The 114,065-nt window shown below is 71.9% G+C and carries 103 protein-coding genes and 1 riboswitch (1 of these 104 running past the window's edge); of the genes, 59 read left to right on the plus strand and 44 right to left on the minus strand.

Annotation, left to right across the window (positions count from 1 at the left end):
* Positions 1 to 525: 525 nt before the first annotated feature.
* Positions 526 to 673: riboswitch (cyclic di-AMP (ydaO/yuaA leader) on the plus strand.
* A gap of 10 nt (positions 674 to 683) precedes the next feature.
* The 7 genes from NYZ98_RS04095 (at position 684) to NYZ98_RS04125 (ending at position 9,141) form a co-directional block, all read left to right on the plus strand.
* Positions 684 to 1,349 (plus strand): CHAP domain-containing protein, encoded by a 666-nt coding sequence (locus NYZ98_RS04095; RefSeq protein WP_262841102.1) that lies wholly within the window; start codon positions 684 to 686, stop codon positions 1,347 to 1,349.
* Between the two features lie 454 nt (positions 1,350 to 1,803).
* Positions 1,804 to 3,144: an ABC transporter substrate-binding protein gene (locus tag NYZ98_RS04100; RefSeq protein WP_262841103.1), complete on the plus strand. Its 1,341-nt coding sequence runs from the start codon at positions 1,804 to 1,806 to the stop codon at positions 3,142 to 3,144.
* Positions 3,145 to 3,380: 236 nt separating this feature from the next.
* Positions 3,381 to 4,361 (plus strand): carbohydrate ABC transporter permease, encoded by a 981-nt coding sequence (locus tag NYZ98_RS04105; RefSeq protein ID WP_262841104.1) that lies wholly within the window; start codon positions 3,381 to 3,383, stop codon positions 4,359 to 4,361.
* Positions 4,358 to 5,242, plus strand: a complete 885-nt coding sequence (locus tag NYZ98_RS04110) for a carbohydrate ABC transporter permease (RefSeq protein WP_262841105.1) — start codon at positions 4,358 to 4,360, stop codon at positions 5,240 to 5,242. Before NYZ98_RS04105 ends, NYZ98_RS04110 begins: the two co-directional genes overlap by 4 nt.
* Positions 5,239 to 6,672 (plus strand): GH1 family beta-glucosidase, encoded by a 1,434-nt coding sequence (locus tag NYZ98_RS04115; protein WP_262841106.1) that lies wholly within the window; start codon positions 5,239 to 5,241, stop codon positions 6,670 to 6,672. Before NYZ98_RS04110 ends, NYZ98_RS04115 begins: the two co-directional genes overlap by 4 nt.
* A gap of 27 nt (positions 6,673 to 6,699) precedes the next feature.
* Positions 6,700 to 7,719 (plus strand): LacI family DNA-binding transcriptional regulator, encoded by a 1,020-nt coding sequence (locus tag NYZ98_RS04120; protein ID WP_262841107.1) that lies wholly within the window; start codon positions 6,700 to 6,702, stop codon positions 7,717 to 7,719.
* Positions 7,720 to 7,821: 102 nt separating this feature from the next.
* Entirely contained in the window at positions 7,822 to 9,141 is a 1,320-nt protein-coding gene (locus NYZ98_RS04125; protein ID WP_262841108.1) for a GH1 family beta-glucosidase, read from the plus strand.
* 78 nt (positions 9,142 to 9,219) lie between these two features.
* On the opposite strand, the gene NYZ98_RS04130 is transcribed toward NYZ98_RS04125, so the two are convergent.
* Positions 9,220 to 9,918, minus strand: a complete 699-nt coding sequence (locus NYZ98_RS04130) for an HAD-IA family hydrolase (protein ID WP_262841109.1) — start codon at positions 9,916 to 9,918, stop codon at positions 9,220 to 9,222.
* A 323-nt stretch (positions 9,919 to 10,241) separates the two neighbouring features.
* Between NYZ98_RS04130 and NYZ98_RS04135 the strand changes: the two genes are divergently transcribed.
* The 3 genes from NYZ98_RS04135 (at position 10,242) to NYZ98_RS04145 (ending at position 14,543) form a co-directional block, all read left to right on the plus strand.
* On the plus strand, positions 10,242 to 12,263 hold the full coding sequence (locus NYZ98_RS04135) for a cyclic nucleotide-binding domain-containing protein (protein WP_262841110.1): 2,022 nt from the start codon (positions 10,242 to 10,244) through the stop codon (positions 12,261 to 12,263).
* 271 nt (positions 12,264 to 12,534) lie between these two features.
* Positions 12,535 to 13,431, plus strand: coding sequence for an aldose 1-epimerase family protein (locus NYZ98_RS04140; protein WP_262841111.1), 897 nt, complete (start codon positions 12,535 to 12,537; stop codon positions 13,429 to 13,431).
* Positions 13,432 to 13,544: 113 nt separating this feature from the next.
* Positions 13,545 to 14,543, plus strand: coding sequence for a phosphotransferase family protein (locus tag NYZ98_RS04145; protein WP_262841112.1), 999 nt, complete (start codon positions 13,545 to 13,547; stop codon positions 14,541 to 14,543).
* Positions 14,544 to 14,690: 147 nt separating this feature from the next.
* Here NYZ98_RS04145 and NYZ98_RS04150 read toward each other — a convergent pair whose 3' ends face one another.
* Entirely contained in the window at positions 14,691 to 15,218 is a 528-nt protein-coding gene (locus NYZ98_RS04150; protein WP_262841113.1) for a hypothetical protein, read from the minus strand.
* Between the two features lie 168 nt (positions 15,219 to 15,386).
* On the opposite strand from NYZ98_RS04150, the gene NYZ98_RS04155 reads away from it, so the two are divergent.
* Positions 15,387 to 16,676, plus strand: a complete 1,290-nt coding sequence (locus tag NYZ98_RS04155) for an FAD-dependent oxidoreductase (RefSeq protein ID WP_262841114.1) — start codon at positions 15,387 to 15,389, stop codon at positions 16,674 to 16,676.
* 9 nt (positions 16,677 to 16,685) lie between these two features.
* A complete protein-coding gene (locus tag NYZ98_RS04160) occupies positions 16,686 to 18,026 on the plus strand; it encodes a class II 3-deoxy-7-phosphoheptulonate synthase (protein ID WP_262841115.1) in 1,341 nt (446 codons plus the stop codon).
* Positions 18,027 to 18,185: 159 nt separating this feature from the next.
* Here the strand turns inward: NYZ98_RS04160 and trxA are convergent, their stop codons facing one another.
* Both trxA and NYZ98_RS04170 read right to left on the minus strand, forming a co-directional pair.
* Positions 18,186 to 18,584, minus strand: coding sequence for a thioredoxin (gene trxA, locus NYZ98_RS04165; protein ID WP_262841116.1), 399 nt, complete (start codon positions 18,582 to 18,584; stop codon positions 18,186 to 18,188).
* A 173-nt stretch (positions 18,585 to 18,757) separates the two neighbouring features.
* Positions 18,758 to 21,157: an ExeM/NucH family extracellular endonuclease gene (locus tag NYZ98_RS04170; protein ID WP_262841117.1), complete on the minus strand. Its 2,400-nt coding sequence runs from the start codon at positions 21,155 to 21,157 to the stop codon at positions 18,758 to 18,760.
* 219 nt (positions 21,158 to 21,376) lie between these two features.
* Here NYZ98_RS04170 and NYZ98_RS04175 point away from each other — a divergent pair, with 219 nt between their 5' ends.
* Entirely contained in the window at positions 21,377 to 22,840 is a 1,464-nt protein-coding gene (locus tag NYZ98_RS04175) for a pentapeptide repeat-containing protein (protein WP_262841118.1), read from the plus strand.
* A 139-nt stretch (positions 22,841 to 22,979) separates the two neighbouring features.
* Complete coding sequence (locus NYZ98_RS04180) at positions 22,980 to 23,696, plus strand: permease prefix domain 1-containing protein (RefSeq protein WP_262841119.1); 717 nt, start codon at positions 22,980 to 22,982, stop codon at positions 23,694 to 23,696.
* A gap of 106 nt (positions 23,697 to 23,802) precedes the next feature.
* Here the strand turns inward: NYZ98_RS04180 and NYZ98_RS04185 are convergent, their stop codons facing one another.
* The gene (locus NYZ98_RS04185; protein ID WP_262841120.1) at positions 23,803 to 24,132 is read right to left on the minus strand and encodes a PadR family transcriptional regulator; all 330 of its coding nucleotides are present in this window, start codon (positions 24,130 to 24,132) and stop codon (positions 23,803 to 23,805) included.
* Between the two features lie 123 nt (positions 24,133 to 24,255).
* On the opposite strand from NYZ98_RS04185, the gene NYZ98_RS04190 reads away from it, so the two are divergent.
* The 8 genes from NYZ98_RS04190 (at position 24,256) to NYZ98_RS04225 (ending at position 32,825) form a co-directional block, all read left to right on the plus strand.
* On the plus strand, positions 24,256 to 25,440 hold the full coding sequence (locus NYZ98_RS04190) for a cytochrome ubiquinol oxidase subunit I (protein WP_262841121.1): 1,185 nt from the start codon (positions 24,256 to 24,258) through the stop codon (positions 25,438 to 25,440).
* A 52-nt stretch (positions 25,441 to 25,492) separates the two neighbouring features.
* Positions 25,493 to 26,296 carry a cytochrome d ubiquinol oxidase subunit II gene (locus NYZ98_RS04195; protein WP_262841122.1) on the plus strand — a complete coding sequence of 268 codons (804 nt, stop codon included), beginning with the start codon at positions 25,493 to 25,495 and terminating at the stop codon, positions 26,294 to 26,296.
* 7 nt (positions 26,297 to 26,303) lie between these two features.
* Entirely contained in the window at positions 26,304 to 28,130 is a 1,827-nt protein-coding gene (gene cydD / locus NYZ98_RS04200) for a thiol reductant ABC exporter subunit CydD (RefSeq protein WP_262841123.1), read from the plus strand.
* The gene (gene cydC / locus NYZ98_RS04205) at positions 28,127 to 29,851 is read left to right on the plus strand and encodes a thiol reductant ABC exporter subunit CydC (protein WP_262841124.1); all 1,725 of its coding nucleotides are present in this window, start codon (positions 28,127 to 28,129) and stop codon (positions 29,849 to 29,851) included. The genes cydD and cydC overlap by 4 nt, the downstream gene beginning before the upstream one ends.
* A gap of 149 nt (positions 29,852 to 30,000) precedes the next feature.
* Positions 30,001 to 30,645 (plus strand): hypothetical protein, encoded by a 645-nt coding sequence (locus tag NYZ98_RS04210; protein ID WP_262841125.1) that lies wholly within the window; start codon positions 30,001 to 30,003, stop codon positions 30,643 to 30,645.
* Positions 30,642 to 30,998: a transcriptional regulator gene (locus NYZ98_RS04215; protein ID WP_262841126.1), complete on the plus strand. Its 357-nt coding sequence runs from the start codon at positions 30,642 to 30,644 to the stop codon at positions 30,996 to 30,998. The genes NYZ98_RS04210 and NYZ98_RS04215 overlap by 4 nt, the downstream gene beginning before the upstream one ends.
* Before the next feature lie 59 nt (positions 30,999 to 31,057).
* Entirely contained in the window at positions 31,058 to 31,960 is a 903-nt protein-coding gene (locus tag NYZ98_RS04220; RefSeq protein WP_262841127.1) for an ABC transporter ATP-binding protein, read from the plus strand.
* A gap of 127 nt (positions 31,961 to 32,087) precedes the next feature.
* On the plus strand, positions 32,088 to 32,825 hold the full coding sequence (locus NYZ98_RS04225) for an ABC transporter permease (RefSeq protein WP_262841128.1): 738 nt from the start codon (positions 32,088 to 32,090) through the stop codon (positions 32,823 to 32,825).
* Positions 32,826 to 32,931: 106 nt separating this feature from the next.
* On the opposite strand, the gene NYZ98_RS04230 is transcribed toward NYZ98_RS04225, so the two are convergent.
* Entirely contained in the window at positions 32,932 to 34,266 is a 1,335-nt protein-coding gene (locus NYZ98_RS04230; protein WP_262841129.1) for a S1C family serine protease, read from the minus strand.
* Positions 34,267 to 34,710: 444 nt separating this feature from the next.
* Between NYZ98_RS04230 and NYZ98_RS04235 the strand changes: the two genes are divergently transcribed.
* Complete coding sequence (locus NYZ98_RS04235; protein WP_262841130.1) at positions 34,711 to 35,679, plus strand: M12 family metallopeptidase; 969 nt, start codon at positions 34,711 to 34,713, stop codon at positions 35,677 to 35,679.
* Here NYZ98_RS04235 and NYZ98_RS04240 read toward each other — a convergent pair.
* From NYZ98_RS04240 to lon, 3 genes are all read right to left on the minus strand, one after another.
* On the minus strand, positions 35,622 to 37,169 hold the full coding sequence (locus tag NYZ98_RS04240) for an AMP-binding protein (RefSeq protein WP_262841131.1): 1,548 nt from the start codon (positions 37,167 to 37,169) through the stop codon (positions 35,622 to 35,624). The two genes, NYZ98_RS04235 and NYZ98_RS04240, sit on opposite strands and share 58 nt — an antisense overlap.
* An 81-nt stretch (positions 37,170 to 37,250) precedes the next feature.
* Positions 37,251 to 38,393, minus strand: coding sequence for a Fic family protein (locus tag NYZ98_RS04245; RefSeq protein ID WP_262841132.1), 1,143 nt, complete (start codon positions 38,391 to 38,393; stop codon positions 37,251 to 37,253).
* 95 nt (positions 38,394 to 38,488) lie between these two features.
* Positions 38,489 to 40,864 carry an endopeptidase La gene (lon, locus tag NYZ98_RS04250; RefSeq protein WP_262841133.1) on the minus strand — a complete coding sequence of 792 codons (2,376 nt, stop codon included), beginning with the start codon at positions 40,862 to 40,864 and terminating at the stop codon, positions 38,489 to 38,491.
* A gap of 177 nt (positions 40,865 to 41,041) precedes the next feature.
* Between lon and NYZ98_RS04255 the strand changes: the two genes are divergently transcribed.
* The 6 genes from NYZ98_RS04255 (at position 41,042) to NYZ98_RS04280 (ending at position 47,956) form a co-directional block, all read left to right on the plus strand.
* Positions 41,042 to 42,337 carry a sensor histidine kinase gene (locus NYZ98_RS04255; protein ID WP_262841134.1) on the plus strand — a complete coding sequence of 432 codons (1,296 nt, stop codon included), beginning with the start codon at positions 41,042 to 41,044 and terminating at the stop codon, positions 42,335 to 42,337.
* Positions 42,334 to 42,984 (plus strand): response regulator, encoded by a 651-nt coding sequence (locus tag NYZ98_RS04260; RefSeq protein ID WP_262841135.1) that lies wholly within the window; start codon positions 42,334 to 42,336, stop codon positions 42,982 to 42,984. The genes NYZ98_RS04255 and NYZ98_RS04260 overlap by 4 nt, the downstream gene beginning before the upstream one ends.
* A gap of 117 nt (positions 42,985 to 43,101) precedes the next feature.
* Positions 43,102 to 43,860: an alpha/beta hydrolase family protein gene (locus NYZ98_RS04265; protein ID WP_262841136.1), complete on the plus strand. Its 759-nt coding sequence runs from the start codon at positions 43,102 to 43,104 to the stop codon at positions 43,858 to 43,860.
* The gene (locus NYZ98_RS04270) at positions 43,857 to 45,014 is read left to right on the plus strand and encodes an acyltransferase family protein (RefSeq protein WP_262841137.1); all 1,158 of its coding nucleotides are present in this window, start codon (positions 43,857 to 43,859) and stop codon (positions 45,012 to 45,014) included. Before NYZ98_RS04265 ends, NYZ98_RS04270 begins: the two co-directional genes overlap by 4 nt.
* A gap of 29 nt (positions 45,015 to 45,043) precedes the next feature.
* A complete protein-coding gene (locus NYZ98_RS04275; RefSeq protein ID WP_262841138.1) occupies positions 45,044 to 46,516 on the plus strand; it encodes an MFS transporter in 1,473 nt (490 codons plus the stop codon).
* An 84-nt stretch (positions 46,517 to 46,600) separates the two neighbouring features.
* On the plus strand, positions 46,601 to 47,956 hold the full coding sequence (locus NYZ98_RS04280; protein ID WP_262841139.1) for a transaminase: 1,356 nt from the start codon (positions 46,601 to 46,603) through the stop codon (positions 47,954 to 47,956).
* A 29-nt stretch (positions 47,957 to 47,985) separates the two neighbouring features.
* Here the strand turns inward: NYZ98_RS04280 and NYZ98_RS04285 are convergent, their stop codons facing one another.
* Positions 47,986 to 49,998, minus strand: a complete 2,013-nt coding sequence (locus NYZ98_RS04285; protein WP_262841140.1) for an acyltransferase family protein — start codon at positions 49,996 to 49,998, stop codon at positions 47,986 to 47,988.
* Positions 49,999 to 50,388: 390 nt separating this feature from the next.
* Here NYZ98_RS04285 and NYZ98_RS04290 point away from each other — a divergent pair, with 390 nt between their 5' ends.
* The gene (locus NYZ98_RS04290; RefSeq protein ID WP_262841141.1) at positions 50,389 to 51,096 is read left to right on the plus strand and encodes a FadR/GntR family transcriptional regulator; all 708 of its coding nucleotides are present in this window, start codon (positions 50,389 to 50,391) and stop codon (positions 51,094 to 51,096) included.
* A gap of 23 nt (positions 51,097 to 51,119) precedes the next feature.
* Here NYZ98_RS04290 and NYZ98_RS04295 read toward each other — a convergent pair whose 3' ends face one another.
* The 3 genes from NYZ98_RS04295 to NYZ98_RS04305 all read right to left on the minus strand — a co-directional run bounded on the left by NYZ98_RS04295 (position 51,120) and on the right by NYZ98_RS04305 (position 53,772).
* Positions 51,120 to 51,962, minus strand: a complete 843-nt coding sequence (locus NYZ98_RS04295; protein ID WP_262841142.1) for a fumarylacetoacetate hydrolase family protein — start codon at positions 51,960 to 51,962, stop codon at positions 51,120 to 51,122.
* 764 nt (positions 51,963 to 52,726) lie between these two features.
* Positions 52,727 to 52,939, minus strand: a complete 213-nt coding sequence (locus NYZ98_RS04300) for a DUF397 domain-containing protein (RefSeq protein WP_262841143.1) — start codon at positions 52,937 to 52,939, stop codon at positions 52,727 to 52,729.
* The gene (locus NYZ98_RS04305) at positions 52,921 to 53,772 is read right to left on the minus strand and encodes a helix-turn-helix domain-containing protein (protein ID WP_262841144.1); all 852 of its coding nucleotides are present in this window, start codon (positions 53,770 to 53,772) and stop codon (positions 52,921 to 52,923) included. Before NYZ98_RS04305 ends, NYZ98_RS04300 begins: the two co-directional genes overlap by 19 nt.
* 211 nt (positions 53,773 to 53,983) lie before the next feature.
* Here NYZ98_RS04305 and NYZ98_RS04310 point away from each other — a divergent pair, with 211 nt between their 5' ends.
* Positions 53,984 to 54,409, plus strand: a complete 426-nt coding sequence (locus NYZ98_RS04310) for an ATP-binding protein (RefSeq protein ID WP_262841145.1) — start codon at positions 53,984 to 53,986, stop codon at positions 54,407 to 54,409.
* Positions 54,410 to 54,565: 156 nt separating this feature from the next.
* Positions 54,566 to 55,312: an ABC transporter permease gene (locus tag NYZ98_RS04315; protein ID WP_262841146.1), complete on the plus strand. Its 747-nt coding sequence runs from the start codon at positions 54,566 to 54,568 to the stop codon at positions 55,310 to 55,312.
* Positions 55,313 to 55,388: 76 nt separating this feature from the next.
* Here the strand turns inward: NYZ98_RS04315 and NYZ98_RS04320 are convergent, their stop codons facing one another.
* The 3 genes from NYZ98_RS04320 to NYZ98_RS04330 form a co-directional block, all read right to left on the minus strand.
* Positions 55,389 to 55,706, minus strand: coding sequence for a hypothetical protein (locus tag NYZ98_RS04320; protein ID WP_262841147.1), 318 nt, complete (start codon positions 55,704 to 55,706; stop codon positions 55,389 to 55,391).
* Positions 55,706 to 56,305, minus strand: a complete 600-nt coding sequence (locus NYZ98_RS04325; protein WP_262841148.1) for a TetR/AcrR family transcriptional regulator — start codon at positions 56,303 to 56,305, stop codon at positions 55,706 to 55,708. The genes NYZ98_RS04320 and NYZ98_RS04325 overlap by 1 nt, the downstream gene beginning before the upstream one ends.
* Positions 56,306 to 56,445: 140 nt before the next feature.
* Entirely contained in the window at positions 56,446 to 56,814 is a 369-nt protein-coding gene (locus NYZ98_RS04330) for a nuclear transport factor 2 family protein (protein ID WP_262841149.1), read from the minus strand.
* Between the two features lie 181 nt (positions 56,815 to 56,995).
* Between NYZ98_RS04330 and NYZ98_RS04335 the strand changes: the two genes are divergently transcribed.
* Entirely contained in the window at positions 56,996 to 58,198 is a 1,203-nt protein-coding gene (locus NYZ98_RS04335; RefSeq protein WP_262841150.1) for a cysteine desulfurase-like protein, read from the plus strand.
* A gap of 80 nt (positions 58,199 to 58,278) precedes the next feature.
* Here NYZ98_RS04335 and NYZ98_RS04340 read toward each other — a convergent pair whose 3' ends face one another.
* Positions 58,279 to 59,757 (minus strand): MFS transporter, encoded by a 1,479-nt coding sequence (locus tag NYZ98_RS04340; protein ID WP_262841151.1) that lies wholly within the window; start codon positions 59,755 to 59,757, stop codon positions 58,279 to 58,281.
* Between the two features lie 100 nt (positions 59,758 to 59,857).
* On the opposite strand from NYZ98_RS04340, the gene NYZ98_RS04345 reads away from it, so the two are divergent.
* Complete coding sequence (locus tag NYZ98_RS04345) at positions 59,858 to 60,355, plus strand: winged helix-turn-helix transcriptional regulator (protein WP_262841152.1); 498 nt, start codon at positions 59,858 to 59,860, stop codon at positions 60,353 to 60,355.
* A 178-nt stretch (positions 60,356 to 60,533) separates the two neighbouring features.
* Here the strand turns inward: NYZ98_RS04345 and NYZ98_RS04350 are convergent, their stop codons facing one another.
* The 5 genes from NYZ98_RS04350 to NYZ98_RS04370 all read right to left on the minus strand — a co-directional run bounded on the left by NYZ98_RS04350 (position 60,534) and on the right by NYZ98_RS04370 (position 66,087).
* Entirely contained in the window at positions 60,534 to 60,872 is a 339-nt protein-coding gene (locus NYZ98_RS04350) for a GNAT family N-acetyltransferase (RefSeq protein WP_262841153.1), read from the minus strand.
* A gap of 263 nt (positions 60,873 to 61,135) precedes the next feature.
* Positions 61,136 to 62,263, minus strand: a complete 1,128-nt coding sequence (locus NYZ98_RS04355) for an aminotransferase class V-fold PLP-dependent enzyme (protein WP_262841154.1) — start codon at positions 62,261 to 62,263, stop codon at positions 61,136 to 61,138.
* Between the two features lie 88 nt (positions 62,264 to 62,351).
* Positions 62,352 to 63,599 carry a cytochrome P450 gene (locus tag NYZ98_RS04360; protein WP_262841155.1) on the minus strand — a complete coding sequence of 416 codons (1,248 nt, stop codon included), beginning with the start codon at positions 63,597 to 63,599 and terminating at the stop codon, positions 62,352 to 62,354.
* A 215-nt stretch (positions 63,600 to 63,814) separates the two neighbouring features.
* Complete coding sequence (locus tag NYZ98_RS04365) at positions 63,815 to 64,726, minus strand: phosphotransferase enzyme family protein (protein WP_262841156.1); 912 nt, start codon at positions 64,724 to 64,726, stop codon at positions 63,815 to 63,817.
* Positions 64,723 to 66,087, minus strand: a complete 1,365-nt coding sequence (locus tag NYZ98_RS04370; protein ID WP_262841157.1) for a helix-turn-helix domain-containing protein — start codon at positions 66,085 to 66,087, stop codon at positions 64,723 to 64,725. The genes NYZ98_RS04365 and NYZ98_RS04370 overlap by 4 nt, the downstream gene beginning before the upstream one ends.
* Positions 66,088 to 66,344: 257 nt before the next feature.
* On the opposite strand from NYZ98_RS04370, the gene NYZ98_RS04375 reads away from it, so the two are divergent.
* From NYZ98_RS04375 to NYZ98_RS04430, 12 genes are all read left to right on the plus strand, one after another.
* On the plus strand, positions 66,345 to 66,896 hold the full coding sequence (locus NYZ98_RS04375; RefSeq protein ID WP_262841158.1) for an ATP-binding protein: 552 nt from the start codon (positions 66,345 to 66,347) through the stop codon (positions 66,894 to 66,896).
* A gap of 110 nt (positions 66,897 to 67,006) precedes the next feature.
* Positions 67,007 to 68,452, plus strand: a complete 1,446-nt coding sequence (locus tag NYZ98_RS04380; RefSeq protein ID WP_262841159.1) for an FG-GAP repeat protein — start codon at positions 67,007 to 67,009, stop codon at positions 68,450 to 68,452.
* A 147-nt stretch (positions 68,453 to 68,599) separates the two neighbouring features.
* Positions 68,600 to 69,895: a substrate-binding domain-containing protein gene (locus tag NYZ98_RS04385; protein ID WP_262841160.1), complete on the plus strand. Its 1,296-nt coding sequence runs from the start codon at positions 68,600 to 68,602 to the stop codon at positions 69,893 to 69,895.
* 2 nt (positions 69,896 to 69,897) lie between these two features.
* Positions 69,898 to 70,839 carry a carbohydrate ABC transporter permease gene (locus tag NYZ98_RS04390; protein WP_262841161.1) on the plus strand — a complete coding sequence of 314 codons (942 nt, stop codon included), beginning with the start codon at positions 69,898 to 69,900 and terminating at the stop codon, positions 70,837 to 70,839.
* A complete protein-coding gene (locus NYZ98_RS04395; RefSeq protein WP_262841162.1) occupies positions 70,836 to 71,660 on the plus strand; it encodes a carbohydrate ABC transporter permease in 825 nt (274 codons plus the stop codon). Before NYZ98_RS04390 ends, NYZ98_RS04395 begins: the two co-directional genes overlap by 4 nt.
* Positions 71,657 to 73,744, plus strand: a complete 2,088-nt coding sequence (locus NYZ98_RS04400; RefSeq protein ID WP_262841163.1) for an alpha-galactosidase — start codon at positions 71,657 to 71,659, stop codon at positions 73,742 to 73,744. The genes NYZ98_RS04395 and NYZ98_RS04400 overlap by 4 nt, the downstream gene beginning before the upstream one ends.
* Positions 73,745 to 73,746: 2 nt before the next feature.
* The gene (locus NYZ98_RS04405; protein WP_262841164.1) at positions 73,747 to 74,493 is read left to right on the plus strand and encodes an SDR family NAD(P)-dependent oxidoreductase; all 747 of its coding nucleotides are present in this window, start codon (positions 73,747 to 73,749) and stop codon (positions 74,491 to 74,493) included.
* 31 nt (positions 74,494 to 74,524) lie between these two features.
* The gene (locus tag NYZ98_RS04410) at positions 74,525 to 75,229 is read left to right on the plus strand and encodes a FadR/GntR family transcriptional regulator (protein ID WP_262841165.1); all 705 of its coding nucleotides are present in this window, start codon (positions 74,525 to 74,527) and stop codon (positions 75,227 to 75,229) included.
* Positions 75,226 to 76,371, plus strand: a complete 1,146-nt coding sequence (dgoD, locus tag NYZ98_RS04415; RefSeq protein WP_262841166.1) for a galactonate dehydratase — start codon at positions 75,226 to 75,228, stop codon at positions 76,369 to 76,371. The genes NYZ98_RS04410 and dgoD overlap by 4 nt, the downstream gene beginning before the upstream one ends.
* A 50-nt stretch (positions 76,372 to 76,421) precedes the next feature.
* Entirely contained in the window at positions 76,422 to 77,417 is a 996-nt protein-coding gene (locus NYZ98_RS04420; protein ID WP_262841167.1) for a hypothetical protein, read from the plus strand.
* Between the two features lie 83 nt (positions 77,418 to 77,500).
* Positions 77,501 to 78,142, plus strand: a complete 642-nt coding sequence (locus tag NYZ98_RS04425) for a bifunctional 4-hydroxy-2-oxoglutarate aldolase/2-dehydro-3-deoxy-phosphogluconate aldolase (protein ID WP_262841168.1) — start codon at positions 77,501 to 77,503, stop codon at positions 78,140 to 78,142.
* A gap of 152 nt (positions 78,143 to 78,294) precedes the next feature.
* Positions 78,295 to 79,233: a sugar kinase gene (locus NYZ98_RS04430; RefSeq protein WP_262841169.1), complete on the plus strand. Its 939-nt coding sequence runs from the start codon at positions 78,295 to 78,297 to the stop codon at positions 79,231 to 79,233.
* An 87-nt stretch (positions 79,234 to 79,320) separates the two neighbouring features.
* Here the strand turns inward: NYZ98_RS04430 and NYZ98_RS04435 are convergent, their stop codons facing one another.
* The 4 genes from NYZ98_RS04435 to NYZ98_RS04450 all read right to left on the minus strand — a co-directional run bounded on the left by NYZ98_RS04435 (position 79,321) and on the right by NYZ98_RS04450 (position 83,090).
* Entirely contained in the window at positions 79,321 to 80,874 is a 1,554-nt protein-coding gene (locus tag NYZ98_RS04435; protein ID WP_262841170.1) for an alkaline phosphatase D family protein, read from the minus strand.
* Positions 80,875 to 81,054: 180 nt separating this feature from the next.
* Entirely contained in the window at positions 81,055 to 81,324 is a 270-nt protein-coding gene (locus NYZ98_RS04440) for a GlsB/YeaQ/YmgE family stress response membrane protein (protein ID WP_262841171.1), read from the minus strand.
* Positions 81,325 to 81,450: 126 nt separating this feature from the next.
* Complete coding sequence (locus NYZ98_RS04445) at positions 81,451 to 82,047, minus strand: HAD family hydrolase (protein WP_262841172.1); 597 nt, start codon at positions 82,045 to 82,047, stop codon at positions 81,451 to 81,453.
* 20 nt (positions 82,048 to 82,067) lie between these two features.
* Positions 82,068 to 83,090 carry a GPI inositol-deacylase gene (locus NYZ98_RS04450; protein ID WP_262841173.1) on the minus strand — a complete coding sequence of 341 codons (1,023 nt, stop codon included), beginning with the start codon at positions 83,088 to 83,090 and terminating at the stop codon, positions 82,068 to 82,070.
* A gap of 298 nt (positions 83,091 to 83,388) precedes the next feature.
* Here NYZ98_RS04450 and arfB point away from each other — a divergent pair, with 298 nt between their 5' ends.
* Entirely contained in the window at positions 83,389 to 83,814 is a 426-nt protein-coding gene (arfB, locus tag NYZ98_RS04455) for an alternative ribosome rescue aminoacyl-tRNA hydrolase ArfB (RefSeq protein WP_262841174.1), read from the plus strand.
* 167 nt (positions 83,815 to 83,981) lie between these two features.
* Here the strand turns inward: arfB and NYZ98_RS04460 are convergent, their stop codons facing one another.
* From NYZ98_RS04460 to NYZ98_RS04490, 7 genes are all read right to left on the minus strand, one after another.
* Complete coding sequence (locus NYZ98_RS04460; RefSeq protein WP_262841175.1) at positions 83,982 to 84,620, minus strand: hypothetical protein; 639 nt, start codon at positions 84,618 to 84,620, stop codon at positions 83,982 to 83,984.
* Positions 84,621 to 84,659: 39 nt separating this feature from the next.
* Positions 84,660 to 85,442, minus strand: a complete 783-nt coding sequence (locus NYZ98_RS04465; RefSeq protein ID WP_262841176.1) for an HAD-IIA family hydrolase — start codon at positions 85,440 to 85,442, stop codon at positions 84,660 to 84,662.
* 81 nt (positions 85,443 to 85,523) lie between these two features.
* Positions 85,524 to 85,967 carry a nuclear transport factor 2 family protein gene (locus tag NYZ98_RS04470; RefSeq protein ID WP_262841177.1) on the minus strand — a complete coding sequence of 148 codons (444 nt, stop codon included), beginning with the start codon at positions 85,965 to 85,967 and terminating at the stop codon, positions 85,524 to 85,526.
* Between the two features lie 1,038 nt (positions 85,968 to 87,005).
* On the minus strand, positions 87,006 to 87,254 hold the full coding sequence (locus NYZ98_RS04475) for a hypothetical protein (RefSeq protein ID WP_262841178.1): 249 nt from the start codon (positions 87,252 to 87,254) through the stop codon (positions 87,006 to 87,008).
* The gene (locus NYZ98_RS04480) at positions 87,251 to 87,562 is read right to left on the minus strand and encodes a DUF6247 family protein (protein ID WP_262841179.1); all 312 of its coding nucleotides are present in this window, start codon (positions 87,560 to 87,562) and stop codon (positions 87,251 to 87,253) included. The genes NYZ98_RS04475 and NYZ98_RS04480 overlap by 4 nt, the downstream gene beginning before the upstream one ends.
* Positions 87,559 to 88,437, minus strand: coding sequence for a helix-turn-helix domain-containing protein (locus NYZ98_RS04485; RefSeq protein ID WP_262841180.1), 879 nt, complete (start codon positions 88,435 to 88,437; stop codon positions 87,559 to 87,561). Before NYZ98_RS04485 ends, NYZ98_RS04480 begins: the two co-directional genes overlap by 4 nt.
* Before the next feature lie 386 nt (positions 88,438 to 88,823).
* Positions 88,824 to 89,705: a pentapeptide repeat-containing protein gene (locus NYZ98_RS04490; RefSeq protein ID WP_380706359.1), complete on the minus strand. Its 882-nt coding sequence runs from the start codon at positions 89,703 to 89,705 to the stop codon at positions 88,824 to 88,826.
* 749 nt (positions 89,706 to 90,454) lie between these two features.
* Here NYZ98_RS04490 and NYZ98_RS04495 point away from each other — a divergent pair.
* Positions 90,455 to 91,237, plus strand: coding sequence for an aminotransferase class IV family protein (locus NYZ98_RS04495; RefSeq protein ID WP_262841181.1), 783 nt, complete (start codon positions 90,455 to 90,457; stop codon positions 91,235 to 91,237).
* A 29-nt stretch (positions 91,238 to 91,266) separates the two neighbouring features.
* Here NYZ98_RS04495 and NYZ98_RS04500 read toward each other — a convergent pair whose 3' ends face one another.
* A complete protein-coding gene (locus NYZ98_RS04500; RefSeq protein WP_262841182.1) occupies positions 91,267 to 92,175 on the minus strand; it encodes a TIGR03619 family F420-dependent LLM class oxidoreductase in 909 nt (302 codons plus the stop codon).
* A 36-nt stretch (positions 92,176 to 92,211) separates the two neighbouring features.
* On the opposite strand from NYZ98_RS04500, the gene NYZ98_RS04505 reads away from it, so the two are divergent.
* The 3 genes from NYZ98_RS04505 to NYZ98_RS04515 all read left to right on the plus strand — a co-directional run bounded on the left by NYZ98_RS04505 (position 92,212) and on the right by NYZ98_RS04515 (position 94,710).
* The gene (locus NYZ98_RS04505) at positions 92,212 to 93,270 is read left to right on the plus strand and encodes an aminoglycoside phosphotransferase/kinase family protein (protein ID WP_262841183.1); all 1,059 of its coding nucleotides are present in this window, start codon (positions 92,212 to 92,214) and stop codon (positions 93,268 to 93,270) included.
* Between the two features lie 14 nt (positions 93,271 to 93,284).
* Positions 93,285 to 93,551: a TFIIB-type zinc ribbon-containing protein gene (locus NYZ98_RS04510; RefSeq protein WP_262841184.1), complete on the plus strand. Its 267-nt coding sequence runs from the start codon at positions 93,285 to 93,287 to the stop codon at positions 93,549 to 93,551.
* A gap of 196 nt (positions 93,552 to 93,747) precedes the next feature.
* Positions 93,748 to 94,710, plus strand: coding sequence for a hypothetical protein (locus NYZ98_RS04515; protein ID WP_262841185.1), 963 nt, complete (start codon positions 93,748 to 93,750; stop codon positions 94,708 to 94,710).
* Positions 94,711 to 94,792: 82 nt separating this feature from the next.
* Here NYZ98_RS04515 and NYZ98_RS04520 read toward each other — a convergent pair whose 3' ends face one another.
* From NYZ98_RS04520 to NYZ98_RS04540, 5 genes are all read right to left on the minus strand, one after another.
* Positions 94,793 to 96,274, minus strand: coding sequence for a phosphatase PAP2 family protein (locus tag NYZ98_RS04520; protein ID WP_262841186.1), 1,482 nt, complete (start codon positions 96,272 to 96,274; stop codon positions 94,793 to 94,795).
* A gap of 126 nt (positions 96,275 to 96,400) precedes the next feature.
* A complete protein-coding gene (locus tag NYZ98_RS04525) occupies positions 96,401 to 96,763 on the minus strand; it encodes a DUF2203 domain-containing protein (RefSeq protein ID WP_262841187.1) in 363 nt (120 codons plus the stop codon).
* Between the two features lie 28 nt (positions 96,764 to 96,791).
* On the minus strand, positions 96,792 to 97,211 hold the full coding sequence (locus NYZ98_RS04530; RefSeq protein WP_262841188.1) for a hypothetical protein: 420 nt from the start codon (positions 97,209 to 97,211) through the stop codon (positions 96,792 to 96,794).
* 435 nt (positions 97,212 to 97,646) lie between these two features.
* On the minus strand, positions 97,647 to 98,027 hold the full coding sequence (locus tag NYZ98_RS04535; protein WP_262841189.1) for a hypothetical protein: 381 nt from the start codon (positions 98,025 to 98,027) through the stop codon (positions 97,647 to 97,649).
* A gap of 93 nt (positions 98,028 to 98,120) precedes the next feature.
* The gene (locus NYZ98_RS04540) at positions 98,121 to 98,579 is read right to left on the minus strand and encodes a hypothetical protein (RefSeq protein ID WP_262841190.1); all 459 of its coding nucleotides are present in this window, start codon (positions 98,577 to 98,579) and stop codon (positions 98,121 to 98,123) included.
* 288 nt (positions 98,580 to 98,867) lie between these two features.
* On the opposite strand from NYZ98_RS04540, the gene NYZ98_RS04545 reads away from it, so the two are divergent.
* From NYZ98_RS04545 to NYZ98_RS04555, 3 genes are read left to right on the plus strand one after another with little or no spacing between them, the layout of a single operon-like run.
* Positions 98,868 to 99,677 (plus strand): hypothetical protein, encoded by an 810-nt coding sequence (locus tag NYZ98_RS04545; RefSeq protein ID WP_262841191.1) that lies wholly within the window; start codon positions 98,868 to 98,870, stop codon positions 99,675 to 99,677.
* Positions 99,678 to 99,693: 16 nt separating this feature from the next.
* Positions 99,694 to 100,131, plus strand: coding sequence for a hypothetical protein (locus NYZ98_RS04550; RefSeq protein ID WP_262841192.1), 438 nt, complete (start codon positions 99,694 to 99,696; stop codon positions 100,129 to 100,131).
* Positions 100,131 to 100,625 carry a WXG100-like domain-containing protein gene (locus NYZ98_RS04555; RefSeq protein ID WP_262841193.1) on the plus strand — a complete coding sequence of 165 codons (495 nt, stop codon included), beginning with the start codon at positions 100,131 to 100,133 and terminating at the stop codon, positions 100,623 to 100,625. Before NYZ98_RS04550 ends, NYZ98_RS04555 begins: the two co-directional genes overlap by 1 nt.
* Positions 100,626 to 100,731: 106 nt before the next feature.
* Here the strand turns inward: NYZ98_RS04555 and meaB are convergent, their stop codons facing one another.
* The 4 genes from meaB to NYZ98_RS04575 all read right to left on the minus strand — a co-directional run bounded on the left by meaB (position 100,732) and on the right by NYZ98_RS04575 (position 106,617).
* Entirely contained in the window at positions 100,732 to 101,715 is a 984-nt protein-coding gene (gene meaB / locus NYZ98_RS04560) for a methylmalonyl Co-A mutase-associated GTPase MeaB (RefSeq protein ID WP_262841194.1), read from the minus strand.
* Positions 101,702 to 103,888, minus strand: coding sequence for a methylmalonyl-CoA mutase (gene scpA, locus NYZ98_RS04565; protein WP_262841195.1), 2,187 nt, complete (start codon positions 103,886 to 103,888; stop codon positions 101,702 to 101,704). The genes meaB and scpA overlap by 14 nt, the downstream gene beginning before the upstream one ends.
* Positions 103,885 to 105,702, minus strand: coding sequence for a methylmalonyl-CoA mutase subunit beta (locus tag NYZ98_RS04570; RefSeq protein WP_262841196.1), 1,818 nt, complete (start codon positions 105,700 to 105,702; stop codon positions 103,885 to 103,887). Before NYZ98_RS04570 ends, scpA begins: the two co-directional genes overlap by 4 nt.
* Positions 105,703 to 105,840: 138 nt before the next feature.
* The gene (locus NYZ98_RS04575; protein ID WP_262841197.1) at positions 105,841 to 106,617 is read right to left on the minus strand and encodes a peptidoglycan recognition protein family protein; all 777 of its coding nucleotides are present in this window, start codon (positions 106,615 to 106,617) and stop codon (positions 105,841 to 105,843) included.
* A gap of 235 nt (positions 106,618 to 106,852) precedes the next feature.
* On the opposite strand from NYZ98_RS04575, the gene NYZ98_RS04580 reads away from it, so the two are divergent.
* From NYZ98_RS04580 to NYZ98_RS04600, 5 genes are all read left to right on the plus strand, one after another.
* Positions 106,853 to 107,962, plus strand: a complete 1,110-nt coding sequence (locus NYZ98_RS04580; RefSeq protein WP_262841198.1) for a DUF5925 domain-containing protein — start codon at positions 106,853 to 106,855, stop codon at positions 107,960 to 107,962.
* 223 nt (positions 107,963 to 108,185) lie between these two features.
* A complete protein-coding gene (locus tag NYZ98_RS04585; RefSeq protein ID WP_262841199.1) occupies positions 108,186 to 109,226 on the plus strand; it encodes a C39 family peptidase in 1,041 nt (346 codons plus the stop codon).
* Entirely contained in the window at positions 109,223 to 111,088 is a 1,866-nt protein-coding gene (locus NYZ98_RS04590; RefSeq protein WP_262841200.1) for a prolyl oligopeptidase family serine peptidase, read from the plus strand. Before NYZ98_RS04585 ends, NYZ98_RS04590 begins: the two co-directional genes overlap by 4 nt.
* Positions 111,085 to 112,380 (plus strand): M20/M25/M40 family metallo-hydrolase, encoded by a 1,296-nt coding sequence (locus tag NYZ98_RS04595; protein WP_262841201.1) that lies wholly within the window; start codon positions 111,085 to 111,087, stop codon positions 112,378 to 112,380. The genes NYZ98_RS04590 and NYZ98_RS04595 overlap by 4 nt, the downstream gene beginning before the upstream one ends.
* 366 nt (positions 112,381 to 112,746) lie before the next feature.
* Entirely contained in the window at positions 112,747 to 113,322 is a 576-nt protein-coding gene (locus tag NYZ98_RS04600) for an SgcJ/EcaC family oxidoreductase (protein ID WP_262841202.1), read from the plus strand.
* A gap of 105 nt (positions 113,323 to 113,427) precedes the next feature.
* On the opposite strand, the gene NYZ98_RS04605 is transcribed toward NYZ98_RS04600, so the two are convergent.
* Positions 113,428 to 114,065, minus strand: the 3' portion of a protein-coding gene (locus tag NYZ98_RS04605) for a hypothetical protein (protein WP_262841203.1). 76 nt of this gene lie beyond the right edge of the window; 638 of the gene's 714 nt are visible here — the last part of the coding sequence; its start codon lies beyond the right edge, outside the window; it ends in the stop codon at positions 113,428 to 113,430.

Raw genomic sequence — 114,065 nt, forward strand, 5'->3', positions numbered from 1 at the left:
CCCCCCCCGGGGGGGGGGGGGGGGGGGGGGGGGGGGGGCGGGTGGGATGGGGGTTGTAAATGGGGGTTTACAGGGAGTTTGGTACGTGGATAGGGCGGTGTAGGTGGTGTTTTAGGTTAATCGGTGGGGGTGGTTAGATATTCGGGTCACTTTGGTGTGTTGGGGCTCAGTGGTGTGGGTGGGGGTGCGCTGTCACAGTCGTCACACTTGTCACAAGCTTCCGGGTGGCCCCGATTGGCGCTTGAATGGACTGGCGGAACTGGAACGATCACTGGTGTCGGCGTCCTGCCAGGTGGAACCCTGATCGAACGGCGCCGGCCCCCGGTCCCGGCGGATGTGCCAAGTCCCGGTTTGCCGTCCTGGGCCACGTTTCAGCCCGGTAGTTTGTCCTGTTTGCATCTGTTTGTCCTATGGATTACTCTATGTGGAACTCCCTGGGTGAGAAGTCCTATCTAGGCGACTTGCTCATACCACGGAGATTGCCACGGTGCAGATCGGTCCTCTGTGGAGATCCCTCTCCCGCCGATGCGCACACCGCCGAGTCCGCGCTCTCTCGCGGAGCCGGGGACCCACCGCATTTGGGGTGAATCGGGGCGTTATCCCACGCACCCGTAGGGCGCACTTCCTCGCCCGAACCCGTCAGCTAACCCGGTAGGCGGCTTGGAAGGAGTTTCCCCTTGTCTATGTTCATACATCGGCTTCTGGACACCCCGAAGAACCGGCTCAAGGCCTTCGCCATGGGCGGGCTCGTCGTCGCCCAGGCCGTGACGGGCACGACGCTCGCCATGCACTCAGGCACCTCTTCAAGCGACGCGGTCGTCCAGATCGCCGGCGCCGAGGCCGGCTCCCACCGCCAGGTCTCCGCCCAGCAGCTCCTCACCCTCGCCGAGGGACAGGTCGGCATCTCCGAGGACAGCGCCGGTGGCGGCACCAAGTTCCACTCCTGGTACATGAGCTCCCCCCGTGCCAGGGAGACCGTCGCCCGCGACAGCGGGAAGATCACCGACTACGCCGACGCCGCCTGGTGCGACATGTTCGTCTCCTGGGTCGGCACCCAGCTCGGCCTGCAGGACACCGTCGGAACCGACGCCTACACCGTCGCGCACGCCAAGTGGTTCGCCTCCCAGGGCCGCTGGGGCACCACGCCGGCGCCCGGCGCCGTCGTCTTCTTCGACTGGACCGGCGGCAAGAGGATCGGCGACATCAGCCACGTCGGCTTCGTCGTCAAGGACAACGGCGACGGCACCATCCAGACCGTCGAGGGCAACACGGGCAACGGCCGGGTCGAGATCCGCACCCGTCCCACCGCCCAGGTCGCGGGCTACGGCTACCCCAGCTACGCCGCCTGACCTCACCCCCACACGTGCCGTACGGCCGGGGACCCCACTCCTCCGGCCGTACGGCGCCGTCGTTTGTGGGGGTTTCGCCTGATTCACGGGGTGTTCAGACCTCCTGGACGATCTAGTGGCCTCGCGTGGCGCATGGATGATTTGCGCCCGACTGCGCCTGGAGCGATGGGAGCGCTCCCAAGAGTAGCTATGCCCCTTATCACGCTCAACATCGGGTTTTGGGCTCCTAACAGCCTCAGGAGTAACAGTTAGGTTTCGGCATATTGACGCCAGCATTGCCTATCGGGGACTCTTCGTGGGAGCGCTCCCAAATATCGCTCACGAGGTGAGGCCCTCGTGAGATCACGACTCGCGGGATCCAGCACATCGCGGGGCCCGACTGTCGGGGCCGGCCCTCGATGCACCTCCCAACGATCGGGCAACCACCTGAGAGGGGTCCGGAATGATCAAAAATATGCGCCGTGGCAGGATGCTCGCGGTCGCATCGGTGATGACCGCCGCGCTCGGCGTCACCGCCGCGTGCTCGTCCGGCGACACCAGCGGCTCCACCGGAAGTTCGTCATCCTCGTCGGCAGCGCCGGCCGAGAAGATCACTCTTACGCTGCAGACCTTCGGCGGCGGCACCAACTTCGGCTACAAGGCCGCCGTTGAGAAATGGAACGCCGATCATCCGAATGTGCAGGTCAAGTACAACAACTTGACCGACAGCTTCGAGAACGTCTATTGGCCCCAGATGCTGCAGTGGCTCCAGTCCGGCACCGGTGCCGGTGACGTGGTCGGCATCGACGAGGGCGGCATGGGCCTGGCCAAGGCCCGCCCGCAGTTCTTCACCGACCTCGGGCAGTACGGCCTGCAGAGCCGCCAGTCGGACTTCCCCGCCTGGAAGTGGGAGAACGGCATCAACACCGAGGGCAAGCTGTTCGCCCTCGGCACCGACGTCGGCGGCATGAGCATCTGCTACCGCTCGGACCTGTTCAAGAAGGCGGGCCTGCCCACCGACCGCGACGAGGTCTCCAAGCTGTGGGGCGGCGGCTGGGACGCGTTCGTCAAGGCCGGCCAGGACTTCCAGGCCAAGGTCAAGGACGCGAAGTTCGTCGACAGCATCAACACGATCTACAACGTGGTGCTGTCGCAGGAGTCGGCCAAGAACGGCAACGTCACCTACTTCGACAAGAACCAGCAGCTCATCGTGGACAAGAACCCGGCGGTCAAGTCGGCGTTCGACTTCTCCGAGAAGATCAGCAAGGCCGGTCTCACCGCCAAGATGCAGAACTTCACCGACCCGTGGAACACCGGCTTCGTCAAGTCGCAGTTCGCGACCCTCGGCTGCCCGGGCTGGATGCTCGGCGTGGTGTCGGGCACGGCCGGCGACAAGTTCAAGGGCAAGTGGGACGTCGCGACGGTGCCCGGCGGCGGCGGCAACTGGGGCGGCTCCTGGCTCGCGGTGCCCAAGCAGAGCAAGCACCCGAAGGAGGCCGCCGAGCTGGCCAGCTACCTGACCAGCCCCGAGGCCCAGCTCCTGGCGTTCAAGGAGGGCGGCAACCTGCCCAGCACCATCCCGGCGCAGGACAACCCCGACCTGCAGAGCGCGACCAACGAGTACTTCGGCAACGCGCCCATCGGCAAGATCTTCGGGCCGTCCATCAAGTCGCTCCAGCCGACCTTCCTCGGCGAGAAGCACGCGCAGGTGAAGCGTGAGGTGGAGCAGGTTCTGACCGGCATGGACCAGGGTTCGGTGCCCTACGACCAGGCCTGGCAGAAGTTCGTCGAGGCGGGCCAGAAGGCGGCGGGCTGATCGTCCGTGACCGTCACCGGCCCGCCGTCGCGACCGTCAGGCGAGCCGGTGACCTGCCGTAGGGCGCGGACGGAGGCGGGAACCGCCACCGTCCGCGCCCGGCGGCACCCCCCCGGACCGTGCCCCCGCCCGGCCTGGTCAACGCCAGGCGGCGGCACGACACCGACCACCGACGAAAGAAGGAGAATGGGGCTTCCTCCCGTGGCCGCAGGCCGGGATCCCGCCCCGGAAATCCGATGAGCGTCCACCTCCACACCCAGCGGGCGGATCCGGCGCCACCCCCACACCGGCCGGGCCGCCGTCGTTCGCGGCCCACAAGCCGTCTCTGGTCGCAACTCGACCTCAAGGCGGCCCCCTATTTCCTGATCTCTCCGTACTTCGTGCTCTTCGCGATCTTCGGCCTGTTCCCCCTGGTGTTCACCCTGTGGGTCTCGCTCCAGGACTACGGGCTGGCCGGCGGCGACGCGACGTTCACCGGCCTGGAGAACTACTCCAAGCTGCTGGCCGACGCGGACTTCTGGAACGCGGTGGTCAACACCGTCGGCATCTTCGTGCTCGCCACGGTCCCGCAGCTCGTCCTGGCCCTGCTGCTCGCCAACGCGCTGAACAAGCGGTTGCGCGGGCGGCTGTTCTTCCGCCTCGGCGTGCTGCTGCCCCTGGTCACCTCGGTCGTCGCGGTCGCCATCGTGTTCACCCAGTTGTACGGGCGCGACTTCGGCCTGTTCAACTGGCTCCTCGGCCACGTCGGCGTGGACCACAACATCGACTGGCAGAGCTCGAAGTGGTCCTCATGGACGGCGATCGCCACCATGGTCGACTGGCGGTGGACCGGCTACAACGCGATCATCTACCTCGCGGGGATGCAGACCATCCCCCGCGACCTGTACGAAGCGGCGTCGATCGACGGGGCCTCGCCCCGCAAGCAGTTCTGGAGCATCACGCTGCCGATGATCCGCCCGACGATCATCTTCACCGTCTTCGTGTCCACCATCGGCGGCCTGACACTGTTCGCCGAGCCGGTGATGTTCGCCAGCAACCGCATGGACGGCGGCACCACGGGCCAGTTCCAGACCATCGCGATGTACATCGTCGAGCAGGGGTTCAGGAACTTCGACTACGGCTACGCGGCGGCGGCCGCCTGGCTGCTGTTCCTGCTCATCCTCCTCGGCGTCGGCATCAACTACACGTTCGTCCGCCGGATCGGGGGCAGCAGATGACCACGATCACGCAGGTGGCGCCGGTGCGCAGGCCGAAGGACCGCGGCAGGCGGGACCCGTTCCGCGCGACGCCGCTGACCAAGATCGCCCTCGGCATCACGGTCCTGCTGTCGATCTTCCCGCTGTACTGGATGGTGATCATCGCGTCGCGGACGAACTCCGACGCGGTGGAGGTGCCGCCGCCGCTGCTGCCCGGCGGCAACCTCGGGGAGAACGTCCAGCGGGTGCTCAACACCGAGGACGCGCACTTCGTCACGGGCCTGGTGAACTCGCTGATCGTCACCACCACCGTGACCATCAGCGTGGTGATCATCTCGACCTTCGCGGGGTTCGCGTTCGCCCGGCTCCGGTTCCGGGGCCGCAACCTGCTGCTGGGCTCCATCCTGATCACGATGATGGTGCCGCTGCAGCAGATGGGCATCGTCCCGCTCTACCAGCTCATGGTGAGCCTCGGCTGGGTCGGCACGCTCAAGGCGGTGATCCTCCCCTACCTGCTCAACGGCTTCGGCGTGTTCATGATGACGCAGTACACCGACCAGGCCGTGCCCGAGGAACTGGTCGAGGCGGCCCGGGTCGACGGCGCCTCGACCATGCGCATCTGGTGGAACGTGATCCTGCCCGCCGTACGGCCGGGAATGGCCGTGCTGGCGCTCCAGACCTTCATGCTGAACTGGAACGAGTTCATGTGGCCCATGATCGTCCTGACGCCCGAGAACCCCACGGTCCAGGTCTCGATCAGCTTCCTCACGGCGGCCCACACCACGGACTACGTCCTGATCTTCACAGGTACAGCCCTATCCGTCCTACCGCTCATTGTCGTTTTCGTCGCGTTCGGCCGGCAAATCGTCGGCGGACTCATGGAAGGTGCGGTCAAAGCGTGACCACGCAGGAGACTCAACCCGAGACCGACGTCCCCGCCCTGGTGTTCCCGACCGGCTTCGTCTGGGGCGCGGCCACGTCGGCCTACCAGATCGAGGGATCGACCGGCGCCGAGGGGCGCGGGCCCTCCATCTGGGACACGTTCGTGCGCCAGCCCGGCCGCGTCCTCAACGGCGAGACCGCCGACGTCGCCATCGACCACTACCGCCGCTATCGCGACGACGTGGCGGTCATGGCCGACCTCGGCCTGACCGCCTACCGCTTCTCGGTCTCCTGGCCGAGGATCCAGCCGGACGGCGCCGGCGCGGTCAACGAGGCGGGCCTGGACTTCTACCGGCGGCTGGTCGACGAACTCCTCGACCACGACATCGAGCCCTGGCTGACGCTGTACCACTGGGACCTCCCCCAGCCCCTGGAGGATCTCGGCGGCTGGCCGCTACGCGACACGTCGAAGCGCTTCGCCGACTTCGCCGCGTGCGTCCACCAGGCGCTCGGCGACCGCGTCCGCAACTGGACGACGGTCAACGAGCCGTGGTGCGCGGCCTTCCTCGGCTACGCCTCCGGCGAGCACGCGCCGGGACGGCGTGACCCGGCCGCCTCGATCCGGGCCGCCCACCACCTCAACCTGGCCCACGGCCTGGCGGTCCAGGCGCTGCGCGCCCAGGGCCCCGGCGCGCGGATCGGCGGGTCGGTCAACCTGTACGCGATCACCCCCGCCTCCCAGGACGAGGCGGACCTGGACGCCGCCCGGCGCATCGACGGCCTGCAGAACCGGTTCTTCCTGGACGCGCTGATGAAGGGCTCCTACCCCGAGGACGTCATCGCGGACCTGAGCGAGGTCGCCGACTTCGACTTCGTCCAGGACGGCGACATGGAGACGATCTCCACCCCGTTCGACACGCTGATGGTCAACTACTACAGCCGCTTCACGGTGTCGGGCAAGCCCGGCGGGGCCGCCTCCGCCGCCGCCGCGCCGACCGGCGCCGGGTCGCCGTGGCCGGGCAGTGAGCAGGTGTCCTTCGTCAACGGCGGGCGCCCTGTCACCTCGATGGGCTGGGAGATCGACGACATCGGCCTGCTGGAGGTGCTCCAGCGGGTGGCCCGCGACTACCCGGGCATCCCGATGGTCATCTCCGAGAACGGCGCCGCCTTCGACGACGTGCTCGCCGACGGCGCCGTCGACGACCAGGAGCGCCTGGCGTACATCGACGCCCACCTGCGCACCTGCCACACCGCCATCGAGGCGGGGATCCCGCTGAAGGGATACTTCGCCTGGTCCCTGATGGACAATTTCGAGTGGGCGTGGGGGTACGGCAAGCGTTTCGGGCTCGTCCACGTCGACTACGCCACACAACTGCGGACTCCCAAGGCCAGCGCCCTCTGGTACGCCGATACAATCCGCCGAGGTGGTCTCTCCGCTCCGGCAGAATAAGGCCAACCGCAGGAGGGGGCACTTTTCATGAACGGGGACCGCCGCTCGGGAGCGCGACCGACCCTCGAGGCCGTCGCCGCTCGCGCCGGCGTCGGCCGTGGCACGGTCTCGCGCGTCATCAACGGCTCGCCGAAGGTGAGCGACAAGGCGCGCGAGGCCGTACGCCAGGCGATCGACGAGCTCGGCTACGTGCCCAACCGGGCGGCGCGCACCCTGGTCACCAGGCGCACCGACACGATCGCGCTGGTCGTGTCGGAGTCGGAGCAGCGGATCTTCGACGAGCCGTTCTTCGCGGGCATCATCCGCGGCATCGGCTCGTCGCTGTCGGAGACCGGGCTCCAGCTCATCCTCACCATGGCGCAGTCACGCGACGAGCACGAGCGCCTGGAGCTGTACCTCACCGGTCAGCACGTCGACGGGGTCCTGCTGATCTCGCTGCACGGCGGCGACCCGCTGCCGGGCAGGCTGGAGGAGATGGGCGTGCCGACGGTCCTCGGCGGCCGGCCCGTCGGGTTCACGCCGTTCAGCTACGTCGACATGGACAACCGGGCCGGCGCCCGGCAGGCGGTGAAGTACCTGCTGGCCAAGGGCAGGCGCCGCATCGCCACCATCGCCGGCCCGCAGGACATGGGCGTGGGCGTCGACCGGCTCGCCGGCTACCGCGACGCGCTGCTGGCGACCGGGATGCCCGAGCTGGTGGTGTACGGCGACTTCAGCGAGAACGCCGGGGCGGACGCGATGGAGCGGCTGCTCGACCTGCATCCGGGACTGGACGCCGTCTTCACCGCCTCCGACCCGATGGCCATCGGCGCGATGCGGGTGCTGCGCGAGCGGGGCAAGGTCATCCCCCGCGACGTGGCGGTGATCGGGTTCGACGACTCGTCCATCGCCGCGCACACCGCGCCGCCGCTGACCAGCGTGCACCAGCCGACCGAGGCCATGGGCCGCCAGATGGCGCAGCTGCTGGTGTCCCGCATCAACGGCGAGCGCCTGGAGCAGCCCGTCGTCATATTGGACACCCACCTGGTCGAGCGCGGCTCGGCCTGACCCGCCGCCCCTGGGCGCCACCGGCCCGGCCCCCGTCCTGACCGGCGGGGGCCCGGCAGCGGCGTGCCGTGACCCGGCCCGCCCACTCCGAAGGAGATCATCGTGCCCGATCAGCGTTTCCCCGGCGGGTTCGTCTGGGGGGCGGCCACGTCCGCGTACCAGATCGAGGGCGCCACCGGCGAGGACGGCCGGGGCGCGTCCGTCTGGGACACCTTCGCGGCGGTCCCCGGCAACGTCAAGGACGGCGACACCGGCGCGGTGGCCGCCGACCACTACCACCGGTACGGCGAGGACCTCGACGTGATGGCGTCGATCGGCCTGCGCTCCTACCGCTTCTCGATCGCCTGGCCCCGGATCCAGCCGGACGGCGCGGGGCGGCCGGAACAGCGAGGGCTCGACTTCTACCGCCGCCTCACCGACGGGCTGCGCGAGCGCGGCATCCGGCCGATGGCGACGCTGTTCCACTGGGACCTCCCCCAGGCCCTGCAGGACAAGGGCGGGTGGGAGAACCGGGACACCGCCGCCAGGTTCGCCGACTACGCCGAGATCATGTTCGACGCGCTGGACGTCCGCGACTGGCTGACCGTCAACGAGCCGAAGACCGTGGTCGAGTGCGGGTACCGCCTGGGCGTCCACGCCCCCGGCGTCCGCGACGACGCGCGGGCGTTCGTGGCCCTGCACCACCTGCTGCTCGCCCACGGGCTGGCCTCGCGCGTCCTGCACGAACGGCACCCGGGGCGGCGCGTCGGACCGGCGCTCAACCTGCACCCCACCTACCCCGCCGACGACGCCCCCGGTACGGCCGCGGCGGTGTGGCACCAGGACGGGCTGGAGAACCGCCTCTACCTGGACCCGATCTTCAAGGGCGCCTATCCCGAGGACACGCTGGCGTGGATCGGCGAGCGCAGCCCCATGGCCGCGCACATCCTCGACGGGGACCTGGAGGTGATCAGCGAGCCCGTGGACGTGCTCGGCGTGCAGTACTACAACCCGCACTTCCTCGGCGCCGAGGGCACGCGGGTGCTGGTGCACCCGACGGCGCAGCTCGACTGGCTGGAGATCTACCCGAGGGGCCTGTACGACACCCTGGTCCGGCTGCGGCGCGACTACCCGGCGGTGCCGATCGTGGTCACCGAGAACGGCATGCCGGCCCCCGACGTGGCGGGCCCGGACGGCAGGTTCGCCGACGGCGGGCGCATCGCCTACCTGCGCGACCACCTGGCCGCCGTCGCGGACGCGCTCGCCGAGGGCGTCCCGGTGGAGGGCTACCACGTGTGGTCGCTGCTGGACAACTTCGAGTGGGCCGAGGGGTACGGCGCCCGGTTCGGCATCGTGCACGTCGACTACGCCACCCAGAGGCGCACGCTGAAGGACAGCGCCCTGTGGTACCGCGACGTGATCGCCACCGGCCGCCTGACCTGACCCGCACGCCGCCCCCACCGGTGAGGCCGGCCTTCGTCGCGAGCCGGGCCGGTCGTACCCGGACCCCGGATTGGCCGGTCAGCGGCCCGATCGCAGGAGGCGCTCGCGCGGGAGGGTGAGCCGGCCGGCGGTCCAGGTGAGGCCGCGCAGGTCGTCGATGACCACGTCGGCGCCGGTCTCCAGGGCGCGCTCGCCGACCCCGACGACCGTCCCGGCGCCGGCGGCCCGTCCCGCCGCCACGCCGGCCCCGCTGTCCTCCAGCACCACCGTCTCCGCGGCGGCCACGCCGAGCAGGGCCGAGGCTTTGAGGTAGCCGTCGGGGGCGGGCTTGCCGTCGGCGACGTCGCCGGCCGCCACCAGGACCGGCGGCCCGGGCAGCGACGCGGCGGCCAGGCGCGCACGGGCCAGGGGCGTCACGCCCGAGGTCACCACCGCCCACGCGTCGCGCGGCATGGCCGTGAGCAGGGCGCGGGCGCCGCGTATCCCCCGCACCGACCCGGCGTCCTCCTGCTCGAACCGGTCGATCGCCTCCTGCGCCTCCGCGCGCCGATCCTCGGCGATGAGCAGGCGCACGGTGTCGGCCGACCTGCGCCCGTGGACGGTGACCGCCACCTCCTCAGGCGGCAGCCCGTACATCTCGGCCCACCGCCGCCACGCCCGCCGCACGCTCTGGTCGGAGTCCACAAGCACCCCGTCGCAGTCGAACAGCACGGCACGGCACGCGATCACCAGGGAACCGGCCGTCCCGTCACGGCCCGGCGCCGGCGACCCGCTCATCGGGCCATCCCGTCGTGGCGCGGCGCCGGTCGCCCGCTCATCGGGCGGGCCCGTCGTGGACAGGGTGCGCGGTGGTCAAGGGGTCCTGCTTCCTGGTCGGATCCGGTGGTCGTGGAGCGGACACCATCATGCCGCCCCGGCGTCCACCGGCGAACGCCGCCCCGTCGGACGCCGGGAACGCCGCCCCGGCGCGCCGATGTCCCGGGGGGCACGGCGATATGATCTGCGACCACGGAGCCCGTCGATCCGCGGAAGGCCGATGCCACGGCCGCCGGACGCCGGGCCGCCGGGAACGTCCCGCCAGATCGAGGAACGAGGACGGCATGACCACGGGCAGCGAAGAGCGGTCGCGGCGTCACCAGGTCGCCATCGTCTCCTGTGACATCGTCGGGCATTCGTCGAGCAGCGAACCCGTCCAGGTGGCCCGGGTGTCGGAGATCAACCGCACCGTCGCCGAGTTCATCGGCGAGACCGGCCCGGACGGCCTGGTGTGGGCGTCGGGGGGAGACGGCGGCCATCTGGTCTTCCGCCAGGAACGGTGGGAGCCGCGGGCCGTCGACATGGTCGGCAGGCTCCTGGACTGGAGCCGGGAGAAGGGGTCCCCGCTGCGGGTGACCGCCCACTACGGCTGGGTCACGCACATCGAGGGCGCCGACGGCAGGATCCAGGTCGTCGGCGAGGCGATCAACACCGCGGGGTGGATGCTCAAGCTCACCACCGAGAACGGCGTGGTGGCGTCCGACGCCTTCCACCAGGCCGTCGTGTCGGCCGGGAACGCGTCCCGGTTGCGGTTCCACGACTCCCGGTTCCTGCGCGACAAGTCCGGCCACCGCAGGACGCTCTTGCTCATGTCGGGCCCCTCGTGGGAGTCCCGCTGGGCGGCCCCGTTCGACAACGACCGAGCCCAGCTCGACCAGGCGCTCTCGGAGCGGAACGGCTGGCGGGCCCTGCACCTCATCAAGAGGCTTCTGCAGGTCAACACCGCCGACGCGGTGGCGCTGAACGGCCTGCGGAAGATCACGCCGATGAAACTGTCGTACACCACCGCGGACGGCAGGACCACGGTGAACCCGTTCCTGGTGTACCTGGACCCGTCGCAGTTCCGCGAGGTGGTCCAGCTCGGCCAGCTCGTCGAGCGCCGCTACAACGACATCATCTGCCGCTACGGCGACAAGGGCGACACGATGTTCATCATCCTCAGCGGCGAGGTGGGGGTGTACAAGTCCGAGGGAGAGGGGCCGGGCAACCCCTCGGAGCCCTTCGCCGTGCACGGCGAGGGCGACATCGTCGGCGAGCTGGCGTTCACGCTGGCCAGGAACCGTACCGCCGACCTGGTGGCGCTCAGCGACGTCGCGCTGCTGTCCTTCAGCCTGAAGGAGGTCGACTCCCGGCTGTCCTCCAGGAGCGACGACGGCCTCGCCAGGAACCGGATCGACCGTTTCATCAACTCGCGCGTGCTCGAACACGTGAGCAACAACGTCGACTTCCTGCTGGGAGTGGAGAAGAACGGCCCGCTGGCGCGGGGCGAGGAGTCCTGGCAGGAGGCGCTGGAGTCGATGCTGGAGCACACCCGCCTGCTGTCGACGCGGCCGCAGTCACAGCGGCTGAAGTTCGACCACGACGAGCGGGTCGGCGACGGCGTCTTCGAGCCGGGCCTGTACATCCTGGCGGCCGGGAAGGTGCGCGCGGGCGGGCAGGACCTGTCCGGCGAGACGTTCCCGCTGGTCTGGGTGAACATCCCCGACGTCGTGGTGCTTCCTGAACGCACGTACGAGATAACGGCCAACCCCGTCAAGATCCTGCGCATCGATCCCGCGGCCCTGGACGGGCTGGAGCCGGCCAAACGCGGGCCGCTGCACAAGGCCATCCGGCGCGCCGCCGCGAAGTGCTACCGGTACGACGCGTTCCTGTCCTACAACTCCAGCGACAGGGAGATCGCCGAGCAGTGGGCGGAGGCCTTCCGGCAGAGGGGCCTCCACGTGTACATCGACGGCTCGCACATGGGTCACAACTTCTCGCCGCGATTACAGGAGGCGCTGCTGGACGCGAGGGCGCTGGTCGCCTTCGTCTCCCACCACGTGAAGGTGCGCTCCAACCGGTACAACTGGGTCCTGAGGGAGACCAGGTTCTACCAGGACTACTTCGGGGAGAACGCGCAGATCCTGCCGATCCGGCTGGCCGGTGGCGACGTCGAGCAGATCGCGTCGGGGTTCCCGCCGATCGACGTCCAGGACGACGAGCCGTCCGCGATCGACCGGGCGTCCGAGGTGCTCGGGCGCCTGCGCGACGGCGTCGAGGACCCCCCGTACATCCTGCGGTCCCGGGGCCGCCGCGACCTCTCGTGACCCGGGACCCTCGTACCGGGCACTCGTGACCGCCGCCCTGAAGGACCGGCTTTCGCGGGGCGCGAGGAGCGCGGGCGGGCGGGGGCGCGGCGGGCCGGTTGACTCCCCGGCGGAAAGCCTCTACCTTCTGGCTTTGTGGGAGCGCTCCCACTTGCCCGCGCGGACGACCGCCGGATTTTGATCACCGGCCGGCGGCGGGGATGATGGAGGGCGTACCCGGCCTGGTGTCACCCGGAAATCGTGGGCCCGCGCTTCGAGAGAGGATTCCCCCGTGCCTCAGTACATCCTTCACGGTGGTGAGTACCACGCCGAGGTGACCCAGATGGGCGCGGCCCTGCGGGTGCTCAGGCACCGCGGGCGCGACCTCGTGGCGAGCTGGCCCGAGGAGGGCCCCGTCCCGCACTACAGCGGCACCCTGCTCGCCCCCTGGCCCAACCGCGTCGCCGGTGGGCGCTACACCTTCGAGGGCGAGCCCTTCGACGTGCCGGTCAACGAGCCCGACCGGGGCCACGCCCTGCACGGCCTGGTGGCGTTCGCCGGCTGGGAGGCCGTCGAGCTGCTGGCGGTCGAGGACGACCACGGGTTCGTCCGGCTGGCGCACACGATCGAGCCGTCCCCCGGCTACCCCTTCCGCCTGGCGCTCGAGGTCCGCTACGCGCTCGGCCCGCACGGGCTGACGACGACGCTCACCGCCGAGAACACCGGCGACCGCCCCGCCCCGTACGGCTGCGGCCCCCACCCCTGGCTGATCGCCGACGACGGCGCCGAGGAGGGCTGGGAGCTGGAGCTTCCCGCCGACCAGGTCCTCCTGACCGACGACGTGCTGATCCCCACGGCGCTCGCCCCCGTCGGCGGCACGCCGTTCGACTTCCGCACCGCCCGCCCGGTCGGGCGGACGGTCGTGGACGAGGCGTTCACCGGCCTGGCCGCCGGCCCCGACGGCCTCACCCGCGTGCGGCTGCGCGGCGCCGGGGGCGGGGTGCAGATCGCCTGGGACGCCGCGGTGCTGCCATGGGTGCAGTTCTGCACGGGCACCGGCTTCGGCCACCGCGGCTTCGCCGTCGAGCCGATGACCTGCCCGCCCGACGCGTTCAACTCCGGCACCGACCTCGTCGTGCTCGACCCGGGCGGCAAGCACGAGGCGAGCTGGACCGTCTCGGTCGCCTGACCCGGCCCGCCAGCCCCGCGCCGTTCCCCGGGCCCCGTCGCGAGCCCGGCACCGGGCGCCCCGTACGCTCCGAACGCCCCCGATCGTCCCGACGAGCCGAAGTGATGTGACCGATGGAGAGCAGGACCAAGCGCAAACTGTCGGCCGCCGAGCTGGACGCGCTGATCGTCGGGGCGCTGGGGACGGGGGTGGCCGCCGCCGAGGAGATGACCGACGGCTTCGCCAACGCGGTGTGGCGGCTCGACCTCGCCGACGGGCGGCAGGTCGTCCTGAAGGTCGCCCCGCCTCCCGACCTGGAGCAGCTCAGCTACGAGCGCGACCTGCTGCGCACCGAGGCGCTGGTGTACCACCTGGCGACGCCCATGGGGATCCCGCTCCCCCGGCTGCTGCACTCGGCCTTCGACGACCCCGGGCTGGGGGGCGACTACCTGATCATGTCCGCGCTCCAGGGGGTGCCGTGGAACCAGGCCACGTCCCTGGCCGAGGCCGACCAGCGCTCGCTGCGGCACGAGCTCGGCCGCCTGCTGGCCCGCCTGCACACCATCCCCGGCCAGGGGGTGTACGGCTACCCGTACGCGGGGCTCACCGGCGCCACCTGGCGTGACGCGTTCGTCGTCATGACGGGCGCGCTGATGGACGACGCCGTGCGCTACGCCACCCCGCTGCCGTGCTCCCTGCTGGACATCGCGGCGGCGATCCACGCCAACGCCCACGCCCTGGAGGAGGTCACCACTCCGGTGCTGGTCCACTTCGACGTGTGGCCCGGGAACGTCTTCCTGACCCTGCCGCCCGGCGGGCCGCCGGGGATCGAGGCGCTGATCGACCATGAGCGGGCCTTCTGGGGCGATCCGCTGGCGGAGTTCGTCACGCCGACGATCTTCGAAGAGCTGCGGGACGACGACCCGATCCTGGCGGGCTACCGCGAGGCGGGCGGGAAGATCGACCTCACCCCCCGCGCCCGTACGCGCGACGCGCTGTACCGCCTGTACCTGAACCTCATCCTGCTGGTCGAGAACGGCCCCCGGCAGTACCCCGAGGAGGCCTACGCGAGGCTTCGCGGGCTGGCCACGACCGGCCTGACGAACTGCCTGGCGTTCCTCAGGCAGCGGTGACGCACCAGCGGGCGCGGGCGGCGCGGGCGGGCGTGCCGGACGCAGCGGTGGCCCACCGGCCGGCACAGGCGGCGGCGGGCGGGTAGGGCCGCCCAGGGACCGGGTCCCCGGGCGGCCGTCCGGTTGGAACAGATCTCCATCGGCATGTCAGACGGCGGTGTCACGGGGCGAGCGGGTGCCCGCGACGAGCTGGTCGGTGGAACGGGGCTCCTGCACCGCGGCCACGGGCTGCGTCGAGGCGCCCACCCGCTCCTCGGTGCCGGTCTCGGCGCGGTCGTCCACGCCGTCGCCGTCACGGTCGGTCGCGTGCCGTCCAGTCGGGGTGCCGGCGACCGGCACGGGCTCGGGAGTCGCCGCGGTCTCGGTCTCGAGCTTGCGCTCGAGCTGCCGCTTCTCCTCCTCCAGCCGGGCGACGCGGTCACGCGTCTCCACCCGGGCCGCGCGCAGCTTCTTGCGCTTGGCGCCGGAACGGCGCATACCACCGGTGAGCACGAGCAGCCCGATCAGGAAGACGGCCGCAGTGGCCGCCCCGGCCAGGAAGAGCTCCAGCTTGCTGAGCTGGAGCGTCCGGTCCAGGATCGTGATCGACGCCGTGATGCCACCGTTCTCGTCGTTCGCCACGGCGACCAGGGCCGCGCCGGCGAGCACGATCAACAGAAGGCCCAGCACAATCATGTGACCTCAACTCCAAGTCGCTTCGATGCCCCTTTGGGGGGCCGCATTCCGACTGCCCCGGAGTAGGAGTCTTATTCCTCGCCGGTGACACGCGATCCGGCGATTTACCGGGCGGGTCGCCTTGGACGGCCGCGGCGCGGTGTGCGATGATTTCAACGGGTGATGAAAATGCCGACGACATGTGTTGCCATCGCCGGAGGCGGCCCCGCCGGGGCCATGCTGGCGCTGCTCCTCGCCCGCGCGGGCGTGGAGGTGACGCTCCTGGAGAAGCACGCGGACTTCCTGCGCAACTTCCGGGGGGACACGATCCATCCCTCGACCCTGGAGGTCCTGGACGAACTCGGGCTGTCCGGGGAGTTCCACGAGCTGTCCCACCGCAAGGCCTACGACCTGTCGATGTGGACCGACGACGGCATGGTCCAGGTCGCCTCGCTCAAGGAACTCGACACCAAGTACCCGTACATCGCCTTCGTGCCGCAGTGGGACTTCCTCAACCTGATCACCTCAGCGGCCGGGCGCTACCCGAACTTCCGGCTCGTCATGGAGGCCGAGGTCGACGGGGTGATCCGCGAGGGGAACTCCGTGCGCGGCCTGCGCTACCGGGACCGCGACGGCGAGCACGAGCTGCGGGCCCTGCTGACCGTCGGCGCCGACGGGCGCGGCTCCGACGTCCGCCGGTCGGCCGGGCTGGTCCCGGTGGAGCAGGGCGCCCCGATGGACGCCGTCTGGTTCAGGCTGCCGCGCGAGCCGGACGATCCCCCCGACACGTTCCTGCGCGTCTCCATCGGCCACCTGATGGTCGCGATCAACCGCGAGACGTACTGGCAGCTCGCCTACATCATTCCCAAGGGCGGGTTCGAGACGCTCAAGGCCGGCGGCGTCGAAGGGCTGCGCTCCTCGGTCGCGCAGCTGCTGCCCTTCCTCGCCGGCCGCACCGCGAGCCTGACGGGCTTCGAGCAGGTGAGCGTCCTTCAGGTGATGCTCAACCGGCTGCGGCGCTGGCACCGGCCTGGGCTCCTGCTCATCGGCGACGCCGCCCACGCGATGTCGCCGGTGTTCGGCGTCGGCATCAACCTGGCCGTCCAGGACGCGGTGGCCGCCGCCAACGTTCTCGCCGGGCCCCTGCTCGCCGGGGAGGTGCCCGAAACGCTGCTGCGCAGGATCCAGCGCCGCAGGACCGTCCCCACGATGATCACGCAGTACGCCCAGCGGATCGTGCAGGACCTGCTGATCCGCCCGGCGCTCCGCGGGACGTCGCGGTCGCTGCGGGTGCCGGTGAACCCGGCCGGGCTGCCGCTGCTCGGCGCGATGGCGCGCCGTTTCATCGGTTTCGGGGTGCTTCCCGAGCACGTACGGTCCCCCGTGGCGGCCCGCCATGACCGCCGGGCCGCGTCCCCGCCAGGAGGATCTTCTCAGGAAGTGGACAACGGGGTCGGCTATCGGGGGCCGGTGCAATAGCCTTTCAGGGTGAGCGCCGAACCGACCAACCTTGACTCCTGGCGGGAGCTTCCCGCCGCCCAGCAGCCCGAGTGGCCCGACACCTCCGCGCTGGAGCGGGTCGTCTCCGAGCTCCAAGGTCTGCCCCCGCTGGTGTTCGCCGGCGAGTGCGACGACCTCAAGGTCCGCCTCGCCGCCGTCGCCCGTGGCGAGGCCTTCGTCCTGCAAGGGGGCGACTGCGCCGAGACCTTCGCCGGGGCCACCGCCGACAACGTCCGCGACAAGCTGAAGACCCTGCTGCAGATGGCCATCGTGCTCACCTACGCGGGCCGGGTCCCGGTCGTCAAGATCGGCAGGGTGGCCGGGCAGTTCGCCAAGCCGCGCTCCAAGCCGACCGAGGTCCGGGGCGGCGTCGAGCTGCCGGCCTACCGGGGCGACATGGTCAACGGGTTCGACTTCACCCCCGAGTCCCGCGAGCCCGACCCCGCCCGGCTGCTGCGGGCCTACCACTCCTCGGCGGTGACGCTCAACCTCGCCAGGGCCTTCACCAAGGGCGGGTACGCCGATCTGCGCCAGGTCCACGCCTGGAACCAGGACTTCGTGGCCGAGTCGCCCGCCGGCCGGCGCTACGAGCAGCTGGCGCGCGAGATCGACCAGGCGCTCGCGTTCATGCACGCCTGCCGGGCCGACCCCGAGGAGTTCCACACCGTCGAGTTCTACTCCTCCCACGAGGCGCTGATCCTCGACTACGACCGGGCGCTCACCCGCGTCGACTCCCGCACCGGCCTGCCCTACGACGTCTCGGCGCACATGGTGTGGATCGGCGAGCGCACCCGCCAGCTCGACGGCGCCCACGTGGAGTTCTTCAGCCGCATCCGCAACCCGATCGGGGTCAAGCTCGGGCCGACCACCTCCCCCGAGGACGCGCTGGCGCTCATCGACAAGCTCAACCCGGCCAACGAGCCCGGCCGGCTCACGTTCATCGCCCGCATGGGCGCCTCCCGGGTCCGCGACGCGCTGCCCACGCTGGTGGAGAAGGTCCAGGCGAGCGGCGCGCAGGTGGCCTGGATCTGCGACCCCATGCACGGCAACACCTTCGAGGCGCCGAGCGGGCACAAGACCCGCAGGCTCGACGACGTCCTCGACGAGGTGGCGGGCTTCTTCGAGGTCCACCGGGCGCTCGGCACCCACCCCGGGGGCATCCACATCGAGTTCACCGGCGACGACGTCACCGAATGCGTCGGCGGCGGCCACGCCATCGTCGAGGAGGACCTCGCGCTGCGCTACGAGACCGCCTGCGACCCCCGGCTCAACCGGGGCCAGTCGCTCGACCTGGCCTTCCGGGTCGCCGAGCTCTACCGCTCCAACTGACCCCCGTCCCACCCGGCCGGGCCTGACGACCCCGGCCGGTCACCCGGCGCCCGCGCCGTCGTGCTCCTGACCAGGCCCGGGACGGCGGACCTCCCGTGAGGGAGGGAAGCCGTCTCGCCGTGCGGTCCTGTCAGGGACGGTGGCCGTCTGGCCGTGCGGTCAGGGGCGGCGGCCGTCTTCGGGGCCCGCGGCCGCTCCCGCGTCGATGTCGGCCGCGATCTCCTTGCGGATCGCCTCCATGTCCAGCGCCCTGACCTGCTTGATCAGGTCCTCCAGGGCGGGCTCGGGGAGCGCGCCGGGCTGGGCGAAGACCACGATGCCGTCGCGGATCGCCATGATCGTCGGGATGGAGGTGATGTCGAAGCCCTCCGCCAGCCCCCGCTCGGCCTCGGTGTCGATCTTGCCGAAGGTGATGTCGTCGTGCTTCTGGGACGCCTTCTCGAAGATCGGCCCGAAGGTCCGGCAGGGCCCGCACCAGGCGGCCCAGAAATCGAGGAGGACGATCCCCTCGTCGGCGATCTCGTTGAAGTTGGTCTCGTTCACCGCGATGGTCGCCACTGGTGATTCCTCGTCTCGTGTCTCGTGTTTTCGATCGCATAACCATCTACCCGGTGCGCGAATTCCTCACCTCCCCCGGGACGATACCCCTACCGGGTCCAGGCGAGAGCCCCCGGCCGGGCCGGGGGCTCTCCACGGGGCGGGCGGCCCCGGAAAGGTACAGGCGGCGGGACCTACTTCAGGTCGAGGCCGAACAGCAGGGGGTCGTGGTCGGAGGAGCGGAAGGCGGCCGGGGAGTACAGGTCCGGCGGGTTGAACTCGGTGTTGTAGTCCATGAAGCGGCCCTCGTCGGCGTTGACGTGCCAGATGGTCGCGCCGGTGACCAGCTTGAGCAGGTGCCTGCCGACCAGGACGTGGTCCAGCTCGCCGGACAGCCCGTCGAAGACGTAGCTGTAGCGGTCGGGCTTGTCGAGGAACTTCTTGCTCACGCTGGCGAGCCTGCCCGCCTCAAGGGTGTGGATCGGGTCCTCCTCGCCGTAGGCGTTGAGGTCGCCGAGCACGACCGGGTTGATCAGGTTGAGCGTGTCGACGAGCCCGAGCACCGCCTGGGCCTGCCGCACGCGTTCGGCGTTGAAGCAGCTCTGGCCGTCGCCCTGGTCCAGGTCGGCCCCGGTGGCGCCGTCGCAGCCCTTGGACTTGAAGTGGTTGACGATCATGGTGAACGGCGTCACGTCGGCGCCCTTGGCGCGCTTGAACTCCTGGATCAGCGGGGGCCTGCGGAACACCGGGTCGGTGGAGGACTGCGCGGCGCCCACCGGCTTGACCACCGCCGGCTTGTAGATCACCGCGACCTGGATCGCGTCCGTGCCCGGCACCGGGGAGACGATCCCCTTGTAGGTGCCCGCGCCGACCTGGGCGTTGAGCGCGTCGACCAGCGCGTTCAGCGCCGTGGTGCCGTTGTTCTCGACCTCCATGAGGCCGGCCACGTCGGGGTTCAGCCCTTTGAGCGTCGCCACCAGCTTGGTGAGCTGGCGCTGCTTCTCCTCTTCGGTGTTGGCGCCGCGGGAGTTCAGCGTGGTGAACCAGTTGAGGGTGTTGAGGCTGGCCACCTTGACGTCGCCGCCCACCTTGGCGGGCTTGGCGGGCCGGGGGTTGTCGGGGGTGAAGACGACCGGCTGGGTCGGCTCGACCCGGTAGACGCCGAAGCCGAAGGTCAGCACGCCGGTCAGGCCGGTGGTCCCGTCACCGACGCGGACGGTGTTGGTCCCGTTCGAGTGGTACGGCAGGGCCGGGGGGTTCTGCACGTTGGAGGCGTCGTCGAGCAGGATCTGGCGCCGCGCGTTCAGGGCGGGGTCGACGTTCGGGCGGTCGGTCGCCTGGAACAGCCGGCCCTTGGCGGACAGGGTGAGCTCGCCGAAGCGGCCGAGGTTGAACACCTCAGAGACGGTGAGCTTCCCGGGGAAGGTGACGAGCACGCCTTCCAGCGGCTCCAGGGTCGCGCCCGCCGCCAGCGGGGGCCGCACCTTCGCCGGCTTGACGGTGCCGGTCCCGCAGACGTCGGCGGCGGTGACCGGGGACAGCTCGGTGAGGCCGCTGAACTCGGTGACGGTGCCGCTCACCAGGACGCGGTCGCCGGGCGAGACCGGCTTGGCGGAGAACACGAACACCGCGTCGGAGGTGGCCGGGTCGGCGTCGGGGGTGGGGTCTTGGAGGTAGAAGCCTCCGAGCTGCCCGGTGCCCTGGTAGTCGCCGGTCACCACGCCCTCGACGCGCACGGCCTGACCGGCCAGCGGGCTGGTCTCACCGCTCCCCTGGACCTCGGCGATCTGGTGGGTCGCCGGGGTCTCGCACGTGGGCGCCGGGGTCGGGGTGGGCGTGGGGGTGGGAGTCGGTGTGGGGGTGGGAGTCGGTGTGGGGGTGGGAGTCGGTGTGGGGGTGGGAGTCGGTGTGGGGGTGTCCGTCGGAGTGCCCGCGCAGGGGGCGGCGGCGGTGGCCGAGTTGCGCGGCCCGGGGGCCTCGGCGGTGAAGTCCGCCGCGTTGGCGTCGGTGTCGGCGCACCCGTGGCCGCCGCGCACCGCCGCCGTGGCGTTGGTCAGTGCCGGTGCAGGCGTGCCCTCGGAGAAGTTCGCCGTGCCGTATCCCACCAGGTCGGCGAGCAGGGCGAGCTGCTCGGCCGTGCACGCCGTGGACCCGCCGTTGCACGCGAGGCCGTCGGCCGAGCGCACCAGGGCCACCTTGCCGGCCGTGCCGCTCAGGTTGAGGCCGCCGGTGGTGTCGGGCGCCGGCAGCGCGCCACTCGGGGTCGTCCCGGCCGCGAGCTGGATCAGGTGGTACTGCCCGGGGGCGAGCGAGCCCGACAGGTCGACCTTGTTGGCCGCGAAGTTCCCGGTGCCGGTGGCGCTGGTGTACTGGACCGACCAGCCGGTGAGGGCGACCTCCGAGGCGCTGCGGTTGAACAGTTCCACGTAGTCGTTGGTGAGCGGGGCGCCGGAGTTGCCGCCTCCGCCGTAGACCTGGCTGATCACGACGGTCCCCGGTTCCGCGGAGGCCGGGGACGAGGAGATGGCGGCGATGCCGGTGATGGAGACGCCGGCGGCCACAAGGGCGGCGAGCGCCCGGGATAGAGCACGCATGGTCGGGAGCGTAAGGCCGCGAAACACTGCGATCTCGTACTAGAACTAGATAGAAGGTGAAATGGGGGAACCTTGACACTTCATGTCTATCCGCGGTGACTAGACTTGGCGTCCTCTGATCTAGCGGAGCCGGGGCGACCGGCTCTCGCCGGACACACTCTGTCAGCTCGCCCTCACCACTTGGCGACCCGTTACCCGACATTGGGTATGACTTGGCCCATGACGCTCCCGTTGAAGATCCTGCCCCTCGACGTCGGATGGAAGACGTGCGACGCCTCCCCTGAGTGCGCCGGGATCACCCGCGGGCCCTACGGCCGGTGCATGGCGCACCTCACGCCGGCCGAGTTGGACGAGGTGCTCGGCGAGCTGGCCCCCGGGCGGGGCGTGGACCTGCGCGGCACGACCATCGGCGAGGAGCTGTTGGCCCGGGTCCTGGACGCGACCGAGCGCCACCTGGGCAGGGCGAGGTTCGACCGCGCGGCCTTCACCGGGCCCGCCCGGTTCGCCGGCGTGGTCTTCGCCGGGGACGCGAGCTTCGACCACGCCCGGTTCGACCTTCTCGCCTCGTTCTTCGGCGCGCGCTTCACCCGCAACGCCTCCTTCCGCGGCGTCCGGTTCGCCCACCAGTTCTCCATGCACGAGGCGCGCGTCCGGGGACACGGCGCCTTCGACCACGTCCACATCGGCAGCGACGCGCTGTTCGGCGACGCCAGGTTCGGCAGGGACGCCTCGTTCCTCGGGGCCGAGTTCCACGGGTTCGCGGCCTTCGACGGGACGATGTTCGACGGCGAGGCGATCTTCCGGGGGGCGCGTTTCCACCGCGCGGTGTCCTACCGCAAGGCCGTCTTCGCGGGCACGGCCGGGTTCGAGGGGACACGCTTCCACGAGGCCGCCTTCCTGACGCAGGTGCGCGTCGGCCGCCGGCTGGCGCTCGCGGGCGTCCACGCCTCGGCGCCGCTGGAGCTGGACACGGCGGGCTGCCCGGTCGACCTGCGGGCGGCGCGGATCACCGGGCGCTTCACCGCGCGCCTGGCCGACGCCGACATCGACCTGCGGGAGGCCGTCCTTGCCGGGCCGGCGACCGTCACCCGCCGCGCCGGGCGGGTGCGCGTGGTCTCCCTGGACCGGCTGGACGCCGGCGCGCTCACCCTGTCCGGGGTGGACCTCAGCACCTGCCGGCTGGGCCGGCTCAGGCGGCCGGAGGCGCTGTCCCTGTCGCGTTGCGTCTTCGCCGCCACGCCGCGCGGGGTGCGCTTCGGCCTCGGGTGGCCCCCGGTCCGCTGGTGGACCGGCCGCCGCGTGCTGGCCGACGAGCACGTCTGGCGGGGCTGGTCGGCGGCGGCGGACCAGCCGCTCGACCCCGGGCGCCTGGCCGGGCTGTACGAGCGGCTGCGGCGGGCCGTGGACGACAAGCGGACCTCCGCCGACTTCGCCTTCGGTGCCATGGAGATGCGCCGCCTGGCGAGCGGCCGGCGGCGGGCCAGGCTGGCGCTGTCGGCGTACTGGCTGGCCTGCGGGTACGGGCTGCGCATGGGGCGCACGCTCGGCTGGCTGGCGCTGGTGACGGCCGTGGCGGCCGTGGCGGTGTTGTGGCCCTCGGCCGCGCACCAGCCGAAGCGCCCGGCCGGCGGCTCCTCGGAGCCCCTGCCCGCCGTCCACGCCCCCACGCCGACCGCCGGCTGAGGCCGCTCCGCCGCACACCCGCCATTCCCCCTGATCACATCCCAGGGGCGCCTCAGGGATTCCCCGGATTCCTGACCGGTCCCCCGGGGCGGGAAGATAGGGCCAGTTGCTCGTAGCAAGGCGGGAACCTGGGGAGACAATGGCGGGCGCCGGTGTCATCGACGACTACGTGACCGAGCTCGGCCGCGCGCTGCGCGGACCGGGCCGGGCCAGGCATGACCTGGTGACCGAGGCGCGCGACAGCCTGGCCGACTGCGCGGACGCCTACCTCGCCGACGGCGTGACCCGCCACGAGGCCGAGCGGATGGCGGTCGCCGAGTTCGGGACGGTCGGCGAGATCGCCCCGGGCTACCAGGAGGAGCTGGCCGCCCACCAGGGCCGCAGGACGGCGATCTCGGTCTTCCTGACCGTGCCGCTGCTGACGATCATCTGGTGGGGCGTGTGGAGGATCTTCCCCGACGCCCCGCCGGAGGCCAAGGCGCTGCGGCCGGCCTGGTTCGGCCCGATGGCGCAGTTCCTGGACTACTTCCAGTTCGCCATGGGCGTGTTCGGCGCCCTCGCCCTGGTCGGCCTCAGCAGGGGGCTCCGCAAGCTCGACCGGCCGAAACTGCTCACCCGCTCGCTCGGCATCATGGTGTTCATCCAGGTGGCGACGATCATCGGGGTGTCCTGCGCCCTGACGGCCGGTGGCGCGGCCGGCCTCAAGGGCTTCGACGACTACCCCCCGGGGATGGCGGCGTGCGCCCTCAGCTACCTGGTGGTCGGCTGGCTGCTGTACAGCGCGACACGGTGCCTGGTCGCCTCCCGCGGCGCCCCGGTGGCGGTGCCGGTGGCCGGGCGTAGCCTCATCGGCTGACCACGGGGCGGTCGCGCGCGTCCCCCTGACGCGCGCGTCCCTTTCCGAGGACTCCGGACCCGGCCACCCGGCCGGGTCGACCCCGGACCAGGTCACCCGGGCTCTGTCAGGGTGTCGGCCGGGGGGTGAGGACGCTGCCGACGGCGACCGTGAACTCCTGCCAGGCCGATCGCTCGCCGGCCAGGGCGGCGTGGCCGGAGGTGGTGAGCCGGTAGGTGCGACGCCTGCGGCCGCCCACCGTCGCCCACTCGCTCGTGAGATGCCCCAGGCGCTCCAGCCTGCGCAGCGCCGGGTAGACGGTGCCGGTCGGCACGCTCAGCGCGCCTCCGCTGCGCTCCTGAAGTGACTCGATGATCGCGTATCCGTGGAGCGGCTGGTGCTCCAGCACGGAGAGCAGCAAGGCGTCCAGGTGGCCGCGGAGCGCGTCGTTGTTCACCGGAAAAGCCTATCCACAATCTTCATGTAGGCAGTCTACATGTGCGGTTTCATATGTAGGCTGTCACAACCAAGCCATATGTAGGCTGCCACAACCAAGCATGGAACCAACGGAAGAGGAGCCATGGACGTGCTCGACCTGGCCCGGCTGCAGTTCGCGGTGACGGGGTGCCTGCATTTCCTGTTCGTCGTGCTCACGCTGGGTCTGGCCCCCCTCGTAGCGATCATGCAGACCCGCCACGCCATCAGCGGCAAGCCGGTCTTCGAGCGGATGACCCGGTTCTGGGGCCAGATATATGTGATCAACTACGCGCTGGGCGTCTTCACCGGCCTGGTGATGGAGTTCCAGTTCGGGATGAGCTGGAGTGGCCTGTCGCACTTCGCCGGTGACGTGTTCGGGGCCCCGCTGGCGGTCGAGACGCTGGTGGCGTTCTTCCTGGAGTCCACCTTCCTCGGGCTGTGGATCTTCGGCTGGAACCGGCTGCCGAAGTGGCTGCACCTGATGTGCATCTGGCTGGTCACCCTGACCGCCTACGCGAGCGCTTTCTGGATCATGGTGGCCAACTCCTTCCTGCAGAACCCGGCGGGCGCCGTCCGGCAGGGCGACCACCTGGTCCTGACCGACTTCGGCGCGCTGCTGTCCAACCCCAGCCTGGTCATGGCCTTCCCCCACGTCATCGGGGCCGGGCTCTTCGCGGGCAGCTTCGTGATCATCGGTGGCAGCGCCTACCAGTTGTTCCGCAAGACCCCCGAGCAGGAGTTCTTCCGCCGGTCGCTGCGCACCGGCGTGGTGTGGGGGTTCGTCGGCTCCACGCTCGCGGTCGGTTTCGGGTACGCGCAGTTCGGCTTCATCAGGAACCTGCAACCGGACAAGTTCAAAGGGGCCGTCCCCGGGCTGTCGGTCGAGCTGATGACCGCCATCGGCCAGACGACCCAGTTCGTCGTGATGCTCGTCCTGCTCCCCCTGCTGATCGGCAACCTGCTCGCCCGCTTCCGGTGGGTCCACCCGCTGCTCATGATCATGACCCCGCTGCCCTTCCTGGCCGCGATCCTCGGCTGGCTCGTGCGCGAGGTCGGCCGCCAGCCCTGGCTGGTGTACGGGAAGCTCAGCGTGGCCGACGCCATGTCCCCCGGCCTGACCCGGGGCATGGTCACCTTCTCCCTGTTCGCCTTCGCCGGCGTCCTCGGCCTGCTCGCCCTCATCGACTACGTGCTGATCGCCAGGACCATCCGGCGCGGCCCGGCGCGGGTCGACCTCGGCGCCGTCGAATCCGCCGGGCCCGCCCCCGCCCCCGCGCTCGCCCTGTGACCGGCGCGCCGACCGCCCACGTGACCCCTCCGACCCCCTGAGGAGCATTCCCATGGAGACCATCTGGCTGGCGATCTTCGCCGTGCTGCTGATCGGCTACTTCGCCCTGGAAGGGTTCGACGTCGGCGTGGGCATGCTGCTCCCCTTGCTGAGCCGGGCCAGCGAGCGCGCCGGCGAGCCGGGCACCGCGCAGGACCACCGCGACCGCATGGTGCGGGCGATGGCCCCCTTCGTCCTGGCCAACGAGGTCTGGCTGGTCGCCGTCGTGGGCACGCTGTTCGGCGCCTTCCCCGCCCTGGAGGGCAAGGTGCTCAGCGGGCTCTACCCCCTGGTGGTGGCCCTGCTGGTGTCGTGGATCCTGCGCGACGCCGCCCTGTGGTTCCGCCGCAGGATCGACGGCCCCGCCTGGCGGGCGGCCTGGGACGCGCTGCTGTGCGCCGGCTCGTGGGGGCTCGCCCTGACCTGGGGCGCCGCCCTGGCGTCCATCGTGCGCGGCCTGCCCGGCAACCCGTTCGACCTGATCGGCCTGCTGTACGGCGCGGTGGTCGCCGCCGCGTTCGCCTTCCACGGCCGCGCCTTCACGGCGTGGCGGCTGTCGGGCCCCACCGAGTCCGGCCGCGCGGGACGGCGCCTGCTGTTCACGGCCGCCGTCGCGGCCCTGCCCGCGATCGCGGCGCTGATCTTCACCGCCGCGTCACTGCTCGACCACGTAGCGCCGCCGGCGACGCTGAATGTGCTGAGCGTCATCATCCTTCCGGTCACACCCATCATGGTCGGCGCGCAAGTATGGGTATGGCGCACGTTCCGGCCGAACCGGCCGGGCGCCGCCGCCGCCCGCATACCGTCCTTCTTCTAGGGAACCCATGCACAAGGATCTCCTGCGCCTGGCGCGGGCCGAGCTCACGGTCCGCGGCCACCTGCTGACATGCGTGGTGGCCGCCGTGCTCGCCGGCCTGCTGGTCCTGGCGCAGGCCGAGCTGCTGTCCGGCGTGCTGTCGGGCGGCCTCGCGACCTCGGCGCTGCTGCCGCTCGCGGCCGTCGTGATGGCGCGCGCGCTGCTCGGCGGCCTGCAGGGCGTGGCCGCCGGGCGCACGGCCTCGGCACTGAAGTCGGTGCTGCGGCGCGGCCTGCTGGCCCGGCTGCGCGATCTCGGGCCCGCCCGGCTCACCGCGCACCGCTCGGGCGAGCTGGTCACCCTGGCCGGCCGGGGCCTGGACGCCCTGGACCCCTACGTCACCGGCTACCTTCCCGCGGTGGCCGTGGCGGGCGTGGTGCCCCTGGCGGTGCTGGTCCGGCTGTTCGCCGCCGATCTCGGCACCGCCGTCATCGTCCTGCTCACGCTCCCGCTGATCCCGGTCTTCGGGGCGCTGGTCGGCTGGCAGACCAAGATGGTGACCGAGCGGCAGTGGCGCGCCCTGTCGCGGCTCGGCGGCCACTTCCTGGACGTCGTACGCGGCCTGCCGACGCTCCGCGCGTTCGGGCGGGCCCGCTACCAGGCGACGGTGATCGAGCAGGTCGCGGGCGCGCACCGCGCGGCCACCATGCGAACCCTGCGGGTGGCGTTCCTGTCCTCGCTGGTCCTGGAGCTGGTCGCCTCGCTGTCCCTGGCCCTGGTCGCCGTGCCGGTCGGGCTGCGGCTGCTGTCCGGCTCGCTGGACCTGCGCACCGCCCTGCTGGTCCTGCTGCTGGCCCCCGAGGCGTACATCCCGCTGCGCGCGGTCGGCACCAGGTTCCACGCGGCGATGGAGGGGGTCGCCGCCGCCGACCAGACCTTCGCCGTCCTGGATGACGCCACCTCCGGCGACGCGCCCGTCCCGGACCCGGAGAAGACGGCGGAGACCGGCACCTCCGGCGACGCGCCCGTCCCGGACGCGGAGAAGACGGCGGAGACCGGCCACGGCCCGGTGGCGGCCCTCTCACCGCCGGCGGAGGCCGGCGCGGGGGTGCCGGAGATCCGGCTGGAGAACGTCACCGTCCGCTACCCGGGCCGCGAGGACGCCGCGCTCGACGACGTGTCGCTGGTCGTCGCGGCCGGCGAGCGGGTGGCGCTGGTGGGCGAGAGCGGCGCGGGCAAGAGCACCCTGCTCCACCTGCTGCTCGGCTTCGTGTCGCCCTCCGAGGGGCGGGTCCTCGTCGGCGGGACCGACCTGCGCACACTCGACCTCGACCTGTGGCGCCGCCGGCTGGCGTTCGTGCCCCAGCGGCCCCACCTGTTCGCGACCTCGGTCGCCGCCAACATCCGGCTCGGCTCGGACGCCACCCCCGAGGCCGTGCGCGCCGCCGCCGGCGCCGCGCGGGCCGCCGAGTTCGTGCGCGACCTGCCCGAGGGGTACGAGACCGTCGTGGGCGAGCGCGGGGCGAACCTGTCGGCGGGACAGCGGCAGCGCGTCGCGCTGGCCCGGGCGTTCTGCCGGCCGGACGCCGAGCTGCTGCTGCTCGACGAGCCGACCGCGCGGCTGGACGGCAGGAGCGAGGCGGCGATCGTCGATGCCACCAGGGCGCTCGCCGAGGGCCGGACCGCCGTGATCGTCGCCCACCGGCCCGCGATGATCGAACTGGCCGACCGGGTGATCCGGGTCGACGCCGGGAGGATCGTCTCCGACCGGCCGGCCTCCCGCCCGGCCCCCCTCCCACCGGCCCCGGTTCCCGGCGCCGGTGCCCCCGACGCATGGGCGGAGCGCACGCGATGAGCACACCGCAGGGCCGGATCGCACGGGCCCGCGCCGGGAGGCCGCTCCCCCGCACGGGCGGGCGGCTGGTGGCCGCGATGGCGGCAGGGGCCGCCGCCGAGCTGGCCGGGCTCGGGCTGATCGCCGCGGCGGCCTGGCTGATCACGCGGGCCGCCGAGCAGCCGCCGCTGGCCGCCCTGAGCGTCGCCATCGTCGCGGTGCGGGCCTTCGCCACCAGCCGGGGCCTGTTCCGCTACGGCGAGCGGCTGGCCGGCCACGACGTGGCCCTGCGCGCCCAGGCCACCACGCGCGAGGGCATGTACGAGGCGCTCATCCCCGCGGGGCCGCTCGGCCACCGCGGGGCCGACCTGCTCAGCCGGATGGTGGACGACACCGACGCCGTGCAGGACCTGCTGGTCCGGTGCCTGCTGCCCGCCGTCGCCGCCGCGGTCACCGCCGCGGCCGCCGTGACGCTGGGCGCCTTCCTGCTGCCCGCCGCGGCGCTCGTCCTGCTGGCGGGGCTGCTGGTGGCGGGCCTGGCGCTGCCCGCCGTCGCCACCACGGCGGCGCGGCGGTGGTCGGCCCGGCTGGCCCCCGCGCGCGCCGACCTCGCCGCCCGGGTCGCCGACCTGGTGCACGGTGCCGCCGACCTGGCCGCCTACGGTGCCGGTGAGCGGGCACTGGACGCCGCGGCCGAGGCCGACGCGAGGCTCGCGGCGCTGGAGCGCCGCCAGGCCAGGGCCAACGCCGCCGCCCTCGCGCTCGGGACGCTCGTCCAGGGCCTCACCGTCGCGGCCATCGTGCTCGTCGCCCAGCGTGCCGGCACCGGCCAGGTGGCGACCGCCGTCCTGGCGCTGACGGCGCTGGTGTCGTTCGAGCCCGTGCTGCCGCTGGCCGCCGCGGGCGAGCGCCTGGCCGGGGTCATGGCGGCGCTGCGCCGGCTTCGGGAGATCCGCGCGACGCCGCCCGCCGTCGCCGAGCCCGCGGCGCCCGCCGCGCCGCCGGCCGGGCCGCTGACCGTCCGGGTGGACGACCTGGTGGTGCGGCACGACCCGGCCAGGCCACCGGCGCTCGACGGGGTGTCGCTCACCCTGACGCCCGGCAGGCGGGTGGCCGTGGTGGGACCGAGCGGGGCGGGCAAGAGCACCCTGCTGTCCGCGCTCATGCGCACCACGGGGTTCGAGTCCGGGGACATCCTGGTCAACGACGTCAGCGCCCGCGACCTGTCCCCCGACGACGTGCGCGCCAGGATCACCGGCCTGACGCAGGACCCGTACGTCTTCCAGGCCTCCCTGCGCGACAACCTGCGGCTGGCCGGTCCCGAGGCCGGCGAGGAGGAGCTGGCCGATGCCCTGCGCCGGGCGCGCCTGGACGCCTGGGCCGGGCGTACCGGGTGGGACACGCCCCTGGGCGAGGACGGGCGCACGGTCTCCGGCGGGCAGCTCCAGCGGCTCGCCCTGGCCCGCGCGCTCCTGTACGACCCCGAGGTGCTGCTGCTGGACGAGCCGGCCGAGTCGCTGGACGGGACCACGGCGGACGCCCTGATGGCCGACCTGCTGGACGTCACGCACGGCCGGACGACGCTGCTGGTCACCCACCGGCTGCACGGCCTCGAAGGCGTCGACGAGATCATCGTCCTGGAGGGCGGGAAGGTGACGCAGCGCGGGCACCACGACGAGCTGGTGGCCGCGCCCGGCTACTACCGCGACCTGTGGGAGTCCGAGGCCCTGACGACCGCCTGAGGCGGGGGTCCGAAGCCCTGACCATCGCCTGAGGTGTCCGAGGTCCTGACCATCTCCTGAATCGGCGTCGCTCTGAGGTTTACAGTTCAAACCACTCTGGTTTATAGTTCAAACCAGTTTAAGAGCCAACCCGACCAAGGAGACGTCACATGGTGCCCCCCGGCGACGACGAGGACGACAGGGCGCTGAGCCCGGAGGAGACGCTCCGGCTCATCGCGACCCAGCGGGCCGAGACGGCGCGGTTCCTCGGGGGCGACCCCCTGCTGTTCTACGGCACCTGGGGGGTGGCCTGGGTCATCGGCTTCGGCGCGTACTTCCTGCACTACGGCCTGTCGGGCCGGGCGTACGCGCCGATCTCCGGCGGCCAGGCCCTGATGATCCTGCTGGTGGCGCTGGCGCTGGCCCTGGCGGTGACGATGTACGCCGGGATCCGCCAGGGCACCCAGGTGCGCGGCCCCTCGCAGGCGCGGGGGACCATGTACGGCCTGACGTGGTTCTTCGCCTTCTTCGCGCAGGGCGTCATCGGCGGCCACTTCTCCGGCATGCTCCCGCCCGCCCAGGCGGGGCTGCTGTGGTCCTGCCTGTCGATCCTGGTGGTGAGCATCCTGTTCATGGCCGGGGCGGCGGTCTGGAACCAGCCCTTGATGTTCCTCATCGGCGTCTGGATCAGCGCGATGAACATGATCGGCGTCGCCGCCGGGCCGGGCTGGCACGCGCTGCTGGTGGCGGCCGGCGTGGGCGGGGGGTTCATCGTCATCGGCCTGGTGCTGCGCCTCCGGCAGAGGACGGCGTGACCGCGGCCGGCGGGCTCCCTGAGCTGGACCCGGTGATCCACGCCCAGGCCCGCCTGCGGGTGGTCACCGCGCTGTCGACGCTCAGGGAGGGCGACCAGATCAGCTTCCCGGGGCTCAAGGACATCCTCGGCATGACCGCGGGCAACCTGTCGGTCCACCTCAGCAAGCTGGAGGCCGCGGAGTACGTCGAGATCTCCAAGACCCATCGGGGACGGACCCCGGTGACCTACGTGGCCCTCACCCGGCGCGGCCGGCTGGCCTTCGACGACTACATGGTCGCGATCAGGGCGCTGCTCGACACGGCGGGCGCCCGGCCCCCCGCCTCCCCCGACCCCTCGGATCCCGGCGCCTGACCGGCGCCCGTACCTCCACTGACGTCCGGTGCACAACCGGAAGGAAAAGGTCATCTCTCATGACTGAGACACTCGCCCAGGCGATCGAGGTCACCCGCCGGTACGGCGACGTGGTGGCGCTCGACACGACCTCCCTGGACATCCGCGCCGGAGAACTGATCGGCCTGCTCGGCCCGAACGGCGCGGGCAAGTCCACCCTGGTCAACCTGCTCGCCGGGCTGCGGCGGCCCACCTCGGGGACCGTGCGCCTGTTCGGCGGCACGCCCCGCGACCCGGCCCGCCGCCGCGAGCTCGGCATGACGCCGCAGGACACCGGGCTGCCCTCGACGCTGCGGGTGCGCGAATGCGTCGACTTCGTGGCCGCGCACTTCCCCGCGCCGGCCGGCCGGGACGAACTCCTCGACCGCTTCGGCCTGTCCGGTCTTCGCGACCGGCAGATCGGGGGCCTGTCGGGCGGGCAGAAGAGGCGCATCGCGGTGGCCCTGGCGTTCGCGGGCAACCCCCGGCTGGTGCTGCTGGACGAGCCGACCACCGGCCTGGACGTCGAGGCCCGCCGCGCGCTGTGGGACGGCATCCGCGACTACCACGCGGGCGGCGGCGCGGTGCTGCTGACCAGCCACTACCTGGAGGAGATCGAGGCGCTGGCCGAGCGGGTGGTCGTACTCGGCCACGGCAGGACGCTCGCCGACGACACGCTGGAGGCGGTGCGCGGCATGGTCGGTGTCCGCCGTGTCAGCCTGACCGCCGCGCACCTGCCCGAGCTGCCCGGCGTGCTCGGCGTCGAGCGCGAGGAGGAGCGCACCCACCTGCTGACCGCCGACGCCGACCTGCTGGTCCGCGAGCTCGTCCTGGCGGGCGTGCCGTTCTCCGGCCTGGAGATCAGGCCCACCACCCTGGAAGAGGCCTTCCTGGCGATCACCGCGGCCGACCCCGGCGCCGCCGCCGTCGGCACGGCGGCCTGACCCCGCCGCCAGGCGCCGTCCCCTCGCCACCGCCGCGAACCGGCGGCCGGTTCCCTTCCCACCGCCGCGGACCGGCGGCCGGTTCCCTTCCGCACGCCCCGGATCCAGATCCCCTCACGGAGAATCGATGTCACACGTCCTCACCCACGTGAAGTACCAGCTTCTGGAGACCATCCGCGTCCCCGTCGCGATGATCGGCAACATCTTCTTCCCGTCGGCCTCGATGCTGTTCTTCGTCGTCCCGTTCGCCGGCGACGACCCGGGCGCCTCGACGTACGCGACGGGGTCGATGATGACCTTCGCGGTGATGTCGAGCTGCCTGTTCACCTATGGCGTCGGCGTCTCGGAGGACCGGGCGCAGCCGTGGGACCCCTACCTGCGCACGCTGCCCGCCGGGCCGGTGCCGAGGTTCGCGGGGCGGCTGGTGACCGGCCTCGCGCTCATGGGCCTGGCGCTGCTGCCCGTCCTGCTGATCGCGGTGCTGCTCACCGAGGCGACCACCACCCCGCTCGGGCTGCTGCTGGGATTCGCCGCGCTGTTCGCCGGCGCGGTCCCGTTCACCTTCCTCGGCCTGCTCATCGGGTACTCGCTGCCCTCCAAGGCGGCCATCGCCGTCGCGCAGATCACGTTCTTCCCGCTCGCGTTCGGCGGCGGCCTGATCACGCCTCCTGGGTCCACCCCCGCCTTCATCGAGGCCATCGCCCCGTACCTGCCGACCCGGGGCGCGGTCGAGCTGGTCTGGGCGGCCACGACGGGCTTCACCCCGCAGGTGACCTCGCTGGTCATGCTCGCGGTGTGGACCGTCGTGACCGGGGCGTTCGCGGTGTGGGCGTACCGCAGGGACGAGGGCCGCAGGTTCGCCTGAGACCTCAGCGGCCCCGGGACGCAGGCCGTGAGGCCGGGCCCGGGGCCGGATGTGGACGTGCCGCCGGGTCCGCAGCGATCCCGGCGGCAAATCCAGCTCTGAACGCTCAGCTCGTGGTCGTCTTCTCCGTCAGGGTGACGGTGACCGTCGAGGTAGAGCCGTTGCGGACGTAGGTCAGGGTGACCTTCGTGCCTGGTTTGTACCCGCGAATGGCGCCCACCACCGTGTCGGCCCCGGCGACGGGCTTCCCGTCGATCTGGGTGATCACGTCGGCCGCCTTGAGGCCCGCCTTGTCGGCCGGGCTGTCCTGCTGCACCGAGCCGATGACCGCGCCCTGGGCGTCGCCGGTGGCGTCGGCCAGGTTGACCCCGAGGAAGGCGTGGGTGGCCTTGCCGGAGGTGATGAGCTGGTCGGCGACCTGGTGCGCGGTGTTGATGGGGATGGCGAACCCGACGCCGATGTTGCCGTCGCCGCCGTTGGTCGCGATGGCGCTGTTGATGCCGACGACCTGGCCGGACGCGTCCACGAGGGCGCCGCCGGAGTTGCCGGGGTTGATGGCGGCGTCGGTCTGGATGGCGCCGCCGATCGTCGTCCCTGGGCTCTGCTGCTCCTGGGCCGGCCCGCCCTCCCCGAGGCCGCCGCGGCCCCAGCCGGGGGGCACCTGCTGCTGTTGCTGCTGCTGGGGCTCCCCGCCGACGGTGAGCGTGCGGTCGAGCGCGCTCACGATGCCGGCGGTCACCGAGCCCTCCAGCCCGAGGGGGCTGCCGATGGCGAGCACCGCGTCGCCCACGCGGAGCTTGTCGCTGTCGCCGAGCGTCGCCTTGGTCAGCCCGGACACGCCCTCCGCCCGGACGACCGCGAGGTCGGTGGCGGGGTCGGTGCCGACGATGGCGGCCGAGGCGCTCTTGCCGTCGCTGAACTTCACCTGGACCTTGGCGCCCGCGCCGACACCGGCCACGACGTGGTTGTTGGTCAGGATCAGGCCGTCGTCGGACAGGACCACTCCCGAGCCCTCGGCCTGGCCCGCTCCGCTGCTCACCGTGATGGAGACCACCGACGGCTGCACGGCCCGCGCCACGTCGGCCACCGTCGAGGCGCTGGCGTTGGAGGCGGGCCTGACGATGGGGCTGGAGATCACGGTGCGGTCGCCGACGGCTGCGGTCGCGACGAAGGCCCCCGCCACACCGCCTCCCACCGCCACGGCCGCCAGGGCGAGGCCGGCCACCGCCTTGCGGCCGGTCGTCCACCACACGGGCGCCGTGCCGGCGGGCACGGCCATCGTCGCGGTGTCCCCGGCGAACTCCGCGGGGGCGCTCCAGCGCTGCTGGTAGGCGCCCGGCTGGGGCGGGGTCCGGCCGAACTGGGTCCATCCCCGCGAATCCGGCTCCTCGGCCGGAGTGGTGTTCCTCATCGTCTGCTCACGCGGGTCTTCGGTGCTCATCTCTCCCCCAGGGTCATCCGCACTCGTCGCCTTTTCGCGACGGCCGGCTTCGGACCGGTAAATCAATGATGACAAACAGGCGATAAGAACTGCCTAAGCCCTGACTGGACGTTTGCTGAATGCCCGCGACGGCCGGTCGGGCGGGCCGCGGAACCGGTAGCGGCTCCATGGGACCGCACGCTCCGTCCGGCACGCCGAGCCCCGGACGAGCCTATCCCCGCAGGCACCGGCCGCGATCCCCCACCAGCACATGACACCTAAAATGCGGATAAAAACCGATCCGCCGAACCCCCGTAGATCGTACGAGCCCGGACAGACGTAACTCGCGTCATGTAACGGTCATTTCCGAATGCCTACTGAACATCCGGGTACGTCTCACTATAAACAGCCGATTCACTCGTTACGGGCATTTTCGGGGGTATTCATATGAGACATATCGCCCTATTGTCGGTCACACTCGTCGGGCTGGTGATGGGCACCGCGCCGGGCGCCGAAGGGGACCCGTTCGACTATCTGTGGCGGCAGCAGAGCGATCGTCCGCCGCTTTCCATCACCACCTCGGACATTTCCGGACATCAACATACGATCGGGTACGTCGAGATCGACGGGCATGCCGTGACGGAGGGTGACATCGTCATCGGGACGGCGGGTGAGGCGGCGTCCGGGCGGATCCAGCTGCCGGGGATATTCCCTGAGGTCACCGACATCCCGGCGCCCGCCACCGGCCTGCGGGTCCGGGACGATCCCGGCGGTCCCGCGCGTCCGGGTGACTGCCGCCGCGCGGGGGCGAGCACGGCGACGACCCGGGCCGAGGCCCTGTGGCCGGGCGGCAGGGTGCCCTATGTCCTGTCCCCCGACCTGCCGGTCAAGGCCCGCGACGCCATCACCGCGGCGATGAAGGACTTCCAGGACCAGACCTGTGTGCGTTTCGTCCCCCGGGCCGCCGAGGCCGCCTTCGTCCAAATCGTCGCGGGCGACGGCTGTTACTCATACGTGGGCCGGGTGGGCGGCGAGCCGCAGGAGCTCTCGATCGGGCGGGGGTGCGAGCGGAAGGGCATCGTCATTCACGAACTCCTGCACTCGATCGGGTTCTACCACGAGCATTCGCGTTCCGACCGGGACGCCGCGCTCACGGTTCATCTGGAGAATGTGCTGAAAGGGTACGAACCCCAGTTCCGTAAACTCCCGGGCACCCAGAACCGCCTTTTCGGGACCCTGGACTACGGCTCGGTGATGCTGTACGGGCGTGCTTTCTTCAGCAGCAACGGGAAGGACACCCTCGTGCCGGCGCTGGCCGTGCCGATCGGGCAGAGAATCGGTTTCAGCCCGGCCGACCTGGCGGCCGTCCGCGCCCTTTACGGCTGCCCCGAACCACCCGCTGGCCAGTACTCGTCCTTGAGCAGCCGCTTGTAGAGCTTCCCCGTGGGATGCCGGGGCAGCTCGTCGCGGAAGTCGACCGACTTCGGGCACTTGTAGGCGGCCAGGTGGTCCCGGCAGTACGCGATCAGCTCGGCCTCCAGCGCGGGACCGGCCCCGGCCGGGTCGGCGGGCTGGACGACGGCCTTGACCGCCTCGCCCATCTCCTCGTCCGGGACCCCGAAGACCGCCACGTCGGCGACCTTCGGATGCACCGACAGGACGTTCTCCGCCTCCTGCGGGTAGACGTTCACCCCACCTGAGATGATCATGTACGAGCGGCGGTCCGTGAGGTACAGGAAGCCGTCCCCGTCCAGGTGGCCGATGTCGCCGAGCGTGGTCCAGCCCCGCCCCTGCGGGTCCTGGGACGCCCGGGTCTTCTCCGGGTCGCCGTGGTACTCGAACCTCGGGCCGTCGGAGAAGTAGATCGTGCCCTGCTCCCCGGCCGGGAGCTCGTCCCCGTTCTCGTCGCACACGCGGGCGACGCCGAGCAGCGGACGGCCCACGGTGCCCTTGTGGGCGAGCCAGTCCGCCGAGCCGACGTACAGGAAGCCGTTGCCTTCGGTGCCCGCGTAGTACTCGTGCACGATCGGCCCCCACCAGGCGATCATCTGCTCCTTGACCGGGACCGGGCAGGGCGCGGCGGCGTGGATCGCGCAGGTCAGCGAGGACAGGTCGTACTTGTTCCGCACGGCCTCGGGGAGCTTGAGCATCTTGATGAACATCGTCGGCACCCACTGCGAGTGGGTGACGCGGTACTTCTCGATCAGCGCCAGCGCCTGTTCGGGGTCGAACCGCTCCATCACCACGATCGTCGCGCCGACCCGCTGGAAGGTCATGCAGTACCGCAGCGGCGCGGCGTGGTACAGCGGGGCCGGGGACAGGTACACCGAGTCGGCCGTGGGCGCGAACAGGAACTGGACGAGCTGCAGCAGCGCGCCCGGGGTGTCCAGCGGCACATGGCCGATCCTGGTCTTGACGCCCTTCGGCCGTCCCGTCGTGCCGGAGGAGTAGAGCATGTCCGCCCCCTGGCTCTCGTCCTCGACGGGCGTCGCGGGGTGCGCGGCGACGGCCGCCTCGTAGGACTCGAAGCCCGGGGCCACCCCGTCGAGCATCAGCCTGAGCCGGACCCCCGGGGTCCGCTCGGTGATCGAGGTGGCGACCTCGGCGAGCGCGGCCGAGGAGATGAAGACCTGGGCCTCGCAGTTGCCGACGATGTAGGCGAGCTCCTCCGACTTGAGGCGGGAGCTGATCGCCGTGTAGTACAGCCCGGAGCGGTGCGCCGCCCACGCGACCACCAGGAACAGCGGATGGTTCTCCAGCATGAAGGCGATGTGGTCGCCCGGCCGCAGCCCCGAGGCCCGGAACAGCCGGGCCAGGCGGTTGGACTCCTCGTCCAGCTCGCGATAGGTGACCACACGCCCGGAACCGGCCATGATCACGGCCGGCTTGTCGGGCGTCCGCGCTGCGACTACTCCCGGATGCATAAAACCGAACGGTACTCGGTAAGCATGCCCGTGAAAAGGATCGATCTCCCTGGCCACCAGGAGTCCGACGCGGGCAGGGTGTCAGACGGTGGCGGCGGGGCGGTAGGGGTCGTGGAGGGGGGTGAAGCGGGAGGCGAAGTCGTTCTTCACCCGTTCCATCCGAGGGCCGGGGGCGTAGAAACGGCCCTTGGTCTCGCCGTAGGGGGTGAGCCAGTCGCGGGCGGCGAGCTCGCGCAGGTCGCGCGCGGCCTGGCCCTGGCTCAGCGACTCGTCCGCCTGGTAGGTGGACCGCCGCAGGCGCCTGCTCACGAAGACCTGGTAGAGCGCCGAGACGCACCTCGGGTGCAGCCGCTCCTTGTCGACCTGCTCCTCGAGCAGCAGCCACACCTCCCCCGCCTCGGCGAGGCGCCGGCGCACCCGCTGGGCCTGCATGTGATGCGCCCGCAGGCAGAACCGCACCCAGGGCAGCGTCCCCTCGTGCGGCCCCCATCGCCGTCCGCCGACCTCGCCCAGCACGTCGTAGTACTCGTAGGTGGTGCGCCCCTCGCCGAGCCATTCCTCGATGGAGGAGAACTCCGGCGTGGTGATCTGGTCCCGGCCCAGCACCAGCGTCTGCAACGCCCGGGACATCCGCCCGTTGCCGTCGCGCCACGGGTGGATCTTCACCAGGTTGAGATGGGCCATGGCGGCCCGGACGTAGGCCGGGACGCCGAGGTCGCCGGTGTTGAGCCAGGCGACCAGCTCGTCGAGCAGGCCCGGCACGTCCTCGGCGTCGGGGCCCTCGTACACGACCTCGCCGGTCGCGGAGTTGCGGACGTAGATGCCGCCGGGCCGCACCGTGCCGGGGTTCTTGTCGCCGTGGTGGCCGATCATCATGAAGTTCAGCGCGTTGAGCACACCGGCGTCGAATCGGTAGCCCCGGGCGGTCGACAGGTGCCGGATGTAGGTGAGCGCCTGCTGGTATCCGGCGATCTCGCGGCTGACCGCCGCCGACGCCTCCAGCGGCTCCTCCCCCACCATGATCGACTCGATGTCCTCCACGCTGGCGAGGTAGCCCTCGATCGAGTTGGAGCCCTGGATCGCCCGCGCCTGGAGCTGGCGCCTGAGCTGGCCGTCCCAGCGGTGCGGTTCGGCGAGGCGGTATTTCAGGTCGCGCCGCATGTCCTCGATCTCGCCGAGCACGGCCTGGTCGGCCGGTTCCAGCGCAGGGGTTCCATAGAGCATGGGCCCATAACAGCATGGACGAATCATCCAGTCAAGCGACTTGATGATTCGTCCATTATTGTCGGCTACCGGGCATGTGCCCCGGTATCGCCTGGTCAGACGGCCGCGGTCTCCACCACCGTCGCCGGGGTGAGCGCGATCGCGAGCACCTCGCGCACGTCGCTGACGGTGTGGACGGTCAGCTCGGCGCGCACCGCCTCGGGCACGTCGTCCAGGTCGGGCTCGTTGCGCGCCGGGATGAGCACCGTGGTGATGCCGGCCCGGTGGGCGGCGAGTAGCTTCTGCTTGACCCCGCCGATCGGCAGCACCCGCCCGGTGAGCGAGACCTCGCCGGTCATCGCCACGTCGGACCGCACCGGGCGGCCGGACAGCAGCGAGGCCAGGGCGGTGGTCATCGTGACGCCCGCCGACGGGCCGTCCTTCGGGATCGCGCCCGCGGGGACGTGGATGTGCACGGACCGGTCCTTGAGCGACCCGACCGGCAGCTCCAGCTCCGCGCCGCGCGAGCGCAGGTAGGACAGCGCGATCTGCGCCGACTCCTTCATCACGTCGCCGAGCTGGCCGGTGAGCGTGACGGCGGTGGAGCCGGTCTCCGGGTCGGCCAGCGACGCCTCGACGTACAGGACGTCGCCGCCCGCGCCGGTGACCGCCAGGCCGGTGGCCACGCCCGCGACCGCCGTGCGCTGCGCGGACTCGGGCAGCGAGGACTCGGGGACGTTCCTCGGCCGGCCGAGGTAGCCGACCAGGTCGCCCGCCCCGACGTGCACGGGGAGCGCGGCCTGGTCCAGGGCCGCCTTGGCGGTGACCTTGCGGAGCACCCGCGCGATCGACCGCTCCAGCGAGCGCACGCCGGCCTCCCGGGTGTACTCCCCGGCGAGCCTGCGCAGCGCCTCCTCCTCCACCGTGACCTCCTCGGAGGTCAGGCCGGCCTTGTCGAGCTGGCGCGGCAGCAGGTGGTCGCGGGCGATGGCGACCTTCTCGTCCTCGGTGTAGCCGTCGAGCGTCACGATCTCCATGCGGTCGAGCAGCGGGCTCGGGACGGCCTCCAGGACGTTGGCGGTCGCCAGGAAGAGCACGTCCGACAGGTCGAGCTCCACCTCCAGGTAGTGGTCGCGGAAGGTGTGGTTCTGCGCGGGGTCGAGGACCTCCAGCAGCGCCGCCGTCGGGTCGCCCCGGTAGTCGGCGCCCACCTTGTCGACCTCGTCCAGCAGGACGACGGGGTTCATGCTGCCCGCCTCGCGGATGGCGCGCACGACGCGGCCCGGGAGCGCGCCGACGTAGGTGCGCCGGTGGCCGCGGATCTCCGCCTCGTCGCGGACGCCGCCGAGGGCGACGCGGACGAACTTGCGGCCCATGGCGCGGGCGACCGACTCGCCGAGCGAGGTCTTGCCCACCCCGGGAGGGCCGGCCAGCGCCAGCACGGCGCCGCTGCGGCGCCCGCCGACCACGCCGAGCCCCTGGTCGGCGCGGCGCTTGCGCACCGCGAGGTACTCGATGATGCGGTCCTTGACGTCGTCCAGGCCGGTGTGGTCGGCGTCCAGGACGGCCCGCGCGGCCGAGATGTCGTAGGAGTCCTCGGTGCGCTCGTTCCAGGGGATGTCCAGGACGGTGTCCAGCCAGGTGCGGATCCAGCCGCTCTCGGGCGACTGGTCGGAGGTGCGCTCCAGCTTGTCGACCTCCTTGAGCGCGGCCTCGCGGACCTTCTCCGGCAGGTCGGCCGCCTCCACGCGGGCGCGGTAGTCCTGCTCCTCGGAGGCGGCCTCGCCGTTCAGCTCGGCCAGCTCCTTGCGCACGGCGGCGAGCTGCTGGCGGAGCAGGAACTCGCGCTGCTGCTTCTCCATGCCCTCCTGGACGTCCTTGCGGATGGTCTCGGCGACGTCCAGCTCGGCGAGGTGCTCGCGCGCCCAGTCGACCAGCAGGGCCAGCCGCTCCGCCGGGTCGGGGTTCTCCAGGAGCTCGAACTTCTGGGCCGTGGTCAGCCAGGGCGCGTACCCGGAGCTGTCGGCCAGCTCCGAGGCGTCCTCGATCTGGTTGATCGCGTCGACGATCTGCCAGGCGCCGCGCTTCTGCATGATCGTGGTGGCCAGGGCCTTGTACTCCTTGGCCGGCTCCTCGGCGCGCTCGCCCGCCGGGACGACCTCCATGCGCGTCGACTCGACCCACAGGGCGGCGCCGGGGCCGGTGGTGCCGGAGCCGATGCGCACGCGCTCGACCGCGCGCAGGACGGCCGCGGGTTCGCCGCCGGGGAGCCTGCCGACCTGTTCGACGACGGCCGACACCCCCACCGCCCCGTACTTGCCGTCGATGCGTGGAACAAGGAGGACCTGGGGCTTGCTCTGCTTGGTGGACGCCCTGGCGGCGTCGATGGCCGCGCGCACCTCGCTGTCCGACAGGTCGAGGGGCACGACCATGCCGGGGAGGACGACCTCGTCGTCGAGCGGCAGAACCGGCAGGATCAAGCTCTCACTCATGCGGACTCCAAAGGTTGAGTTACACCGACTCAATTAATGAGAGCCCAGGATTGTTCCCAAGTCTGCGCTTGTTCGCTGCCAGCGATCGTAATTCTGTAATCGCACTCTCGGGTATGACCGTGGAAGATCCCTCTCCGGTACGACGCGGGGCAGGTCAAGGACTCGTAATGTGGACCGGTGACCTCCCGTGCCGGGGCCGTCCTCCAAGGGCTGGCGCGCCCTCTGACGTCGGCGGTGGTGACCGGCACGGCCGATCCGCCGTTCCCGAGGTCGCCGCGCCTGCGCCCGCGCACGCCCGCGTTCCTGCCGTTCCGCTCCGTGGACCTGGTCGCCGCCGCCGACGTGCTCCTCGCGTGGATCCTGTACGGGACCGGCCTGTCCTACCTGCTGACCGAGGCCGAGGCGTCGCGCTTCGCCGGTGACCAGCCGGTGCTCTACGTGCTGGCCGCCGCCTACTCCCTGCCCGTGGCGCTGCGCGACCGGTGGCCCCTCGCGGCGTGGCGCCTCTCGGCGCTGTCGGTCCTCGCGGGCGCCGCGCTCAACCCCGGCGGCACCCTCCCGTACGTGGTCACCGAGGTGACCACGTACCTGCTGTGCGCCTATTCGGTGTCGGTGCGCTCCGGCCGCGACACCACGATCGGCGTGTGGGCCGTGACGGTGCTCGGCGCCTGGATCATCCACCCGAACTCGATGTTCATGGCCTCGATCCTGGTCACGATCGTCGTCCTGTTCGGCTACAACGTCAGCGCGCGGCGCCGGGCGACCACCCGCCTGGCCGAGGAGGAACGGCACGGCGAGGAGCAGCGGGCCGCGCGGGCGCTGCTGGAGGAACGGGCGCGCATCGCCCGCGAGCTGCACGACGTGGTGGCCCACCACATGTCGGTGATCGCCATCCAGGCCGAGGCCACCCCGCTCCAGGCGGCGGGCGACCCCGGCCGGCTGGAGGAGGGCCTCGCCGGGATCCGCGTCCTGTCGCTCGCGGCGCTGGCGGAGATGCGCCAGGTGCTCGGGGCGCTGCGCGGCGACGACGGCCGCCGCGAGACCGCACCCCAGCCGGGGCTCGCCCAGGTGGCGGACCTGGCCGGCAACGCCCGCGCCGGAGGGCTGGCCGTGTCGGTGCGCGTGGAGGGCCCGCTCGACGCGCCGGCGGCCGCCGGGCTGTCGGCCTACCGCATCGTGCAGGAGTCGCTGAGCAACGCCATGCGCCACGCCCCGGGGTCGTCGGTGACCGTCGAGATCACCCGCACCGCCACCGAGCTGCGCCTGCGCGTCGCCAACGGTCCCCGCCCGCGCGCGGCGGCCCTCCCGGCTGAGGGCCCCGCGACCGGCGGGGGGCAGGGGATCATCGGCATGCGCGAGCGGGCCGTGCTCCTTGGCGGTACTCTCGACGCCGCGCCGGGGCCGGACGGCGGTTTCACGGTGACGGCCGCCCTTCCCCTCGCGTCCCCCCTTCCCCCCATGGAGGAACGATGATCCGTGTCCTGATCGCCGACGACCAGGGCATGGTGCGCACGGGCTTCACCGCCTTCCTGAGCACGCAGCCCGACATCCAGGTCGTCGGGGAGGCCGTCGACGGCCGGGACGCGGTCGGCCAGGCGGCGCTGCTGAAGCCGGACGTGGTGCTCATGGACGTCCGCATGCCCGTGATGGACGGCCTTGAGGCCACCCGCCTCATCCTGGCCGGCACCCCCACCAAGATCCTCATCCTGACGACCTTCGACCTGGACGACTACGTGTACGAGGCGCTGCGCGCCGGGGCCAGCGGCTTCCTGCTCAAGGACGCCTCCGCCCAGCGGCTCGTCGAGGCGGTCAGGGTCGTCGCGGCCGGGGACGCCCTGCTGGCGCCCTCGGTGACCAGGCGGCTGATCTCCGAGTTCGCCCGGCTCGGTGGGCCCCGCGCCCCCACGGTGAAGCGCCTGGCGCAGCTCACCGAACGCGAGACCGAGGTGCTGGCCCTCATCGCGCAGGGGCTGTCCAACGGCGAGATCGCCGTCCACCTCGTCCTGTCCGAGCAGACGGTCAAGACCCACGTCGGCCGGGTCCTGGCCAAGCTCGGCCTCCGCGACCGCGCCCAGGCCATCGTGTACGCCTACGAGACCGGCCTGGTACGCCCCGAATGACCACCGGTCACCCCCTGGGGTGACCGCCAGGACCACTCCAGGACGTGACGCGGATTACGGATCTTGATTCATAGCTTTCGTTTGGTTCGCATCCGGCGACCAGACAGGAGGCCCATCGTGGCCAGAAGCCTTTTCGCGGCGGTCTCGCTGGCCGGCGTGGTCGGCGGGGTGACGCTGCTCGCCCCGCCCCCCGGCGACCGCATGGTCAAGGTGTTCGGCGACCTCGCCACCGCCGACCACGTCGCCGTCATCGTCCCCGGCTCCGACGTCACCGCCGCCACGTTCGACGGCGGCCGGCGCAAGGCGTACAGCACGCCCGGCGGGGCGGCCCGCGCGGTCGCCGCCGAGGCGCGGGCGATCGACCCGGCCGCGCGGACGGCGGTCATCGCCTGGCTCGGGTACGACAGCCCCCGCACGCCGAGCCTGGCCGTGGCCACCGACGGCGCCGCCGCCAAGGGCGCGGAGGCCCTGCGCCGCGCCATCGCCGACCTGCGGAGGCGCACCAGCGCGCCGGTGACGCTGCTCTGCCACAGCTACGGGTCGGTCGTCTGCGCCAAGGCCCTGCCCGGCCTGCCCGTGGACGACGTGGCCGTCGTCGGCAGCCCCGGGCTCGGGGTGGCGCACGCCAGCGCCCTCCGGACGTCCGCGCGGCTGTGGGCCGGGCGGGGGGCGGCGGACTGGATGCGGTTCGTCCCCTCGTGGCGGATCGGGTCCCTCGGCTTCGGCGCCGACCCGGTGAACCCGTCGTTCGGCGCCCGGGTCTTCGCCGCCGGGGCGGGCGGGCACAGCGACTACTTCCAGCCGGGAAGCGTGAGCCTGCGCAACCTGACGCTCATCGCCCTCGGCCGCGCCGCCGACGTGGCGCCCGCCCGATGAGCGGGCGGATCGGGCGGGCGTGGGCGGGCTTGGCGGAGCGGACCGAGGCGGCGACGCCGCCCACCCGCGACCGGGGGGCCGACGCGCTCCGCGCGCTCGCGATCCTCGGGGTGATCGCCGGCCACTGGCTCGTCACCGCCTGGACGTTCGACCATTCGGGGAACATCCAGGTGACCAGCCCGCTCGCCTCGATGCCGTCCTTCATCCCGCTGTCCTGGGTCCTGCAGACCCTGGCGATCTTCTTCTTCGTCGGCGGGTACGCGGCGGGCGGCGGCCTGGCCCGTGCCACGGCGCGCGGGTCGACGGCCCGGGAGTGGCTCGGGGGCAGGGCGCGGCGCCTGGTGGCGCCGGCCGGGCCGTTGCTGCTGGCCTGGGCCGTCGCGCTCGCCGTCCTGGCCGCGGCCGGCGTCGCCCCCGGCTCGCTGCGCGCCCTGGCCACGCCGGCCCTCGGCCCGCTCTGGTTCCTCGCGGTGTTCGGCCTGCTCACGGCCCTCACCCCGCTCCTGGTCCGCGTCCGGCACGTCCCGCTCCTGCTGACGCTGCTCGGAGTGGTCCTGGCCGTCGACGCCGCGCGCTTCGCGTTCGGCGGCCCGGCCTGGCTCGGCTGGGCGAACCTGGCCGCCGGCTGGCTCGTCCCCTACGTCCTCGGCCTGGCCAGGGCGCGCGGCGCGCTCGCCGGCGGGAGGGTGGCGGCCGCCCTGCTGGCGGGCGGCGCGGCGGGGGCGGTGGTGCTGGTCACCGCCTTCGGCTACCCGGCCAGCATGATCGGCGTGACCGGGTCGCGGGTGTCCAACCTCAGCCCGCCGACGCTGGCGGCCGTCTGCTTCGGCGTCGCCCAGGTCGGGCTGGCCCTGCTGCTGCACCGCCCCCTGGGCGTCCTCATGCGGCGCCCGCGCCTGTGGGCCGGGGTCGTGGTCGCGAACCTGTCAGCGATGACCGTCTTCCTGTGGCACCAGACGGCGCTGACGGTGGTGATGCTGGTCACGGTGCCCTTCGGCGGCGCGCCCGGCCTGGCCTCCCCGCCGGAGTCGCCGCCGTGGCTGCTCCTGCGACTGTCCTGGCTCCCCCTGCCGGCCGGGTTGCTCGTGCTGGCCTGCCTCGCCGCCCGCCGGGCTCGGGCCGGGCGTACCGAGCATGGCGGACGTCCAGCATGATGGTCAGCATGGACAAAGGCGGCATCCGCATGAAATCCCCCAGCGGCCGGTGGATCGTGTTCACCACCGTGCTCGGGTCGGGGATGGCCTTCCTGGACAGCACCGTCGTGAACGTGGCGCTGCCCAGGCTGGGCGAGGACCTCGGCGCCTCGATGTCCGGGCTGCAGTGGACGGTGAACGCCTACACCCTCACGCTCGCGGGCCTGATCCTGCTCGGCGGCTCCCTCGGCGACCGGTACGGCCGGCGCAAGATCTTCGTCATCGGCGTCGCGTGGTTCGCGATCGCCTCGGCCCTGTGCGGGCTGGCGCCCAACATCCAGACCCTGATCCTCGCCCGCGCGCTCCAGGGGATCGGCGGCGCGCTGCTCACCCCGGGCTCGCTCGCGATCATCCAGTCGTCCTTCGTCCGGGAGGACCGTCCCCGGGCCGTCGGCGTCTGGTCGGGCCTCGGCGGGGTCGCGGGCGCCGTCGGGCCCCTGCTCGGCGGCTGGCTCGTGGAGACGGCCGGCTGGCGCTGGGTCTTCCTGATCAACCTGCCGATCGCGGCCCTGGTGGCCGTCACGGCCGTGCGGCACGTGCCGGAGACCAAGGACGAGACGGCGACCGGCCGGTTCGACGTGCTCGGCGCGGCGCTCGCGGCCCTGGCCCTGGCCGGGATCACCTACGGGCTGATCGAACGCGGCTCGGCGATCCCGCTGGCCTCGGCGATCGTGGGCGTCGCGCTCGGCGTGGCGTTCGTGCTGCTGGAGGCGCGCCGCTCGCACGGCGGCGCGGTGTCGGCGCTGGTGCCGGTGCGCGTGTTCGCCTCCCGCGAGTTCACCGCCGTCAACGTCGTGACGCTGATCATGTACGCGGCGATGGGCGTGGTCTTCTTCCTGCTCGTCGTGGAACTCCAGGTCGCGGCCGGTTTCTCGCCCATCGCGGCCGGGTGCTCGATGCTGCCGGTGATGGTGCTCATGCTGCTGCTGTCGCCCCGGGCGGGCGAGCTCGGCAGGCGGATCGGCCCGCGCCTGCCGATGACCGCTGGGATCCTGGTCTGCTCGGGCGGCCTGCTGCTGATGAGCCGGGTCGGGCCGGGCTCGTCGTACCTGGTGGACGTGCTCCCGGCGGTCACGGTGTTCGGCCTTGGGCTCTCGGCCGCGGTCGCGCCGCTCACCGCGACGGTGCTGGCCACCGCCGACGAGCGGTTCGCGGGGGTCGCCAGCGGCGTCAACAACGCGGTGGCGCGGACGGGCAGCCTGCTCGCCGTCGCCGCCATCCCGCCGCTCGTCGGGCTCACCGGCGCGGCGTACACCTCGCCGATCGAGTTCACCTCGGGGTTCCGGGCGGCGATGATGGTCAGCGCGGCGATGATGGTCGGCGCGGCGATCCTGACGTTCGTCACGATCAGGACCAATGCCCTGCGTGAGCCGGAGCGCAAGACGGCCTGCGAGCTGACGGCGCCGCCCCTGGAGACCGGCGAGCGGATCGATCCGAGCGAGGAGACCCGCGAGCACGCCTGACCGGATAAATAGCCCGGTTTGGTGTACTTTGACGTCAGATTTCCGCCAGAGAGGCGGAGGCGTGCGATCCGTTCCGAGGCACCGATGATCGACCGTACCCGTCTCGCCGCCCTGCTCGGCCGCGAGCGCCAGGCGTACCGCGACCGCAACCCCCGCTCGGCCGCCGCGTACGAGCGTGCCAAGGCCCACCTGTTCGGCGGCGTGCCCATGACCTGGATGAACAAGACCGCCGCCGGGTTCCCGCTCTACCTGGCCGAGGCCAGGGGGGCCAGGGTCACCGACGTGGACGGCCACGAGTACGTCGACCTGTGCCTCGGCGACACCGGCGCCATGGCCGGGCACTCGCCGACGGCCACCGTGGACGCGGTCGCCGAACGCTTCGGCGGGCGCGGCGGCGCCACCGTGATGATGCCCACCGAGGACGCCACCTGGGTCGGCGCCGAGCTCGGCCGGCGCTTCGGCGTGCCGTACTGGAGCTTCTCGCTGACCGCCACCGACGCCAACCGCTGGGCCATCCGCCTGGCCAGGGCCCTCACCGGCCGCACCCGGATCCTGGTGTACAGCTACTGCTACCACGGCAGCGTCGACGAGGTCCTGCTCGTCGTCGGCCCGGACGGCTCCCAGGTCATCCGCGAGGGCAACGTCGGCGCCCCCACCGACCCGACCACGACCTCCCGGGTCGTGGAGTTCAACGACCTGCCGGCCCTGGAACGCGAGCTGGCGTACGGCGACGTCGCGGCCGTCCTGATGGAGCCGGCCCTCACCAACATCGGCATCGTGCTGCCCGAACCCGGCTACCTGGACGCGGTGCGCGAGCTGACCCGGCGGCACGGCACCCTGCTGATCAACGACGAGACGCACACCTTCTCGGCAGGACCCGGCGGCTGCACCGGGGCCTGGGGGCTGGAGCCCGACATCGTGACGATCGGCAAGGCCATCGGCGGCGGCATCCCCAGCGGCGGATACGGCCTGTCCGCCGAGGTGGCGGCGCGCCTGTCGGGCATGAGCGGGCTCGACCTGGTCGACATGGGCGGGGTCGGCGGCACGCTGGCGGGCAACGCGCTCTCGGTCGCCGCGATGCGCGCCACCCTCGAACACGTGCTCACCGACGATGCCTTCACCGCGATGATCGAGCTGGCGACCCGGTTCACCACGGGCGTCCAGGCCGTGATCGACGAACACGGGCTGCCCTGGTCGGTCACCCAGCTCGGCGCCCGCGCGGAGTACCGCTTCACCAGCCCCGCCCCGCGCGACGGCGGCTCCTCCAACGCGGCCGGCGACCCCGATCTGGACGACTACCTGCACGTGTACCTGGCCAACCGCGGCGTCCTGCTCACCCCGTTCCACAACATGGCCCTCATGTCCCCCGCCACCACCCCCTCCGACATCGACCACCACCAAACAACCTTCACCTCAGCCGTGACCGACCTCGTCGCCTGAGGCCCCTCTGTCCCGTCACGTTCCTCGTATCAGAGGGGTGGGAGGCGGGTGGCCAGGAGGGGGGTGAGGGTTTCCGCGTACTGTTCGGTCATGTGGCTGTCGTCGCGGTAGACGAGGGTGTCCCTGACGACGGGCGGGCAGAGACCCGCGGCGGAGCACAGCCAGTGCGTCGGGTCGATCGGTGTCGCGCCCGTGTCCCCGGCGGCCTCGGTGACCGCGTCGCGGCGGGTCTGGTCTTCGATGGCGCCGGGCAGGTGGTTGGCGCAGCGGGCGAGCTGCAGCGGGTGTGCGGCCACGCACTCCGGCGCGTCCCCCTTGGGCCAGGGCGTGTCCATCATCACGACCGGCCTCGCCCCGCTGGCGGCGACCGCGCGGAAGGTCTCACGGAAGCCCGTGACCCACGCCCCGTGCGGGTCCTTGGTCTTCGCCGCGAGCGTCCCATCGTCGGACGACGACATGACCACCAGCGCCGGACGCAGGCCGGCGATCCGCGTGAGCGCCTTCTTCCGCCACAGGTCGCACGAGGTGTAGGGGCGGCTGCTCCTGATGGTCGTGACCTCGGCGACCTTGCACCACGCCTTGGTCAGCGAGACGAGCTTCCAGTGCCTCTGCACGGCGAGCCTCTCCAGGGCCGGGAACCACTGAGCGGCATGGGAGTCGCCGAACAGGACCACGGTCGTGGGTGACTGGAGATCCCCGTACACGCAGGGAGGGCTCCAGTCGCTCTCGTAGCCCAGGTGGCACCCGTCCCGGTACACCGGGGACTCGGTGGACCTCACCTCGGCGAGCGCCGGTTTCAGGTTGGCGGGCAGCTCCGACGGGGGCTCGGCCAGGGCGGCCTGGAGGTCGGCCGCCGGGTCGGTGGAGGCGGCCAGGCGGGCGCCGAGATCGGGCGCGGGCCGTCCGGCGGCGACCTGCCGGGGGACGCCGATCGCGATCAGGCAGAGCACGACCGTCCCCCCGGACAGCACGGCGCCCAGGCCGACCCCCCGGCCGGGACGGCCACGGAACGCCCGGTGGAACCGCAGCGGATTCTCGACGGCGCGCAGGGTGGCCGCCGCGACCACCAGGCTGAGACCGCTCAGCGCAAGGCCGAGCGGCACCGACGGCGAAAGGCCGAGGGCCTTGGGGCCGATCACGATGAACGGCCAGTGCCACAGGTACCACGCGTAGGAGAGGCCACCGACCCGGACCAGCGGCGCGCGGCCCAGCACCAGCCCGGCGTCCCACCGGACCGCCCCGGCCCCGCCCGCGATGACCATCATGGCGCCCAGGACCGGCAGCGGCGCGGCGTGGCCGGGGAAGGCCGTGGTCGTGTCGAACAGCAGGGCCGACAGCACGACGCCCGCGAGACCCGTCCAGCTCATCGGCACGGCGAGCCGGGCCGGGATCTTGCGTATCGGGACCAGCGCGAGAAGCGCTCCGCAGCCCAGCTCCCAGGCCCGCGTGTGGGACCCGAAGTACGCCCAGGGCGCGGACCTCCCGGTTTCGGCGACGCTCACGGCGAACGACGCCCCGCACAGCACGAGCGACAGGCCCACCAGGTACGTGCGGCTCCTGGCCGCCCGCCACACGATCAGGATCAGCAGGGGCCACAGCAGGTAGAACTGCTCCTCCACCGCCAGCGACCAGAAATGCTGGAACGGCGAGGGCGGGCCGGCCTGCGCCAGGTAGTCGGTGCCGGTGATCGCCAGCCGGAGGTTGACCGCGTAGAACGCGCTGCTCAGCCCGTCCCAGGCGTACCCCTGGAACCGTACGGGCGACAGCCACACCCGGGACGCGAGGAGGGTGGTGAGCAGGACGAGCGTGGACGCCGGCAGCAGCCGCAGCGCGCGCCGGGCGTAGAACCCGCCGATCGAGATCCGGCCGGTTTTTGTCAGCTCCCTGGACAGCAGGGAGGTGATCAGGAACCCGGAGATCACGAAGAAGACGTCGACGCCGACGTATCCGCCGGCCAGGAGCGGGACGCCGCAGTGACTCAGCACCACCAGGCCGACCGCGACGGCCCGCAGGCCCTCGATGTCGGCACGCTTCGTGCTCATCTCGGCGGCGGAGGCCTCATCGGGTCGTACCACGGCAAGGCCCGGGGGCATCTGGGAGGTATCTCTCCACGTCGGTCAGCGGCCCAAGCCTTCCACGGACTCGATTTGTGTCGTCGACAGGGATAGAGGACCGGCGGCATCGCCGTTCCCAAGGCCGGGCAACACCCGCTCCTCCCCCGAACCGCCACACTTCCGGGCACCATGATGAGTGGGTGAGGCGACACCGGCGGATGCGGGCGGTGGCCAGGTCATGAAGACCTCGTGTACGCGCCACGTACCTCCCGGCGGGCCGCGCGCGGAGGCGGTCCCCGGATCGGTGGTGACGGGCCTGGTCGGGCAGGTCCTTGCTGATATCGTCATGATGAATTGGTCCCGCCTCGAGGGGATGCCTTGGCCACCGCGCACGACGACCTCACCCGCCCCGCGCCCGGCCGGGCGGAGGTCGCCGCCGAGCGCATCGCCGCGCTGGCCGCCCGTACGGCCCCCGGCGGCCGGCTCGGCACCAAGGAAGAGCTGCGGATCACGTGCGGGGTCTCGGTCGGCACCTTCAACGAGGCTTTGCGGCTCCTGCAGTCCCGGGGGCTGGTCACCGTCCGCCCCGGCCCCGGCGGCGGCCTGTTCGCCGCCGAGCAGTCGCCCATGGTCCGGCTCGGCAACTCCGTCCTCGCCCTGGACGGCGGCGAGACCGACGTCGCCGACGCCATCCGCATCCGCGACGCCCTCGACCCGCTGCTGGTCGAGGACGCCCTGTGGCACGGCTCCCCCGCCGACATCGCCGACCTGCGGCGCGAGCTCGACGTCATGGCGCGTGCGGTGGAGGACGGCGACGCGAAGGCGTTCAAGCACGGCAACTGGCGCCTGCACGCCCGCATCGCCGCCATCAGCCCCAGCCCGCTGCTGCGCTCGCTGTACAGCAGCCTGCTGGAGGTCATCGAGTCCCACACCCTGAGCGTGCTGCCCGGCGGCGACCGTCCTTTGCGCGAGCACATCCGCGAACGACACGCGCTCCACGTCGCCCTCATCGACGCCCTGGAGCGGCGCGACCGCGACCTCGCCCTCCAGATCACCCGCGCCCACGGCACCACGACCGCCCACTGACCCCGCTCAGCCTTCCCGGTGGCTCAGGACGTGAAGCGCTGGCGCAGTTCGCCGATGCCCTCGATGGCGCTCACCACCTCGTCCCCGTCGGCGAGGAAGCGCGGGGGGGTGCGTCCGAGGCCGACGCCGGCCGGGGTGCCGGTGAAGATGACGTCGCCGGGCAGCAGCGGGATGACCTCCGACAGCCGGGAGACCAGCGCGGCCACCGACAGGATCAGGTCGCCGGTGCGGCCCTTCTGGACCTGCTCGCCGTTGAGCGTGCAGCGCAGTTCGAGGTCGGCGGGGTCGTCGAACTCGTCCGGAGTCACCACCCAGGGACCGATCGGGGCGAAACCGGGAAAGGACTTGCCCAGGCTGAACTGCGGGGCGGGCCCGGCCAGCTGGGTGATCCGCTCGGAGATGTCCTGGCCGACGGTCAGGCCCGCCACGTGGTCCCAGGCGTCGGCCTCGGCGACTCCGTGGGCCCGGCGCCCGATGACCGCGACGAGCTCGACCTCCCAGTCGGTGTTGCCGCCCTTCGGCAGGCGGACCTCGCTGACCGGGGCGGCGATGCTGCTGACGAACTTGGTGAAGACCGGCGGCAGTCCCTGCGGCGCCTCGAACCCGGACTCGGCGGCGTGGGCGCGATAGTTCAGTCCGATCGCGAGCACCTGCCGGGGGGCCGGCGTGGGCGGACCCAGATCCTCAGGTGCGAAGTCCGCACCACCGGCCAGGTCCGCCTCGGCCGCCCAGGCGCGGAACTCCTCCCACCGCTCGTACACGGCCTGCGGATCCGCGCCGAAGCGTCCCCCACTGGCCAGTTCGACATCGACGGCCTTCCCCTCGTGCAGCAGTACCAGACGACCAGAGAGATTGGCGATACGCACGCGACGACTCCTTCTACGAGAGGCCAGGCCGACGGGATGCCCTAACCATCATGATGAATATGACGATAATGCCCACCCCCACCCACCCCGTCAACCAACCCCACCGAGCCACGAGACACCCCCGCGCCGACCCACCGGTGACTCAACAAGAAGACGGGAAAGGCGCCTGCCACAGACGACCCAGTGTCGTGGGAACCGACTCCTGCCCACCCAGCACTCGCACCCCTAACAACCCATCGACGGCCAAACCCGGCGCCACGAAGCCGGCGCCCTGTGCGAAAGCCACGCCGGAGACCGGTCACAAAACTGACCCAGGGCGATTTAAGTAGGAGACGGAAAGGCGCCTGGCGAAGATGGCCCACCCCGCAAGCAGTGTCGTGGGAACCGAGTCCTGCCCACCCAGGATTCGCACCCCCGATCTGACACCGAAGCTGAAAGCCACCGCCCACCCCTCCTCCAGCCCCACCACGCCCACCCGACCAACCGCTGGACCGCCGCCCTCCCCGCCCATACCGCCCACCCGACCAGGCGCAAGGCCGTCATCCTTCTCCACCCACCACGCCCACCGAGCAGACGCCTACCGGCGCCCCCCTTCACCCACCACGCCCACCCGACCAAACGCCAGGCCGCCACGCTCACTGCCCCACCGCGCCCACCCACAAGGCGCCGACGCGGCGGGACATGGGTGCGGCGAATTCGGCGCCCTGTGCGGCGGCTACGCCGGTTAACGGCTGTGAGTACAGTGCATAAGCCCATTCACCAGATCATCGACCGAATATCCCCTCAAAAACCCCACGACGGAAGCGACTCCATTCGCCCGGTACGAACATCAGCACCGGTCCCGTGGGATTCTTCGAGTCGCGGACGGCCACGACACCAGGGAGATTGGTGGAGACCTCCACGCATCCCGACCCGACGGCGTCTCCGCTTCTCGTGGACTTGCGCCAAGCGGCCGAATTCAGATCCGCCTTGTCCAATGTTCGCGAGCCTCCTCAATGATCGTCAGTGACGCTGACTGAGGCAGTGCATCCGCCCGTATTGCGTCGTATCTGCCACGAACCTGTGCCACTATCGCCTCATCCGCCGTTATCAACCCTTGGGCGGCGGACTCGGCGTACACGATATCGGGCTCGTGTCCAGGTAGCCCTTCGGCTATGGCGAACTGCGATATCAGCCCCGGAGTGCATCCGGCGGAGATGGGTACGACCTGAATCGTCACGTTGGGCCACGCACTGACCTCCAAAAAGTAATCCAACTGCTCACGCATTATCTCGGGCGTTCCCACCGGGCGGTACAGAATTCCCTCATCCAGCAATGCCAATACGGTGACCGGAGGCTCCTGACGGTCCAGGACCAGCTTCCGACGCATCCGTTCCGTAAGGCGTCGATCCATCTCGGTTGACGAGATCATCGGAGCGCGCCGGAAGATCTGTCTCGCGTACGACTCCACCTGGAGAAGTCCGGGCGCCAGCAGGGGGTCCCAGCTTCGCAGGACCCCGGCCCTGCTCTCGACCTCCTCGACCCATCGCACGTGGTAGAGCGGGCCGCCGGCCGGTGCGACGATGCGCCGATACAGCCCCATAAAGTAGTTCTTCTCGGTCAATCCGAAGATCTGGTCGAGTTTTTCGGCATGGTCATGCGAGGGGTTTCGCTTGGCCAGCTCGATCTGAGAGATCAGATCCTGGGAGCATCCCAAGCGCTCCCCTACCCGCGCCTGCGACAGACCCGCATTTTTACGATAAAAGCGCATTTCAGCGCCAAACCGCGCAAGAGGTGACTTAAGCCCAGAGTCCATCTCATTTGCTGTCATGACACCTCCGGGGGCGAGGCAAGCGAAGGGGTACGGCAGTCCTACGGCAACTTACGTCAGCGATAGCCGTCATCGGGCGTTCTCTGCCGTGAAATATAACCGCGGACCAGCCTATTACGCAGGCAATCTGTACAGGCGACGACCCCATGCCCGGTCGGGTCACGGCTTGAGTACGGCAACCTGCTCGATGGGAAATGGAAACCGAGGCGGCATGGCGATAAGCATCCTTCTGGGAACAGCGGAATTGCGGGGTACACCGTCGAGCGTGCGGGGGGCGCGGGAATTCGTCCGGATGACGCTGGGGGAAGGGCATCCGGCTCTGGATGATGTGACGTTGCTCGTCTCGGAGCTGGTGACCAATTCCGTGGCCTACTCCGACTCGCAGGAGAACGACGGTGTCATCACGCTCTCCATCGGAGAGATCTCGCGCGGCAGGCTGCACGTCATGGTCACAGATGACGGTTCCGCCCGTTCTGTGCCACGGCGGCGCGCCGTCGAACTGATGGACGAGAGCGGGCGAGGGCTCGTCCTGCTCCAGGCGCTGGCGAGACGCTGGGGCACCTACCCCGATGGCACGCGGCGCGTCGTCTGGTTCCAGATCGGCTTCCGAAAACAGACCGCCGTTCGCGTTCCTTGACGAGCGCGAACGCGGGCGTACATTCACCGTCCCTGACGAGCGCGAACGCGGACGTCCACCCGCCGTCCTTGATGAGCGCGGACGCGGGCGTACACCGGTCGTGGCATCTTGTGCGGCCGGAATGGGTGGGAGAACGGCAGGCGGCAGACTGATCTCATGCCTTCCTCGTCGCTGATCTCCGTCACGCCGTTCCTGCCCGTGGCGTTGCTCCTGCTCGTCGCGGTGGGCGCGCTGGTCGCGGGGCTGGGAGGGCTGGGGCACAGCAGGGGCGTCATGACCGCGTGCGTCAGGGCGGCCGTCCAGCTCGGCGCGGTGTCCGCGGTGATCGCGTGGGTGGTGACCCTTTCGGTGGCGGTGGCGGGGTTCATCCTGCTGATGTACGGCGTCGCGACCTTCACCGCTGGACGGCGGATCACCAAGGGCCGTCGGGTGTGGTGGGCCGGGCTGCCGATCGCGGCCGGGACGCTGCCGGTGCTGGTGATCCTGGTGTCCGGCGGGGTGATCTCCACCGACGGCATCGTGATCATCCCCATCACCGGGATCCTCCTGGGCGGGTGCCTGACCGCGACCACGCTGGCGGGCCGCCGCGCGGTCGACGAGCTGCGCCAGCGACACGGGGAGGTGGAGGCCGCACTGGCGCTCGGGTTCGGCCCGAGGGACGCGGCGCTGGAGATCTGCCGCCCCGCGACCGCCCAGTCACTGGTCCCGGCGCTGGACCAGACCCGGACGGTCGGGCTGGTCACGCTCCCGGGCGCGTTCGTGGGCATGCTGCTCGGCGGCGCGACCCCGATCCAGGCGGGGATCGTGCAGCTCGTGGTGCTCGTCGCCCTGCTGGCGGCCGAGGCGGTCGCCGTCCTCGTCACCCTCGAGCTCGCCGTCCGAGGCCACCTCGCCGAACCGTAGCCCCTCGGCTTCGCACCACTCGAATCGCCGGCCGGGACGGGTCAGTCTTCCGCCTTGATCGCCGACCGGGACGGGGTCAGTCGTCCGCCTGGATCGCGGTCCTGCGCCACGGCCACGGATTGTTCCGCCAGAGCCGGGCGTGGACGAGGCCCACCGCCAGTACGCCCGCCGCCGCGGCCGCGTACCCGGGTAGCGGATGGGCGGATACCCCGGCGAAGTGCCAGCAGACCCCGGCGACCACGAACATCACCCACCCCACGACCACGTTCACCACGGCAGAGTCGCCGAACGGCGCGGGGTTGCGGCCGTCACCGGTACTGCCCGCCATGAAGTACGGAAGCCCGTTGCCCGCGCAAAATCCGGATATGAACGCGAGCAGGATGGTCATCGGCATCAGGCCTCACCCCTCTGGTGGCCGAGCAACGGCAGCAGCACCTGGTCGACGAGGTCGGTCAGGAACGCGTCGTCCAGCGGCCGGCTCGTGACGAACGCGCGGGAGAACAGCATCGCCGAGGCCACCTCCGCGAGCATCTCCCGGTTCGACCGGGCGGGCACCTCGCCTCTGGCCACGGCCCGGTCGATCACCGGATCGAACGCCTGCCGCTTGTCGTCGATCATCCGCGCCCGTACGGTCCGCGCCAGCTCCTCGTCGTGATGCATCGCCGTCATGAGGCCGAGCAGCACCCCGGCGTCCTGCGCGGTCAGCCCCTCGCGCATCGCCCGCAGCGTGCCCAGCAGGTCTTCGCGCAGATCGCCCGGGTCGGCCTGCTCGGCCATCCGCTGCCCGGCATGCCGCTCGACCGCGGTCACGACCAGCTCGGCCTTGCCGGACCAGCGCCGGTAGATCGTGGCCTTGCCGGCGCGGGCGCGGACGGCGATCGCGTCCATGCTCATGCGGTCGTAACCGACCTCGGCCAGCAACTCCAGCGTCGCACCGAGGATCGCCTCCTCACGGGCCTCACTGCGCCCCTGGGGGGCTTCGTCACCCTTCACTCGCCATCTCCCCTAATCTGAACGGAACGGTTCCGTTCAGATTAGCCGTCGAGATCGCCAGATGTCATCGGTTCCGGGGATTCGGGTCCGGCCGGGACACACCAGATCATCGCCGACCGGACCGCCCACGATCGATTCCGTCAGCGGTGGTCGTTCTCCTTCAGTTCGATGACCCAGGCACGACGCTCGGCGATCTTGCCGTCGCGCATGACGAACACCTCCGCCATGGACATCCGCATCTCGCCGCCGGCGGCCCGCCGCACCGTCCCGGTGAGTTCCGCCATGACGACGTCGCCCTGCTCGACCATGCGCACGACCTCCAGGTGAGGAGGGTCGAGGAATTCCGGCGGGCCGTCGATGGCCTTGTCGTAGGCGTCTTTGCCGGTCAGGTGGAAGGCGCCGAAGACGGTCCACTCGATGTCGCCGGTCAGGCAGGACAGGATCTGCTCGTGATCGTTCTTACGGAAGCCGTCGAGGTAGGTGGTGACGGTCTCGATGTTCCGTGACATGACTGCTCCTTCGAGTCGGGTGCCGTCCAAGAGCGCGCCGCCGTCCGAACCGGCGGCCCCTCGCAGGTGGGTCGGAGCGGCCAGAGCCTTCTCGACAGCTCAGGCCGGGACCGCCACCGTTGCCGTACATGGAAACGGGCATATCGTCTGGGAAGGTGAAGTGGGCCAGGTAGGAGGGTTCGTGGGTTACGACGTGGTGGGTGTGCGGCGGCGGTTCCCGGCGCTCGACGAAGGGGCCGCGCATTTCGACGGGCCCGGCGGGTCGCAGACGCCCGATGTGGTGGCGGACGCCGTGGCGGGGGCGATGCGCGCGGCCATGGCCAACCGGGGTGAGCGCACCGCCGCCGAACGGCGGGCGAGCGAGGTCGTCGTCGAGGCGCGCCAGGCGATGGCCGACCTCGTCGGCGGGACCCCGGACGGCATCGTGTTCGGCCGCAGCATGACGCAGCTGACCTACGACATCGCGCGGGCCCTGGCCAAGGAGTGGGGCCCCGGTGACGAGGTCGTCGTCAGCAGGCTGGACCACGACGCCAACGTGCGCCCGTGGGTGCAGGCCGCCGAGGCGCGCGGCGCCACCGTGCGCTGGGCGGCCTTCGACCGGGACACCGCCGAGCTGGACCCCGCCGAGGTGGCCGCCCTGCTCACCGAGCGGACCAGGCTCGTGGCCGTCACCGGCGCCTCCAACCTGCTCGGCACCCGCCCGGACATCCCGGCCATCGCCGGACACGTGCACGCGGCCGGCGCCCTGCTGTACGTCGACGGCGTGCACCTGACGCCGCACAGCCGGGTGGACATGGGCGCGCTGGGCGCCGACTTCTACGCCTGCTCCCCGTACAAGTTCCTCGGCCCGCACCTCGGGGTGCTGGCCGCCGACCCCGGTCTGCTCGACACCATCCACCCGGACAAGCTGCGCCCCGCCAGCGACCTGGTACCCGAGCGTTTCGAGCTGGGCACCCTCCCCTACGAGCTGCTCGCCGGGACGACGGCGGCGGTCGATTTCCTGGCCGGCCTGGTGCCCGGCGAGGGGACGCGGCGCGAGTGCCTGACCCGGTCCATGGCCGAGCTGGAGCGGCACGAGGACGCGATGCTGGAACGCCTCGACGCGGGCCTGGCGGAGACGCCGGGGATCACCCTGCACGGCTCGCCGAGCCGCAGGCGCACCCCGACGACGCTGTTCTCCGTCGAGGGCGTCGCGCCCGGCGACGTGTACGAGTTCCTGGCGGCGCGCGGCGTGAACGCGCCGGCGGGCAGCTTCTACGCCTATGAGTGCAGCCGCTGGATGGGCCTCGGGGAGGCGGGCGCCGTCCGCGCCGGCATCGCCCCGTACACCGACGAGTCCGACGTCGACCGCCTCCTGAAGGGCGTCCGCGAACTCGCCGGCTGACGCGCGCCCCTGTGTACCCCGAACCGGCCGGCTGACGACGCCACCAGGCGGGACCACCAGGACCGGTAGAAACCGGCAGGTCAGGCCGTGGTCTCGGTCGGTGCGCTAGCGGGTTCGGGGGAAAGGGCCGGTTCGAGGGAAAGGGCCGGTTCGGGCGGAGCGGCGGGCGAGGTCCCCGCGCGCAGGCCGAACGCGGTGACGACGGCGCCGAGGGCGGCGGCGGCGAGCGGGACGGCGAGGCCGGGCTGGAGCGCGCCGAGCCGTTCCTCGGGCGTGCCCCCGGCACCGGACGCCGAGGCGGTGACCGCGGTGACCGCCGACAGGCCGAGCGCGGTGCCGAACTGGATCGCGGTGTACAGCAGCCCGCCGGCCAGGCCGTGCTCGCTCTCGTCCACGCCCTCGGTCGCGGCCATGGTCAGCGGACCGTAGGCCAGGGAGAACGCCAGCCCGAGCAGGGCCATTGTCGGGAGCATGGCGGCATAGGTCCAGTCCAGCGTGACCGGCAGGAACAGCGTGTACGCCACGACGGCCAGCACCAGCCCGCCGAAGAGCACCCTGCCGTTCCCGAACCGGTTCACCAGCCGCGGCGTCAGCGTCGGGGCGAGGACGGTGTCGACGCCGATCACCAGCATGGCCAGCCCCGTCTGCAGCGGGCTCCACCCGCGCAGTTCCTGCAGGTACAGGGTGAGCAGGAACTGGAACCCGGCGAACGAGCCGAGGAAGAGCAGCGCCCCCAGGTTGGCGCGCACCAGCGGCCCCGAGCGCAGGACGCCGAGCCGCACCAGCGGGTGGGGCGACCGCCGCTCGATCTGGACGAAGGCGGCCAGCAGCGCCAGCCCGGCCGCGATCGCCCCCGCCGTGCCGGCCCAGCCCGCGCCCGGGTGGTCGAGGCGGACCACCCCGTACACCAGCAGCAGCATCGCGCCGGTGATGGTGAAGGCCCCGGCCAGGTCGAAGCCGCCGGCCGGACGGTCCAGGGCGCCGGGGTCCCTCAGCAGGGGGACGGCGGCCAGCAGGATCGTTCCCGACAGGATGACGGGCGCGAAGAACACCCACCGCCATCCCAGCGAGGCCAGCAGGCCGCCGGCGACCAGTCCGAGCGAGAACCCCCCTGCCGCCGTCCCGGCGTACACCCCGAGCGCCTTGGTGCGGCCGGGGCCGTCGGGGAAGGTGGCGGTCAGCAGCGCGAGGCCGGCCGGGGCCATGAACGCGGCGGCGACCCCGGTGGCGAACCGTGCGACCAGCAGCATCCATCCCTCCGTGGCGAACCCGCCCAGGCCAGAGAAGACCAGGAAGACGGTCAGCCAGAGCAGGAACATCCGGCGGCGGCCGAACAGGTCGGCGGCGCGGCCCCCCAGCAGCATGAAACCGCCGTAGCCGAGCACGTACAGGCTGACCACGCCGCTGAGCGTCCCGGTGGACAGGCCAAGGTCGGCGCGGATCGCCGGCAGGGCCACGTTCAGCATCGCGACGTCGATCCCCTCCAGGAAGATCGCGCCGCACAACACGAGCAGGACGCCCCACGCGCGCCCGTCCATCCGGACGCTCACAGTGGACATCAGCAGACTCCTCTCGGGAACAACCGGATCGTCATGGTTACCCAAGCGACTGCCGGTTCCTTCTTGTAACCAAGGGAATCGTCGTGCAGCATCGGTAGGCGTGGAAGAAGGCACTTCTAAGTCCCCCGGGCACTGCGGGGATACCGGCGGCGACTACGACGTTCTCCAGTGGGACACCCGCGAGGACTGCGAGGTCCGGCAGATCCTCGACCGGATCGCCGACAAGTGGTCGCTGCTCGTCATCGCCCTGCTCGACCGGCGCAGCCTGCGTTTCACCGAGCTGAAGCGCGAGGTCGACGGGATCAGCCAGCGGATGCTGACCCGCACCCTGCGCCATCTGGAACGCGACGGCCTGGTGCGCCGCACCGTTCATCCGACCGTGCCGCCGCGCGTGGACTACGAGCTCACACCCCTGGGCGCGACCCTGCACGACACCATCCAGACGCTGGTCACCTGGACCGAGAGGCACCAGAACGAGATCGCCGCCTCCCGCGCGGCGTACGACGTCCGCGCGGCGGCCGAGCGTGAGACGGCGGAGGCCGAGACCACCGAACGGAACGCCATCGCCCACGCCGCCCTCACGAACCGCCCCCGCTGACCGGTCACCTACCCCGGCCCGCGCCCCAACCGGTCACCGACCCCGGCCCGCGCCCCAACCGGTCACCGACCCCGGCCCGCGCCCGGACCGGTCATCAGTCCCGGCCCGCGCCCGGACCGGTCACTGGTCCCGGCCCGCGCCCGGACCAGTCACTGGTCCCGGCCCGCGCCCGGTTCGGTCATCGGTCCCGGTCCGCGCCCGGTGGCCGCACCATGTAGATGTCGATCGGGTCCTCTGACTCGACGGTGAACCCGTGGCGTTCGTACAGCCGCCGGGCGGCGCTGCCCCGCAGGACGTTCAAGCGGACGGGCAGGCCATCGGCGTCGGTCCGGTCCAGGAGCGTCCGCAGGACGACCGTGCCGAGCCCCCTGCCCTGGACGTCCGGGGCGAGATAGAAGTGCTCCAGCCACCACCCGTCCTCGGCCGGCCGCAACGCGACACTGCCCGCGAAGGCGCCATCGGCCACGATGACCGACGTGTGCCGCGCGGAGAACGAGTCCCGCAACCGCTGCCGCACCCGCCCCTCGTCATACCGCCCCAACCTCTCCAAATCCCCCCGCATCACCACAGCCCGCAACTCCGCAATCACCTCAACATCCCCCGCCTCGGCCGGCCGCATCCCCCATTCCACGGGCCGGCCCGACATGACACCGGGCACCACCCGTCCCGCCTTCGTCCTCGCGTCCACGGCTGGATTATGCCAGCGAGGCCGTACGAGGACGCGCGCGACCAGGACCGTCCGACGTCCGCTCACGAGCTGCCCTCACCGGGTGGAGGCGGTCAGCGTTTGAGGAGGGTGCGGAGGCCGGTGGCGAGGTGGGTGTAGTGGGAGTCGTGGTTGTAGGTTTGGGCGGAGAGGCGGAGGAGGCCTGCGCCGGGCCAGGGTTTGATGCCTGTGTGGCAGCCCAGTTGGCGGAAGATGTCGGCGGACAGGGCCTCCGCCTGTTCGGTGGTCTCGGCGATGCCGGGGGGCAGGCGCAGGACGCGCATGGACAGTTCGGGGTCGGAGCGCCACGGCACCAGCCCGGCGATCTCGGCGAGGATCCGCTGCCCGCGCGCGACCAGTGCGGCGTTGCGTACGCGCACCTCGGGGGTGGCGAAGGCCAGGGCGTGCGGGGCGGCCAGCCAGGGGGTGTAGTCGCGGGTGCCCTGGAACTCGACGCTCCTCGGAAAGCCGTCCCGCTGAAAGAACGAGACGATCACCGGTTCGACCCGGTCGCGCCACTGCGGGGCCACGGCCAGGACGCCCGAGGGTCTCGGCGCGAAGGCCCATTTGTGCAGGTTCCCGGTCCAGAAGTCGGCGCCCAGTTCGCTGACGTCCACGTCCACCATGCCCGGCGCGTGCGCCGCGTCCACGATGGTCACCACGCCGAGCGCGCGGAAGCCGTCCACCAGGCGGCGGACGGGCAGCAGGCGGGCGGTGCTTGAGGTGATGTGGTCGAAGACGGCCAGTTTCGTGCGGGGGGTGACGGCGCCGAGGAACGTCTCGGCGGCCTGCTCCCCCGTCCACTCGCCGTCCGCCCGCCCGGGCAGGGTCACCTGGACCACCTTCGCCCCGGTCCGCGCGGCGGTGCGGCGGGCGGCGATCTCGACAGCGCCGTAGATGTGGTCGCCGATCAGGATCTCGTCGCCGGGGGCGAGCGGGACGCTGTTCAGCGCGACCGCGACGCCCTCGGTCACGTTGGTGACGAACGCCAGCCCTTCGGGGTCGCTGCCGAGGAACGCGGCGATCTCGTGCCTGGCCTTGGCGATCCGGTCCAGGACGGTGGCGAAGAAGGAGTCCGGGTCCCGCTCCATCTCCCGGCGCAGCTCGTCCTGCCGCTTGAGGACGTGGCGGGGCGCGGCACCGAAGGAACCGTGGTTCAGGTGCGCGAACGACGGGTCGAGGGCGAAGTCGTCGATGTCCACGATCCGGACATTAACCTGCCGAACCGGCGAACTCTACACCCGGTGTGCCCGGACGGCGGGCCCGTGAACGCCCGGACCGGACGGGTGGTCAGAAGGTGAAGGCCTGGGTGCGGACGCTGTTGTCGAAGTTGGACAGCAGGAGTTCGGGGTCGCCGACGGCGCGGATGCCGGGCAGGCGGGTGAACAGCTCGCGGTACATGATCTTGATTTCCTGGCGGGCGAGGTTGGCGCCCAGGCAGAAGTGCGGCCCGGGGCCGCCGAAGCCCACATGCGGGTTGGGCTTGCGGGTGATGTCGTACCGGTCGGGGTCGGCGAAGACGTCGGCGTCGCGGTTGGCCGAGCCGTAGAACAGCACCACCTTGTCGCCGGGCAAAAGCCGCACGCCCCGCATCTCGTACTCCTCGGTGACGGTACGGCGGAACTGCATGATCGGCGAGACGTACCGGACGGTCTCCTCGATCGCGCCGCCGATGTGGCCCTCGAAGTCGCCGGCCAGGCGGTCACGCTCGCCGGGGTTGTCGGTGAGCAGCTTGAGCCCGTGGGCCATGGTGTTGCGGGCCGTCTCGTTGCCCGCGACCAGGAGCAGGGTGAAGAACGAGCCGAGCTCCTTCGGCGTCAGCCGCTCCCCGTCGGGGTTGGCGTTGACCAGCGCGGAGACCAGGTCGTCGGCCGGTTCGCGTTCCCGCCGGCGGCCCAGCTCGATCACCAGGCGCTGCAGGGAGAACAGCGCCGCCATGTTGCGCCCCGCCATCGCGACGGTGCGCGGGAGGCTCATGCGCACCCCGGTGTACGCCGTGGAGACGTCGACGTGGCGGTGGACCTTGGCCCGGATGGCGTCGGGGACGCCGACCATGGCGCAGATCACCTGGATGGGCAGCCGGGCGGCGACCTGCGCGACGAAGTCACGCGGGCCCTCCTTGACCACGTCGTCCACGATGCGCTCGGCGGACCTGACGATGTCGTCGTCGAGCTTGGCCAGCATCTTGGGCGAGAACGCGCGCGACACGATGCGGCGGAGCCGGGCGTGCCTGGGGTCGTCGAGGTTGACCATCGAGTCGCCGAAGACGTGCTTCACCCAGCCGGGCGGCTCGGGGTTGGTCACGGCGGGCTCGCTGGAGAAGACCCTGGCGTCGCGGCTGGCCTCGACGACGTCGGCGTGCCGCACCAGGGCGTGGAATCCCTTGCCCGACCGGAGCAGCGGCACCCGCCGCTCGGCGAAGAACACGGGGTGGTCGAGGCTCCTGAGCCGCGCAAAGTCCGCGTCGCGCTGCCGGGGCGGCCTGCGCCAGAACGCGAGGTCCGCCAGGTCGATGCCCGTCTCCACCGCCGTTGTCACGGTCCTATCCTGGCACGCCCGTGACCGTCCCGCCCGCGCCTCGGAGAAGGCACGGGACGGGACCCGGCCCGGTGACCGGACACGGGACGGGACCCGGCCCGATGGCAAGGGCACGGGACGGACCGGCCCCGTGACAGGGCACGCGTCGTGCGGCCATCGGCGATGGCCGTCCGGCGGAGGTGGAGGCCGGCGGTGCGGACGCCGGCCGGTGCGGGTCAGCGGTACGGCTGCCAGCGGGTGGTCAGGTCGCGGGCCCGGAACGTCCGCATGCGGTGTTCCCACTGGGCGCGGATCCCCGGGTTGCTGCGCAGGATGGGCAGCACGCTGGTGACCAGCTTCAGCTCCCGCAGGCGGCGCAGCGCCGGGAAGCCGTCCCACTCGGTGACGTCCACGCCGTAGTGCTTCACCAGCATCGCGTGGTCGTCGATCGCGTAGTCGAGGCGGAGCCGGCCGACCGCGACGGGGGCGAGGTCCCACTCCCGAGGGCCGATGGCGGTGCCGTCGAAGTCGCACAGCACCGCCCCGCGCGGCCCGGCGATGAGGTTGCCGACGAACGCGTCCCCGTGGATGAGCCCCGGGGGCAGCGCGAAACGGAGCCGCGCGAGCTGCTCCTCGATCTCGTCGCACTCGCCCAGCAGGAAAGCGTGGTCGCCGGCGTCCAGTTCCTCGGGCTCGGCGAGCCGCTGGCGGACCTCCTCCATGGGACGCCAGTTCGGCAGCCCGGCCGGCGGGCGGGGCAGCGCGTGCAGGCGCTGGAGCAGGACCGCCAGTTCGGCGCCGCCGGGCCGCGCCCCGGTCTCGGGGACGTGCTCCCACAGGGTGATCACCTGCCCGTGCAGCCGGATGGGCTGCTCCGGCCCGGCGAGGAGCCGCACCGCGGGGAAGTCGTGCGTGGCCAGCCAGCGCGCGACCTTCACCACGGTCTCGGCCCGGTCGCGCGCGGCGGTGGAGCCGGCGATGCGCACCACCACCGGGGACGCGCGCAGCCGGAACACGGCGTTGTTGGTGAACTTGATCAGCTCGGCCCCGTCGGGGTCCAGCCCTCTCTCGGCGCAGACCGCCACCAGCAGCGAGCGCAGGTTGTCGCGGGTGAGCCCGCCGGAGGGGTCTATCGTGGCGATGCTCATACGGCCCGCATGTCCGCGATGCGGCGCCGCAGCTCGCGCGCCGAGGAGTTCTCCGCCCGCTGCGCCGCCGCGGACTCCAGCGGCTCCAGCCGGTCGACCGTCCGCACTGACCTGATCTGGCCGACCAGCGTGACGGCTTCGTGCCCGTTGTCCACTCCGCTCTCCACTTCCCCCATCTGGAGCTGCGCCGTGGCCAGCCCGATCAGTTCGAACACTTTGCTCCGCGCCATGGTCAGATCGCGTTTTCGCACGCTGCTGCTGAGCAGCTCGGCGGCTTTGGCCAGGTGGGCCGGGTGGGTCGGCGCGAGCCCCGCGTGCGTCATGCCGGTCGCCGCGTCCAGGTCGGCCTCGCCGAAGAACCGCACCCAGGCCGGGGCCGCGTCGCGGTCGGCGCGGTTGAACTCGTCACGGGCCCGCCGGATGGACTTCATCGCGAGCCGCTCGTCGCCGAGCAGGCCGTACGCCCAGGCCTCGTTGGCGCACAGCATGGAGACGGTCAGCTCGCAGCTCGCGTCCTGGGCGCAGATCTGCCCGAGCTGGAAGAACCGCAACGCGTCCTCGACGCGTTTGACGTGCAGGTGGAGGCGGCCCATGCGGTAGAGGATGTTCGCGGCCAGCGAGGGGTCGTTGGCGTATTTGGCCTGTTCCAGGGCGCGGGCGAGGTGCTGGCGCGCGGCGCCGTTCAGGCCGACGTCGAAGGAGGTCCACCCGGCGAGGTTGTGCTGGTCGGCCAGGGCGCGGTGCAGCCGGCGGCCGACCTCCTCCGAGCAGCTCACGTGCAGAAGGTGCTGGGACCAGGCGAGCTGGGACACCACCGCGTCCCGGCAGATGCCGCCGCCGTAGCGGTAGTCGAGCGCGCGCAGCGACTGGGTGACCGTCTCGACCTGCTCCACCTCGGCGTCGCCGATCCTCGCCGGGACGGGGGTGTCGACGCGGGCCAGCGGCCGGCGCCAGTCGTCCACCGTCAGCACCGCGGCCCCGATCGTCACCTGGGCGGCGTGCGCCAGCAGCCGCCGCACCTGCTCGTCCTCGTCGGCGTCCTCGTAGGGACCCGCGCGGGACGGCTCGCCGTCGTGGGGGGCGTCCTCGTAGGCGAGCCCCATGTACCCCCGGGGGGCGCCGAGGCCGTCCGCGATGCGCACCAGCACGTCGTACGCCATGACCTGGCGCCCGTTGAGGATCTCGGAGATCTCGGACTGCGATTGCCCGGTCAGCGCGGCGATCCTGCGCTGGGAGACCCCGACGCGCTGCAGCAGCAGGTAGACCGTGGCGATGTCCCGTACCGCCAGTGCCTGGCGCATCTGGGGCCGCTCCCAGATGGCGAAGCTGATCACCTGATCGCTCGCGTGAGTGACGTTCATACTGCCCCTCCGACAGTCAAGTCCTCTGACCCGTCAATTAACCCAGGACCTGCGGGATCCCGGAGGGGATAACCGTAGGACCGATCACCTGGGCAGATCGGCTGCGCCGATCGCTCCTAGAACGGAGATGGGTATCGGTGAGGCGTCTTACCACCCGGTGCGCACTTCCCCCACCCTGGAAGGCACTGCCCCGGGGGGATCACCGCGCGCTTCCTCCGCTCATGTCATCGTCCGAGAGCACAAGGAGTGATTCGCTCATGCGCGCCGAGCAGCCCGTCCAGCAGGAGGCTCTCCACCGCACCGGGGTCCTGGCGGAAGAGCGGTGCGGCCACGAGCCCCGCGTCCCCGGTCATGGCGCCTTCCGCGTACTGATCACGATGCTTCGCGGCGGCACCGCCTCGCGGGGCGCCCGGTCGGCCGTGCGGCGGGCCCTGGCCGGCGCGGGCGTCACCGCCGACGAGATCAGCGACACCGAGGTCATCGTGGCGGAGCTCGCCGCGAACTCCGAGAAGCATTCCCGAGGGCCGTACGAGCTGCGCATCCACTGCCTGAGCGGCATCCCGATGTGGTGCGAGATGGTGGACGGCGGGCACGAGCTGGGCGAGATCCCCGGCATCCTCGCGCGCCTGCAGGTGGACGCGGAGGCCGGCCTGGAGCCGTTCGCCGAGAACGGGCGCGGGCTGCTGCTCGCCCACATGCTGTCCAACGGCCGCTGCTACGCCTACCCGACCACGATGTCGGCCGGAGGCGCGCCCGGGAAGGCCGTCGCCTTCGCCCTGCCCGCCGCCCCCTGCGAGGGCGGCGGCTGAACGGCGGCGAAGCGGCGGCCTGCGGGGATGGGGTCCCGTTCAGGTGGTTGATGCGGGGACTTCATGCTGCGGTGGGCCGGATGTCCGGATCGGCGGGGACCATCCGGAGTATGAGTGCTTCGCGCGCATCCCGCCTGCTCACCGCCGTGACGCTGACCGTCACGGCGGTCCCCTCGCTCCTCACCGCACTCCCCGCCCACGCCCAGGCCACCAAGCAGGCCCGGGCGTGCCGTACCGCCGACCTGGTGGTGGCCGCGCCGTATGAGGTGGTGGACGGGCAGACGCGGGCCGGGACGGTCACCCTCTTCCAGGGCACGCGGAAGGAGGCCGTGCTCTCGCAGGACGCCAAGGGGATCGCCGACCGGCCCGAACGCGGCGACTCGTTCGGCGCGGCCGTGGCCTCGGGCGACTTCGACGGTGACGGCTGCGGCGACCTGGCGATCGGCGCGTCGGAGGAGTTCGCGGGCACGCCGGTGCCGGACGGCGCTGACGGCAACGGGATCGTGCACGTGCTGTACGGCACGGGTCACGGCTTCGTGCCGGCGGGGACGCTGGACGTGACGCACCTCGGCCGGGCCAGGGACACCGACAGGTTCGGCGCCGCGCTGGCCGCCGGGGATCTCGACGGCGACGGGGACGACGAGCTGGTGGTCGGCGTCCCCGGTCTGGCCGAGGGCGGCGGGGCCGGGATCTTCGGCATGAAGAAGCGCAAGCCGACCGGCAAGGGCACGCTCATCACCCAGGCCACGTCGTGGGTGGCGCAGGACCACACCGAGACCGAGCAGTTCGGCGCGGCCGTGGCGGTCGGCGACTTCGACGGGAACGGGCGCGCGGAGCTGGCCGTCGGCGCCCCGTCGGACACCGTCGGCACCACCCCCGGCGGCGGCTCGGTGACGATCCTGGACCTGCGCGCCCGCCAGGCGGGCCTGTACTCGCAGAACAGCCCCGGGGTGTCGGGCGAGGCGGAGAAGTGGGACGCCTTCGGCGCGGCGCTGGCGGCGGGCGACTTCGACCACGACGGCCGCGACGACCTGGCGGTCGGGGTTCCAGGTGAAGGGCTGGACGCCTTCCAGGACGGGCCGATGTACGGCAACGGGGGCGTGCACGTGATGTACGGGATGAGCCGGGGGCTGACGGCGATCGGCAGCGAGTTCTGGTCGCGCCGGACCAGGGGCATCGGCGGGAAGAGCCTGAACGTCGACCGGCTCGGGTCGGCGCTCGCGGCCGGCGACCTCAACGGGGACGGCGACGCGGAGCTGGCCATCGGGATCCCCGGCTCCGGCCGGGTCCTGGTGCTCGCCGGTACGCGCACGGGCGGGCTGACGGCCCGGCACCGGGTCATCCTGACGGGCAGGAAGGCGCATCCGGGCGACCTGTTCGGCTCGTCGGTCTCGATCACCGGCACGGGCCTGGCCGTCGGCGCGCCGGGCGCGGGCCGGGTCACCGTGGTCCCCGCCAAGGCGCGAAAGGGCTCCTACACCGGGCTCCGCCCCGAGAAGGCCCGCCTGCTGTCCGGCCCCGCCACGGGCCTGTTCGGCTTCGCCCTCACCCCCTGACGCCCCCGCACACGACATCACCGCACCGCCCGATGACGAAAGGCTAACTTTTCATTTCTTATGAATAGTTATTGACGACGCTCCGCCCCTGGTGCCAGGGTTCCTCTATCTCAACCGGCCCCCACCGGTTCTCAACGGAGGTCCCCTGTGACTCACCTCAACGTCAGCCGGCGCGGCTTCCTCGCCGGTGTGGGCGCGCTCGGCGCCGTATCGGCACTGGGCGCGTGCGCGACCAGCACCTCGTCACGGCCGGTGGCGACCGGATCCGGCAAGGGGTCGTCGGCCCTGCTCCTGAAGTCCCGCGAGACCAGCGACAAGAGCCGCAAGGCCATGCAGGCGCTGCTCGACGAGTTCGCCAGGCTCAACCCCTCGTACAAGCCGACGCTGAACACCATGGAGGCGGCGGCCTTCCAGCAGCAGATCCGCGCCGACCTCACGCTCGCCACCCCGCCCGACGTGCTGACCTGGTTCGCCGGCGAGATCGCGAACAACTTCGCCAAGCAGGGCCTCATGCTCGACGCCGGCTCGGTGTTCCCGGCCAAGGGCTACAGCGAGCAGTTCACCAAGCTGTCCACCGACGCCACCGGCAAGAAGATCTTCATCCCGACCAACTACTACTGGTGGGGGGTCTTCTACCGGAAGTCCCAGTTCGAGAAGTGGGGCGCCGCCGAGCCCAAGACCTGGGACGAGTTCATCGCGCTGTGCAAGACGCTGAAGGGCAAGGGCGTGTCACCGCTGGCCCTGCCGCTGTCGGACAGCTCGTGGCTGACCGCGTCGTGGTTCGACTACCTCAACCTGCGGATCAACGGCGCCGCCTTCCACCGCTCGCTGCTGGCCGGCCAGGAGGCCTACACCGACCCCCGGGTGGCCAAGGTGCTGGACGTCTGGCATGAGGTGCTGCCGTACTTCGATCCCGCGGGCAAGGGCCTGGCCTTCCAGGAGTCCTCGGCCAAGTGGCAGCAGGGCAAGAACGCCATGTTCCTGTGCGGCCCGTTCCTCGCCGACGCGATGCCAGCCGACGTGAAGCAGGACATCAGCTTCTTCCAGTTCCCGATCATCGACCCGGCGGTGCCGGTCGCCGAGGAGGCCCCGCTGGACGGCTTCTTCGCCTCCGCGCACTCGGCCAATCCCGAGGGCGCCAAGGCCTTCCTCGGGTACGCCGCCACGCCCGCCGCCCAGGAGCTGTACCTGCGGATCTCGGAGAACACGCTGATCCCGGCCAACAGCGACGCCAAGTCCCCGCTGAGCACCCCGCTCATCGAGAAGGGCCGGGCCATGGTGGCCGGGGCCGCCGACGTGACGCAGTTCTTCAACCGCGACTCCAACGACGACCAGCTCGGCGCCCTGACGACGGCCCTGGTGAGGTTCATCGACAAGCCCGGCGAGGCGCCCGGCATCCTCGAGCAGTGGCAGAGCGACTCGGCCAAGGCGCGCGGTAACTGAGCATGGCCACCCTGCCCAAGACGGTCCGGCGCGGATCCCGCGCCCCGGCCGCCCCGCGCCGGGGCGTCCGCGGCGGGTCCCGGGAGGCGGTGGTCCTCCTGGCGTTCGTGCTCGTCCCGTTCGCCATCGAGATGTTCTGGACCTTCTGGCCCGCGCTGAACAGCGTCTACATCTCCCTCACCCGGTGGGACGGCATCGCCCCGCCGGAGTTCGTCGGGCTGGACAACTTCACCCGGATGGCCTCCGACGAGACGTTCCGCACGGCGCTCGGCAACACCGTGCTGTGGCTGGTGCTGTTCGGCGGTCTGTCGGTGCTGGGCGGGCTGGCGCTGGCCCTGCTGCTCGACCGGCCGCGCAGGGGGATCGGGATCTATCGGGCGATCTTCTTCCTGCCCGTGGTGTTCTCGATGGTCGTCACCGCGCTGGTGTGGCGCATGATCTACCAGCCCGAGGGCGTGCTGAACAGCCTGCTCACCGCCGTCGGGCTGGAGGACCGGGCCCGCATCTGGCTCGGCGAGCCGGAGACGGCGCTGTACGCGCTGCTCCTGCCGGCCCTGTGGCGGCAGGTCGGGTACGTCATGGTGCTCTTCCTGGCCGGGCTGAAGACGGTGGACCCGCTGCTGCACGAGGCCGCGAAGATGGACGGCGCCACGGCGGTGGACCGGTTCCGGTATGTCACGCTGCCGCAGCTCCGCCCGATCAGCACGGTCGTGCTCGCGGTGACCGTGATCGACGCCCTGCGCTCGTTCGACATCGTCTGGGCGCTGACCAAGGGCGGCCCGTACCACTCCTCCGAGCTGCTGAGCACGTACCAGTTCTCCACCGGAGTGCTGGGGTCCCAGCTCGGCTACGGCTCGGCCCTCGCCGTGGTGATCTTCGCGCTCACCATCGGCACGATCATCGTCTATCTCGTCCGGAGCCTGCGTGAGGAGGAGGCCGCATGAGGACCACCGGCCGCCGGCCGTGGCTGTTCCACGGCGGCATGATCGCCCTGGCGGCGCTGTGGCTGCTCCCGCTCCTGCTGGTGCTGGTCACCTCGCTGCGGACCTTCGACGACCTCGCGGGCGCCGGGCTCGCCAGCCTGCCGGAGAGCCTCACCCTCGACCCCTACTCCCAGGCGCTCGGCGCCGGGGAGTGGCGCTCGATCGTGAACAGCCTGCTCATCACCGTGCCCGTCGTCGTCGTGACGCTGGTGCTGGCCTCGATGGCGGCCTACGGGCTCGCGCGGCACCGCATCCCGTTCCGCAGGACCATCCTGCTGCTCATGCTGGCCGGCAACCTGCTCCCCGCCCAGCTCCTGCTGATCCCGGTGCTGAAGCTGACCGAGCAGTTCGGGATCTTCGACAGCCGCATCGGCATGATCGTCGTGCTGACCGCGGTGGGCCTGGGCTTCTACACCTTCGTCCTGCACGGCTTCATGCGGGGCATCCCCGAGGAGGTCACCCAGGCCGCCAAGATCGACGGGGCCACGACCTTCGGCGTGTACGCGCGCATCGTGCTGCCGCTGACCAAGCCGGCGATGGCCGCGCTCGGGTCGCTGGCCTTCACCTGGACGTTCAACGACCTGCTGTGGGCGGTCACTCTCTTGCGCGACGAGACCAAGCTGCCGGTGACCCCGGCCATCCTGGGCATGCAGGGGCAGTACTTCTCGCAGTGGAACGTCGTCGCCGCCGCCACGGTGATCGCCGCGATCCCCACGGTGGTGGTGTTCCTGCGCTTCCAGCGTTACTTCATCTCAGGCCTGCTGATCGGATCATCGAAATGACACGGTGGGCGCTTCGCACCGCCACGACCTCCTACCAGCTCCGGCTGGCCCCCGGCGGAGGATGGGCCGAGCCGACCTACTGGGGCCCGGCGGTCGAGGAGACCCTCGCGCCCGGCCCGCTGGAGTACGACGAACCGCCGTCGCACCTCCCGTCCGCCGAGGTGGCCGCCTGCGAGTACGCCCCCTACGGCGTGCGGCACTTCGGCCAGCTCGACCTGGTCGCCGAACGGCCCCCCGTCTCCGGCGGCGGCGGTCCTGACGCCGTACGCGGCACCGTCTGGCGGTACACCGGCGACGAGCGTGACGACGCCGGCGGCACGACCGAGCTGCGCCTCCACTTCGCCGACGACCTCCAGCGGCTCACCGCGACGCTGTGCTACCGCGTCCAGACCGGCCATGACGTGGTGGAACGGTGGGCGGAGATCGGCAACGCGGGCGACACCCCGCTGCGGCTGGAACGCGTCCGATCGGCGGCCTTCACCGTGCCGACCCCGGCCGGAGCCCGGCTGGGCCACCTGCACGGGCAGTGGGCCCAGGAGTTCCGGCCCGCCGAGACCGAGCTGCGCCAGGGCCGGCTCACCCTGGAGAGCCGCTTCGGGATCACCGGGCTCGCCGCGTCCCCCTGGCTGTCGGTCCGCGCCCTGGACGAGCCGGACGGCCCGACGTGGAGCGCCGCGCTGGCCTGGAGCGGGTCGTGGACCATCGACGCCGACGTCGACGCGGCGACCGGCCTGACCCGGGTCAGCCTCGGCAGGCTCCCGTCGGAGGCGGCGATCGAGCTGGCCCCCGGCGCGACGTTCACCACGCCGGTCGCCTGCGGCCTGTACAGCGGGGAGGGGCCGCAGGGCGCGGCCCGCGCGTGGCATACCTACCAGCGCGGGCTCCGCCGCCCGGTGCGCCCGCCCATCGTGTACAACTCCTGGTTCGCCACCGGATTCGACGTGCGCGCCGGCCACCAGCTCGAACTGGCCCGCACCGCCGCCGCCATCGGCGTCGAGACCTTCGTCGTCGACGACGGCTGGTTCACCGGCCGCGACGACGACCGCGGCGGTCTCGGCGACTGGGAGCCCGACCCCGCCAAGTTCCCCGGCGGGTTCGGCGCGTTCGTCTCCGAGGTGCGCGCGCTCGGCCTGGGCTTCGGCCTGTGGGTGGAACCCGAGGCGGTGAGCCCCCGCTCGCGCCTGTACGCCGAGCACCCCGACTGGGTGTACCAGGTCCCCGGCCGGCCGATGACCACCATCCGCAACCAGTACGTGCTGGACCTCGGCCACGACGACGCCGCCGCGTGGGCGTACGCGACCCTCGACGGCCTGCTCGCCCGCCACGACATCTCCTACCTCAAGTGGGACATGAACCGGCCCATGACCGAGCGCGGCGCCGGGGACGACCGCGACGGGCGGCACGTCGCGAACTACTACGCCATCCTGGACCGCCTGCGCCGCGACCACCCCGGCGTGTTCCTCGAAGGGTGCGCGGCCGGCGGCGGCCGTGCCGACCTCGCGACGGCCGCCCGCCACGACGTGCTGTGGCCCAGCGACAACACCGGGCCGCTCGACCGGCTGGCCGTCCAGCACGGCTTCCTGCACGCCTTCGCCCCGCACCTGATGAGCTCGTGGGTCACCGACGACGACGGGATCTTCGACACCGCCCCCCGCAGCACGACGTTCCGCTACCTGACCGCGATGTCCGGCGTGCTCGGCATCGGCGCCGACATCGGCAGGTGGGGGCAGGCCGAGCGGGACGAGGCGGCCCGGTGGATCGGCCTCTACCGGTCGATCAGGGACGTCGTGCGGGACGGCGCCGTCCACCAGCACGGCCACCCGCACGGCCCGCTGTACGCCGTGGAGTACGCGCTGGACGACGTCGTGGTCCTGTTCACCTGGCGCACGGGGGCCGCGCGCGGCTCCGCCACCCACCCCTCCCGCCCGCTCCGCGTACGGTTGCGCGGCGCCGACCCGGGCGCCGCCTACCGGCGCCGGGACGACGGCGCGCGGCACAGCGGCGCCGCGCTCGCGTCGGCCGGCCTGGCGCCGCTCCCCGGCGACGGGACCGACGCGTCGGTGATCGTCCTGGAGAGGGTGTGACCATGGAACGGAACCTGCTGGCGGGCAAGGTGGCGGTGGTGACCGGCGCGGCGTCGGGCATCGGCGCCGCCGTGGTCGCCCGCTTCCTGGCCGAGGGCGCGCGCGTGATCGCCGTCGACCTGGCCGCACCGGGACCCGCGCGCCCCGGCGTGGTGCCGGTCACCGGCGACGTCGCCTCGGCCGGCACCTGGGAGCGCGTCGCGGAGCTGGCCGCGACCGAGTTCGGCCGCCTGGACGTGCTGCACTCCAACGCCGGTGTGGTCGTCCGTGCCCCCGCGCACGAGCTGGCCGAAGACGACTGGGACCGGCAGATCGCGGTCGGCCTGAAGGCCTCCTACCTCGCGGTCCGCGCCTGCGTGGGGCTGCTCGCGGCCAGCGCCGGGGACCGCGACGCCGGCTCGGTCGTGCTGAGCTCGTCGGTGCACGCCCTGGCCGGCCTGCCCGGCCACCCCGCGTACGCGGCGGCCAAGGGCGGCCTGATCTCCCTGGGCCGCCAGCTCGCCGTGGAGTACGGTCCCCGGGTACGGGTCAACACCGTGCTACCCGGCCCCATCCTCACCCCGGCGTGGGACGGCATCGGCGAGGAGGACCGCCGCCGCAGCGTCGCGGGCACCGCCGCGCGCCGCTTCGGGTCCCCCGAGGAGGTCGCCGCCGCGGTGACGTTCCTCGCCTCACAGGAGAGCTCCTACGTCACCGGCGCCTGCCTCGTGGTGGACGGCGGCTGGAGCGCGGTGAAGGATTCCGCATGATCACAGGTTCCCCCACACGAGGACGGCGAAATTGAGCGTCTACCCAGGCCGCGGCGTGCACGGCCAGGTCGTCGAGGCCATCGGCCGGCGGATCGTCACCGGCCAGGATGCCCCCGGCTCCACCCTCGACCTGGACTCGCTGGAGGTCACCTACGACGTCAGCAAGACCGTCGTCCGCGAGGCGCTGAAGGTCCTGGCGGCGAAGGGGCTGGTGGACGCCCGGCCCAAGCGGGGCACGTTCGTCCGGCCCCGCTCGGAGTGGAGCCTGCTCGACCCCGACCTGCTGCGCTGGCAGTTCGAGGACCCCATGGGGTCGGGGATGCTCGACGACCTGTACGAGGTGCGGATCATCGTGGAACCGGCCGGCGCCCGACTGGCCGCCGGACGCCGCACCGAGGAGGACCTCGCGCGGCTCACGGCGACGCTGGCCGAGGTCACCCCGCGGTCCGGGGCCAAGGAGATCGTCAAGGCCGACCTGGCGTTCCACCGCCAGCTCCTCGAGGCCTCGCACAACGAGTTACTGATCCGGATGGAGTACATCATCGAGATCGGCCTGCGCGCACGCGACCTGCTCGTCCACGCCGAGGGGCACCGGGAGGACTTCCTGCCGCCGCACCAGGCGGTGCTGGAGGCCGTGCGCGCCGCCGACGCCGACGGCGCCGAGCGGGCGATGCGCGCGCTGCTGGAGAAGGCCGCCAAGGACGAGCAGGAGATCAAGGGCCGGGAGTGGCGGTGAAAATCGCCCGGATCGAGACGTTCCTGGTGCCGCCCCGGTGGCTGTTCTGCCGCGTGGAGACCGACGACGGGGTGGTCGGGTGGGGCGAACCGGTCGTGGAGGGCCGCGCCGAGGCGGTCCGCGCGACCGTGCACGTCCTGGAGGAGTACCTCATCGGGCGCGACCCCCTCACGATCGAGGACCACTGGCAGGTCATGGCCAGAGGCGGCTTCTACCGGGGCGGGCCGGTCCTGTCCAGCGCCCTGGCCGGCCTGGACCAGGCCCTGTGGGACATCGCCGGCAAGGCGTACGGCGCCCCGGTGCACGCCCTGCTCGGCGGGGCGGTGCGCGACCGGGTCCGCATGTACGCGTGGGCGGGCGGGGACGAACCCGGCGAACTCGCCGACAGCGTCAGCGAGCGGATCGAGGCGGGGTTCACCGCGGTCAAGGTCAACGCCGTCGGGCGGGTGCCCGCGCTCGCGACGGCCGCCGACCTCGACGGCGTCGTCCAGCGGGTCGCGCTGGCCAGGGAACTGCTCGGGCCGGGGCGCGACCTGGCCGTCGACTTCCACGGCCGGGTCTCGGCGTCGGACGCGCGGCGCGTCCTGCCGCTCATCGCCCCCTACCACCCGATGTTCGCCGAGGAACCGGTGCTCCCCGACCGGCCGCACCTGCTGCGGGACGTCGTGACCGCCAGCAGCGTGCCGATCGCCACCGGGGAGCGCCTGTACTCGCGGTGGGACTTCCGCCCGGTGCTGGAGGCCGGGGTCGCCGTGGTCCAGCCCGACCTGTCGCACGCCGGAGGCATCTCCGAGGTGCGCAGAATCGCCGCCCTGGCCGAGGTGTGGGACGCGCGGCTGGCCCCGCACTGCCCGCTCGGCCCGCTGGCCCTGGCCGCCAGCCTCCAGGTCGCCTTCGCGGCGCCCAACTTCCTCATCCAGGAGCACTCGATCGGCATCCACTACAACGACGGCGCCGACCTGCTGGACTACGTCCTCGACCCCGAGGTGTTCCGCTTCACCGCCGGCCACGTCGCCCGGCCGGCCGGACCCGGGCTGGGCGTGCGGATCGACGAGGCCGCGGTGCGGCGGGCCGACAAGTCGGGGCACGCCTGGCGCAACCCGATCTGGCGGCACGACGACGGCGGCCTCGCCGAATGGTGAACGCCCCCGTCCCCCGCCGAATGGTGAGCGCCCCGGTCCCCCGCCCAATGGTGAGCGCCCCCGTCCCCCTGCGCGCCCGCTTCGACCCGGCCCTCGGCGGGCGGTGGACCTCGCTGGCCGGCGGCGGCCGCGAGTGGCTCTGGTCCCGCGACGAACCTGCCCGCGCCGCCGCCGTCCCGGGAGCCGCGTTCGCCGACGCGGGCGGCCTGGAGGAATGCGTCCCCACCATCCGCGGCCTCCCCGACCACGGCGACGCCTGGTCCCGCCCTTGGCACACCCCCGGACCCGGCCCGGCGGGCGCGGGTTCGTTTCACGGCCGGGCGGGCGCGGGTTCGTCGAACAGACCGGCGGGCTTGGGCTTGGAAGGCGGCCCGGCGGGCGCGGATTCGTTTCACGGCCGGGCGGGAGCGGGTGTGGAGAGCGGCGTTCGGTGTGCGGACTTCGAGCTGGTACGTGTGGTCACGCACGAGGCGGGGGCGGTGGTGGCCGATTACCGCCTGTCCGCCTCCCCCGGCTACACGTTCGTCTGGGCCGCCCACGCCCTGCTCGACCTCGGCGAGGACGCCCGCGTCCTCGCGCCCCCCGGCACCCCGGTCCGCCTCTACCCCGAAGCCGCCCCGCCCGGACCGGGTGGGCGTACGGCGCCGCCCGGATCGGCGGGGCGGCCTGTTCCGTATGTGGAAGGCCTCTGGCCGATGCCGTTCGGGGTGCCGCTCGACCGGCTCGGGCCGGATGACGGGACCGCCGTCGGGGCCATCCTGCGCCACGGCGCGGTCCGGGTCACCGACGGCGGCGACACCCTGAGCCTGCGCGTCGAGGCACCCACGGGCGTCCCCGTCTCGACCGCACTATGGCGCAATTTGGGCGGGTTCCCCGCCGGCGCCCCCTACCGCAGCGTCGGCGTGGAGCCCATGCTCGGCGCGGTGTTCGACCTGGCCGAAGCGGGCCCCGGCGACGCCGCCGTGGTCCCGCCGTCCGGCGAACTGACCTGGCGTCTCGTCCTGACCGCAGAACGCGTGACCATCCCGGAAAGGCGGAACCCGTGACGACCCATCCCGAAAGGCCGAACGCGTGAAGACCCGTCCCAGAAGACGGATCCCGTGATGACCCGTCCCGGAAAGGACGTGCGATGAACGACCCCTCGCTTCCCGCCGTGACCCCGTTCGGCGAGGTGCTGGCGGCGCGGCGACTGGTGGCGATCGTGCGCGGAAGCGACGCCGGCGCGGCGCTGCGCACTGTCGTCGCGCTCGCCGAGGAGGGCGTGGAGCTGATCGAGGTGTCCCTGGTGACCCGGGACGCCCTGGGGGTCATCAGCCGCGCCCGCGCCGCGCTCGGCGGTGCGGCCTGGCTCGGGGCCGGGACGGTCCTGACCGGGGACGACGCCCGGGTGGCGGCGGACGCGGGCGCCTCCTATCTGGTCACGCCCGGGGTGAGCGCCGCCGTCTCCGCCGGTCACCGGCTCGGGCTGCCGGTGCTGGCGGGCGCGCTGACCCCGACTGAGGTGGTGGCGGCCCTCGCCGCGGGCGCTTCGGCGATCAAGCTGTTCCCCGCCTCACTCGGCGGCGTGCCGTACCTGCGGGCGCTTCGGGACCCTTTCCCGGACGTCCCCTTCGTCCCGGTGGGCGGCGTGGACGCCGAGGCGGCAACCGCCTACCTGCGCGCCGGCGCGGTCGCGGTCGGGGTGGGTTCCCCGCTCATGGGCGACGCCGCGTCCGGCGGCGACCTCGACGGCCTCCGCACCCGTGCCCGCCGTTTCGCCAAGGCCTTGTGACCACCGAGGTGACCCTGCCGAACCGAAAAGCCCCCGTGACCACCACCCCCACCACACCGGACCGGACCGCCTCCGTGGCCACCGACCCGACCACGCCGGACCGTACAGACCCCATGTCAGCCGACCTGGCGGCGCCGGACCGGGAGAATTCCTTGGCCGTCGACGTCGTCACGTTCGGCGAGGCGATGGCGGCGTTGCGGGCGTGTGACCCCATCAGGCTCGGGGGGACGATGCGGCTGTCGGTCGCGGGAGCGGAGTCCAATGTCGCGATCGGCCTGGCACGCCTCGGGCATCGCGTCCGGTGGACCGGCCTGGTCGGCGCCGACGAGACCGGCGAACTCGTGCTCCGCACGCTGCGCGCCGAAGGCGTCGACGTGACGCACGCCCGCGCCGACGTGCGCGGGCCCACCGGGCTCATCCTGTTCGAGCGCCGGATCGGCGACCTCACCCGGGTGATCTACCACAGGGCCGGTTCCGCCGCGTCCTTCCTGGTGCCCGAGGACGTCCTGCCCTCGCTCGACCCGCCACCGAGGTTCCTGCACCTCACCGGGGTCACGCCCGCGCTCGGCCCCGGCCCGGCGGCGGCCGTCATGGCCGCCGCGCGGTCAGGCGTGCCCGTCTGCCTCGACGTCAACCACCGCCCCCGCCTGTGGGACCGGGACCGGGCGGCCGGGGCGTTGCGCCCGCTGGTGCCGTGGCTGTCGGTCCTCGTCGCCTCCGACGACGAACTGGAGTTGGTCGCGCCCGCCTCGGCCACGACCGAGCTCGACCGGATCTCCGCCCTGCTGGACGCCGGGGTGGGCCAGGTGGTCGTCAAGCGCGGCGCGGACGGCGCCGACGGCCACACCGTCACCGAGACGGTGCGGGCGCCGGCGCGGCGGGTGCCGGTCGCCGACCTCGTCGGGGCCGGGGACGCCTTCGTCGCCGGCTACCTGTCGGGCCTGCTCGACGGCCTGGACCTGGCCGGCCGCCTGGACCGGGCCGTGACCACCGGGGCCTTCGCCGTCGCCTCACCCGGCGACTGGGAAGGACTCCCGGCCCGCCACGAACTGGGACTCCTGGACTCGCTCCCCGGCACCACGCTGCGCTGACGGGACCCCTGGACTCCCCGACACCGGTGACGCGATCCCCGGGCTCTCTGCCGCCAGGGAACGCCGCGCCGAGCGGGGAGCGGCAGGTCAGGTCAGAACGCGTTCGCCCGCCGGGATGGTGAAGCTCGCGGCCGTGCGCGCCGGGGCTCCCCTGCGGCTGATGTAGTCCAGCGTCCGGAAGTCGGCCCTCAGCTCCTCCTGCGTGGCGCGGCACATGATGTAGCCCCGGCGCTCATCGACGAACCTCATGTGCGGGTTCTCCGAGAGCAGCGCCGCGTCCCTGGCGGGGTCGTGGTACCCGTCCCCGTCGCTGGAGATGGAGGTGCTGACCAGTTCCACGCCGACCCGTTCGGCGTCCGGGTCCTCGAAGTCCACCACCAGGTCGGAGGCGGAGGCCACGTGGGCGTCGCCGGTCAGCACGATCGGGTTGCCCGCGCCCGAGGAGGCGAGGGTGGCGAGCAGCCGGTCGCGCTCGGCCGGGTACCCGTCCCAGGCGTCCACGTTCAGCTCACGGCCGGGGCCGAGGTGGTAGTCGCGCTGGCCGACGATGATCTGCTGGGCGACGAGGTTCCAGGTGGCGGTCGAGGACCGCAGGCCGCCGGCCAGCCATTTCAGCTGGTCGTCGCCCATCATGACGCGCTCCTGGCCGAGCCGCTCGTCGCAGCCCGACCGCATCCCGTCGTCGCACGGCTGGTGGTCGCGGAACTGGCGGGTGTCGAGCATGTGGAAGGTCCCGAGCGTGCCCCACGACACCCTGCGGTTGATCTTGATGTGCGGCCCGCGCGCGACGGCGGACCGGCGCAGCGGCATGTTCTCGTAGTACGCCTGGAACCCCGCCACCTTGCGGGCGCCGAAGTCCGGGGCCAGCGTGCCGGGGTTGTCGCCGGCCCAGTTGTTCTCCACCTCGTGGTCGTCGAAGATCACCAGCCACGGGCTGTTGCGGTGGGCGAACTGGAGGTCGGGGTCGGTCTTGTACTGCGCGTGCCGCACCCGGTAGTCCGCGAGCGTCTGCAGCTTGCCGCCCTCGTGCTGCCGGACGTTGCCCTTCGGGGCGGTGTAGACGCCGCCGGAGTACTCGTAGATGTAGTCGCCCAGGTGGACGACCACGTCCGGGTCCTGCTCGGCCATCCGGCGGTAGGCCGTGTAGTAGCCGTGCTCGTACTGGGCGCAGGACACCGCCGCGAAGGTGAACGAGTCCGGCGTGGCGGGCGCGGTCCGGGTGCGGCCGACCGGCGAGAGATGACCGTTCGCCCGGAACCGGTAGAAGTACTCCCGTCCGGGCTGAAGTCCGGCGACCTCCACGTGGACCGAGTGCGCGGACCCGGGACGGGCGCTCGTCTTGCCGGTGCGCACCACGTCGCGGAAACGCTCGTCGGCGGCGATCTGCCAGCCGACCTCGACGTCACGGCCCGGCATGCCGCCGTGGCCGTCCGGGGACAGGGGCTGGGGCGCGAGCCGGGTCCACAGCACGAAACCGTCCGCCGAAGGGTCGCCCGAGGCGATCCCCAGCGTGAACGGGTCGGGCGACAGCAGGCCGGCTCGGGTGGGGGTGGACGCCGCGGCGGACGCGGGCAGCACGAGGCCTCCGGCCCCCGCCGCGGCGGCGATCAGGAACACTCTGCGTGAGGGGTTCTGCTCCACACCATCAGTGCAGACCCCCAGGCTGACCTGCGGGCGAGGGCGTGATGTCGGCGGCGTGAACAGCGACCGCACAGGAGTGCGGACTACCCACCGTGTCTGAACACGCGCCGACGCGGAGACGACCTCTTCCGGCATACCTGGCGAAATCCCCGCCAGGCACGGCCCTGTCCGGCCCGGGCGCTAGGCTCTGCGTCTGCTGTACAGAGTGGACGCGAGCAGGACCCCGATGATGGCCAGGACGATCTGAAGGATGAGCTCCAGCCAGTCGATGCCACTGGTGTTGGACACTCCGATGGCGCCGGCGATCGCGGTCCCGATGAGGGCCGCGACGATACCGATCACGATGGTCAGCCAGATCGGGATGTTCTGCCGTCCGGGGATGAGAAGCCGCGCGAGCACGCCGATCACCAGACCGACGATGATCGCGCTGATTATACCGGTGACATGCATCTTCACCCTCCGTTATTCGCCTGTCATCCGTATTCCCACGAGTGGGGCGATCGATACGTCAGCGCAGGTCAGCGGAGTGGAATGCGCAGTATGGGGTTCACCAGGAAGGCCGCGGGGCGTGCGGCGTCACCCCGTCGCCAGGGCCGCCTCCAGCCCGCTCCGCAGGGTTTCGGCGTCACGGAAGTGGACGGCCGACATCCCGGCGGACTCGGCGCCGTTGACGTTCACCATGCGGTCGTCGACGAACACGAAGTCGTCCGGCCGGGCGCCGAGCCCCGACGCCACCCTGAGGTAGATCTCGGCGTCGGGCTTCACCACGCCCATGTGGCCGCTGTAGAAACGGGCGTCCATGGTCTGGATCCAGGGCAGCCTGTCGACGCCCTCGGCCAGGCAGATCGGGGCGTTCGACAGCAGCGCCACCGGATGGCCCGCGTCGCTGACCTCCTTCATCACCGACACGGCGTCCTCGTTCGGATGACTCCAGCTCGCCACATCCAGCGCGACCAGGCGCGCCACCTCGGCGTCGCTCGCCCGCCGGTCCAGCACCTCCGACCAGTACGCGCCCGCCGTGAGGGTGCCCCGGTCGAACTCCAGCCGATGCCCCCAGTAGCCCTGCCAGAACAGGTCGGAGCCGATGCCGCCGGCCTCGACCAGCCGTCCCCTGTCGGTCTCGGGCTGGGCGTGGGACAGGACCTCGCCGTAGTCGAACAGCACCCATTTCATGATCGCGATATTACCGAACATCAGGCCTTGAGGAACGGCTCCACGTATTCGTTGATCGCACCGCAGCCCAGGTAGTTACGCACCGTATGGAAGTCGGCCCAGTCGATGTTGACCTTCTCGTCGCGGAACACCCCGTCGAAACAGCTCTTCAGCGCACCCGGAATGGCGGCGATGTCGTCCTTGTCGGCGATGTTCACCCACTGCCGCACCCCGTGCGGGCACCGGCCGCGGCCCGCGCGCGGCAGCGGCTGGAGCCGCTCGAAGACGACCCCGCGCATCGCCAGCGGGCTGCCGAGCGTGATCAGCAGGTCAACCGACAGATCGGGGTGCGCCCACAGCGCCTCGTAGGCGACGACGCTGCCCAGCGAGTGGGCGATGACGACCCGGGGCCGGTTGCGGCGGATCACGTCGGCGACGGCGTCCCGCGCCCCGACGCGTGCCGCCGCGTCCGCGCTCGCGAAGTACGCGGCGACCTCGGGGCAGAAGTCCTCGGCGAAGTTCTTGGCGTGCGGGCCGAGGCGCAGGAGCAGCCATTCGGCGAACCGATGGATCAGCCCGGTCAGCGTCTCCCCCGCGGCGCCCGCCCCGCCCAGCTGCTCCATCCAGTCCGCCAGCACGAGCTGGGAGGCCGAGTCCATCTTCCGCAGGTCCCTCTTGGTCGCGGAGGGCTTCTCCTTGCGGAGCAGGTGGGCGTAGTAGGCCACCTCGCTGACGTACGACTCGCCCGCGTACGGGACGCCCGCGGCCAGGCCGGCGTGCAGGTAACGGTCCCACTTCGCCCGCATCACCTCCGCCGCGCCCGTCGCCGAACCGGCGGCCTGGAAGTAGCGGTACTTCCCGATGCCGTGAACCCCCACGATCCCCGCCACCCGTGGCCTCCCGGAATGCTCGGCGTACTCGGCGTACTCGGCGTACTCGGCGTACTCGGCGTACTCGGCGTACTCGGCGTACTCGGCGTACTCGGCGTACTCGGCGTACTCGGCGTACTCGGCGTACTCGGCGTACTCGGGTACGGCTGACGCCCGACTCGCGAACAGGGACACTTTGCCCGAGCCGGACGATCACCACAAGTCGGCGCACGACTACGGAACAAGACAGTCGCCCAGCGGCAAGCCGCCTCCGGCCGCCGCATTCCCGCGCCAACGCCGCCCCACGGACCTCTCGGGGCCTCCTTCGGTCGTCTCCTTCGGGTCTTCTCGGAGGTCTTCTCGGAGGTCTTCTTGGGCGGCTCGTCGGAGGTCCGCTCGGGGGACTTGCCGGAGGCGGTCTCCTCGGGTCTTGTCCGAGGTCGGCGAACAAATCGGTTGATCAGGGGCGGGGCCCTGCGGCTACCCTGGTGGCATGCCCGGTCCGCTGCACGTCCGAGGCTCGGTCGCCATCCCCGAGGCCGAGCTCAGCTGGCGTTTCTCGCGTTCCTCCGGGCCCGGCGGCCAGGGGGTCAACACCACCGACAGCCGCGTCGAGCTGAGCTTCGACCTCCAGGCCACCGAGTCGATCCCGCAGCCGCTCAAGGACCGCGCGCTGGAGCGCCTCGGCCCGAGGCTGGTCGACGGGGTGATCACGATCGCCGCCTCGGAGTACCGCTCCCAGCTTCGCAACCGTGAGGCCGCCCGGGTCCGGCTGACGCAGCTCATCGACCAGGCCATCGCCCCGCCGCCGCGGAAACGCCGCGCGACGAAGCCGTCCCGGGGGGCGGTCGAGCGGCGCCTGACGGCCAAGAAGCACCGCTCGGGCATCAAGCGCATGCGCCGCACCGACGACTCCTGACGTTCCCGGCTCGGGTACGACGGGTCCGGTGCGGCGGGTCATACGACGGTCCTGGTACAGCGGTCCCGGTACGGCGGTCGTGTCCCGGGTTGCCGTGGTCGTCTCCCGAGTGAGGCGGCCGTGTCCCGGGTCGCGGTGGGTCGTGTCCCGGGTTGCGTGGGTCGTGTTCAGGTGCGGCGGTCCTGCATCTCCCAGATGTGGTCGATCACGTGCCACGCGATGCGCCGGGCCGCGTACCGCGCCGGCCAGCCGTTCGGCGTGAGCGGCGCGCCGTCCGACGGCCTGCCCAGCACCTCGATGATCTCGTCGCGCAGCGCGGTCCGCGCCGTGCGGTCGTCGATGTCGAACGGCGGATGGCGCACCCCCATCTTGCGCGCGTACGCCCGCTCGGCCTCCTTGACGTGCCCGACCATCTTGTCGCGGTCCCTGCCGCCGCCGCGCGGGCCCTTGCGCAGCTCCTCGGGAGAGTCGCCCGCCACCTCGTCGAAGACGTCCCACGAGGCCCTGACCAGCGCGGTCGCCCGGTCGGCCACCTCCTGGTCCACCGGGCGCGCGTCGACCTCGGGGATCGCCGAGGGGGCGCCGAAGTCGGTGGTGGAGTCACCGGCGGGCCGCTCGATCACACTGAACGTGCCGGGCTCGAACGGCAGACCGGCCCGTTCGGCGATCACCTGGTAGCGGTCGGCGTACTCGGCCAGGGCCTCCAGGGCCGCCTCCTCGGTCTTGGCGGTCCGGCACCACCCCGGCCAGTCGTACGAGCAGGCGAAGACCTTCTTACGGCCGATCTCCAGATAGACGTCTGTCATGTCCTCATCCTCCCTCGGGTACCTGACAGGGTGTGTCGGCTATTCGACGAGGTCGATGAGATCGGCGACGGACTGCACCACGCGGGACGGCCTGAACGGGTAGCGGTCGATCTGGCCCTCGCTGGTCACCCCGGTCAGCACCAGGATCGTGTGCAGGCCGGCCTCCATGCCCGACACGATGTCGGTGTCCATCCGGTCACCGATCATGGCGGTGCTCTCGCTGTGGCCGTCGATGGCGTTCAGCGCGCTGCGCATCATCATCGGGTTGGGCTTGCCGACGAAGTACGGCTCCACCCCCGTGGCCTTGGTGATCATCGCCGCGACGGCGCCGCACGCGGGCAGGGAACCCTCGTTGGACGGGCCGACCGCGTCGGGGTTGGTCGCGATGAACCGGCTGCCCGAGTCGATGAGCCGGATGGCCTTGGTGATGGCCGTGAAGCTGTAGGTGCGGGTCTCCCCCAGCACGACGTAGTCGGGATCGGTGTCGGTCAGGATGTATCCCGACTCGTGCAGGGCGGTGGTCAGGCCCGCCTCCCCGATGACGTACGCCGAGCCGCCGGGGCGCTGGTCGTCGAGGAACCGCGCCGTGGCCAGCGCCGAGGTCCAGATCGCCTCGGGCGGCACTTCGAGCCCGGCGGCGCGCAGCCGTACGGACAGGTCGCGCGGGGTGTAGATGGAGTTGTTGGTCAGGACCAGGAAGCGTCTGCCCGAATCACGCAGTTTGCGGATGAACTGGTCGGCTCCGGGGACGGGGCTTCCCTCGTGGACGAGGACGCCGTCCATGTCGGACAGCCAGCACTCGATCGGCTTGGGCTCGTTCACCGTTCTCCAACGTTCGACACCTTGTCTTTACCACCAGAATGACAGGTGCCCGGCCCCTCCACGCCCAGCGCTCCCCCCGGATCACCGCATCGTGCGCCAGGTCTGCTCCTCCACCAGCTCCCTGCTCCGCCAGCCCGAGGACGTGCGGACCATGCGATGGTGGTACCAGCCGCCGCCCTGGATCAGGCCGGTGGTATCGGCGGGGATGGCCTCGCGCGAGGGGGACAGCGTGTCGGCGAAGGCCGCCGCGACGACGGCCTCGTCACCCGCCTCGCCCTCGAAGCGGATCGACATCGCGCCGATGAGGTGCAGGCGGCCCGGCCAGTGCCGCAGGACGTCCGCCAGCCACGCCTTCGCCTCCTCCTTCGGCCCCTTGATCCCTCCGGCCGAGGTGTAGTCGATCACCGCGTCCTCGGTGAAGACGGTGTCGAGCCGGTCCCACTCGCCGCTGTCCACGGCGTACGCGTACCGGGCGAGGATCTCGGCGATCTCCAGCCGATCGGCGGTCTCGGTCAAGGCGCTCATCCCCACATCCAACCAAACGCTTGCTACATTCTCGACCCTCCAACCCCACCACTCCAAAATCCTGGTTCGAAAGACCAGCCCAGATCACTGCACCGGGAGAACGTCCAGGTCGAAGCGCGCTGATCAGATCGGAGCGTGCTGGTCGTGTCGGCTGCTGGTCGGTGGGCTTGGCGGCGCCCCCCACCCGGCACCGGCTTGGGTGGGCCAGCAGGTCTTGCCCACCCAACCCCCGCCCTGCCAGGCGCGGCGGGCCGGGACACGGGCCATCCACCCAACCCCAAGCCCAGCCAGGGACAGCGGTTCGGATCACGGGCCTACACACCCAACCCCCTTGGTCCTGCTCGCCGGGAAACAGCTCGGGCCGCACGAACGCCTCATCCCGCCGCTCCGAAATCCTGACCCCGAAAGCCACGTCCACATCACCAATGGCAGAACGGCCGCGCCGAAACGTACCGGTCGCGTCGGCTGCTGGTCGGTGGGCTTGTCGAAGCTCCCCACCCGGCACCGGCTTGGGTGGGCCAGCGGGTGTTGCCCACCCAACCCCGCCCTGCCAGGCGCGGCGGGCCCGGGACACGGACCGTCCACTCAACCCCAAGCCCAGCCAGGGACAGCGGTTCGGATCACGGGCCTACACACCCAACCCCCTTGGTCCTGCTCGCCGGGAAACAGCTCGGGCCGCACGAACGCCTCATCCCGCCGCTCCGAAATCCTGACCCCGAAAGCCACGTCCACATCACCAATGGCAGAACGGCCGCGCCGAAACGTACCGGTCGTGTCGGCTGCTGGTCGGTGGGCTTGTCGAAGCTCCCCACCCGGCACCGGCTTGGGTGGGCCAGCGGGTGTTGCCCACCCAGCCTTGCAGCCCCGCTCCGTGACGGGGTCGAGCTGACACCGGGATTGATCCCAGGACGCGAGAGCCCGAGACGCCTTGGCCTTCCGGCGCCAGCCTCACCCGGCCCAGAGGATCCCGCGCAGGTGCGCTAGGCCGCGCTCCGTGATGCCCGCCGCCACTGCCACGCCACCCGAACTGATGGACCGTCAGCCGACCCCGGTCACGTCAGCCACGGTCACCAGATACGCGGCGTCGTCGATCCGGTAGGTCACCAGGCCGGCGCCGCCGAATTCCGCGCTACGGACGTAGGGGTCGGTCGTGGGGAATGTGCGCAACGGGTCGGCCGGGTACTCGATGACCCAGGACAGTGCCTCGATAAGGGCGTCCATCGCGCTCGGCGGGAATCCGCTGAGCTGGCCGAGGGCTTTGACGCTGAGCTCTGCCCGGTAGATCACCTATTGGCCCGGGCGGCGGCGACCCGTGCCTCCCAGTCCGGAATGGCGTCCTCGATGGGGACGGTGAGGGCGGTGCCGTTCTGCACGGCCTCCAGATTCTCGTAGTACCCCGGCTGGTTGGTGGCGATGACCACCAGGCTCCAGTGGCGGAGCACGCGCTGGAGCCGTCGGTAGCCGGACGGCTCGTGCGCGCCGTCGACGGCCTCGTGGTACTGGCGGAGGAACTCGTCCCGCTCGCGTGCGGGGAGGTCGCGCAGGATGACCTCGGGGTCATGCGGGTCCTCGTGGTGCACGGGCTGGGCGCTCATGCCCTCAGGATAAGCCGGGGTTCGCGGTGACGCACGGCGAACGGAGGCCTCAGATGCCCCCGGCAGTGCCAGCAGGGGCGGGGGCGGCCGTCGTCATCCTCGCCGACCCATCCGCCGACACACTCCGGGCAGAGGGGCCGGGGCGCTACAACGATGGTCCCGCGCCGGAGTTCGGAGAGTCGCATAGCGAAGTCCGCGCGGCCCGCAGCGCTACCTGCCCAGGCGGGCACACTGTGGACGCGCCCTTCACGCCGAACGTCACCGAGAATCGAAGCCACCTCGTCAGCGGTCGCCTCGTGCTCGACCATGAGCTGCTTCGAGAAGGGGTCAAGATCGTTCTCTCTCTCGACTATGGCCGGGCCCGCGCCCGCGAGAGAGAAGTTGTTCAAGGGGTTGTTCAAAGGCTCTTTTTGGGTGGCATCCATGCAAGGGGTGGAGGCGGCATGGATGCAAGGGGTAGAGGGGGCTTCCATGCCACCCCTTGCATCCATGCCACCCCTTGCATCCATGCCACCCCTTGCATCCATGCCAGGGGTCCCGTCCGTGGGAGGGCTGGTCTCAACGAGCTTTCTGCCGCCGCCCTTGTTCCGCGACTCCCTGACCGGTTTCGGCCCCTTGATGTGCAAGCACACGTCATAGACCACCGGGCGTTTGCCCTCCGGCAGATGATCCGCGAGCGTCTGGTCGCCCATCGTCAGCAGGCCCAAGGCGACGAGGCGCTTGATGTCCCGGCGTACCTGATCGGCGGACTTCCCGGTGAGCGTCGCGATGGTGGCAATGGCCTGGTATGACCCACGGCCGTGCTCGTCGCAGCGTGCGGCGATCACCGTCAGCGTGAAGGCGAGGTCGACCGGAACGGGAGCGTCGTGGATCACCCATGCCACCGCGCGAGCGCTCACCCATTCGCGATTCACGCGGCGCTCGCTAGAAACGCGCTAAGTACCGGGGCAGCCGGTATCGTGCCCATGGGTCTCCTCCTGGTTACGTCAGGTGCGAGATCAAGGGCCTGTCAGGTGTGCAACCACCCGACGGGCCCGCTCTATGTGATTGGACGGTCCCTTACAGCGACCTGAGCTGCATGCTAGCGCTCTATGACCAACCCGGATCACCGTAAAGCGCAGCTCAAACCCCGATCACCGCCGAGCCCACGCGGCCGAAGCGTCGTCTTGTGCCTCCGCTCCATTCGGCGTGTCATCCGCCGACTCTGCTTTCCGATCCTGCTCCATGAGTTTCCCCGGCCCCGAGTGGCCGGGGAAGTGGGTTACCAGTGGGTGGGATGGGTGAGGGGTGGGGAGAGGGTGGTGGTGGAGGTGCCCTTGGCGGCGGTGAGCTGGGACTGGGTGAGGAAGAGGGCGCCGGTCAGGTCGGCTCCGCTCAGGTCGGCGTCCCGGAGGTCGGCGCCGATGAGGTCCGCCGAACGCAGGTCGGCATTCGTGAGGTCGGCGGCGATGAGGAGGGCCCCGCGGAGGTTGGCGCCGCGCAGGCCGGCGCCCTTCAGATCGGCGCCGATGAGGTCGGCCCCCCTGTGGTTCCGCTTCCGTCCGGGGATCCTTGCCCGGACGAGTTCGCTGGCGCGCAGCAGCAAGGTGCTGACATCGCTCCGGTGGGCGGCCACATCCAGTCCGGCGAGTTCCTGGGAGGTGCTGAGGGTGAGGCGTTCGGTCCGGTCCAGTGCCGTGCGCAGGTCGGCGTGGACGGGACGGGCCGCCGGCAGGGCGAGGGCCTCGGTCAGGTACCAGAGGAGTTCGTGGAGCTGCCGCATGACGGGGAACACGTCGAACATCTCCCGGGCGACGTGCGGGCCCTGCCGCCAGTCCTGGGCCTCGAAGGTGATCTGGGAGACCTTCTGCCCGGCGCCGAAGCAGTCGAAGACGACGCAGCCGGAGAAGCCCTTCCGCCTCAGGTCGGTGTGGATGCCGCAGCGGAAGTCCGTCTGAAGGTTGGGGCAGGGCTTTCCGGATTCCTTGGTGATCGCGAAGTCAGCCGAGGCCGCGAAGGGCAGCGCGACGCAGCAGAGGCCGAAGCAGTCGCCACACTCGGCCCGCAGCCCGAGACGATCGCGCTCAGGGGACGCGGCCTCGCGCTCATGGGCCGGGAGTGCGGCCTCGCGTTTCTGGGCCGGGGCCTCGCGTTTCTGGGGCAACGTCTCGTGATCTCCGCTTCGGATGAGCCGCCACGTCAGCGGTGGTGCTTGGGACGACCCATTGTCCCAGGAACCGCTGGCATGGTTCGGACAGGGCCCACCAGAGAGACACTGCGGGCCGGACCGGGAGGCCGAAGGGGTCTCGGCGGAGCCGAAGGAGGTCTCGCCGGAGAATTCGCGTTGTGATCCACATCGCCTTCACCACGACCTCTCGGACTTCGGGCGGGCGCCCTCTGCTGGGCCCGAGCCAGTCGTCGATGCCCACCCAAGACCCCCCGGTTCAGACGGCAGATCACGCGCTACCCCGACGCGGACGCCCGCCACCACCCCACCACGAGGGCTGTGGGGATCCTCCTCCCAGCCCCGCACCCGGGCCGGGATCGTGGATTACCGGGGACCCGACGGGATCGCCGCCCACTTATAACCGCCACTGGTAGACCTGGGACGCCGCACATTCATCCCTCCCGGGTGGTGGGCCCTGTGGCTTGTTCTTCACACGGCTCGCCGCGCCGTCCGCCCAGCGCCCAAGCCCACGACCCGGCTAGAGCCCTAAGCCACCCACCGCCCCCAGCACGACACGGGGTCGGGTGGGCAACACCTACTCGCCCACCCAACCCAGCAACGGGCGGGCAACACCACCACACCCACCGACCAAACCCTCACACGACCAGCACGCATGATTCCGACGGGAGTCGCTGCCAGTCCTCAGGCCGGGTCGTGTTTGGGGGGGTTGGAGTAGGTTTTGGGGGGTGGAGAGAATTGAGATCAATGGGGGGCCGCCGACGGTCGACCTGCTTCGGTACCTTGCTCTGCGCAACTTCGGTCACTTCACCGCCATGCAGGTGCGCGACAGGAAGGTCAGAGGGCTGGCGCTGCACCTGGAGCGGCTGGACGCGGCGAACAAGGAGCTGTTCGACCAGGGGCTCGACGGCGACCTGGTCCGCGGGCACATCCGGCACGCGCTGGCGGACGACGCCGACGCGTCGGTGCGGGTGTACGTGTTCGGCCGGGACGACACCGGTTCGGACCTGCCGGTGCCGTGTGTGCTGGTGTCCGTGCGTCCCCCCAACGAGCCTCCGCGCGACCCGATGTCGCTGTGGCCCGCCCCCTACCAGCGGCCGGCCGCGCACCTCAAGCACCTCGGCGGCTTCGGCCAGTCGTACTTCCTGCGCGAGGCCGAGCGCGCCGGTTTCGACGAGGCCCTGCTCGTCGCGCACGACGGGACGGTGGCGGAGGGGGCGATCACCAACGTCGGGTTCTTCGACGGGACCACGGTCGTCTGGCCGGACGCGCCGATGCTGAGCGGGATCACCATGATGCTGGTCGAGCGCGGACTGGCCGAGATGGGCGTCCCGACGCGTCGCGGGCCCGTGCGGCTGGCCGACGTGCCCTCCCTGCGTTCGGCGTTCCTTACGAACTCCTGGGGGGTGATGTCCGTCGGCCGGATCGGCGACGTCGGCATGACGGCCGACCCCGAGCTGATGGCGACCCTCCACCAGGCGTACGACAGCCGCCCGTGGGACCGGATCTGAGCCTCCGGACCTGAAACCCGCCGGCCCCGTCAGGCGTTCGGGGCCAAGGCGTCGAGGGCCTCTTCGGCGCGGAGCAGGGAGGCGGCGGGGTCGGCGTCCGGGGAGCTGATCTCCGGGTCGAAGTTGAGGTCGTGGAACAGCTCGGTGAGCCCGGTGGCGGCGAGCGCGTCGACGTCCGCCCGGATCTCCGCCAGCGACCCGGTCAGCGGGCGCCGGTCGGGCAGCCCCGCCTCCCGTACCTTGGTGACCCCCCGGCAGATGAACCGCAGCGTGTCGGGGTCGCGCCCGGCTCCACGGGCGGCGTCCTTGATGATGGAGATCTGGTCGTGGATGGTCGACAGGTCGGTGCGGCTGGAGCTGATCCAGCCGTCGGCGAGCTCCCCGGCGCGGCGGAGCGCCACCTCGGCGGCGCCGCCGAGCAGCAGGGGCGGCGGCCCGGACTGCGGCTTGGGATCCTGGTACGACGGCGGGATCTCGTAGAACTCGCCCTTGTGGGAGATGATCTCCTCGCTCCAGAGCCGGCGCAGCACCTGGAGGTACTCCACCGCCCTGCGTCCCCTGCTCTCCATCGGCATCCCCGAGGCGGTGAACTCCTCCGGGAGCCAGCCGAGGCCGAGGCCCACGTCGAGCCGGCCGCCTGAGACGTCCTGCAGGGTGGCGAGCTGCTTGGCCAGGAGCGCCGGGGAGACGTACGGCAGGTTGAGCACCGCTACGCCGAGCTGGATGCGGCTCGTCACGCCCGCGAGGAACGACAGGGTGACGATGGGGTCGCGCACGCTGCGGTACACCGGGCCCATGGGGTGGCCGACCGGGTAGAGGAGCCGCTGGAAGGTCCACAGCGAGTCGTAGCCGAGCTCCTCGGCCCGCCGGGCGATCAGGAGCATGTTGGCGGGCGTCGCCCAGGCCCCCGAGACCGGTACCCCAAAGCCAATCTTCATGGCCCCACCTTAGGGCCCCGCCCGTAGATTGGATCGGTGACCGCCCGCCCCGAAGCAATGTCGCCGGCCGCCCTGACCGATCGCCTGGCCCGTTTCGCCACCACTCACGCGGCCGCGAGCGCCGGCGACGGTGTGCGGGTGCTCAAGCAGACGCGGGTGACGGTGGTGCGCAGCGGCGGCGTCGTGGTCAAGGCGCATCCCGAGGGCACCGGCGAGGCGGCCCTGAACGCCCGCCTCCGCGTGGCGCGCACGCTGCCCGGGATCCTGCTGCCGCCGCTGACGGAACGCGCGGAACGCGTCGGCGGACGACTGGTCACGATGTGGCCGGCGGGCGAGCCGGTCGATCCGGCCGACCCGGACGCGGCTCCCTGGGAGGCCGCCGCCGAACTGCTCGCCCGGCTGCACGCCGTGCCCTCGACCGGCCTCCCCCTGCCCCCGGCCGGCGGGCCTTCGAGGCTCCTCGAGTCGGTCACCCACCTGTCCCGCCTCGGCGGGCCGGAGTCGCCGCTCGACGGCTCGTACACCGGTGCGGTGGACGTCATCCAGGCGGCGTTCGGGACACTGCCTCGCGACCTGATCGGGACGGTGCCCAGCGACTCATTCGGGAGACCGCCTGGCGACCTGTCAGGGACGCCGCCTCGCGACCTCTCCGGTGCCGGGCGTGAGGTGTACGTGTCGTCCTCAGGGCCGGTCGGCGGGAGGGTGACGCACGGCGACTGGCACTTAGGACAGATAGTCAGATACAAGGGCGAATGGCTGCTCATCGATGTCGACGACCTGGGGGACGGCCTCACCGCCTGGGATCTGGCCCGGCCCGCCGCCTGGTACGCCACCGGCTTCCTGGCGCCCGGCCTGTGGGAGCGGTTCCTGACGGCCTACCTCCGCGCCGGCGGCGCGGCCGTGTCACCTGAGGACCCGTGGCGGGAACTCGACGTGCCGGCTCGCGCGTTGACGGTCCAGTTGGCGGCCACGGCTGTGGCGGCGGCGCACACCGAGGGCCGGCCTCTGGACGATGTGGAGCAGGACCTCGTCTCCTCCTGCGGGAGGATAATCAGCGCCGCCGCCGCCACAGCAGGGTCACCTCAGACCACCTGAAGGAGATCGACTCGATGCGTTGCCCGAAGTGCCAGGGTTCCATGCGGACCTACGACCGCAACGGCGTCCACATTGATCAGTGTGAGAACTGCCGCGGCATCTTCCTGGACTACGGAGAGCTCGAAACCCTGTCCAGGGTCGAGAGCCAGTGGGCCCAGCAGCAGTACACCTCCCCGCCGCCCGCCCCGCACGGCGGACCGGCCTGGGGCACACCGCACCACGGCGGCCACCGCGGCGGCCACCACCAGCGCAGCTGGGTCGGGATGCTCTTCTCCAGCTGACCCGTCACCACCCCTGCCACCGGCCGGTGCGGCCCGAACGCCCACCGGCCGGCCACCGCACAGGGCGCCGGACGCCGGGTAGGCGGGGACAGGCGGTGGGATACGCGGTGATATACGGATATTCAGGCAGTTTGTTCGCCAGGGGTCAGTACAGGTCGTCTTGACAGGTCAACGGCTCTCCCCGATCATCGACGAAATGAGCGCCCCCCGGTGGTTACCCGCCGCGCTTGCCATGACCTTCGTGCTCGCCGCGTGCAGTTCCGGTGGTGACCCCGCCCGGCCCACGGCGGGTGGTGGTTCCACGGACGACCCGACCGAGGCGGTCAGCCCGGCGTCGACCGTTCCCGCCGGGGTGACACCCGAGGAGTACAGCGCGGCACTCAAGTCCGCGGCGGGGCCGGTCGGGTCCTCGCTCAGCGGCATCGCCAAGTCGCGCTCGCTGAAGTCACTGAACCAGCGCCTCAAGCGCGCCGAGAGCGCCGTGTCCGACGCCGTGGAGAAACTCGGCACGGTGACACCGCCCGCCGACATCACGGCCGAGCACTCCGACTACGTCGCGGCGCTTCGCGATCTGGACAACGACCTCGGTGGCCTGCGCGACTCGGTGGACGGCCGCAAGCTGTGCACCGCCTCCGCCGTCCTCGCCAGGCTCGGCAAGGCGGACGGTTTCGGCGCCGCGAAGTCGGCGGGCGGGGACCTCGCGGCCAAGGGCGACTACCCGGCGAACGTCGTGAAGGTGAAGACGCCCAAGGAGCGCACCCGCCGGCCGGCGAACGGCACCTTCCTGCGCTCGGGCAACCGGGGCGGCAACGGGCGCCTGACCGTGGACAACGGCGGGAAGACGGACGCCGTCCTGACGCTGGTGCGCGGCAAGTCCAAGCTGACCAGCTTCTACGTGCGCAAGGGCCGCAAGACGACCGTCCGCGGCATCCCCGACGGCACGTTCAAGATCTTCTTCACCGGTGGCACCGACTGGGACAAGGGCGCGCGCGCCTTCACGCGCAACTGCTCGTTCGAGAGGTTCGAGGACACGGTGAAGTTCCGTACGATCCGCAGCGCCACCCTCATCCAGTTCAGCACGTGGACGATCACGCTGCAGCCGGTCATCGGAGGCAACGCCAAGACCAGCGAGGTCGACCCAGACAGCTTCCCTTCCTGAACGAGACCGCCCCGGCGGCAGACCACCTGCGCGCACTCGACCCAGCAGTCGGCCCGCCTGGGTCCGCAGGTGGGTGTGCCGTCTAGTCGACGGGGCGGAAGACCAGCAGGGAGCGGGGGCGCTTGCCGAAGACGACCGGGCCGGGGGCGGTGAACGTCTCGCCGTCCCGGGCCAGGCGCACCTCCGCGCCCGGCCCCGCGACCGACGCGACCCGCACGGTGTCCGCGCGCCACTGGTGGTAGTGGCGTGACACGCCGAACCCGCCGAGGATGGTGCTCGACATCGCCCTGAGGCGGGGCAGCCGCGATGCGGCGGTGAGCAGCCGGATGTCGAGCACGCCGTCCTCCAGCCGCTCCCTGCGCGTCGGGGCCACGCCCCGCGACTCGTAGGCGCAGTTCCCGGCGAACAGCAGCCAGACCCGGCGCCGGACGCCGTCGACCATCATCTCCTCAGGGCTGCGGTTGTGCATGAGCACGTCGGCCATGGCCAGCACCAGCGCCGGCCACTTCCCGATCTTGCCCTCCCAGTCCTCCCTGCGGTCCACGACCAGCGGGTAGATGCCGAGGCTTGCCGTGTTCAGGAAGACCCGCCCGCCGACCTCGCCGACGTCGACGGCGACCACGTGCCCGGCACGGTAGGCGGCGACCGCCTCGGCGATGGTCTCCAGGCCGAGCGTGCGGGCGAAGTGGTCGAGCGTGCCGGCGGGGATGGGCAGCAGCGGGACGCCGTGCTCCAGCGCCGCCTGCGCGCCGCAGTTCATCGTCCCGTCACCGCCCGCGACGGCGAGCACCTTGGCGCGCCCGGCGGCCTCCTGGAGGCGCTTCATCAGGTCGTCCCCGGGTTCGGCCTCGACGACCTCGGCGTTCGGCAGCGCCTTGCGTACGGCGGCGGCGGTGCTCGGGTCGCGTCCGGCCGCGTTGTTGACGACGGCGATGACGCCCTCGCCGTCGGGGTCGAGGTCGTACAGCGGCGCGGTCATCGCGACGCGCGCCTCGCCGATGACGGTCTGGCCGGGCCACAGCCGCTTGGTGACCAGCGCGGCGGTCACGCCGAGCGCCATCCCGGCGAGCACGTCGCCCGGGTAGTGCACGCCGGTGTAGACGCGCGAGAAGCAGACCGCGCCCGCGGTGACGGCGATGGGGACCGAGACCCTCGCCGGGGCCTCCATGGCCACGGCGGTGGCGAACGCGGCGGCGGAGGCGGAGTGGCCCGACGGGAAGGAATGCGACAGGGGGATCCTGCCGAGCCGTGCCAGCGGGAAATCCACGATGGATGGGCGTGCGCGCGCGAACGCCTGCTTGCCGAGCAGGTTGACCACGGGACTGGCCAGGCTGATCGCCAGGAGCCCGCGCGTGGCCGCGCGCCGCATCTGCCTGCGCCCGGTGAACGCCAGCGTGCCCGCGACCCCGGCCCACAGCAGCGAGTTGTCGGCGGCCCGCGACAGGCGGGGCAGCACACGGTCGAACCCGGGGAAGTGCGCGTCGGCCACTGACCTGAACAGGCGCCGGTCGAGCATGCCGAGCCGCTTCTTGATCTTCGTTACGTTGCCCGTGGCCTTTCGCATGCCTTCGTTAGTGCCCAGGGAACGGACGCCCAGTCGCCCCCCGGGTGGATCAGTACGGACACGTTCACGCACGTCTCCGCATGATCCCGCAGGGCTTCCACGACCCGGGCCATCCCCGTGGGTGGGTCAGGGGAGGCGGCGGCGGCCGGGGAAGCCGAGTTCGCTCAGGTGGTACCAGCCGAGCGCGGTCTCGCCCTCGATCCAGCACAGCCGGACCGACCTGCCGTCCAGTACGGCGGGGAAGTCGACGAGCACCGGCGCGATGCCCTTGACCTCGACGCCCTGTTCCTCGAACCAGCCGAGGATCTCGGCGACCCGGGCCTCGAACGCCTTCGCCTCGGGGATGCCGCCGAGCGGCGAGCGGCCCTCGTTCCTGAGGTCGTGGGCGAGCTCGGCGAGGTCGGCGCGGAGCCCGACCAGTTCGTCCACGTATCCGCGGACCAGAGGCATCAGGCTTCGCGCCTCGTCCACGGTGAAGATCCTGTTCACGCCCGAACGTTACCCGTCCTGGCGGCCGTCATCGCGCGGGGGTCTCGCCGGCCAGGCCGCACACGTGGACGGCGGGGTGGGCGGCGGGCGCCGGCAGGATGAGCGGCCCGGGCCCGCCACCGGCGAGGGCGTCACGGAGCACTTCGTCGAAGTCGAGCTCCAGCACCCAGGTCTCGTTCCCGGCACAGGGGCCGGACCGGCCCTTCTCCGGCTCACCGCGAAGGTGCGCGCAGACCGCCTGGACGGCGGGGCCCACCTGCGCGCCGGACCGGAACATCCGGTCGTCCGGGACGGGGTAGGAGCCGGACGTGGGCGCCCGGTCGTCGGGGGCGGGGCAGGCCTGGCGGTTCTCCGGTGCGGGGACGACGGGGTGCGGGTGGGGCTGGCGGGGGCGGCTGAAGACCGCGCGGAAGAACCGCTCCTCCCCCACCAGACGACACAGGCTCATCACCCAGCCGTGCGGCGGCGCCCCTGAAGGGCCCGCGTGACGCTCGGGAAGCGGCGCTCCATGCTCACCGAGCGTTCCGGCGGGGGCCTGCGAAAGCATCGGATCACTGTTCATGCGCCATCTCCCGTAACAGAGTGTGTCGCCATGGTGACATCGATCCGTCGATCCGGTGACTGGAAGACGTCGGGGTGGGAGAGATTTCTTCTACCTCGGGTGGCCGTCCGTACTCAGGCGATAAGTCGTGATGTTGGAGCCATGGTCAGGCGGGTACGGCGAGCCCGGCGACCTCGCGGGCAAGGCGGGAGAGGCGACCGGGACGCGGGAGGGGTTTCTTCTCTCTTCCCATCACTTCTGGACGAACACGGGTTTCCGACCGTGACTTCACCGGGGCCGGACGGGTGGGTCCGCCAGGCCTTCGGGGGCTGGGGGTGGGGTTCAGGTGAGGAAACGGGTGTGGTCGCCGTCGAGCTGGGCCAGGCGTGAGGTGATCCAGCGGCGGGCCTCGGGAATGGAGACCGACCAGCGGTAGGCCAGGGCGGCGGACGCGATCTCCTCCCTGATCGCCGGGTCCTCCTCCAGCAGGGCGGCCGTCAGCTCGTGGCAGACGTCGGCGATCATGTTGATCCTGGCGGAGAACTCGGTCTCGTAGGGCGACTCCGGGTCGGCGTCCTCCCCCACCGCCAGCACCTGGCGGGTCACCGCCATGGTCCTGATCTCCAGGATCCCCACCCGCACCAGGTGCCCGGCGGCCCGGATGGCCGAGGGCTCCCCGGCGCCGGGTGTGGCCCTGTCTCGACTGCCTCGGCGAATCATCATGCCCGCTCTCGTCCTGACCGCACTCGTGCGCACGGCACACGCCCGGTCGTATCCATCCGGCCGTCCTCACGCGCCCGGCGCGTGTGGCCGGTGCTAGCCATTGAGCCACTCGACGTAGATGGGCGTGTCCCACCTGATCAGGGCGTCCTCCACCTGGTCCTCCTCGGCTTTGCGTGCCCGTGCCTGGAGTTCGAAGGCGCGGTGGTTCCCGTTGACGACGACCCGGCTGTCCCGGTACGCGGTGATGTGCCACCCGTCGATCGGGGTGTTCACCGCTTTCAGCAGCTTCCTGTCGGACAGGTTGCCGATCCTTTCCGCTTTCCCCCGGCTCAGGGGGCTCCCGTTGACGTCCGGGAGCAGGTGGCCGCGCAGGTCGTCCACGGTGGCGTTGGCCGCCGGGCCCCCGCGCCCGCCGAACAGCCTCGCGGCGGGCCCTGGTGCCCCGGCCGGCCGGTCGCCGCCACCGGTCCTGGCGGCCTTCCGCAGGAAGCCGGTGGCCGCCTTGAAGATGCCGAGCCGCGCGGCGGCCCGTCCCAGCCCTTTGTCGCTCAACCGTCAACCGTATCCGTCGCTCCCGGCCGACCCCGGGCCGAGGCCGTGCCCACGCCGATCACCCCGGCCGTCCCTGGGCCGAGGCCGTGCCCACGCCGATCACCCCGGCCGCGAGCAGCCTAGGGGTCCGCCGATGCCCGGGGCCGGGTCCCGGGCGGAATTCTTGATCACTTCACCGGGACGACACCGGCCGGTCGATCTTCCTTTCCCCGTCCGGGTGGACGATGTCCGTCAGCGACACGGCCGGACGAGCCGGTCGACCACGCAGCCGCCGATGAGGTGACCGTATTGCCCACGCCGAGCGCCTCATCCAGGGGTGCGGACGAGGACTCCGCCGGGCCGTTCACCGGTGAGGCGGCCGGCGGGCGGGTACGGGCGACCGCCAGGGACGGCCGGCTGTCCGCCCTTGAGCTGGACCCCCGGGTCATGCGGATGACGGCGGACGAGCTGGGCGGCCACCTGCTCGCGGCGATCACCGCGGCGCTGGGCGCGTACCGCCCGACGGTCGGCTCGCAGGAACCCCTGGTGGACCTGGCCGCCCTCGCGGCGAGCATGCGCGACGTGCGTGACCTCGGCCTGCGCCGGATGGACACGATCACTCAGGACGTCGAGGACGCCGTCGCGCTGCTGCGGGACGGCGCGCGGGTGAGCGGCGGCGTGGACCCGTCCGGCCTGGCCCACCTGCTGGCCGAGGCCGTCCGCGACGTGGAGCGGGCGGCGGGCGCCCCACCCCCGGACGGCGGACGGCCCGCCTCCGGAGACGACAAGCGGGCCACCGCCGCGGACGACGACCAGGTCACCGCCGCGGACGATGAGCGGGTCACCGCCGGGAGAGGGGACGTGCGCGCCGCCGTCGCCGGGGGGCGGGTGGAGTGGGTGGAGCTGGGCCGGGCCGCCATGCGGACGGCGTCGTCGGACCTGGCCGAGCTGGTGGTGGCGGTGGTGAACCGCGCCCTGGACCGGGCCGGCGCTCGCGCTCGTGACCGGGTGGCGGACCTGGACGAGCGGGCCGAAGAGGTACGTGAGCTGAGCCTGCGCCAGATGGAGGGCCTCACCCGCTCCCTGACCGGCCTCATGAACAGCATCGAACCGGCGTGACGGAAGGGCGGGGCGTGTGGACGAGGGGTGGGTGAGCGCCGAGGCGGGGGCGGTTCATCGGGGCGGGGAGGGCATCGCGTCGGCCGCCGGGCGGCTCCGCGGGGAGCTGGCCGCGTTCCGCGCCGAGCTGGCCGCCCACGGCGAGCCCTGGGGTTCCGACGACGTCGGGTCCCTCATCAAGGGCTTCTACGAGGCGGTCCATGAGGTCGCGATGGAGTGTTTCCACGACAACGTGGCGGAACTGGGCAACCGCGGGCAGAGCGCGACGGTCATGGCCGTGCGGTACGTCCAGGCGGAGGAGGCCGGCGTGGCCGGCGCCCGGCTCGCCGGAGACCTGCCGGCCCGGCCGGGCGGGGACGTGTCGGCCTGGCCCGCCGGGGGCCTTCCGGCCCGGCCGAGCGGGGACCTTCCGGCCTGGCCCGCGGGGGATCTTCCGGCCTGGCGGGTGAGGTGATGGCGCTGCGGCTGCCCGGTGAGCTGGCCGGGTTGCTGCACGCGCTCGGCTTCGCCTGGCCCGAGAGTGACGAGGACCGGCTGCTCGACATGGGCCGGGCGTGGATCGCGTTCTCCGGCAGGATCGGGCAGCCGGTGGGCGAGGCGGCGCGGCACGCCCTGGGGGTGCTGGACGGCAACTCGGGCGAGGCCTTCGACGCCTTCGGCCGGACGTGGGCCGGCGGGGAGGGCCCGGCCCCGGCGCTGCGGGACGGCGCCACCGCGGCCACGGTCATCGGCACGGGTCTCATCGTGTGCGCCGGAATCGTCCTGGCCCTCAAGCTCAACATCATCGTGCAGCTCTCGCAGCTCGCCGTCCAGATCTTCCAGGCGGTCACCGCCGCCCCGGGGACGGCCGGCGCCTCGCTCGCGCTCATAGCGCTGTACAAGAAGCGCACCGGTGTGCTGATCGGCATGCTGACCACCCTGGCGACCCAGGCGATCTCCAACCCCTGACTCCGGCGGGCCGCGCCCGCTCCGGCCGCCACCCACGCGAGCAGGCCCCAGCGGCCCGGCAGACCCCGGAACCCGGCCCCGGCCGGCGCCAGACGGGCCCCGGCGGTTACGGGTGGCGGGTGGTGAAGGTGGTGAGGAGGCGGTCGGCGGCGAGGGAGGGGGTGAGGGTGCCGTCCAGGACGTCGCGTTCGATCTCGGCGGTGATCGCCGCCACCTCCGGGTCCTCCTTGAGCCGGGCGAGCAGCCTGTCGCGTACCAGCGTCCACGTCCAGCCGACCTGCTGGCGCCGGCGCTTGTCCGCGAGCTCCCCGGAGGACTCCATCTGGTCCTGGTGGGCGACGACGGTCCGCCACAGCTCGGACAGGCCGGTGCCCTCCTGCCCGCTGCAGGTCAGCACGGGAGTGGTCCACGCCCCGCCGCCGGACCGCAGCAGCCGCAGCGCCCCGGCCAGTTCCCTGGCGGCCTTGCGCGCCTCGATCTCGTGGGGGCCGTCCGCCTTGTTGACCGCGATGACGTCGGCCAGTTCCAGCACGCCCTTCTTGATGCCCTGAAGCTGGTCGCCGGTGCGGGCGAGCGTGAGGAGCAGGAAGGTGTCCACCATCTCGGCGACGGCGGTCTCGGACTGCCCGACGCCCACGGTCTCGACCAGGACGGTGTCGAAGCCCGCCGCCTCGACGACCACCATGGCCTCGCGGGTGGCCCGGGTGACGCCGCCCAGGGTGCCGGAGGTGGGCGAGGGCCGGATGTAGGCGTCCGGGTCGACCGACAGGCGGGCCATGCGGGTCTTGTCCCCGAGGATGCTGCCGCCGGTGCGCGTCGAGGAGGGGTCGACGGCGAGCACGGCGACGCGGTGGCCCTGGCCGGTGAGGGTGACGCCGAGCGCGTCGATGAAGGTCGACTTGCCGACCCCGGGGACGCCGGTGACCCCGACCCTCCTGGCCTTGCCGGACAGGGGGGTCAGCTCGACGAGCAGCCGCTGGGCCAGGTCGCGGTGGTCGGGCCGTGAGGACTCCACCAGGGTGATCGCCCGGGCGATCCACCCGACGGAGCCGTCCCGCACGCCCTGGACGTAGTCCTCAAGCCGCGGCATGGCCCAGCCGGGCGGAGAGGTCGCGCAGCAGGTCCAGGGCCGCCTCGGAGATGACCGTGCCGGGCGGGAAGATGGCGGCGGCCCCGGCCTCCCGCAGCGCGTCGAAGTCGTGCGGCGGGATCACCCCGCCGACGACGATCATGATGTCGTCCCGGCCGAGCGCGGCGAGCCGGTCGCGCAGCTCGGGGACCAGGGAGAGGTGGCCGGCGGCGAGCGAGGAGACGCCGACCACGTGGACGTCGGCCTCGACGGCCTGCCGGGCGACCTCGGCCGGGGTCTGGAACAGCGGGCCCACGTCCACGTCGAACCCGAGGTCGGCGAAGGCCGTGGCGATCACCTTCTGGCCACGGTCGTGCCCGTCCTGGCCGATCTTGGCGACCAGGATCCGGGGGCGGCGGCCCTCCTCGCGCTCGAAGCCGGCGCACGCGGCCCTGATCTTCTCGATGCCGGCGGCGTCGCCCGCCTCCTCGCGGTACACACCGGAGATGGTACGGATCTGCCCGGCGTGCCGCCCGAAGACCTCCTCCAGGGCGTCGGAGATCTCGCCGACCGTCGCCTTGGCGCGTGCGGCGTCGACGGCGAGGGCCAGCAGGTTGCCGTCTCCGGCGGCGCCGCGGGTGAGGGCGGCGAGCGAGTCCCGGCAGGCCTGGTCGTCGCGTTCCTCGCGCAGCCGGCGCAGCTTGTCGATCTGCTGGGCGCGCACGGCGGAGTTGTCGACCTTGAGGACGTCGATCTCCTCGTCGGACCCGGCCCGGTACTTGTTGACGCCGATCACCGGCTGCCTGCCGGAGTCGATGCGGGCCTGGGTGCGGGCCGCGGCCTCCTCGATGCGCAGCTTGGGCAGTCCCGCGTCGATGGCCTTGGCCATCCCGCCGGCCCGCTCGACCTCCTGGATGTGCCCCCAGGCCTCGCGCGCCAGCTCGTAGGTCAGCCGTTCGACGTAGGAGCTGCCGCCCCAGGGGTCGATCACCCGGCAGGTGCCGGACTCCTGCTGGAGCAGGAGCTGGGTGTTGCGGGCGATGCGCGCGGAGAAGTCGGTGGGCAGGGCCAGCGCCTCGTCCAGGGCGTTGGTGTGCAGCGACTGGGTGTGCCCCTGGGTGGCCGCCATGGCCTCGACGCACGTGCGGACGACGTTGTTGAAGACGTCCTGGGCGGTGAGCGACCAGCCGGAGGTCTGGCAGTGGGTGCGCAGCGACAGCGACTTGGGGTTCTCGGCGCCGAAGCCCTTGACGAGCTTGGCCCACAGCAGCCGGGCGGCGCGGAGCTTGGCCACCTCCATGAAGAAGTTCATGCCGATGCACCAGAAGAACGACAGGCGCGGCGCGAACGCGTCGACGCTCATCCCGGCGCCGACCCCCGCACGCAGGTACTCCACGCCGTCGGCCAGCGTGTACGCCAGCTCCAGGTCGCACGTGGCCCCGGCCTCCTGGATGTGGTACCCGGAGATCGAGATGGAGTTGAACTTCGGCATCCGCTCCGAGGCGTACGCGAAGATGTCGGAGATGATCCGCATCGACGGCGCGGGCGGGTAGATGTAGGTGTTGCGGACCATGAACTCCTTGAGGATGTCGTTCTGGATGGTCCCGGCGAGCTGCTCGGGGGCCACCCCCTGCTCCTCGGCGGCCACGATGTAGAGCGCCAGCACGGGCAGCACCGCGCCGTTCATGGTCATCGATACGCTCATGCGGTCCAGCGGGATGCCGTCGAAGAGCTGCCGCATGTCGTAGATCGAGTCGATCGCCACCCCCGCCATGCCGACGTCGCCGGCCACGCGCGGGTGGTCGGAGTCGTAGCCGCGGTGGGTGGCCAGGTCGAAGGCGACCGACAGGCCCTTCTGCCCGGCGGCGAGGTTGCGCCGGTAGAAGGCGTTGGACTGCTCGGCGGTGGAGAAGCCCGCGTACTGCCGGATCGTCCACGGCTGGTTGACGTACATCGTCGGGTACGGGCCGCGCAGGAACGGCGCGAGGCCGGGGTAGGTCGACAGGAAGTCGAGCCCCTGGAGGTCGCCGGCGGTGTAGAGCGGCTTGACGGGGATGCCCTCGGGGGTGTCCCAGGTCAGGGCGGCGGGGTCCTCTCCGGCCTGCTCGCGCACGGCCCGCTCCCAGGCGGCCGGGCCGGGCTCGCCGCCCGGTGTCCCCGGGTTCAGGGGAATTCCTGAGAAGTCGGGAATCATGGGGTCACTCCAAGGTCGTCGAACGTGGTGCGGAGCACGTCCAGCGCGTCGCAGCCGGCGTGGATGGTGGCGTCCACGCCCTCGTAGTCACCCTTCCCCGCCAGCCACACCTTTCTCGCGCCCGCGCGTCTCAGCTCGCCGGCGACCGCCGCCGCGTGCTCTCCGTACAGTTTGTCGCTGGAGCACAGGCAGGCGACCGCCGTGCCGGAGCCGCGGAACGCCTCGGCGAGCGCGGCGGGGTCGGTCAGCGGGCCGCTGGTGACGGTGGCGACGCCGCCCGCCTGGAACAGGTTGGCGGCGAAGGACGCCCGCGCGGTGTGCGCGGCCACCGGGCCGATGGTCGCCAGGAAGACCTCGGGGCGGGTCGCGGCCCGGTCGGCGCGGTCGCGCAGGTCCTCGAACCCCTGGGCGTAGTGGACCCGGGGCAGGCCGCCTCCGGCGGGCTCGGGCGCCGGGTTCCGTACCGGGCGCCGCTCGCCGAGGTCGGGGAACTCGCTGACGCCGGTGATCGGGTCACGGCGGCGCGCGATGCCGTCCGACCGGCGGGCCCACGTGGCGGCGAGGCGGCCGGGGATCAGCCGGTCGAGGGCCGCCTCGGCGCCGCCGGCCCGCTCGATCTCCTGGAACCACTCCCAGGCCTTGCCGGCCAGGTCGGCGGTGAGCCGCTCGGCGTACCAGGAGCCGCCGGCGGGGTCGACGACCCTGGCCACATTGGCCTCCTCGACCAGCAGCGCGTGGGTGTTGCGGGCGATGCGCCGGGCGAAGGCGTCGGGCAGGCCGAGGCGGGCGTCGAACGGCTGGACGGTGACCGCGCCGGCGCCGCCGATCCCGGCGCCGAAGCAGGCGAGGGTGGTGCGGAGCATGTTCACCCACGGGTCGCGGCCGGTCATCATGGCCGAGGAGGTGACCGCGTGCTGGGCCTGCCCGCCGTGGGCGGGGACGCCGCAGGCCTCGGCGACGCGCGCCCAGAGCAGCCGCGCGGCCCGGAATTTCGCGATCGTGAGGAACTGGTCGGCCGTGGCGGCGTACCGGAACTCGATCTGCCCGAACGCCTCCTCCACGGTCAGGCCGCCGCCGGTGAGGGCGCGCAGGTAGGCGACGCCGGTGGCCAGGGAGCAGCCGAGCTCCTCGGCGTCGGAGCCGCCCGCGTCGTGGTACGGGGTGGCGTCGACGGTGATCGCCCGCAGCGGGGGGATCTCGCGGGCGCGCCGGGCCAGCTCCACGGCGCCCGTCAGCGGGACGTGGACCCCGGTCCTGGCCCGGAGGCCGATGGGGTCGGCGCCCAGGTTGCCCCCGGCGGGGACGACGCCGCGCTCGCCGAGGAGCCGCAGGAAGGCCTCGGCGGCCTCGGCCGTGCCGGCGCCGGCGTCGAGGACGACGGGGGCCAGGTCGAGGTACACCCCTTCCAGGGTGCCGGGTAGCGCGGCGGGGTCCAGGGCGCCGTCCCCGAGGACCAGCCAGATCGAGGTGACGCCGTTCTCCAGGTCGGCCAGTACGGCCTCGCGGGTGACCGCGGGGTCGGGGTGGGCGTGCCGCTGGCGGACGTCCCAGCCGGACACCACGCCGCCGGCCGCGCGAGTGCCGCGGACGAAGGGGGCCACGCCCGGCACCCCGGGGTCGGCGGGCAGGTCGCTCGCGTCGTACAGCGGGGAGAGCGTGACGCCGTCGTAGGTCTCGTGGGCGAGGACCTCTTCGGGGGGGCCGGCGCCGGCGCCGGACTTCTCGAGCACGGCGGCGGCGAGCCGGCGCCAGTCGTCCCGCGTGCCCGGCGGGAAGCCGGCGGCCGGATGGAAGTCCTCGGGCTGCACCGTCATGTCACGGATCGTAGGCGCTCGCGCCCCGGAAGGACACTTGGGGGATCCCCGTGGACGGCGTGGCGCCGCACCGCGAGGGGCGGCCTGCCCGGGCGTCCCGCGCGGTGACCAGGCGGGACGACTCGGGCGGCGGGCCGCTCAGGCGAGCGGGGCCTCCCAGGCGGCGTCCCAGGTGAGTTTGCCCACAATGCCGTCGACGCCGAGGCCCTGCTCCCGCTGGAAGGTCCGGCAGACCTCACGCGACCCCGGCCCGTAGGCGCCGTCCACGTCGAGGGTGAAGCCGCGCTTCTCCATCTGGGCCTGCCAGGTGCGCACGTCGTCGCCGCGCAGGACCGGCGGGTACTTCAGCAGCCTGCCGGAGAACACCGGGTGCGACTCGGGGCCGGGGCCGGTCGGCGGCTCGCCGCCGGGGCTCGGGGCCCCCTTCTGCACCCACGCGTACAGCGCGGCGCCGGGGCAGTCGGTGGAGTAGCCGTCGCGGTGGCCCTTGATCTCGGTGCCGGCGCCGCCGGTGTCGCGCAGGTAGGCGATGGCGTCCAGGATGCCGTACAGCATCCCGTCCGGCGGCTGGACCAGGCCGGAGTTGCCCACCAGGCCGAGGACGGCGTAGTGCCCGGAGTTCAGGCCGGGCCCGTTGGCGGCGGGGAGGTGTCCCGGACCCCGGCCGACGAAGACCTTGCGGTGCGGGCAGGCGACCATGCTGTAGCCGATGTCCAGCCAGCCGTTCCCGTCCATGTGGAAGCTCTGGATGGACTTCACCACGGCGACGCACTTGGCGTGGTCGTCGACGATCGCCGGCTCGACCCGGCCACCGGTGTAGTGGACCTTGACGCCCTTCGTCGAGGTCAGCGTCGTGTAGGAGCCACGCGGAGCGCGGGCGCCCCAGTCTTTGCGCGACACGAGATCGATGGCCACGTACTTCTCCAGGGGGGTACGACGTTCCGGACTGTTGCCCACTGTCCACACTCAGTGCCGACAAACCAAACCTTTGCGGTTCGCAGTGGACCGATCCCGCGCGGCTAACACTAACCAGGACAGATGACCAGATGGGTGGTTTTGCTATGTCCGTTGGGACACGCCGCTTTGATTTAACGGTTCACACAGGGAAAATCCGTGGACTCGACACACCACCGGACTGAATCATGAATATATGTCCGTTGTGGAGGAGGTTCGTTTCCCCGCCGCCGAAGCCCTGCCCATGAAGGTGTGGCTCGACGACGGCGACTCGCCGATCGATGTCATCGACGCCCTCGCGCTGTCCCCGTTCGCCACCGGGAACCAGCCCTGGGCGCGCACCACCAACCTTGAGCGGGTGCGCCCCGACGCCCCCCTGATGCCCGCCCGCGCACGCCTGACCCGCGCCGCCAGGGAGGACGACGGCTACGAGTCGCGTCTGGCCTGCGGCGACGGCTGGACCCTCAGGGTGGTGCGGTTCCGCAACCGCTCGGCCGTGCTGACGGTGACGGCCGTCAGCGACGAACTGGCCCGCTCGGTGCTGGAGGAGTCCACGCGGGACGCCATCGAGCCGCCCGCCGGCGACGCCGACCACGTCGACATGGGCTTCTGGTGGTCCGGCGCCCACGGCCCCCGCCGCACGCAGCGCAAGATCACCGCGCCCGGGTGGGCCGCCATCCAGGGGAACTACACCCGCGGCGCGGGCGTGTCGCTGGGCGGCCTGATGACGGTGACCCCGGCCGACGTGAACGGCCGGCTGATCCTCCTGCACGGGCCCCCGGGGACCGGCAAGACCACGGCCCTGCGCGCCCTGGCCCGCGAGTGGGCCGGGTGGTGCCAGGTGGACTGCGTGCTCGACCCCGAGCGGCTGTTCGCCGACCCCGGCTACCTGATGGAGGTCGCCGTCGGGTTCGAGAGCGACGACGAGAAGCACCGCTGGCGGCTGCTGGTCCTCGAGGACTGCGACGAGCTCATCCGCGCCGAGGCCAAGGAGGCCACGGGCCAGGGGCTGTCGCGCCTGCTCAACCTGACCGACGGGCTGCTCGGCCAGGGCAGGGACGTCCTGGTGGCCGTGACCACCAACGAGGACCTCGCCCGCCTGCACCCGGCGGTCGTACGGCCGGGCCGGTGCCTGGCGCAGGTTGAGGCGGGCCGCCTGTCGGCCGAGGAGTCCGCCGCCTGGCTCGGCACCTCCGAGGGCGTCGGCCCCTCGGGGGCGTCGCTGGCCGAGCTGTACGCGCTGCGCTCGGGGCGGTCCCCCGCCCTTCCCGCCGCGCCCGCCGAAGCCACCGGCCTCTACCTCTGACGACCCCCGGGTCGTCCGGGCCGGACCCGTCGTGACCTGGGTCGATGCACCCCGCCCTCCCTGGCCGGTGACCAGGGAGGGTGGCGTTCCCGGATACGTAAACCATCCGATGCGCCTCGAAGAACCCCAAACCACAATCGGCATGGTGGTCAACCCGTCGCCCGCCGAACCCAGCCGAGTGGTCCTGCACCGGTGGACCTCCGTGGTCCCCACGGAGAGCGGCGTGACGGGATATCTGGACCCGTTCGGCGGCGAGACCACCACCTGGCCCTACACCCGCTGGACCTCCGGCGAGCGCGAGATCGGCTTCGCCGCCACCGAACTGGTCCCCTCCTGGACCGGCGACGCCCCCAAGGGCGCCTGGCTGCGGATCGAGCTGCGGGCCCGCACCACCGGGGGCGCCCTGACCAAGTGGTACGACATGGGCCGCTGGGCCGAGGGCGGCGGCGACATCCACCGCACCTCGCTGCCCGGCCAGGGCGACGGGGACGGGGACGTCGTGGTCGACACCTTCGTGGCCGCCCGCCCGGTCACGGCGTACACGCTGCGGATCACCCTGCACGGCGAGGACGCGGCCGTGCGCTCGGTCGCGGTCATGGCCTCGGCGGTGCCCACCCGCGCCAGCGCGCCCGCCAGCCCGCCAGGGGCGGGACCCGAGGTCGACCTTGAGGTGCCGCCGAGGTCGCAGATGACCCACACCGGCCACCACCCCGAGTGGGGCGGCGGCGGCGCCTCCTGGTGCAGCCCCGCCTCGATGACCATGGTCCTGCAGTATTGGGGCCGTGGCCCGGTGCCCGAGGACCTGGCCTTCGTGGACGCCGGCGACCCCTGCCCCGCCGTGGACCACGCCGCCCGCGACATGTACGACCACAGCTACCAGGGCACCGGCAACTGGCCGTTCGGCGTCGCCTACGCCGGCAGGTACGGGCTGAGCGGCTTCGTCACCCGCCTGCGCTCGCTCACCGAAGTGGAACGCTTCATCCGCGCCGGGATCCCGGTGATCACCTCGCAGTCGTTCAAGGAGCACGAGCTGCCGGGCTCGGGGTACTCCACGAGCGGCCACCTCATGGTCGTGACCGGCTTCACCGCGTCGGGCGACGTGATCGCCAACGACCCGGCGGCGCCGTCCGACGAGACGGTCAAGAGAACCTACCCGAGGGCAGCGTTCGAGAACGTCTGGTTACGCACGACCAGCAGCGGGGGAATCGTCCATGTCATCCACCCGCCCGGCATCCCACTCCCACCTTCAGAGGGCAACTGGTGATCGAGTCTCCTGTCACTGCCGTCGACGTCGCACGTGTGGACGACCGCCCGTCCTGGGTCGAGATCGTCTCCGCCCCCGAGGGTGAGGAGGTGTGGTGGGACGAGCCGCGCCCGGCCGAGGGCGGGCGCCGCTGCGTCGTGCGGCGCGGGCCCGACGGCGCCGTGCGGGACGTCCTGCCGCCCGGGTGGAACGCGCGCAACCGGGTGATCGAGTACGGCGGGCGCCCCTGGCGCCCGCTCCCGGGCGGCGGGCTGGTGTTCACCAACTGGGCCGACCAGCGCCTGTACCGCTGCGCGCCGGGAGGCGAGCCGGAGGCGCTCACCCCGCCAGGGCCGTCCCGCTACGCCGACCTGGTGATCCACGGTGACGAGGTCTGGTGCGTGCGCGAGACCGGCGTCCTGCGCGACCTGGTCGCGGTGCCGCTCGGCGGCGGGCCGCTCCGCGTGGTCGTCCGGGCACAGCACTTCATCATGAACCCGAGGGTGTCCCCCGGCGGCGGCCAGGTGGCGTGGATCGGGTACGACCATCCCGCGATGCCCTGGGACGGGACCTCGCTCTGCGTGGCCCCGCTGCTGGCGGACGGCACCGCCGGGCCCTACCGCGTGGTGGCGGGCGGGCCCGAGGAGGCGGTGGCGCAGGCCGAGTGGCGCGAGGACGGCGCCCTGTACGCCGTGACCGACCCGAGCGGCTGGTGGAACATCCACCTGGTCCCGCTCGACGGGACGCCGTCGCGCAACCTCACCCCCCGGCCCGAGGAGTTCGGCGACGCGGCCTGGAAGCTCGGCTACCAGTGGTTCGCGCTCGCGGGCGACCGCGTCGTGACCGCGCACGGCACCGCCGACGGCAAGCGGCTGGGCGTCCTGGACCCGGCGACCGGCGTGATCACCGACTTCGACGGCCCGTACACCGCCTGGGGGCCGACCGTGTCCGTCTCGCCCGGCGGGTCGGCCGTCGCCGCCGTCGGCGGGTCGCCGCGGCGGCCCTACGAGGTCGTGCGCTTCGACCTGGCCACCGGCGCCCACCAGGTGCTGTCCCCGGCCAAGGACCTGCCCGACCCGGCGCTGCTGCCGATCCCGGAGGCGACCGAGTTCGACGGCGTGCACGCGCACGTGTACCGGCCGGCCGGCGACGGCGCCCCCGCCCCGTACGTGATCTTCGTGCACGGCGGGCCGACCGGCTCCAGCCCGATGGCCTTCGACCTGGAGATCGCCTACTTCACCAGCAGGGGCATCGGCGTCGCCGAGGTCAACTACGGCGGCTCCACCGGCTACGGCCGGGAGTACCGCGAGCGGCTCCGCCACAACTGGGGCGTCGTCGACGTCAAGGACAGCGAGACCGTCGCCAGGGGCCTGGCCTCGGCCGGGCTCGCCGACCCCGGGCGGATCGCCATCCGGGGCGGCAGCGCGGGCGGCTGGACCTCGGTCGCCGCGCTCGTGCACAGCGACGTCTTCCGCGGCGCGGTCGCCCATTACGCGATCACCGACCCGGAGGGGTGGGCCGTCGAGACCCACGACTTCGAGTCCCGCTACCTGGACGGCCTCATCGGGCCGCTTCCCGAGACGCGCCGGCGCTATCTCGACCGCTCCCCCACCCTGCACGCCGCCCAGGCGTCCGGCCCCGCCCTGCTCATGCACGGCCTTGAGGACGCCATCGTCGACCCTGGCCAGGCCGAACGATTCGTCGCCGCGCTCGACGAGCACGGCGGCCGGTGGGCCTACCTCACCTTTCCCGGGGAACAGCATGGCTGGAGAAGAGAGGAAACGATCGTCGCGGCACTCGAGGCCGAGCTCGCCTTCTACGGGCTCATCTTCGGCTTCCCCACTCCCGAAGTGCCGCCGCTGACGCTGAAAGGACCAATGTGACCGAGGTCGCACGCATTTGCTCGGACCTGCTCAAGATCGACACGACCAACGACGGCACGCCGGACGGCTCGGGAGAGCGCCTGGCGGCCGAGTACGTCGCGGGGCTGCTCGCCGACGTGGGCGTCAAGCCCACGCTGTTCGAGTCCGCGCCCCGCCGCACCAACGTGGTGGCCCGCATCCCCGGCGACAGCCCCGACGCCCTGCTGATCCACGGCCACCTCGACGTCGTCCCCGCCGACCCGGCGGAATGGCGGCTGCACCCTTTTTCGGGTGAGATCGCCGACGGGTGCGTCCACGGGCGCGGCGCGGTGGACATGAAGGGCTCGCTGGCCATGACGCTGGCCCTGGTCCGCGACTGGGCCCGCACCGGGCGGCGTCCCAAGCGCGACATCGTCCTCGCCTTCCTCGCCGACGAGGAGGCCACCGGCGAGTACGGCGCCAAGTACGCCGTCACCCGGCACCGCGACCTGTTCGAGGGCTGCACCGAGGCGATCAGCGAGTCGGGCGGCTTCAGCGTGACCGTCCCGCGCGGCGCCGGTGACCTGCGCGTATACCCGGTCGCCGTGGGCGAGCGCGGCACCGCCTGGATGCGGGTCACCGCGCACGGCGTGCCCGGCCACGGCTCCAAGCCGCCGGTGGACAACCCGGTGGCCGAGCTGAGCCGGGCGCTGGCCCGCCTGGCCGACCACCGCTGGCCCGTGCGGCTCACCCCCGCCGTGGCCTCGCTCATCGAGGGCCTCGGCACCGCCCTCGGCACCCGGGTCGACCTCGACCGGCTCGACGAGGAGGCCGAGCGGCTCGGCCGGGCGGGCACGCTGTTCAAGGGCGTCATCCGCAACTCGGCGAACCCCACCATGCTCGACGCGGGCTACAAGGTGAACGTCATCCCCGGCACCGCCCAGGCGCACGTGGACGGCAGGTTCCTGCCGGGGTTCCGCGACGAGTTCCTGGAGACCGTCGACAAGCTGCTCGGCCCGAAGATCACCCGGGAGTTCGTCAGCTTCGGCGACGGCGTGGCCTCGCCCACCGGCGGCCTGTTCGGCGAGCTGTGCGCGGCGCTGGTCGCCGAGGACCCGGACGGGCGGCCGGTCCCGTACGTCATGACGGGCGGCACCGACGCCAAGTCGTTCGCCACGATCGGCATCAGGGGGTACGGCTTCGCGCCGCTGATGCTGGACCCCGGACTGGACTACTTCGGCATGTTCCACGGGGTGGACGAGCGGGTGCCGGTCGCCGGCCTGGAGTTCGGCGTCCGCGTCCTGGACCGCCTGCTGACCTCCCCCCTGGCCTGACGCGCCCGGTCCCGGCGTGGGCGCGCCCACGCCGGGACGACGTGTGGGATTCCTGTGCCGGGGGGACATTGGTAGAGGGGATCCTGCAAAGGGGGATGAAGCGGGCATGCGCCGCATGCCTTCACTTGTGAAACCGTATTCAGCACGCTTTAGCACTATTTAGCATGATTTAAGCACTGGAATCGCCCGTCGATCGATCCTCGACCGCTGAACCTCGGGGGCCTGGCGGGCCATGCGGCTCCGGTGACCCATTTTCCGTGCCCTGCCGGCGCGAACGCCCGGCATCCATCAGGCACGTGACGACCTTCCGGCCGGCGGGGCGTACGCCCATGCCCACCGTGAGGTCAATATCGACGGGAGCACACGATGGGCATTCATCGAAACGGGCGGACGGCCGTCCACCTGGCTCTTATCAGTGGATTCGGCATGGCGCTGACCGGCGCCGCGATCCCTGCGGCCTACAGCGCACCGGTCACGACCATGGCCGCCGACAACCGGCCGGCGATCCCGGCGTCCCATCAGCACGACTCCGATCTCGCGGCCTTCGAGAAGATCCGCCTGCAACAGGAAAGCGCCTGGGCGCGCGGCGACGGCGTCGCCTACGCGGCCATCTACTCGCCCGAGGCCGACCTGGTGAACATCACCGGCGAGCACCTTCACAGCCGCCGCACCATAGCGACCAAGCTTCAGGAGTACTTCAACAAGCAGCTCAAGAAGACGCGCCTTCTCAAACTCGAGGAGACGGTGCGTTTCATCGCACCGACGATGGCCGTCATCGTCCGCAAGGGGTGCGTGCTGTACGGCGCGGAGAAGGTCTGCCGGCCCGACACCCTCTCGATCAACACCAGCGTCGCGGTCAAGGACGCCGGCCAGTGGACGATCACCTCGTTCCAGAACACCCTCGTGCGGCCGGGCTCCGGGCGGCCGTCCATGTCGTCCTGACCCGGACGGCGCGCCCGAGCCCTTCCAGGGGCGTCCCGGCCGGACCGGGGCGCCCCTAGCCTTCGCGACCGGATGTTCTTGACGGTCAGCGGGCGTTCCCGGCGGTCATGACCACCGGTTGCGCAGCGGGACGTCCCGGATGATCGACCAGGTCAGTGCGAGCCCGGCCAGGAGGACGGCCAGGCCAATGGCGAGCGCCACCGCGGGCGACTTCGGCAGGTCCAGGCCGAGCCTGCCGAGCCGGCCGAGCAGGAACGGCAGCCGCAGGCCGGGGCCGACCGTGCTCTCCGCGAGCAGCACCAGGCCGACGCCGACCGGGATCGTGAACACCCCGCCCTCCCGCCACCGGTAGAAACCGGCCCCCATGAAGGCGCCCGCGACGATCCAGGCGAGGAACTCGACCAGGTATTCGGTGAAGACGACGGGAAGCTGCCCCGGATCGGTGAACAGGTGGACCTGGCCGAGCGCCTGCTCCAGCCCCGCCAGGGCGTAGATCCCCGTTTCGAGCAGGTAGCCGAGCACGAGCAGCAGGGCCAGGAACGGCGCGAACAGGGCGACCGTGACGGCCCCCTGCGCGCCGAACTGGCGGCGGGTCTGCCCGTGCGCGATGTACATCGGCAGGTACTCCCTGACCAGGGCCACCCCGACGAACAGCGCGTACCACCGGGGTACCTGGGCGGCCTTCTCCCACGCGCTCTCGGTCAGCGAGCCGTTGATCGCGATGACCGCCCCGACCACGGCGA

Origin of the sequence: Sphaerisporangium corydalis, from assembly GCF_025506355.1 — a bacterium.
GTDB classification, from domain to species: domain Bacteria; phylum Actinomycetota; class Actinomycetes; order Streptosporangiales; family Streptosporangiaceae; genus Sphaerisporangium; species Sphaerisporangium corydalis.

Excerpts from the sequence above, each read along its gene's own strand:
- NYZ98_RS04095 (WP_262841102.1), top strand. The coding sequence starts at position 684 with ATGTTCATACATCGGCTTCTGGACACCCCGAAGAACCGGCTCAAGGCC.
- NYZ98_RS04100 (WP_262841103.1), top strand. The coding sequence starts at position 1,804 with ATGCGCCGTGGCAGGATGCTCGCGGTCGCATCGGTGATGACCGCCGCG.
- NYZ98_RS04105 (WP_262841104.1), top strand. The coding sequence starts at position 3,381 with ATGAGCGTCCACCTCCACACCCAGCGGGCGGATCCGGCGCCACCCCCA.
- NYZ98_RS04110 (WP_262841105.1), top strand. The coding sequence starts at position 4,358 with ATGACCACGATCACGCAGGTGGCGCCGGTGCGCAGGCCGAAGGACCGC.
- NYZ98_RS04120 (WP_262841107.1), top strand. The coding sequence starts at position 6,700 with ATGAACGGGGACCGCCGCTCGGGAGCGCGACCGACCCTCGAGGCCGTC.
- NYZ98_RS04130 (WP_262841109.1), bottom strand. The coding sequence starts at position 9,918 with ATGAGCGGGTCGCCGGCGCCGGGCCGTGACGGGACGGCCGGTTCCCTG.
- NYZ98_RS04135 (WP_262841110.1), top strand. The coding sequence starts at position 10,242 with ATGACCACGGGCAGCGAAGAGCGGTCGCGGCGTCACCAGGTCGCCATC.
- NYZ98_RS04145 (WP_262841112.1), top strand. The coding sequence starts at position 13,545 with ATGGAGAGCAGGACCAAGCGCAAACTGTCGGCCGCCGAGCTGGACGCG.
- NYZ98_RS04150 (WP_262841113.1), bottom strand. The coding sequence starts at position 15,218 with ATGATTGTGCTGGGCCTTCTGTTGATCGTGCTCGCCGGCGCGGCCCTG.
- NYZ98_RS04155 (WP_262841114.1), top strand. The coding sequence starts at position 15,387 with ATGCCGACGACATGTGTTGCCATCGCCGGAGGCGGCCCCGCCGGGGCC.
- NYZ98_RS04170 (WP_262841117.1), bottom strand. The coding sequence starts at position 21,157 with ATGCGTGCTCTATCCCGGGCGCTCGCCGCCCTTGTGGCCGCCGGCGTC.
- NYZ98_RS04175 (WP_262841118.1), top strand. The coding sequence starts at position 21,377 with ATGACGCTCCCGTTGAAGATCCTGCCCCTCGACGTCGGATGGAAGACG.
- NYZ98_RS04180 (WP_262841119.1), top strand. The coding sequence starts at position 22,980 with ATGGCGGGCGCCGGTGTCATCGACGACTACGTGACCGAGCTCGGCCGC.
- NYZ98_RS04190 (WP_262841121.1), top strand. The coding sequence starts at position 24,256 with ATGGACGTGCTCGACCTGGCCCGGCTGCAGTTCGCGGTGACGGGGTGC.
- NYZ98_RS04195 (WP_262841122.1), top strand. The coding sequence starts at position 25,493 with ATGGAGACCATCTGGCTGGCGATCTTCGCCGTGCTGCTGATCGGCTAC.
- cydD (WP_262841123.1), top strand. The coding sequence starts at position 26,304 with ATGCACAAGGATCTCCTGCGCCTGGCGCGGGCCGAGCTCACGGTCCGC.
- cydC (WP_262841124.1), top strand. The coding sequence starts at position 28,127 with ATGAGCACACCGCAGGGCCGGATCGCACGGGCCCGCGCCGGGAGGCCG.
- NYZ98_RS04210 (WP_262841125.1), top strand. The coding sequence starts at position 30,001 with ATGGTGCCCCCCGGCGACGACGAGGACGACAGGGCGCTGAGCCCGGAG.
- NYZ98_RS04220 (WP_262841127.1), top strand. The coding sequence starts at position 31,058 with ATGACTGAGACACTCGCCCAGGCGATCGAGGTCACCCGCCGGTACGGC.
- NYZ98_RS04225 (WP_262841128.1), top strand. The coding sequence starts at position 32,088 with ATGTCACACGTCCTCACCCACGTGAAGTACCAGCTTCTGGAGACCATC.
- NYZ98_RS04230 (WP_262841129.1), bottom strand. The coding sequence starts at position 34,266 with ATGAGCACCGAAGACCCGCGTGAGCAGACGATGAGGAACACCACTCCG.
- NYZ98_RS04240 (WP_262841131.1), bottom strand. The coding sequence starts at position 37,169 with ATGCATCCGGGAGTAGTCGCAGCGCGGACGCCCGACAAGCCGGCCGTG.
- NYZ98_RS04245 (WP_262841132.1), bottom strand. The coding sequence starts at position 38,393 with ATGCTCTATGGAACCCCTGCGCTGGAACCGGCCGACCAGGCCGTGCTC.
- lon (WP_262841133.1), bottom strand. The coding sequence starts at position 40,864 with ATGAGTGAGAGCTTGATCCTGCCGGTTCTGCCGCTCGACGACGAGGTC.
- NYZ98_RS04260 (WP_262841135.1), top strand. The coding sequence starts at position 42,334 with ATGATCCGTGTCCTGATCGCCGACGACCAGGGCATGGTGCGCACGGGC.
- NYZ98_RS04270 (WP_262841137.1), top strand. The coding sequence starts at position 43,857 with ATGAGCGGGCGGATCGGGCGGGCGTGGGCGGGCTTGGCGGAGCGGACC.
- NYZ98_RS04275 (WP_262841138.1), top strand. The coding sequence starts at position 45,044 with ATGAAATCCCCCAGCGGCCGGTGGATCGTGTTCACCACCGTGCTCGGG.
- NYZ98_RS04280 (WP_262841139.1), top strand. The coding sequence starts at position 46,601 with ATGATCGACCGTACCCGTCTCGCCGCCCTGCTCGGCCGCGAGCGCCAG.
- NYZ98_RS04285 (WP_262841140.1), bottom strand. The coding sequence starts at position 49,998 with ATGAGCACGAAGCGTGCCGACATCGAGGGCCTGCGGGCCGTCGCGGTC.
- NYZ98_RS04305 (WP_262841144.1), bottom strand. The coding sequence starts at position 53,772 with ATGACAGCAAATGAGATGGACTCTGGGCTTAAGTCACCTCTTGCGCGG.
- NYZ98_RS04310 (WP_262841145.1), top strand. The coding sequence starts at position 53,984 with ATGGCGATAAGCATCCTTCTGGGAACAGCGGAATTGCGGGGTACACCG.
- NYZ98_RS04315 (WP_262841146.1), top strand. The coding sequence starts at position 54,566 with ATGCCTTCCTCGTCGCTGATCTCCGTCACGCCGTTCCTGCCCGTGGCG.
- NYZ98_RS04320 (WP_262841147.1), bottom strand. The coding sequence starts at position 55,706 with ATGCCGATGACCATCCTGCTCGCGTTCATATCCGGATTTTGCGCGGGC.
- NYZ98_RS04330 (WP_262841149.1), bottom strand. The coding sequence starts at position 56,814 with ATGTCACGGAACATCGAGACCGTCACCACCTACCTCGACGGCTTCCGT.
- NYZ98_RS04340 (WP_262841151.1), bottom strand. The coding sequence starts at position 59,757 with ATGTCCACTGTGAGCGTCCGGATGGACGGGCGCGCGTGGGGCGTCCTG.
- NYZ98_RS04365 (WP_262841156.1), bottom strand. The coding sequence starts at position 64,726 with ATGAGCATCGCCACGATAGACCCCTCCGGCGGGCTCACCCGCGACAAC.
- NYZ98_RS04370 (WP_262841157.1), bottom strand. The coding sequence starts at position 66,087 with ATGAACGTCACTCACGCGAGCGATCAGGTGATCAGCTTCGCCATCTGG.
- NYZ98_RS04375 (WP_262841158.1), top strand. The coding sequence starts at position 66,345 with ATGCGCGCCGAGCAGCCCGTCCAGCAGGAGGCTCTCCACCGCACCGGG.
- NYZ98_RS04380 (WP_262841159.1), top strand. The coding sequence starts at position 67,007 with ATGAGTGCTTCGCGCGCATCCCGCCTGCTCACCGCCGTGACGCTGACC.
- NYZ98_RS04390 (WP_262841161.1), top strand. The coding sequence starts at position 69,898 with ATGGCCACCCTGCCCAAGACGGTCCGGCGCGGATCCCGCGCCCCGGCC.
- NYZ98_RS04395 (WP_262841162.1), top strand. The coding sequence starts at position 70,836 with ATGAGGACCACCGGCCGCCGGCCGTGGCTGTTCCACGGCGGCATGATC.
- NYZ98_RS04400 (WP_262841163.1), top strand. The coding sequence starts at position 71,657 with ATGACACGGTGGGCGCTTCGCACCGCCACGACCTCCTACCAGCTCCGG.
- NYZ98_RS04405 (WP_262841164.1), top strand. The coding sequence starts at position 73,747 with ATGGAACGGAACCTGCTGGCGGGCAAGGTGGCGGTGGTGACCGGCGCG.
- NYZ98_RS04425 (WP_262841168.1), top strand. The coding sequence starts at position 77,501 with ATGAACGACCCCTCGCTTCCCGCCGTGACCCCGTTCGGCGAGGTGCTG.
- NYZ98_RS04440 (WP_262841171.1), bottom strand. The coding sequence starts at position 81,324 with ATGCATGTCACCGGTATAATCAGCGCGATCATCGTCGGTCTGGTGATC.
- NYZ98_RS04445 (WP_262841172.1), bottom strand. The coding sequence starts at position 82,047 with ATGAAATGGGTGCTGTTCGACTACGGCGAGGTCCTGTCCCACGCCCAG.
- arfB (WP_262841174.1), top strand. The coding sequence starts at position 83,389 with ATGCCCGGTCCGCTGCACGTCCGAGGCTCGGTCGCCATCCCCGAGGCC.
- NYZ98_RS04460 (WP_262841175.1), bottom strand. The coding sequence starts at position 84,620 with ATGACAGACGTCTATCTGGAGATCGGCCGTAAGAAGGTCTTCGCCTGC.
- NYZ98_RS04470 (WP_262841177.1), bottom strand. The coding sequence starts at position 85,967 with ATGAGCGCCTTGACCGAGACCGCCGATCGGCTGGAGATCGCCGAGATC.
- NYZ98_RS04480 (WP_262841179.1), bottom strand. The coding sequence starts at position 87,562 with ATGAGCGCCCAGCCCGTGCACCACGAGGACCCGCATGACCCCGAGGTC.
- NYZ98_RS04500 (WP_262841182.1), bottom strand. The coding sequence starts at position 92,175 with ATGAAGATTGGCTTTGGGGTACCGGTCTCGGGGGCCTGGGCGACGCCC.
- NYZ98_RS04510 (WP_262841184.1), top strand. The coding sequence starts at position 93,285 with ATGCGTTGCCCGAAGTGCCAGGGTTCCATGCGGACCTACGACCGCAAC.
- NYZ98_RS04515 (WP_262841185.1), top strand. The coding sequence starts at position 93,748 with ATGAGCGCCCCCCGGTGGTTACCCGCCGCGCTTGCCATGACCTTCGTG.
- NYZ98_RS04520 (WP_262841186.1), bottom strand. The coding sequence starts at position 96,274 with ATGCGAAAGGCCACGGGCAACGTAACGAAGATCAAGAAGCGGCTCGGC.
- NYZ98_RS04530 (WP_262841188.1), bottom strand. The coding sequence starts at position 97,211 with ATGAGCCTGTGTCGTCTGGTGGGGGAGGAGCGGTTCTTCCGCGCGGTC.
- NYZ98_RS04535 (WP_262841189.1), bottom strand. The coding sequence starts at position 98,027 with ATGATGATTCGCCGAGGCAGTCGAGACAGGGCCACACCCGGCGCCGGG.
- NYZ98_RS04555 (WP_262841193.1), top strand. The coding sequence starts at position 100,131 with ATGGCGCTGCGGCTGCCCGGTGAGCTGGCCGGGTTGCTGCACGCGCTC.
- meaB (WP_262841194.1), bottom strand. The coding sequence starts at position 101,715 with ATGCCGCGGCTTGAGGACTACGTCCAGGGCGTGCGGGACGGCTCCGTC.
- scpA (WP_262841195.1), bottom strand. The coding sequence starts at position 103,888 with ATGATTCCCGACTTCTCAGGAATTCCCCTGAACCCGGGGACACCGGGC.
- NYZ98_RS04570 (WP_262841196.1), bottom strand. The coding sequence starts at position 105,702 with ATGACGGTGCAGCCCGAGGACTTCCATCCGGCCGCCGGCTTCCCGCCG.
- NYZ98_RS04580 (WP_262841198.1), top strand. The coding sequence starts at position 106,853 with ATGTCCGTTGTGGAGGAGGTTCGTTTCCCCGCCGCCGAAGCCCTGCCC.
- NYZ98_RS04600 (WP_262841202.1), top strand. The coding sequence starts at position 112,747 with ATGGGCATTCATCGAAACGGGCGGACGGCCGTCCACCTGGCTCTTATC.